Source organism: Orrella marina (genome assembly GCF_003058465.1).
In the GTDB taxonomy this organism is placed as follows: domain Bacteria; phylum Pseudomonadota; class Gammaproteobacteria; order Burkholderiales; family Burkholderiaceae_B; genus Algicoccus; species Algicoccus marinus.
This window is the reverse complement of record NZ_CP028901.1, coordinates 1,844,023-1,959,365: the sequence shown is the minus strand read 5'-3', so window position 1 is coordinate 1,959,365 and position 115,343 is coordinate 1,844,023. Positions and strand designations below refer to the sequence as shown.

The window sequence follows — 115,343 nt, the reverse complement described above, 5'->3', positions numbered from 1 at the left end:
TTGAAAAGTCTGAACAGGGTGTCGTTAATATCAGGACAACCTCAACTATTTCAGCGGCTCATGGTGGTGCGGGCGGACGCGATCCGTTTGAGATGTTCCGCTGGTTCTTCGGTCCTGATTTTCAGGGGCCTGGAATCCCGGCACCATCTCCGGAGCGTCGCGGAGGACCTGAGTCCCCGGATCGTACAGTTCCGCGTGGCGTGGGTTCGGGATTCTTTATTTCCGACGACGGTTCCATCCTGACCAATCACCATGTGATCGAAGGTGCCTCTGAAATCTTCGTAACCATGACGGATGGCCGCGAGTTTAAAGCCACCGTTGTGGGAAGCGATGAACGTACAGATGTCGCTTTGATCAAGATCGACCTTGAGAATACGCCAGCTTTGCCGATTGGCACTGCAAGGGACCTCAAGAAAGGTGAGTGGGTGCTCGCTATTGGTTCGCCATTTGGTCTTGAGTCAACGGTGACAGCCGGGATCATCAGCGCGATTGGACGTGAAACCGGGGACTACCTTCCTTTCATTCAGACAGATGTTGCCGTAAACCCGGGTAACTCTGGTGGTCCGTTGCTGGATCTTGAAGGCGAGGTGATCGGAATCAATGCTCAGATCGTGTCTCGCAGCGGCGGATTCATGGGGATTTCTCTGGCGATCCCAATTGATGAGGCAATGGAAGTTGTCGAGCAATTGCGGTCTGAGGGCCGTGTGACGCGTGGCAGAATTGGTGTTCAGATTGGCGATGTCAGCAAAGATGTTGCGCTGGCTAGCGGTCTTGATGATGCAACCGGTGCCATGGTGAGTCGAGTCATGCCGGACGGTCCTGCGTTTGAAGCAGGCGTCTTGCCAGGCGATATCATCCTGACATTTAATGGTAGAAAAATCGAGAAATGGTCCGATCTGCCGCGCATTGTCGGCCAGAGCAAGCCTGGTACAGTGGCCACGATGGATGTCTGGCGCAAGGGTAAGCGCGTTACGCTTGATATCACCGTTGGTGAAATGCCCAGTACGTCAGAGCGTGCGGCCGGCCCGGATACGCCTGCTCCCGAGTCTGCAGGTGCAACAGCGATGGGCGTCACTGTTGTGAATCTGACCGATCAGGAGCGAGAAGCACTTGGCGTGACAGGTGGTGTCAGAGTCACAGACAGCAAGGACGCCGGGGCGTCGGCCGGAATCATTCCCGGTGATGTTATTCTGACCGTTGGAAATGCTGACGTGTCATCCGCACAGCAGTTCGTCAAACTGGCCGAGGAGGCTGGAAAAGACAAACCTGTCGGCATGATGATTCAGCGAGATGGCCAGACCCAGTGGGTTCTGGTGCGACCAGGCAAGTAGTGACGTCCAATCGGGCTAAAATGCCGGATTGACGCATCGAAAGGGGCGCGTGTCGCCCCTTTCGTTTTTTGAGAGCATCCGCGAGATCGGGTGTCTGACATGTCTATGACTGGATCTATGCAGCGAATCCGCAATTTTTCAATTATTGCCCACATCGATCATGGCAAGTCTACGCTTGCTGATCGGTTGATACACCGTTGTGGCGGCCTGGCTGAGCGAGAGATGTCAGCTCAGGTTCTGGATTCCATGGATATCGAGCGAGAGCGAGGTATCACGATTAAGGCGCAGACTGCCTCACTGGCCTACAAGGCCAAGGACGGCCAGATTTATAACCTGAACCTGATTGATACACCGGGACACGTGGATTTTTCCTACGAAGTTAGTCGCTCCTTGTCGGCGTGTGAAGGAGCACTGCTGGTCGTGGACGCATCGCAGGGGGTGGAAGCACAGACCGTAGCAAACTGCTACACCGCGATCGATCTCGGTGTGGAGGTTGTTCCGGTGCTGAACAAGATGGATCTTCCTCAGGCGGATCCGGAAGGAGCCCGAGGAGAGATCGAGGACGTCATTGGAATCGACGCGTCCCATGCCATTGCGGCCAGCGCCAAGACCGGCATGGGCATTGATGAGATCCTGGAGTCGATCATTGTCAAAGTGCCGGCGCCCAAGGGAGACCCTGACGCGCCGCTGCAGGCATTGATCATTGATTCCTGGTTTGACAATTATGTTGGTGTGGTGATGTTGCTGCGCATCGTGAATGGCACCATGCGGGTCAAGGACAAATTGCAGTTCATGGCGACAGGGGCCAACCATCCCGCGGATCAGCTTGGTGTGTTTACTCCAAAAGCGATCGCCCGTGACAATCTTTCGGCGGGGCAGGTTGGATTTCTGATCGCGGGTATTAAAGAGCTCAAGGATGCCAAGGTTGGCGATACGATCACCCATGCAGGCAAGCCCGCGCCGTCACCGTTGCCTGGTTTTAAAGAAGTCAAACCACAGGTTTTTGCAGGTCTCTATCCTGTGGAAAGCAGTGAGTACGATCAGCTTCGCGACTCACTGGAGAAGCTCAAATTAAACGATTCTGCCTTGATGTTTGAGCCGGAGGTTTCCCAGGCACTAGGCTTTGGGTTCCGGTGCGGCTTTCTCGGTCTGCTTCACATGGAGATCGTGCAGGAGAGACTCGAGCGCGAATTTGACATGGATATCATTACCACCGCACCTTCGGTGGTCTATGAGATTGTCTTGAATGATGGCGAAGTGCTCAGTATCGAGAGTCCGTCGAGAATGCCTGAGATAGGCAAGATTCGGGAAATTCATGAACCAGTGGTCCATGTCACGCTGTTCATGCCGCAGCAGTATGTCGGACCTGTAATGACTCTGTGTAACCAGAAACGCGGTGTTCAGCTCGACATGAGCTATCACGGTCGCCAGGTCCATCTCCAGTATGAAATACCGCTGGCAGAGATTGTCCTGGATTTCTTTGACAAGCTTAAATCAGTCTCGCGCGGCTATGCTTCGATGGACTACGAGTTCAGAGAGTATCGGGCCTCGGATGTCGTGAGGGTCGACGTTCTGATCAATGGTGACCGTGTTGATGCACTTTCGACGATATGCCATCGCGCCAACGCGCGTTATAGAGGCCGGGAAATGGTTTCCAAAATGCGGGAGATGATTCCAAGGCAGATGTACGATGTGGCCATTCAGGCGGCCATTGGTGCGGAGATCATTGCACGTGAGAACGTCAAGGCTCTGCGAAAGAATGTGCTTGCAAAGTGCTACGGCGGTGATATTTCTCGCAAGAAAAAGTTGCTTGAAAAGCAGAAAGCCGGCAAGAAACGTATGAAGCAGGTGGGTAGCGTCGAGATTCCTCAAGAGGCGTTCCTCGCGATTCTGCAGGTCGACGACAAGTGAAAGGGAACGTACAGGCATGAGCTGGAATTTTTCTCTGATCTTATTTATTGCCATGCTGATCACCGGGTCAGTGTGGGTGCTTGACAGGTTTTTCCTGCGTCACAAACGCTCACCAGAAGACAAGACGCCCTGGTGGGTCGAGTACGGGGCGAGTTTCTTCCCGGTGATTTTGTTTGTCTTTGTATTGCGTTCGTTTGTGGTCGAACCATTTCGCATTCCTTCGGGTTCAATGCTTCCCACCCTTAAAGCGGGAGACCTGATTCTGGTCAACAAGTATGATTATGGAATCCGACTGCCTATCATTCACACTAAAGTTATTTCACTCGGTGACCCTGAGCGTGGGGATGTCGTCGTGTTTCGTTACCCAGTGGATCCATCCATTGATTACATCAAGCGGATTGTCGGTATGCCGGGAGACGAGATTGCCTACCTCAACAAGAGACTGTATATCAACGGTCAGGAAGTGCCTGTCAAGCGTGATGGCGAGTATTTCGAACCAGATCGTCTTGCGTACGAGTCGCAGTTCATTGAACAGTTGGGCAAGGAAGAGAATCGGATCCTTGTCGATCCTGCAAGTCGTCAAGAATTGCGTCCGGTGTGGCGTTTCCCGGATCGGGACCAGTGTCAATATCGCTCTGACGGCATGATCTGCAAGGTTCCTGAGGGTAGTTACTTCGCAATGGGTGACAACCGCGACAACAGTCTGGATAGTCGTTTCTGGGGATTTGTACCGTCGGAAAATATCGTGGGTCGGGCTTTCTTTATCTGGATGAATTTTTCCGAGCCAAGCCGGATCGGGCGTTTTAATTGAGATCTATGATCGTTCAGGACTCATCCATCGTGGTGGAGGTGCAGGCATGACGCTTTCAGCCTTGCAGACTGATCTAGGTTACGTTTTTGAGCAACCGCTGCTTCTCGAGCTTGCGCTGACTCATCGTAGCTTCAGTGCAAAAAACAACGAGCGACTGGAGTTTCTAGGTGATTCTGTGCTGGGCTGCAGCATGTCGTCACTTTTGTTTCATCGATTCCAGATGCTGGATGAAGGTGATCTCTCCCGAGTCAGAGCGAGCCTGGTCAAACAGGCCTCGCTGGCCGATATCGCACAGCGTCTCAAGCTCTCGGACCTTTTGCGACTTGGAGAGGGCGAACTTAAAAGTGGTGGCTTCAGGCGACCATCAATTCTTGCTGACGCACTTGAGGCCATATTTGGTGCAGTCTATCTGGATGGCGGTTTTGCGGCGGCAAAAAATGTCATAGAACGGCTGTACGGCCCCATGCTCGAAGGTATCGATCCGCGGACAGTCGGAAAGGATCCCAAGACGTTGTTGCAGGAGTATCTGCAGGGGCATCGGCTGGATCTGCCTGCTTATCGGGTCATAGACACCCGTGGGGCTGCCCATGATCAGGAGTTTGAGGTGGCCTGCGAAGTGCCAGCGCTGAGTCTGAAAGTTGTCGCAGTTGGAACAAGCCGGCGAGCGGCAGAACAGGCGGCTGCTCATAGCATCTTGCAGAGTTTGCGTAAGGATAGGCCTTTGCAGGGCACTCGACATGCGCGCAGTCGTTCTGCCAAATCCGCCAGCACAGCGTTGCAAGCATTACCCGAAGAAGGGAATTAAGAGAATCATGACTCAGCCAGAGGTGACCCGTTGCGGGTTTATAGCGGTCGTTGGTAGACCAAATGTGGGCAAGTCGACGCTGACCAATGCACTAATCGGTGCAAAGATTTCAATTGTTTCTCGAAAGGCGCAAACGACGCGGCATCGCATCCATGGGGTTCTGACCCGCGGAGCAGAGCAGTTTGTCTTTGTCGATACGCCGGGATTCCAGACGCGTCACGGCGGGGCGATGAACAAGATGATGAACAGAGTCGTCACCCAGGCTCTGGCTGATGTAGACGTCATCTTGTTTGTTGTTGAGGCAGGCAAATGGACACCAGGTGATCAGCAATTGCTGGATATGCTCAGAGATCGCACGAATGTTATTCTGGTGCTCAGCAAGATTGACTCAATCAAAAGTCGAGAGTCCCTGTTCCCGTTCGTGGCAGATCTCGCGGGACGGTTTCCGTTTGCTGCAGTTGTTCCGGTCAGTGCTGTCAAACGTGAGCAACTCGATGTTCTGCTTGATGAGGTGGCCAGTCGCCTGCCAGAGGGTGAGGCCATGTTCGAGGAAGATGCGCTGACGGATCGTCCTGTCAGGTTTCTGGCGGCTGAACTCATTCGTGAAAAGATATTTCGCCTTGTTGGAGATGAGTTGCCATATGGCTGTACGGTTGTTATCGAGCAGTGGGAAGAGGCTCCAGCCCGAGTACTGGTTTCGGCCTGTGTGATTGTCGAGCGAGAATCTCACCGGCCCATACTGCTTGGCGCGAAAGGCATGCACATGAAGCGTATCGCAACAGAGGCACGACAAGAAATCGCTCAGTTGCTTGACATGCCGGTTCATCTGGAAATTTACATCAAAGTTCGCAAAGGATGGGCTGACCGGGAAGCAAGCTTGCGCGACCTGGGATATGAGTAGCCGGCAGCAGACTCGCGTCTTCGATGCGGATGGTTTCATCCTGCACACTACTGCCTGGCGTGAGACGTCAGTCATCGCCAAGGTTTTTTCAAGAGACCACGGGGTTTTGCTGGTTGCCGCGAAAGGCGCCAAGCGACCATTTTCGGGTTTGCGAACAGTTCTTCAGTCCTTTCAACCATTGTTGCTGTCATGGAGCGGGCGAGGGGAGGTCAGGACGCTTACGCATGCAGAGACCCGAGGTATCTTGCTAATGCCTTCAAACGCACTCATGGCTGGCTGGTATATGAACGAGCTGATACTCAAGCTGTTCGCACGCGAAGATGCTCATCCGGCTCTTTACGCTGCATACGCACAGGCACTGGCCAGGTTGGCTTCTGGCTATCCGCAGGCGATGACCTTGAGGCGTTTTGAATGGGTTCTGCTAAGGGAGAGCGGTTACGGCCTGGAGGGACCTTTGCCGGACTTTGACGATCCTGGGCAGGCAGAGTCATTGCGTCTGAGGATACGCAGGCACCTGGAGGAGTATTTACCAGATGTCGAGTTGATGAGCCGCAAGGTTATGATGAGTTTGCGTCAACAAGGATAATCGCGGCAGTATCTCTTTCTGTCTGTTCTTGACTCTTGCGAGGCCAATTCGCCTTCTCGATTGTCATTGCCAGCAAGTCATTTTCCTCCTCGACAAGCGTAGAGAACACTTTTTAAACGGCCTGACTTCTAAAGACAATGGACAATCAGTACTGATTGTCCATTGTCTTTCTGCACGCATTAAAAGCTTTGGTCAAGCCAGAACGCAGGTTTAAATTTTCAAAGCAATCAGGCTTGGACCAGGTGTTGCATTGGCTTTCTTGAGGGCCTGATCGAAACCAGCCAACGTATCTGTTTTGACCGCAGGAACGCCCTGCGCCTTGGCCATGGAAACCCAGTCGAGATCAGGTGCGTCCAGATCCAGCATGCGGCGTGCATTCTCTCCAGGCTGCGGTCCACCCATGTTGGCGAGTTCTCCCCGCAGAATTCTGTATGAGCGATTGTCAAAAATTACAACAGTGATGTTCAGCTGTTCACGAGCCATGGTCCAGAGAGCCTGAACTGTATACATGGCGGCACCGTCACCCACGAGTGCGACAACTCTGCGATCAGGTGCCGCGACTGCAGCACCGACGGCAGCTGGTAGCGCGAACCCGATCGCTCCTCCGGTAATGTCAATGCAATCGTGAGGGGGAGCGTACGGAATCGAGTCTGCAAGTTGTCGACCCGATGTGACCGCCTCATCCACCAGAATGGCGTGTTCGGGCAATGCTCCAGCAATCACCATGCCGATGTTACTGGCATCAGGTTTGCCATCAACGAAGCTTGGCAATGCCAGGTCAGTGGCGAGTTGAGCGGGTGTCTGGGAAGCAGCACCAACCGCATCGCACAGTGCTTCAAGTGTCGCAAAAACATCATGCACCGGAGTGGCAAGATGCGTGATCTTGCAATCAGTCGGTGCAACCCGGCGAGGCTTGTCTGGGTATGCAAAGAATGCCACAGGATCCGTGGCACCAATCAGCACCAGATTGCGGGTGCCTTGAAGAGCCTTGACTGCACCATCGACAGGAAATGGCAAGGGTCGAATGTTTACGCGTCCCCGGCCACGCTCAAGTCGCATGCTACGTGGCTCTGCGAATAGCTTGCAGCCAGTCTTGGCGGCAATTTGTCCGGCAAGCCAGGTGGATTTCTCCATCATTCCTGCCCCACCAATCAGCAAGACGGTTTGCTTGGCCTGCTCGGGGTCGGAGAGTAGCTGTGCAATCTTGTCAACTGTTTCGGCAAGCGGGGCTGCTGCTACACAAGCTGGTTCAAATGTGTATTTCCCTGGATCGGCATCTTCCCAAGCGCAGTTGGCAGGCAAGACAAGTGAGGCAATGCGTCCGGGCTGACTGTTTGCCTGGGATATCGCCTCGGCTGTATCGGCTGCAGCCTGGGTGGCAGACACCGTTGTCTTGACCCAGTGCGACATCGGGCGTGCGACTGCCTCGACGTCGGAGTTCAGGGGCGCATCATTATGCAGATGGTCCAGCGCATGTTGGCCAATGATATTAACGATACCGGAGCGTGCACGCTTCGCGTTGTGAAGGTTTGCCAATCCGTTGCCCAGTCCGGGTCCAAGGTGCAGCAAGGTCGCAGCTGGCTTGGATGCCATCCGGTAGTAGCCATCAGCAGCGCCAGTCACGACACCTTCGAACAGACCCAGCACACAGCGCATTCGGGTAGCTTGATCGAGCGCTGCTACAAAATGCATTTCTGATGTGCCGGGATTGGCAAAACAGACATCGACGCCGCCATCAAGCAGCGTCTTGACCATCGCTTGTGATCCATTCATGAAACTTTATCTCCTCAAATACTTTCTGTTGCAGTCTGTCTCGCAATGACAATCTTCTGCACTTCGGTTGCACCCTCATAAATTCTCAAGGCGCGTATCTCACGATACAACATCTCCGCTGGATGTCCCACCTTGACACCGAGTCCGCCGTGTAACTGCACATTGCGATCAATGACTCGCTGGGCAGCTTCTGTCGCGTAAAGCTTGGCGATAGCCGCTGACCGGGTTGTACGTTGCTTCAGTACGTCTCGCTCCCACGCCGCTCGATACACCAGCAGTGCAGAGGCATCAATGTCTGCGCACATCTCCCCGATAGCTGCCTGTGTCAGTTGCATCTCGGACAGCGTGGTTCCAAACATGGGGCGATTCTGAGCATGCTGCATCCCCATGTCGAGTGCAGCCTGTGCGAACCCTAATGCCGCAGCACCGACTGATGCCCTGAACACGTCCAGAGTCTGCAGGGCAACCCTGAATCCTTTGCCTGGGTCTCCGATGCGTTGTTCAGCAGGAATCACGCAATCTTCAAACCTCAGTGTGCCGATCGGGTGGGGAGCGCAGACATCGAATCGTTCCGATACCTGCAATCCTGGCGTATCGGCATCGATCACAAATGCAGTCACCCCTTGGGCGTCATCACCTTCGGATCGCGCAAACACAGTGTAGAAATCAGCAATCCCTGCATTGGATATCCAGGTTTTGGTGCCATTGAGCCGATATTCGTTGCCTTCCCGAGTCGCGGTGGTGGTCATTGCTGCGGCATCTGATCCAGCCATCGGTTCAGAGAGGGCAAAAGCACTGATTGATTTGCCCTGCGCAACACCCGGCAGGTAGCGATCGCGTTGTGTCGGCGTGCCAAAAAGCGAGATGGGTCCGCTACCCAGGCCTTGCATGGCGAAAGCAAAGTCAGCAAGTCCGTCAAAATATCCTAGCCCTTGTCGCATCAGACAGATGCTGCGCGAATCGATCGTCTCTTTCACGCCACCGACTGATGCAGGTACGCAGTGACGTAGCCATCCGTCTGTTCCAAGCATCTTGACATACGAGCGACATAGCTCATCCACGTCGCCGGAGTGGACCCGACTGGCGTAACGTGAGCCTGCCCAGTGTCTGAGGTCGCTGGAGAGGTCGCGATGTCCGGCATCAAAAAATGGCAAGTACGTCAGATCATTCATGTGTGTGGTGCCCCCGAAAAGGTCATGTTCCATCTGGACAAGGCGCGAAGGGATCTCCAGTCGCGCCACGTATACGATCTGGGCGCCGATCCGTGCATACCGCTGTAATTGGGCAACAGGGGAAGAAACCGGTATTTGCAGCGCCTGGGCCGAATCAGAACCTGCCTCGATGATTCGTAGCGACTGCCTTGCACAGGTCAGCTCGTGGCGGTGTAGTTGGTCAAGAACCGGAGCGACTGTCGATGTCCGGTATCTTTCAGGATTGCGTAGATAAAGATTGCGATCCAGGTAGACCTCTGTATAACAGTAAGGACGGTCCTGGTTGGTATGTATCCTGCGCCACGACTGGTATCGGCCTGAACAGTCTCCTGCGTTACAGGGCCTGAGATGATCGGGTAACGTGACATCGTCTGTCGATTCACGCAAGGTGGTGGTGCCAAGAGAGAGGCTCAGTGCGATTGTTTCCTGCCAGGTTGTCGGCAGGAGTAGCCGTATTTCTTCATCAAGGTTCTGAACGAAGGTTCCGGATCCCCGGCTTCTGTGAATCAGCCCTTCAGATTCGAGAATGCCGAATGCTTGTCGCAATGTTGTCCTGGAAACATTGAGGCTTTTGGTGAGTTCGTCGAGTGAGGGAATCTTGCTACCTGCTGGCCAGACGCCGCGCTCAATGTTGCGACGAAGGATTACAGCAACTTGCAGATAAAGAGGTTGCTGACTGCGTTCATAGATCAATCCTTTCATCAGGTGCTCCTGTGCACCATGGTCGACATGGTATCCGGATCGTCGCAGAGCAATGCAGCACAGCCAGCAGCTTCTTGCATCACGGATGGATGCCGGAACAACGTCTTGCTGCTGCGAAGCCGTCGGGAATGAAATGTCCGGTTACCGACATTCACGCGAAGGTTGCGAACACCGGAGTCGATTGTCAGCACAAGACTGGTGTGAGGGCCGGGTGTTACGCCAATTCCACCGGGCACGGCAATGCGTCGGCTTCGATGCTGGCCTCGTGGCAGGATACAGCCAGCATGTGCAGATACATCCCGGATGCGGGCTAGATTTGTTCCAAATAAATGTTCGCCCACAAGTCGGTTACGACTGGCCCTTCGTCTGCAGGGGCGTGTGGGTCGTGTTCCTTCAAAACTTGTTCGAGCTATGACGATCTGCCCGACTCGATGCAGAAAACTCATGCAGGGTTTGAAGCAAGAGAAGGGCAAAGTCCTGACCGCAGTGCTATTCATGATAGTGACGTCCATACTGCGTAAAAAATCCGTCGCTCGGGGGCATTGAACACCATGCACAAGAATCCTTGTTCGATTAGATGCAAAGGACGTCAGGAGTCTGCAAACTGCCCATCCAGAATCGCCTGGGCCATCTCTCGCAGTCGATGCTTCTGGATTTTGGTGGAGTTGGCGCTTTGCACAGTCGGGAAATCCTCAAGCACCTCGAAGTGCACGGGCACCTTGAATCCGGCCAGTCTGCGCTTGCACAATGAAACCCACTCGTCCGGGATGGCCACAAACCCGGGAGTCGTGAGCACAAATGCGACGGGAACCAGCTTGTCTCCTTTCTGGGCGCCAACTATCTGTGCAGCCAGAACCCCGGGGAGTTCTTCGACCGCCTGTTCGATCTCTGCCGGATTCACAAGAAATCCGCCAAGTCTGAGCGAGTCCCCCATTCTTGCCTGAAACACGAACTGTCGGTCACTGACGCACCAGCCCAGATCGCCTGTCTTGAAGTATCCATCCTCTGTGAATGCCTTGTGCGTCTCCTCTGGCTGATCAAGGTAGGCTGACATGTGAGAAGGGCTCAGGATTTCGAGCTCTCCAGATTGCCCTAGCGGCAGCAAATGCCCAGTTTCAGGATCCCGGGTTCTGACGCGCGCGTTGGGATGCACCAGCAGACCACCCGGCTGGTGAAGTACGCTGAGATCGCCTTGTGTGGGGTCAGTCGGCTGCGCAGCCAGGAGCGCCTGAAGCTCACTTGATCCATACAAGCCTGTGAGGGGCAGGGCGTTCTTGAGCGCCATGTCAAACAACTCGCCCAATGCTGGCGCGAACGCGGCGAATCCGAAGAGACGGCAAGTCCGGAAGTCTTCCCGATTGTCTGATTCTTCCATGATTTGCTGGATCAGCGAGTTGTTTGCGAAGGTGTGGGTGATTTTGTGCTGACGGATCAGATTAAGCAGGCTCACAGGGTTAGATACCGGCTCGCAGATGACGGGGCGTCCGGTCAGCAACGCACCCGACAGCGTGGAGAAACCGAATGTCCCGCAAAAAGGCGCACTCGCCAGGATGCGGGTTGAGTCATCATATTGAAACGCGCCTGCAATTGCATCTGCGTGGCAGATCAGCCCACTCTGCGTGTGGAGAACGAACTTCGGCAGGGATGTTGTACCTGAAGTGGTAAACGTGATGGCACCGTGGTCACCATGCTCGAGCGGTGGTTCACAGTCCGTTTCAGCCAGCACCTGAATCTTGTCCAGTGTCAGGCTCGCTCTCAGGGATTCCGTCACTAGCGGGTCAATGTCATCAAGAATGCCCTTGAATCCGATTCCTTTGAATTCTGGCCAGTAAATCAGCCATCGGGTCTTGCCTCGCTCGATGACATCCTGTACCTCGTGACTTCGAAAGCGTGTGTTCACCGAAATGACTGTGACACCGAGACGAGCACACGCCAGCAGGCATTCCACCCACTCGATGCAGTTGGGCAGCCATAGCGCTACCCGATCGCCTGCCTTGAACCCGAGCTGAGCAAAGTGACCTGCAAGGTTGCGGCTATGCCTGTTCAGTGTTGCAAAAGAGATCTGACGATCCGGTTCTATGATGGCAGGCAAGTTGCCAAACTGGGTCGAGAGATAGGTCAGGCGTTCAGATAGCGTGCTATGCATAGGTGCTCGTCGTAAAGGAGTGTGTCAGACGGTTGCGATGGGGGTGACAGGCGAGCCAACGGCTCCTGGCATACGCAGGGGAGGTGCTGTGAGCAGGAAGTGATGCCGCTGATTGTCATGCAGCCATTGTGCAAGGTCTTTCAGATACCAGAGTTCCGCGAGCGGAACGCCTAGCTTGAACAGACAGTGATGATGCAGAGGCAGAATAGAATGGCCTGGACCCGATGTGCGTGCCGGGTAGTTCTCGACAGCGTAGTTGTCAGCGCAGATCGCGGCAATTCCAGACTCTGTGATCCAGTTCAATAGCGCTGGATCTGATCCGTCAAGCACGGCTCCGGTCTGCTCCAGTGTGGCGTGATCCGGTTGGCCGTTCATGTCGATGATGGCTTCGGAGAAGCCTGTTCTCAGGACCAGCATGTCGCCCTTGTCGATCTGGATTCTTTGATCGTTCAGAATGTTCAGCAACATATCGGCGTTCACGACTGTGCGGCCTGTTCCCAGGTGCTCCGCAAGGTCGACCAGAACACCACGCCCCTGCATGCCTTTGCGTGCATAGGACTCCACGCTCAGGCGTAAGGCATTTGAGCCGCCACCTTCGCAGCATCCTGCGTGTTCATGCGCACCGCCATCTCCGGAAGACTCATCGCCACCCAGAATGTCCACACCGCCTTCAAATCCGTTGTAAAAAACCTTGCGCATTTTTCCGTCACCCTGTGTGTCGAACATTGCACCGACATGGCTCAGGCCGTCCCACTGAGTGGAATACTGCATGCTCAGGGTGACCTGATCATCACACAGGACGTCAATGGCGTCTTTCTGTATTCGCCCCATCTCCATGTTCATGTAGGGCGTGCCGTCTTTGAAGGTCGGCGACAGAACGGGTGGGTGGCGACGCTGGTTAAGAACATTGCCGCCGGGCATGTTCAGTGGCAGGGACAAGCAGAAAACCTGCCCGGTGCGCACTTCTTTGATCGCTTGCAGAACTTTTTGCGGTGTGAGCAGATTGAGCCTGCCAAGTTCATCGTCTTCCCCAAAGTCTCCCCAGGTGGAACCTTCTGGTCTTTGCTTCCAGCGTGCCATTGAACTGTCTCCGTTTTTTTGTATTCGGGTTAACCATCACAGAATCTTACTATAGTCATTCTTTTAATACTTTTGATCTGTGCTCGCATGCGGGTAAGATCATGGCACAACTTGATAGGGGACGAATCAGATGGAAAAACCTTTGGCGCTTGTAACGGGTGGCAGTCGTGGTATTGGTCGGGCAATGGTCGAGCGGCTGATCAGAGATGGCTACGATGTGTTGAACTTTAGTCGCACACCAGGTGCAGAGCCCCTGGCTGGAGAAACGTTTGAGTCTGTTGATCTGATGAACGCACAGGCCACCCAGCAGGCAGTTGATCACTGGGCGAACAAGCGTGACATAGTTCATCTTGTCAATAACGCAGGCATGATCCATGTGGCTGCGCTTGAGAGTGTGACGCCAGAGCAGGTGCAGGATATGGTCAATCTGAACCTGCTCGCACCGATGATACTGACCAAATCACTTATTCCGAATTTCAAACGCCAGAATTATGGAAGGGTTGTCAATATTGGTAGCCGTGCTGGCCTGGGTAAAGTGGGCAGGACGGTGTATAGCGCGACCAAGGCGGGGCTGGTCGGGATGACGCGCACCTGGGCGCTGGAACTTTCGGCCTACAACGTGACTGTGAACCTGATAGCCCCGGGGGCGATCGGCACAGAGCTGTTCCACGCATCGAATCCTGATGATTCGGCGCAGACAATTGCCCTGAAGGCGTCAGTGCCACTGGGGCGAGTTGGTAGGCCCGAAGAAATTGCGCACATTGCTGCGATGCTGATTGACCCGCTTGCCGGCTATACGACAGGCCAGGTCATCTACGTATGCGGTGGGTTGTCGGTAGGTCAGGCCGGCTGATTTGCTGTGCATGCCAGTCGTATGGTGTAGCGCCCTGGTCGTGTAGTTGAGCAGGGCGCAATGGCTTAATCCGATTCGAAACGAATCATCGACTCATGGAGTCGTTGATTCGTAGAGTGATTTGTCGGGGCGTTGCAGCCTGAGACTGACGATTCGCCTGTGAAGAGTCGAGCGTGAGATGTTTAGCCAGCGCGCCGCACGTGAAACATTCCAGTCAAATTGCTGCAGTGCATCAATGATGGTCTGTTGGGCATCATCCTGCGACTGAGCTTGTGAGTGATCAGGATTGCGAGACGTTTTAAGCAGACTCTTCGGCAGGCAGTCGGCATCAATCACAGGTCCGTCTGAGAGTGCGAGTGCATATCGGATGACATGTTGTAATTCGCGGATGTTGCCGGGCCAGTCGTGTTTGAGAAGAGCCTGTCGCGCACTGCTGGATAGATGAGTCCGACCCATCCCCTCGGAGTCTGCCGTTTCCTGAAGAATGGCTTGTATGAGTTGATCGAGATCGCTTCTCTCCCTCAGAGGCAACAGATTGATCGTTGCACCTCGAATCCGATAATGAAGATCCTCCCGGAAAGCTTGTTGCCGGACCATGTCGTCGATGTTCCTCAGGCTGGCTGCCACAAGGCAGAAATCAACTTTCACTGAATCGTTTGCACCAATCGGAACAAACTCCTTTTCTGAAAGCGCCTGCAGGAACCGGCTTTGCAAAGGGAGCGGCATGTCGCCTATTTCATCCAGGAACAGGGTTCCACCATCTGCTTCTAGCAGTCGTCCACGAGAACCATTGCGTGATGCGCCGGTGAACGCACCAGCCCGGTAGCCAAACAGTTCGCTTTCAATCAGCTCCGCCGGGATCGCGGCACAATTGATCGATACGAACTTGCCAGTCCGGTTAGGACCTGATTCGTGCAGCGCTCTAGCCAGCAGCGTTTTTCCGGTACCGCTTTCACCTTGCAAAAGAATTGGCAAGCCGCGTTCGTACAGACGCCTGGCGATATGTATTTCCTTGATCGTTGCTTCGTCGGTGCCGGCGATGTCTTCAAGGCAGATTGCAGGACGGGTAGACTGAGCACCTCTTGCACGAGGAGGGGTGTTTGGAGAGTCGTGATCGCTCTCAAAGCGATAGCGGGGGCCGGATCGGGTTTTACGAGAGGAGCTACGCAGGTCCTTGCGTACCTCACGGCTCGAGGTTGAGGCAAGCTGAATGTTGTATGCACCGGATGGCAGGTGAATGACAGGGCGGCTGTTGTCGAGAGCCTGGATGAGGGAGTCGAGGTCTCTGAATCCGTCGATTCGCTGTCCGTAGATCTCATCAGTTGCGCCAAGCATCTTTAGCGCTGAGGGCGTGGCATCGATCAGTCTGGCATTCTCATCGAGCGCTATTCTGGCCTCGCCTGCCGGATCACAGAAGTCTCCACTGGTTGACAGCTTGAGCACGATTTTTCCAGCACAGCGCAAGTCGAAACTGCGATTCTCGATTCGCTTGGCAGAGCTTTCGACGATGGTTCGCGCGATCTGGTGCAAGGATTTACTGGAGGGCCGAAGTGATGTCACATTCAGGACTGCAGCAAGCTCGCCCCTCTGCCCGAAGATAGGCGCGACTGTACAGGACAGACCGCTGAGCCGGTGGGCAAAGTGCTCGCCCATGACGACAGATACCGATGATCTGGTTTTCAGGCACAGACCGATGCCATTGGTTCCCTGAGATTGTTCCGTGAACTGCGCACCAGGCGTGATCAGGGCCGCTCTGCAGTCTGTCTCAAACTGCGGGTCTACCCGCAAGTCCATCAGCGTGCCTTGTGGATCAGCCAGCATCAGCAAATGAACGTGATCCCCGAGTTGGCGCATCATTCTGTCTAGCTCTCCTTGAGCAAGTGCGGCAAGCTCGTCAGTTGGAGCACGAACAACACCGAACTCCGCCTGTGTCAGCACGTCAGGCTCGGGGATTCTGTCCGGCTCAAGCCGGTAGTGTTCGTAACAGCGATGCCAGGAGTCACGAATAAGTGTTTCGGTATCCGGAAAACTGGCAAGCCCCTGTGACCGGAGGTGAATGCTCATAGACCCAATCTCCACAGTCTTGATGTGTTTCACTTCAGTATATTCACAAAAGCTGGTTGAACTCGAGTTTTGAGGTGGCTTCGGTAAATCGGTCCATGACGGTGACGTCTGCGACGAAGTGGTTCTGGTGCAGTTCAGTGTACCCGGTCCAGGGGGGCGTCCTGATGTGGTGTGCTGCCGGGGGAGTGAATCCCCGGCAGCACACTCACCAGTGGTTTAGCCAGTTCGCCGTAAACCCTCGCTCCAATCGGGCCTGGACGCGCAGGGTCCTTTAGCCGGAGGTGACCCGATTGGGCGGGGATACAAGGCGCGCACGCCAAGGGCGTCCTTGGGTTTAATCCGGTGTTTTCTGTTGCTCGACATACTGCCGGATGAATTCCAGAGGCGAAACGACCCTTTGAAGCCGCGAAAGCAGCCGACCACGGCAAGGCGTATCGGCTGCGGGACTTCTTTGGCGCGAACATCGCCAAAGATCGGAAACGGGTGGCTGTCGCCGCCGAGACGCTGAACGTCAAAGGCATGATGAAGAACCGGCGCCTTTCGCGCGCCATTGCCGATGTTGGCTTGGGCGGTTTATTACTCAAGATCGACTACAAACTGAAACGGCACGGGGGTAATCTAGTGAAGATCGACCGCTGGTTCGCGTCGACCAGAACATGCAGTGATTGCGGTGCAATACAGCAAGGGTTGACACTCTCTGATCGCACCTGGCTCTGCGCCGCTTGCGGGTCGCTACATGATCGTGACGAAAATGCCGCCGAGAACATCCGGCGGCAAGGGATTCTGAAACTCAAGGCCTAAGGACTGTCGGTCTCAGCCCATGGAGGCGGTGTCAGTCGAGCACCTGGCGTGCCCGCAACCGCCGTTGAAGTGGGAAGCCTCCGCCCTCAGGCGTGAGGAGCCGTCACCCGAGTGACTTGCGTACAAGCGGCATGACTTCCGAAATCAGTCTGGACATGGTCTCCCATTCCCAGGCCCGGTTCGGACCCGAGCCATCCATGGATGCCATGAGCAGGCCATGGAAAGGGCCGGCATACTCCCGGAGTGCAACGAGCTTTTCGGCGACGGTCTTGGGTGAGCCGTAGATCACCATGCTTTCCATCAGACCTTCCACTGTCACTGAGTCATCTGACTGTTTAGGGTCACTCTTCATGACTGCAGTGTAGTTGGCTGCCTTGAGTACTTGCCACAGGTAATCAAAGTAGTAGTAGTTACTTCCTTGTGGGTTCATGACGCGGTCTCGTGCCTCGGTATCTGTGGGTGCGATGACGATATTGCGAGACACCCGCCAGTCTTCTCCAGTAGGCTTGCGGCCCACTTCTTCGCAACCTTCCTGATACTTCTGCCAGTGACTCTTGATGATCCACTCCGGACAGAAGTTTGCACTCATCGGACCGAAACCTCTCATGGCAGCTGTCTTGACGCTACCTGAATAGGGCGACATGGCTGTCATAGTGATTTCGGGGTGTGGCTTTTGGTATGGTTTGGCAACATAGCCAACGCCCAACTCTGGAATAACCATGTCCTTGAGGGTCAGGTTCCAGTGTTTGCCGGGAATGTTGTAAGGAGGATCCTGACTCCAGAGTTGCAAAATGGTGTCGATTGATTCCATCATGCGTTCGTTGCGATACTCACCGTCCAGTACGTCAAACAGCTCCATATCGCTTGCCAGGCCGCCGGGCCCGATACCGAACATCAGTCGCCCATGGCTCAGGTGGTCGAAGAGTGCCACCTCTGCCGCGACAACTGCCGGGTGGTGGTTTGGAAGCGCAATCACGCCAGTGCCAAATTTAATTTGCCTGGTTCTGTGGATCAGTGATGCCAAAAACATGAGCGGGGCTGAAATCGGCTCAGTTGTGCACGACATGTGCTCTCCGACCCAGAACTCTTCGAAACCTAACTGATCAGCGTAAATCACCTTGTCTGCGTCTTCGGCCAGTGTCTCGGCTATCGAGCGTGACGGTGGATGCAAAGGCATGGCAAACATTCCAAGCTTCATGTTGATTGTCTCCTTGTGTGGCTTGGTAAAGACTGGCAGACTGGCGTGTACGAGTCTGCCAGGTTGAAACGGGTTTCGGGTCAGGCATAGCTAAGCGAAGCGCTTTTGCCGCCTATCCACACGAGAGGAGACCTTTCAGTGGTTTCCGTAGAGGGTAGGCACACCCGACTGACTTTGGCAATGAAAAGCGAATGCGACCCGTACGGAACCTCGTGATCGATCTCGCCAAAAACGACAGCGCGCGCCCCGGGCAGCCAAGGCAGACGATCAGTGCTGGCGTGGTGGGCATCGGACCAGTCTTCAAACGCAAAGCGGTGCTCGCGCATGTCTGAGCGGGAGAAGGGCTCAATGAGATGTTCCTGATGCTTGCCCAGAAAGTTGATACAGATCCGGCCTGTGCTTCTGACGACCGGAAATATTCCGGCGGTCTGATTGACGGCTACAAGAACCGAAGGTGGGTCAACCGATACCGAAATCACAGCGGATGCGGCCATGCCATGGGGCTTGCCATCCTGATCACGACTGGTGATCAAAGCAACGGTTGAGGGAACGTTGCGCATAGCCTCCTTGAGGCCAGGCGAAGTGATCGTCATGCTGTTTGTCTCCTGTTATCTGGCGCGCATCTGGTGCACACCTCTGGACGGCCTGAAGTTCGTCGGAACTCGGTTGTCTCTTGAGTTTTTGTTGTTTCAGGAGGGTATAAGCAATTGTTGTGCCAGCCTGGCATTCAGGGGGAAAGGCGTATTCCAGGTTGTTTCTGACACACTTGATGCGACACTTTCTGTGTCAGTTGCGACACTCGCATCATCGATCAGAAGGTCTTTCAGGGCGACTATTGTGGTCGAGAGATTTGTGTTCTTTTGTGTTCGACCAGGCGCTTGGTGACAGGTCAGACAGCTTGTGTCGAAGTTCAGTCCAACGCGATAAGTTGTCACCAAATGCACAACAGCCAGGTGAAACCTGGCTGTTGTGGTTGAATCATGAAACTCTTAGAGAGGGCCTTATTCTCGGCTGCCCCCAAAAATTCCCAGCAGGGCCAGCAGGTTCACGAAAATGTTGTACAAGTCCAGATAGATCGCCAATGTTGCGCTGATGTAGTTGGTCTCTCCGCCATTGATCACACGCTGCAGGTCAACCAGCAGGAAGGCCGAGAAGATCACGATGGCCAGAACCGAAACGGTCAACATAAGCGCCGGCAATTGAAGGAAGATATTGGCCAGTGCAGCCACGATCAACACCACGACACCCATGAACAGCCATTTTTGCATGCCGCTCAGATCACGCTTGATGCTTGACGCCAGTGTTGCCATTGTGCCGAAGACAGCCGCCGTGCCACCGAAGGCGACCATCACCAGTTGCGCGCCGTTGCCCATCCCGAGCACGAACCCTAGCATGCGTGAGAGCATGACGCCCATGAAGAATGTGAACAGAAGCAACAGGCCCACACCGGCCGAGTTGTTTTTGTTCTTTTCGATCGCAAACATCAGGCCGAATGCGCCGGCCAGAAACACGATCGCAGTCAGGCCGGGACTTGCAGCCATGACTTGATTGATGCCGGTGTAAAGTCCAACCGCTGCACCGATCACTGTCGGAATCAGTGACAGGGCCAGAAGCCAGTAGGTGTTGCGCAGCACTTGATTGCGCTGGGTGACCGATGCTGTCTGCGTGAAGCGGCCAGGAACTGTGTTTCGATAGTCGCTCATTTACGCTGTTCTCCCGTAATAACGCTGGTTAAATTCCAGATACGTGTATGACGTATTCAAGTTTCAGATTGGACTGCTAGAGTACCTGATAGTTCTCTTCAGTTAAAGGAAAGCATGTTAAACACAGGCATTTGCAACATTCTGTTGCAAATGCCTGTGTTTAGTCCGATGGTAGCTGATGTGCGTGAAGGCGGTATCCAGCCTGTTGATATGACCGCCAGCGATTCCGCGCCAGGGCTCTATCATCATCATCACTGCTCACGATTTCCAGAATCCTTGTGACCGGTTGCTCCAGGGGTGGGCACTCGTCATGCAGATTGAGAAGCCAGAACCCGTTTGCCAGAAGGGGGCGCGCCAGGTTGCACCCGGTTTGATCCTGAATCAGATAGACCGGCAAGTCGGGTGGTGCATCCTCACTAAGGATGTCATGCGCAAGAAATGTCGCCCCTGGCAGACTCCATAGCGCTCTGTCATAGCGCTTGAGTCGGGCCAGATCGGTTGTGTACACAAGCACCCGGTTTCCCCGGGTGACTTGCTTTTCAGTGGTGCGCACAGCCTGTGCAATCCGGTCATGCGCATCAAACGCGAAATCCACCCGCATACAACTCAGTCCTGGGTCGTGGCGCTGGTCATGAGGTACTGGACCAGCAAAGGAACGGGGCGTCCCGTTGCACCCTTGGACGGACCGGAAGCCCAGGCGGTTCCGGCTATGTCAAGGTGTGCCCATCGGTAGTTCTTGGTGAACCGGGACAGGAAGCACGCTGCAGTGACAGCACCGGCCTTGGGACCTCCGATGTTTGCGATGTCGGCAAAATTTGATTTGAGCTGTTCCTGATAACCCTCTTCAACTGGCATTCTCCATGCAGGATCCATTGCCTTGCTGCCTGCGCTGCGAAGCGCTTCGGCCAGTTCGTCATCGGTAGAAAACAGTCCCGTGTTGACGCTGCCCAGTGCAACAACACACGCACCCGTGAGTGTGGCAATGTCAATCACTGCGCTCGGCTTATAGCGCTCGGCATAGGTCAGTGCATCGCACAGGATGAGACGTCCTTCCGCATCAGTGTTGAGAATCTCGATGGTCTGGCCTGACATGCTGGTGACGACATCACCAGGTTTGTTGGCATTTCCGCTTGGCATGTTCTCGCAGGTTGGAATCAGTCCGACGAGTTCTCCTTCCCATCCCATCTGGGCGATTGCCCGGAACGTGCCCAGCACCGAGGCCGCGCCGCACATGTCATACTTCATTTCGTCCATGGTGGCTGCGGGCTTTATCGAGATCCCACCCGTATCAAAGGTGATGCCCTTGCCAACAAGCACGACAGGTCCGCGGGATGAGCGCGGCAGGCCTTTACTCTTGTAATGCAGGATTATGAATTTCGGAGGCTGGGATGAGCCTTGAGCAACCGACAGGAACGACCCCATGCCCAGAGATTCAAGCTGTTTCTGATCGAGCACCGTGGTTTTGATGGTCTTGAATGTTTTGCCCATCTCGCGCGCCTGATCCGCCAGATATGTCGGTGTGCAAATATTGCCGGGCAGATTACCCAGTTCCCGCGCAAGCGAGACGCCATCGCCGAGTGCCTGTCCTTGCTCGAGCGATTTCTGGATCCGGGACTGCAAGGCTTTGGTGGTGGTGACTGAGAATTTCTTGAGTTTTGGCTGTCTGGCCGAGTCCGGCTTGCTCAGCGTGTGAGTGTAGGTGTAGGTGGCCTCGCAGACCGCCTGGGCACTGAGTCGTGCTCTCAGCTCGACGTCATCGTTCTCGCAAGCAACGGACAGAAGGCTCGAGCAGGCTTCGGTGACTTGTAGCTGAACGCACAGGCGCGCAAACGCCAGTTCGGCTTTCTTGTGTGCGACAACCGAGAACTCTGATTGCTTGCCGAGTCCGATCAGAATGATCCGGGAAGCGCGTACGCCTGATAGATCACGCAATATGAGCGACTGACCCGTGGCACCGGTAAACTCTTGCCCCAGTGCACGTTTGATCGCGCCCTCAGATGCCCGGTCCAGCGTTTCCGCACCTGCGGTCATTTCTGAGTCCGCAAAGACGCCAACGGCCAGTGCAGAACTACGAACCTGGTGCAGTGACGTACTCACCTGTGTGCTAAATTCCATGTGAATCTCTCTCTATCGCTACTTGGTCAATCAAACGGGATACTGCATTATCCCGCAATAAAGTCTCCATGTCCTTATTCAAGCGCTCCGTCGTTTCAGAAGCTGCCAGTAACGCGAGCGTGGTGTTTTCTACGCTGATTGTGATCTGGCTGAGCATTGTGCTGGTCCGTCTGCTCGGTGAAGCCGCCGCCGGCAGCATCGGTGCAAACGTCGTCATGGGCCTGGCCGCGCTCACGACCATTGCCGCATTGCCCACTGTGATTGCGGTTTCGGTTTTTATCGGTGTTCTGACAACGGTATCACGCAGCTATCGCGAAAGCGAAATGGTGGTTTGGTTTTCAAGCGGACTGTCGCTAGCGGACTGGGTTCGACCTGTCCTGCGACTGGCTTTGCCGGTTTCTGTACTGGTGGGTGCGCTGACACTGTTTGCGTCCCCTTGGTCGCACCGCCAGATTGAGGATTACCGGGCCAGGTTTGAACTGCGCTCGGATATTTCTCGTATCACCTCCGGTCAGTTTCATGAGCTCGACGCAGGCGCCCGTGTTGTGTTTGTGGAACCCTCAGAGGAAGACCCGGAACAGCTTGGCCATGTGTTTGCGAGACTGATCGAGCAGCCTTGGCATTCCGTCGTGACAGCGAGCTCCGCCAGGACTGAGGTTGCGCCGAACGGCGACCGGTTTCTGGTACTGGGGGAGGGAATGCGGCATGATTTGCAACCAGGTGGCCTGGAGTCCAGGCTTTCTGATTTCGAGGCATTCGGATTCCGCCTGGAATCGCGCGACTCAGAACAGACGCTGGCACAGGCACGTGAACGGGCGTTGCAGAACCATAAGGGGCGACCCACCTTTTTACTTGTACAGGATGATGTCAGCCGTTCCGATGGGCAGCTGATGTGGAGACTTGCCATTCCGATTGCCACGATCAACCTAGCGTTGCTGGCCATCCCGCTTGGTGCGGTCAATCCACGTGTTGGACGGTCTTTTGATCTGCTGATCGCCGGACTGGTCGCATTGCTTTACATGAATTTAATCAACGCATCACACGGCTGGATCAATAATGAAGTCTTGCCGTTCGAGTTTGGTGTGTGGCTTGTGCACGGTTTGTTCCTGATGCTCACAGCCGTTCTTTTCTGGCAGCGGTTACGGGTCAAGGCGCCGAAGCAGGATCCCGGTCATGGAACAGGTTCGCCAGCGGTCCCGCAATAAAGCGTGCTGGTGAAAATTACATCAGGCAGCAGGCAGTTGTATTGCCGAGAGTCGGGTGTCGTACTTCCATCCAGGTTACTGATATTTGGTTCTAATGTTTTGTTCTAATTTTATTATTATAAGTTATAAGGAATTGTTTCCTTATAACTTATAATGCTTGCTCGCATCCTGATCTGTGAGCACTTGAATGAACCTGCAGCAATTCCGTTTTGTGCGTGAGACGATCCGACGAAACTTCAATCTGACCGAGGCTGCCAAAAGTCTCTATACCTCTCAGCCGGGGGTGTCCAAGGCGATCATGGAGTTCGAACAAGAACTCGGTGTTCAGATATTCGAGCGGCACGGAAAGCGGATAAAAGGGTTGACGCGTCCCGGCCAGGCTGTAGCTGAAGTGGTCGAGCGTATCAATCGGGAAATCGAGAATCTGCGCAAGGTAAGTGACGAGTACGCGCGACGTGATCAAGGTAGTCTTATCATCGCATGTACCCATACGCAGGCCCGATATGCGCTTCCCAAGGTCATTCCTGCATTCAGGGCACAGTTCCCCAAGGTTCATCTTTCGCTCGCGGAGGGGAGTCCCACGCAGTCGGCGGAATTGGTGCTCAGCGGAGACGCCGATGTGGCGATTGCGACCGAGTCGCTGGCTCAGACGCCCGGACTGGCTAGCGTCGCCTGTTACCACTGGGAGCACTCGGTCGTCTGTAAACCAGAGCACCCGCTAATTGAAACTTACTCCCGAAAGGGGGTGATCAGCCTGAGCGATCTGGCTGAGTATCCAATCGTGACTTATGATCCTGCGTTTTCGGGCAGGCGCAACATTGATGATGCCTTTGCGCAGGCAGGTCTGTCGCCGGATATCGTGCTGGCTGCAGTTGATGCGGATGTCATCAAGACTTACGTGGACGTGGATCTCGGAATCGGTATCATCGCGTCGATGGCGTACGATCCACTGCAGGATGATCATTTGTGCAGCATTCCCGCAGGACACCTGTTTGGCCGGCAGACCACGCGTGTCGCGGTCAAGGCAGGGGAGTTCCTGCGTGACTATGTTTACACCTTCATCGGCATGATGGCTCCAGATCTGGACGAATCAGAAATCAAACAACAGATCGGTAGTGCCGGTATGACAAATGTACGGTAGATTTGATTTGCAATTTAAATAAGAATCATTATCATTACGGATGTTTCATTAAAGGAGCATCCTCATGTCCACTCTGAATGCAGTTGTCGTCGGTGCTGACCGTCTGGGAAACATCCCCGATCTGCTCAGTACGCACAACATTCGTATCACTCATCACGTTAGCGGCCGTGATCCTTCCCACCAGAGACGTACGATGCAGCTGCCTAGCGACACGGAGCTGGTCATTTTGCTGACGGATTTCCTGGGGCACAATGTCATGAAGTCTTTCAGGCAGGCTGCACAACGTTCAGGCGCAAAAGTGATGGCCTGCAGGCGCTCAGTCTGCGATATGCAGAAAGCATTGCAACAATGTGGTTTATGCCCACATGCAAAGGCAAGCGCATGAGCGTGGGCCAGTCAGACACAGACCAGTCGCGTTAAAGGCGGGGCTGTTCAAACTCAGGGATCAGGGATCTGCGTCCCTGGGGGATTAGCGATTGGCGATCATGACGGGATCAATACGTCGACCCCCTGTAAAGCGCTTGTTCCAGTACGGTGCAGTCATGTTTTCAAGTCGAACCACGCCGCCAGAGGATGGGGCATGTACGAACATGTTGCTTCCGACGTAGATGCCGACGTGCGAGTAACGTGCGCCGAGCGTGTTGAAAAATACCAGATCACCAACCGAAAGTTCCTGACGCTTGACCGGTTTACCGGATCTTGCAATCTCGGTTGACCGTCTAGGTAAACGCAAACCCAGTGATTCCATGGCCGAGTAGTGGACCAGACCGCTGCAGTCAAAACCATTGTCCGGGGATGTTCCGCCATAGCGATAGCGGATGCCGATTTGCTGGAGGGCTTGTTTGCTCAATGGGTGCTGAGCGGCTGCAATGGCGGTAATCGGATCAAGAATACCGGTGGTTGTGCTGTCCACAGTGGTTCGTGGTCGGTCCGAGCCTGGCCAGCCTTGTGCAAGTTCGCCAGAGTTTGTGGCGCAGCCGCTCATGAAAACGGCGGCAACCATGATGACCGGTAGTACCCATCGTCGGGAAATTGTTTTGCATCTAATCATGTCAGTCGGGCGCAATGTTTCTAGTTCCGTCAGTTATCGTACGGCGCAAATCGCGCTCGTCGTGTCGGCCAGAAACCGCAAATTCATGCAGGTTTCAGGAGAGAAAAATCCAGTCTGATCAATCAAACCACTACGGAATTTTTCAACGCTGACCAGATCGGTTGGGCAGCATCCAGATGAATCGAGAGGGCGATATCCAGGTTCGGGAAGAAGCTCTCAGCGATAAATCCGAACTGACCCGAAGCTTGTTGGTTCAATTAGAAGCCAAGCCCATCACTACGGGATTGCGACACTCTCTTGCGTGCAAAAGGAGGCACTGATCAGAGAACCCGCAACTCGCATCATACCGCGCATATCTTGCTACGAATCACTCCGAAATCGCGAAGTTTCATCCGGGAGAACCCTATAAAGCGGGTAGACGAAAGCCTCACGAAAGCTAGTTACGTCAGAATATTAGTATAAAGCACTACCAAATGGGAGACTTTGTATGACCACGCTCGAGAAAACGCACGCGCTTTCAATCCAGAATCGCGAAGAATTCTGGGGGCAGCAAGCCCACCGGATCCACTGGGAGAGCCCGCATGACAAGGTTCTGGAGTTTGATCATCCCCCATTTGCGAAGTGGTTTGTTGGTGGGCGAACCAATCTTTGTTACAACGCGGTTGATCGCTGGCTTAAAACTCAGGCGGATCAGGCAGCCCTGATCTGGGTGTCAACCGAAGTTAACAAAGAGATCGTGTTCACGCGGTCAGATCTTTTTCGCGAGGTTAATGCGTTTGCGGCAATGCTTAAGGCGCAAGGTGTATCTGAAGGGGATCGTGTCCTGATCTACATGCCCATGATCCCAAGTGCAGTTTTTGCGATGCTGGCCTGTGCCCGCATAGGGGCTATTCACTCAGTGGTGTTCGGAGGGTTTGCCTCCGTGAATCTCGCTCAGAGAATCGATGATGCACAGCCGACAGTCATCGTCAGTGCGGATGCTGGTTCTCGGGCAGGCAAGGTCACACCCTACAAACCTTTGCTGGATAAGGCGATCAGTCTGTGCAACAGCCCACCAAAGGCAGTGATCATCGAGGACAGGGGCTTGCATGAGATGAACTGGGTAGATGGTCGGGATCAGGATTATGCCTCTCTACGAGAACAGTACCTTGGGCAAACGGTCGACGTAACCTGGCTAGAGTCTTCACAGCCAAGTTACATTCTTTATACCTCTGGCACGACAGGCCGACCCAAGGGTGTCCAGCGTGACACCGGAGGATATGCGGTCGCGCTCGCGACTTCCATGGAATACATATATGACGGACATCCGGGCGAAACCTTTCTTTGCACCAGTGATATTGGCTGGGTGGTCGGGCATTCCTACATTGTGTATGGGCCACTGATCGCGGGCATGGCAACAATCCTTTACGAAGGCACCCCGGTCAGGCCAGACGGTGGCATTCTCTGGAGGCTGGTGCAAGACTACAAGGTCAGTGTGATGTTTTCCGCGCCGACGGCGATTCGCGTGCTCAAGAAGCAGGATCCCGAGCTGCTTGGTAAATACGATCTGTCGAGTCTGCGTGCGCTATACATGGCTGGGGAGCCGCTCGATGAGCCGACGGCGACGTGGATTTCGCAAGGGTTGGGAAAGCCCGTCATTGACAATTACTGGCAGACAGAAACAGGATGGCCCATCCTGGCTGCTCAACCCGGGATCGAGAAGCGCCCCACCAGATTTGGCAGCCCCTCCTTTCCCGTTTACGGGTATGACGTGAAGATTCTGGATGAGCAGACTGGGCAAGAGCTTGGTGCCGGGCAAAAGGGCGTTGTGGCCATTTTTCCGCCTTTGCCACCAGGTGCGATGTCGACGGTTTGGGGGGATGATGAGCGTTTTGTTCAGACATATTTCACCAGCATTCCAGGACGTCAGGTTTATTCGACTTTCGACTGGGGGTTGGTGGACCAGGACGGCTACTGGTTCATCCTTGGGCGCACTGACGATGTGATCAACGTTGCGGGACACAGACTGGGTACGCGAGAGATTGAAGAGTCGGTGAACAGTCATCCGGCGATCGCTGAAAGTGCTGTGGTTGGCGTTAGCGACGCTCTGAAAGGGCAGGTTGCAGTTGCCTTCGTTGTGCTAAAACAGCCTGAGCGATTTGATGTCGTAACCGGGCAACCTGCACTGGCTAAGGAGATCATGAGGGTGGTTGACGATCAGCTTGGTGCAGTGGCACGACCTGCAGCCATTCAGTTCGTGACTGCCTTGCCGAAGACCCGTTCGGGCAAAGTGCTCAGACGAGCGATTGTGGCAGTTTGCGAGGGACGTGATCCTGGTGATCTCACCACAATCGAAGATCCAGCTACGCTGGAGCAGATTCAGAAACATACATGAGTGACCGGCTCGTGATGTTTTCCGTGCAGGGGGAATCGCGAACAGGACGGAGCTGGACCGCTGCACCCTACTACAGGGCAGTGAATATGCAAACCGTCATGGCGCGCAGCAAATGAATAAACCAGAGTCATACCATCAGATCAGACAAGGAGACCCATCATCATGTCGAATTCCATCCAATCCGTCTTGGTCGAGACGAGAGTGTTTCCTCCGCCTGAGGAGTTTGTGAAACAGGCGAACGTGTCGGGCAAGGAACAATATCAGGCACTTCTTGATGAATCGGACCGTGATCCGGAAGCATTCTGGGCACGGATGGCCAACGAGCATCTACACTGGAAAAAGCCTTTCACCCAGGTGCTGGATGAGTCCAATCCTCCGTTTTATCGCTGGTTTGCCGACGGTGAGCTTAACGTGTCCGCAAACTGCCTCGAATCCAACATTGAGCGAGGCCTGGGCGACAAAGTTGCAATCATCTTCGAGTCTGATGACGGCAAGGTGACTTCGATCACCTATCACGAACTTTTTGTCAAAGTTTGCGAGATTGCCAATGGTTTGAGGTCTCTCGGCTACAAGTCCGGAGATCGGGCCATTGTTTATCTCCCGATGTCGATCGAGGCGGTCGCGTGCATGCAGGCATGCGCACGTCTGGGGATTATCCATTCAGTTGTGTTTGGTGGCTTCTCTGCCAAGAGTCTGCACGAACGGATTGTGGATGTTGGGGCAACGCTGGTCATTACTGCCGATGAGCAGATGCGTGGGGGCAAGGCCATTGCGCTCAAGTCGGCCGTCGATGACGCGATCGGGATGGGTCAGTGTGAAGGTGTCAGGCACTGCGTCGTCTATCAGCGTACGAGTGGCAAGATTGCCTGGACCGAGAGGCGTGACGTCTGGCTACACGACCTGGTCAAGGATCAGCCTGGACTGTGCGAGCCGGTCGCGGTGAACGCAGAGCACCCGCTTTTCATCCTCTACACATCAGGTTCGACTGGCAAACCCAAGGGTGTGCAACACAGTAGTGCAGGGTACCTGCTTTGGGCCAAGATGACCATGGAGTGGACGTTCGATGCCAAGGACGATGATGTCTTCTGGTGCACCGCTGACGTTGGCTGGGTGACCGGGCACACCTACATCACGTATGGTCCGCTTGCCGCAGGTATGACTCAGGTTGTCTTTGAAGGTGTTCCCACCTACCCGAATGCCGGTCGATTCTGGGAAATGATCCAGCGTCACAAGGTGACTACTTTCTATACCGCACCAACGGCAATCCGGTCATTGATCAAGGCGTCAGAGGCTGATGAGCGCTATCACCCGAAGTCGTTCGACCTGTCGAGCTTGCGTTTGCTCGGTTCGGTCGGGGAACCTATCAACCCTCAAGCGTGGGTCTGGTATTACACCCAGGTTGGTCAGGAGCGCTGCCCTGTTGTGGACACCTGGTGGCAGACGGAGACAGGTGGACATATGATCACGCCTTTGCCTGGTGTTACGCCGATGAAGCCCGGTTCGTGCACGACGCGTTTGCCCGGAATTTCCGCTGCCATCGTTGACGAAGTAGGTGGGGATGTGGCATCTGGCCAGGGCGGCTTTCTGGTGATCAAGCGTCCCTGGCCTTCGATGATCCGGACTATCTGGGGTGATCCGGAACGGTTCAAGAAAAGCTACTTTCCGGAAGAATTGAAAGGCTATTATCTGGCAGGTGATGGCGCGCAGTGCGACGAGGATGATTGCTTCTGGATCATGGGCCGCATCGATGATGTCCTCAACGTTTCAGGGCACCGCCTGGGTACGATGGAAGTGGAGTCTTCGCTGGTGTCTCACGAGCTGGTCGCAGAGGCAGCTGTGGTCGGCAGGCCGGATGCCACGACCGGCGAGGCGGTCGTGGCCTTTGTGGTCTTGAAGCGTTCGGCACCACAGGGGGATGAGGCTGTAGAAATCGCCAAGGAACTCCGTAACTGGGTTGCCAAGGAAATTGGACCGATTGCCAAACCTAAGGAGATCCGGTTCGGAGATAACCTCCCGAAGACCCGCTCAGGCAAGATCATGCGGCGTTTGCTGCGCATAGTCGCCAAAAACGAGGAAGTGACTCAAGACGTCTCGACACTGGAAAATCCTGCCATTCTGGAACAACTGACCAAAGCGGTCTGATATCCAGGCTCATGGCGGTTAATTGAATATGGCCTGTCAGGTGCTGGTGCCTGGCAGGCCATTTCAATGGAGCAATGTGGCGGATAGTGGCGTGGTCAGCCATCAGGTCGTACGTGATGGAAATGTCCTGTCAGCGCAATTCGACTTCCACAAACACCAGCGGCTCTGAACCGGCGTTGATCACATTATGACGAACGCCTGCCTTGCGGGTGTATGACTGACCCAGTTTGAGCTGGGCATTGACCGGACCGTTCTCAGTCTCGAGCAGTAGTTCACCATCCGTGGTCGGAACCACGACGTAGTCGTGCCCGTGCGTGTGCCAGCCCGTTTCTGCGCCGGGTTTGAAGTGCCATTCGGTGACGATAACCCGTTCATCATCAATCTGTACAGTCGGGGTCGCTTGAGGACGTTGATTGCTCAAAGTTTTCTCCTGAGGAGCCACGCCGGATGGTGTGGCTGGGTGGATTGTCAGTTCAGCGCATTCTTGAGGGCAAGAGCACAAACACCGACCGCGAGGTTGGCCTCGTCAATCACACGTCCCATTGGCAAAAATCCGTGAATTTGCCTTTCGAAGCACAGATACTGAGTCGGGACGCCGCTTCTTGACAACCTGTCCGCATAAGCCAGCCCTTCATCGTGCAGCGGATCAAATCCGGCGGTTAGTACAAATGCTGCGGGTAGCCCGGAAAGATCCTTCGCAAGCAGGGGGGACGCGCGCCAGTCCTGCCTGGACGAAGGGTCGGGCCAATAGTGGCTGTAGTACGCTTGCAACGTTGCCTCGGTGAGCATGTAACCGGTGCCGTTGTGTCTGATCGACGGGTGACTCATCATCGCGTCAGTGATTGGATAAATGAGCAGCTGGAATGCGAGCCGGACTGTTGTGTCGTCACGTAAAGCCATTGCCACAACAGCCGCCAGCTGACCGCCGGCGCTGTCGCCCGCTACAGCGATGCGTGCCGGATCAATGCCCAGCATCTGCGCATTTGAGTGTGCCCAGCGAGTGGCTTCGAGTGAATCATCGAATGCTGCCGGGAAAGGGTGTTCAGGTGCCAGTCGATAGTCAACCGACAACACGGCATGTCCGGAGTACTCGCACAGTTGACGGCACAATGTGTCGTGCGTTTCGATGGATCCAATCACAAACCCGCCACCATGAAAATATACCGTCAGACCACAGGGAGACTCGATACATGTACTTGGTTTGTATAGACGAACACGGATGTCAGCATCCTTGACGGGCACCGCGAAGTCCTGAACATGTCCGACTTCGACCGGATCAGGTTGTGAAATGCTTTTTCGTACCAGGTAAGCCTGGCGAGCCAGTTCGGGACCGACCTGACTGACAGAGGCAACCCCCTGCTGAGCCAGGGTGTCCATCAGGGCTTGTGCCTGAGGGTCGATCATATTGCCTCCATCAGAGTCAGATTATTGAATGTTACATATTGGTGTAGACCGGGCCTTCCCCGCCTTGAGGAGTAACCCAGACGATGTTCTGAGTGGGGTCCTTGATGTCACAGGTCTTGCAGTGAACACAGTTCTGGGCGTTGATCTGGAGCTTGTCCTGACCGTCGTCGTCCTTGATGAACTCGTATACGCCAGCAGGACAGTAGCGCTGCTCGGGACCCGCATATTTGGTCAGGTTGACCTGGACAGGGACACTTGTATCTTTGAGCGTGAGGTGAATCGGTTGATTCTCCTCATGATTCGTGTTGGATATGAACACAGAACTGAGTCGATCAAAGGTCAGCTTGCCGTCAGGCTTGGGGTAATCTATCTTGACGCACTGGTCCGCCGGTTTCAGGTTGGCATGATCTGGCTTGTCACGATGGATGGTCCAGGGGATGTTGCCACGTAGTAGCCATTGTTCGATGCCGGTCATGAGCGTGCCCATGGTCCGTCCCTTCTTGAACCACTGCTTGAAGTTACGTGCCTTGTTCAGCTCGGCATGTAACCAGGATTGTTCGAAGGCCGCTGGGTAGGCGCTCAATTCGTCATGATTGCGCTGCGCAGTAAGCGCGTCAAATGCTGCTTCCGCAGCCATCATGCCGGACTTGATTGCCGCGTGACTGCCTTTGATGCGCGAGGCATTCAGGAACCCGGCTTCACATCCCACTAGTGCACCGCCCGGGAAGACCAGCTTAGGCAGAGACAGCAGTCCACCTGCGGTGATGGCACGTGCGCCATAGGCAATCCGCTTGCCACCCTCAAAAGTGCCCCTGATGGCAGGGTGGGTCTTGTAGCGCTGAAATTCTTCAAACGGCGAGAGCCATGGGTTGGCATAGTCCAGACCGACTACCATGCCGACAGCAACCAGATTGTCTTTGAGGTGATAGAGGAAGGAGCCGCCGTAGGTGTCGGAGTCAAGTGGCCAGCCTGCAGTGTGCACGACTAGTCCGGGCTTGGACTTGGCCGGATCAATTTCCCAGAGTTCCTTGATCCCGATTCCATAGCTTTGTGGATCACGGCCTTTGTCGAGCTGATACTTGGCAATCAGCTCGCGACCAAGCTGTCCGCGTGCACCTTCCGCAAAAATAGTGTATCTGCCAAGCAGCGCCATCCCGGGCTGGTAGTGCGGTGTCTGTTCGCCATCTCGTCCCACACCCATATCGCCCGTTGCGACCCCGATGACTTCTCCCTTCTCACCGTACAGGACTTCTGCGGCGGCAAATCCAGGAAACACTTCTACTTCCAGTGCTTCTGCCTGTTCTCCGAGCCAGCGGGTAACCTGACCGAGGCTGATCACATAGTTACCCACGTTATGGAAACAGGGCGGTAGCAACCACTGAGGTGTTTCGCGCTGTCCCGTTTCAGTCAGAAACAGAAACTTGTCTTCGGTGACGGGTGTATCAAGAGGCGCGCCTTTCTCTTTCCAGTCGGGGATCAGTTCGGTCAATGCGCCAGGGTCCATGACCGCACCAGACAGGATGTGTGCTCCAACTTCAGCGCCCTTCTCCAGAACACAGACGGAGATTTCCTGATCCTTTTGCGCGGCCAGCTGCTTCAGACGAATGGCAGTTGCCAGACCGGCTGGGCCGGCACCGACGATTACCACGTCATATTCCATTGATTCTCTTTCGGTCATCGCGATGTCTCCGTTCTTAGCAATACAATCGCCCGATTGTATTGCACGGACCCGCTCTGTGTCGGTGTTCCGGGCTTGCTTTCTTTTTAAGCACATCTTTCGCAAAGTGATTGACGGGTCAGAAGAGGGGATGTGACGGGAGTCGATCCGGGAATGTGGATACATATGAAACGGAGTGCCGCGAACACATACACCCCGGTTTCCCGAAACAGCCAGGCCAGCAGTCATGCAAACAACCAAAGGAGGGACAATGAGTCAGCGCCGATTGCAACCAGGTGACACATTCGAGATTGATATCGAGATGCGGTGGGCCGATTCGGACATGATGCAGCACCTGAATAATGCCAAGTACTTTCAGTACATGGAGCAGGCACGTGTCATGTTGATGGATCAGTCCGGCGTGCGAGATTTTCCGGATCTGGGCTTTGTCGTGGCGCATTGTTCCTGCGACTTCAAGAAGGCCATCACCTACCCTGCAACAGTGAAAATGCGCCTGATTACTGACAGGGTGGGGCGCACGAGCTTTGATCACCGGGTCGAGATGAGCGTTCAAGGGGATCCTCCAGGACAGTTTCGTGCAACAGGACGCGCGGTCATGGTGCTGGTCAACCGTCATACCGGGCAGTCAACGCCCTGGCCAGACGGCGTTCTTGAGCGACTTGGGTCCGTCACGCAGCCCGCCGTCGCTGACAGTTGAGTGCACATGTGGCAGTCTGGCCGCGAGCCATGCGCGATCGCAAATCCATATGATGGCGAGATCCGGCAGGGATGTGCGGGTTTGCATGGATCAGTTTTATTAGGTGGCCGTCTGGCGGTCACGCTACACTAAGGAATAATCTGTCCAGATCCTTTGGTTCCTCTATCAACTGGTGTCACGCGTCTGGTAAAAGCTGGCGTGTGGCTGACCATTCAGGTACATATAGAGATCTGGCTCGAGTTTTTTTGGGAGGTCACTGAATGAACAAGGTGTTTGGCAGTGCAGCAGAGGCACTCAACGGTATTGTGAGTGACGGACAGCTGATAGCGGTAGGAGGATTTGGTTTGTGCGGAATTCCTGAGGCACTCATTGAAGCGCTACGGGATTCTGGTGTGAAAGACCTTACTTGTATCAGCAATAACGCTGGTGTGGACGGTTTTGGGCTGGGTATGTTGCTTGAGACGCGGCAAATCAAGAAGATGATCGCGTCTTACGTGGGAGAGAACAAGGAGTTTGAGCGTCAGTACCTCGCAGGAGAGCTTGAGCTTGAGTTCAATCCCCAGGGAACACTTGCCGAGCGCTTGCGCGCAGGAGGTTGCGGTATCCCTGCTTTTTTCACAAAAACCGGAGTCGGTACACTGATTGCAGAGGGCAAGCCTACCCAGGAGTTTGACGGGGAAACCTACGTCATGGAAAGATCTCTGGTTCCTGATGTGTCGCTGTCCAAGGCCTACATTGCAGATCGCAGTGGCAATCTGGTCTACAACAAGACTGCCAGGAACTTCAACCCCAACGTGGCAATGGCGGGCAAGATTTCGGTGGTCGAAGTCGAGAAGATTGTAGAGAACGGTGAACTGGATCCGGATCATATCCATCTTCCGGGCATTTACGTCCAGAGGATCGTGGTCAATCCGAACCCGGAGAAGCGGATCGAAAAGCGAACGGTTCGCCCGAGCAAGTAAGACAGAGGAGCAAATACACATGGCTTGGACACGTGAAGAAATGGCCGCACGCGCTGCGCGCGAGCTGCAGGACGGCTTTTACGTCAACCTGGGTATCGGTATGCCGACTCTGGTGGCGAACTACGTACCGGAAGGAGTTGAGGTCTGGCTGCAGTCAGAAAACGGGCTTTTGGGCATCGGTCCGTTTCCGGAGGAAGATGAGGTCGATCCGGACATGATCAATGCAGGCAAGCAGACAGTGACTACATTGCCTGGGTCATCGATTTTTTCTTCGGCAGACTCGTTTGGCATGATCCGGGGGGCAAGATCAATCTGGCCATTCTGGGTGCGATGCAGGTCTCCGAGAAAGGTGATCTGGCTAACTGGATGATTCCTGGCAAGATGGTCAAGGGCATGGGCGGTGCAATGGATCTGGTGGCTGGTGTGAGCCGCGTCGTCATTCTGATGGAGCATGTTGCCACCAAGAAAGATGGCACCATTGACCTGAAGCTGTTGCCCGAGTGCAACTTGCCTCTGACAGGTCTTGGCGTTGTGGATCTGATCATCACTGACCTGGGTGTGTTTGAGGTGACAGACGATGGGCTGAAGCTGACTGAAGTGGCACCAGGTGTGACCGTTCAGGAGATTCAGGAAAAAACGTCGGCGAAACTGGATGTTTCAGCAGTCGCCTGAATGTCAGCAGGCTCCTGTTTGTGGCGCGGTTTGCATGCGTCCACTTGCCGATATGAACAGTGCGCCTTCTGGCGCACTGTTCATATCGATGGCCAGTTCGTGTCATGACATGTCGCCTTGATGCATTGTTGAACCCGTACATTGGCTCCGTTCATTCTCATTTCAGTCAACTCTAATGCTTAACTTTTCCGGCACACCATGAATCGTCAAGACAGCATCAGCGAGAACGCTTTCGAGGCGCGGTTGCAGGCGTTGCGCCATTCCATGGCCAGTCATGATGTGGACGCTTGCCTGATTGCCTCTGCAGATCCTCATCTTTCCGAGTACCTGCCCGACCACTGGAAAATCCGGCAGTGGCTGACCGGGTTTACAGGATCAGTTGGAACGGTGATTGTGACGGCCGAGCAGGCAGGATTGTGGGTGGACAGTCGATACTGGGTTCAAGCCGAACGCGAGCTTGAAGGCTCAGGCTTCACAATCGAACGTATCCAGAGCGCACTTGATACGTCCTATCTTCAGTGGCTTGATCGCTACCTCAGTCGGCCAGGTGTGATTGCGGTGGACGGGCGGACCTTGTCAGTTTCTGCCTTCGAATCCCTGCGCGTGGCAATTGATGACTCCGTCACTATCCGTCTTGACCTTGATCTGCCTGGACAGGTCTGGCAGGAGCGTCCCGGGCTTCCAGTCGAGCCCGTCACATCTCTCACGCCGGAGGTTGCAGGTCGTGAAAGAGGAGAGAAGCTTCAAGCCGTGCGTGCGCGCATGAGGGCGCTTTCAGCCTCGCATCACCTCGTCAGCACACTGGATGATATCGCCTGGATTCTCAATCTGCGGGGGAGCGACGTCCAGTTCAATCCGGTGTTTCTTGCGCACCTGCTCATTACGTCCGACCATGTTGAGTTGTATGTAGATGAGCGAAAAATCAGTGAGGTTCTTCGGGCCGAACTGTTGCATGAAGGCATTCGAGTCAAGGCCTATGAGTTGATTCAGCAGGATGTCGACAGGTTGAATCGTGCCGATCGACTGTTGTTTGATCCACGTAAGACGGTTTGTGCCTTGCTTGGCACGACTTCAGCGCAACATGTTCGGGCCACGAATCCATCCACGCTCCTGAAAGCTCAGAAAACGCCTGCTGAACTCCACAACTGGCGCGAGATCATGCGACGCGATGGTGCCGCGTTGTGCGAGTTTTTTGCCTGGCTCGAGGCCGCCATTTCGAGGCGTGGTGAGCAAAGACTGGATGAGTTGATGATTGATGAGGTACTGACTGACTTTCGGGCGGCGCAGTCGGGGTTTGTATCTCGCAGTTTTTCGACGATTGCAGCGTTTCAGGCCAATGGTGCCATGCCGCATTACCGGGCGACGACTGCGCGGCACGCAGTGATAGAGGGCGATGGCCTGCTTTTGATCGATTCGGGTGGGCAGTACCAGGGGGGTACGACAGACATTACCCGGATGGTGCCGATCGGGGAGCTGCCGAAGCTGGCCGCAGAGGATTGTACTGCCGTCCTGCGTGCCATGATCGCCATGTCGCGTGCCAGATTCCCGCAAGGGCTGGCTGCGCCATTGCTAGATGCGGTTGCACGTGCCCCACTCTGGGAAAGACTGACCGACTATGGGCACGGGACAGGCCATGGAGTCGGTTACTTCCTGAATGTGCATGAAGGACCGCAGGTTTTGTCATACAAAGCCCCGATCCATGCTGACATGGCGCTCCTACCCGGGATGGTGACTTCCAACGAGCCTGGTCTTTACCGGCCGGGCCAATGGGGGGTGCGAATCGAGAATCTGGTGTGTTGCCAGATTGCGGGTGAAAGCGACTTCGGGCAGTTTCTCGAGTTCGAAACGTTGACGTTGTGCCCCATTGACACCCGGTGCATTTTGCCAGCCATGCTGCGAGATGACGAAATCCAGTGGCTTAACGACTATCATAGATGTGTACGGGAGGCCCTTGAGCCTCGTGTGAAGGGTGCGGCTTTGCAATGGTTGCTGGATCGGACCGAGCCGCTGTCGCTATAATCCAAATTTCCCACGAGCGCCTTTGATCAGGGCGTCAATCTATGACCAAATATGTTTTTGTAACCGGTGGGGTTGTCTCTTCACTGGGTAAGGGTATCGCGGCGGCCTCTCTGGGTGCCATTCTGGAGTCGCGGGGGCTGCAAGTCACGCTGCTGAAGCTGGATCCGTATATCAACGTCGATCCCGGAACCATGAGTCCGTTTCAGCATGGGGAAGTCTTTGTGACAGAAGATGGTGCCGAGACCGATCTGGATCTGGGTCACTATGAACGATTCATTTCGGCCAAGATGCGCAAAGCCAACAATTTTACAACTGGCCAGATTTACGAGTCTGTCTTGCGCAAGGAGCGTCGCGGCGACTATCTGGGCAAGACGGTTCAGGTGATCCCCCATATCACCAACGAAATCCAGGATTTCATTGTCCGGGGAGCCACTCAGGCCTGGAACGGTGCAACCGATGTGGCCATTGTCGAGATCGGTGGTACGGTTGGCGATATTGAGTCTTTGCCATTTCTTGAAGCGGCTCGTCAGATGAGTTTGCGACTTGGGCGCAACCAGACTGCATTCGTGCACCTCACTCTGGTGCCATTTATCGCGACGGCAGGGGAGCTTAAAACCAAGCCGACCCAGCACTCGGTTCAGAAATTGCGCGAGATTGGTATCACCCCGAACGCCTTGCTTTGCCGTGCTGATCGTCCCATTCCGGATGACGAGCGTGCCAAGATTTCCATGTTCTCGAACGTGCCGCTTGATGCTGTGATTTCGGTATGGGATGCCAGCTCGATCTACGAGATTCCCGGTATGCTGCACAACCAGGGTCTGGATAATCTGATTTGCGAGACGCTTGGTATCAGTGCGCCGGCGGCAGATCTATCTGTGTGGGAAGGTCTGATTGAAGCCATCGACCATCCCGAGCACGAAATCAATATCGCCATGGTTGGCAAGTACGTTGATTTGACCGAGTCCTACAAATCGCTCGCCGAGGCACTGGCTCACGCTGGTATACACACCCGCAGCAAAGTGAATGTGAGCTACATCGATTCGGAAGAAATCGAAGCGCAGGGTACGGACATGCTCGAGTCTTTCGATGCCATTCTGGTGCCGGGGGGGTTTGGCAAGCGAGGTACGGAAGGCAAGATCGCAGCCATCCGCTATGCCCGGGAGAATGGCGTGCCCTATCTTGGAATCTGTCTTGGTATGCAGCTCGCTGTGATCGAGTTTGCGCGGCATGTTGCCGGTCTTGGCGGGGCAAACAGCACAGAGTTTGATCCTGGAGCGCCTCATCCGGTGGTTGCACTCATTACCGAGTGGATGGACCGAGAGGGTCGGACCGAAACCCGGCATGAGGGGTCGGATCTTGGTGGAACCATGCGCAAAGGGTCACAGAAATGTCCAGTAGCACAAGGCACACTTGCTCATCAGATCTATGGCGATCAGGTCAATGAGCGTCACCGCCACCGCTATGAGGTAAACAACGTGTACGTTCCGAGACTTGAGGGCGCGGGCATGGTGATCAGTGCACGCACGCCCACCGAGAATCTCCCTGAGATCATGGAGCTTCCAAAACATCCGTGGTTTGTGGGTGTGCAGTTTCACCCTGAATTCACATCCACTCCTCGTGACGGACACCCCTTGTTCCTGAGTTTCGTCCGCGCGGCCCTTGCTCGTCGACAGGCAGCTCAGGAGTCAGTATGAATCTTGCCGGATTTGAAGTCGGTCTGCACCAGCCCTTTTTTCTGATTGCCGGGCCCTGCGTGATCGAGTCTCGCGAAATGGCCTTCGAGACCGCACGTCGGCTCAAGGCGATCACCGATCGTCTGGGGATTCCTTTCATCTACAAAAGTTCGTTCGACAAGGCCAACCGCAGTTCTGGCAAGTCCTACCGTGGCCCAGGCATGACCGAGGGGCTCAAGATTCTGGCCGACGTTCGTAGCGAACTGAATGTGCCTGTTTTGACGGATGTGCACGATATCACCCAGGTTGAGCCGGTTGCCGAGGTCGTGGATGTCTTGCAGACACCCGCATTCCTATGTAGACAGACGGACTTTATCGAGGCGTGTGCTGTCAGTGGCAAGCCTGTAAACATTAAGAAAGGACAGTTTCTCGCGCCAGAAGACATGCTTCAGGTTGTTGCAAAGGCGAGAGATGCGGCCGATCGGGCTGGAGTCCTGCCACAGATCATGGTCTGTGAGCGTGGGGCGTCGTTTGGATACCACAACCTTGTCTCCGACATGCGTTCGCTTGCGATCATGAGGGCAACAGATTGTCCAGTTGTGTTCGATGCGACGCATTCGGTGCAACTGCCTGGAGGCCAAGGAACATCATCAGGGGGACAGCGAGAGTTTGTGCCCGTACTCGCCAGAGCCGCAGTTGCAGCCGGAGTGTCGGGCCTGTTCATGGAAACCCATCCCGAGCCCGGGAAGGCGTTATCGGATGGGCCTAATGCTGTGCCGCTTGATGATATGCCTGGTCTGCTTGCCTGCCTTCAGGCCATTGATCGTGCTGTCAAGCAGTCTGGCGTGCTGGCGACTGGCTTGTAAGGTCCAGAGGCATTGTTTCCAGTGAGCGATTTCTGGTCAGATATTCATTATTTCAATCTCCATTTCAGGAATTCTTTGATATGAGCGCAATTGTTGACATTATTGGTCGCGAAATTCTCGACTCTCGCGGCAACCCGACGGTTGAGTGTGATGTATTGCTTGAATCGGGTGCTATGGGTCGCGCTGCTGTTCCTTCCGGTGCCTCAACTGGAGCGCGCGAGGCGATCGAGTTACGTGATGGTGACAAGTCACGCTACCTTGGAAAAGGTGTGTTAAAGGCTGTCGAGAATGTGAATACCGATATTTCCGAGGCGTTGATGGGACTCGACGCACAGGAGCAGAGTTTCATCGACCGGGCACTCATTGAGCTCGACGGTACAGAAAGTAAAGAGCGTCTGGGGGCCAACGCCATTCTCGCAGCCAGCATGGCGGTCGCTCGCGCAGCCGCTGAAGAGTCAGGGCTGTCACTGTATCGCTACTTTGGTGGCAGTGGCCCCATGAGCATGCCGGTTCCGATGATGAACGTTATCAACGGCGGTGCACATGCCAATAACTCTCTGGATATGCAGGAGTTCATGATTCTGCCCATCGGTGCGACCTCGTTCCGCCATGCCCTGCAGATGGGTGCCGAGACCTTTCATGCGCTCAAGAAGCTGATCGATGCGCAAGGCATGTCAACTGCAGTGGGTGACGAGGGTGGTTTTGCGCCAAATGTGGCAAATCATGAGGCCGCGATCGAGCTCATCCTGAAGGCGATTGAGCAGGCTGGATATGAGCCAGGTACACAGATTGCGCTTGGACTGGATTGCGCGGCATCCGAGTTCTATCGTGACGGCAAGTACCAGCTCGCGGGTGAGGGTAACCTTTCACTGACATCCTCGGACTTCGCCAACTTGCTGGCCACCTGGTGCGACAAGTATCCGATCATCTCCATTGAAGACGGCATGTCGGAGAATGACTGGGAGGGCTGGAAGACGTTGACGGATCTTCTGGGCAAGAAGGTGCAACTGGTGGGCGATGACTTGTTTGTGACAAACACCAAGATTCTGAAACAGGGGATTGATCAAGGTGTCGCTAACTCAATACTGATCAAGATCAACCAGATCGGTACGCTGACAGAAACTTTTGCTGCAATCGAAATGGCCAAGCGCGCATCCTATACGGCCGTGGTTTCACACAGATCGGGAGAGACAGAAGACTCCACCATTGCTGATATTGCGGTTGCCACCAACGCGATGCAGATCAAGACGGGATCTATGTCACGTTCTGATCGTATGGCCAAGTACAACCAGTTGTTGCGCATTGAGGAAGAACTGGCTGAGGTGGCGTCTTATCCGGGACGCGACGCGTTCTATAACCTGCGCTAAGGTTCGATCCGATGCGACTCCTCTTTACGGGCTTGCTGGTTCTGTTTCTACTGATCCAGTATCCACTGTGGATGGGTCGCGGTGGATGGTTTGAGGTCATGGACATGCGTGATGAAATTGCCCAGCAGCGTCTGACCAATGATGGCCTCAGAGCACGGAATGAAGCGATGCAGGCAGAAGTGGAGGATCTTCGTACGGGAACCGAGGCTGCAGAGGAACGAGCCCGTGCGGATCTCGGCTTGATGCATCGTAGTGAGGTATTTGTGCAGATTTTGCCGAATGATAATGGTGCACAGACTCCTGCTAGACCGTAACCTTGTCCGGCTTTCTGTTCCTGCGCAGGGCGGATCCTTCAGTAGCCAGCGCAAGGCCAGTCGATTTTCTCTCGGCTGCTTTGCATGACAGTTTGTACCACGACCTTCAAGCGGATCTCACGTCCAATAATAGGCCGTAGCCAGAGCAGGGTGACAGGCTGGTATGCCGTGACGCTCAGGTTGAGCAAGTTTGCCTGAGCGATTGTTTTATCTGATCTTGGTCCTACGCCGTTTTGCCAGCCTTTTGCCTGGTTTCTTTGATGCTGGGCCGCAATGTGACTGTGGCGAATGACATCCTGACCTGCCTGACGACTCAGATTTGGGTCTTTGAAGTCCGCCAGTAGATCCTCCACATGGTCCAGAACACACACCTGGCCCAGGCGCAGTGAGTCTGGCTTCAGATTTCGGAAGAGATACTGATGGGCAACGAGCGGTCGTCCACCCTGTGTCGCGGCGTGCTCAGCGGCCCTCTGGGCGTTTAGCAACAGAAAATGGTGTAGCGTGAACCATTGCGTCGCTTCAATCACGAGCCAGAGCAGGGTGACCACTGCCGAGGCAGCAATGAGCCACTCGACAGATGCCTGACCTGAAGCTCGATTAAAAGCGAGGTGTCTTTGAGAAAGCCAAATCATGCAGAGATTCTGCGCGATTCGTACGGTTGCTGGCAATTGGCAGTGTCAACAATTGACCACCTTGTTTTGCCAGATCCATAATCCTGAGACTGTCAGAATGATGGATCTATACGTGGATTAGTGCTCTTCTCTGGTTTAGCAGCGAGTGCGGTCCGTCAGTGGAGCGTGGTCGTGCTGTCCAAAGGGTTGTCGGGGTCCAGGAAAATGTTTGTGGCGTCTTGTTGATTAAACGCATATTTCTCGCCACAGAATTCGCATGTCACCTCGACCTGTCCTTCGTTCTGAACGATATCTTGCACTTCACTCTGGCCAAGTGATTGCAACATTGACGCTACTCGATCGCGCGTACATCCGCAATGCCAGTGAACGGTTCTGGACTCAAGGTTAAACACCGGTCGCTCCCAGAACAGGCGTTCCAGAAGTGTGTCGGTTGGAACAGACGCCATTTCGGACGAAGTGACCGTCTCACAGACCATTCGAGCGTGTTCCCAGGACGAGTCGGCCTGGTCCTGACTGGTTCCGGATGTGCCGCCGGTAACTGGTAGTTTCTGAAGCATCAGTCCACTAATACGCTCAGGTGTGACAGATAGCCACAACCTGGTGGAGAGCTGTTCTGATTGCTGCATGTACTGCTCGATGGCTTTTCCAACACTCTCAGACTCAAGCGACACAATCCCCTGATAAGGGTGCAGATTGGGTGCGTCCTTGGGGGGATTGAGAATCACGGAAAATCGGCCATCACCGTCCGGGTTGATCAAAGCACCTAATCCGGTCTGTACTCCGATCTCCCCACTACCGAGCTTGACCGTTGCCCGCATAGACATGTCGGAACGGCATTCGACAACGATCAGCCTGATGGGGCCATTCCCTTGCAATTGCAGCAGTAAGGCACCCTCAAATTTCAGATTCGACGCCAGTAAGGCCGCCGCACACATCAACTCCCCGAGTAGTTCCTGAACGGCGAGCGGGTATTGGTGCCGATGGGTCGCTTCATGCCAGACGTGCTCCATTTCGACCGCACTGACACGCGCACTGCGATCGTCGAGCAGAAACTTTTTCAGTTGATCGGATGATGACTGTTCACTCATCAGTCAACCCGCTTGAGTATCTTGGCGTATCGCTTCGCACGCTCTTCGTAGGTGGTGTTGTTACGGTGCATCTGCTCGATTTCTTCTTCAGATAGCGTTCTGAGAATCTTCCCAACACCGACGACAAGGCTGCCCTCAGGTATCTCACGTCCTTCCGGAACGATCGCTCCTGCGCCAATCAGACAGTTTTTGCCGATGACAGCATGATTCAAAATGATGGCCTGCATGCCGATCAGTGACCCACTGCGAATTGTGCAACCATGCAGCATGGCCTGGTGACCGACGGTGACGTGATCTTCGATGGTTAGCGGCACCCCGGTGTCAACGTGCAAAACACTACCTTCCTGGATGTTGCTACCCTTTCCTACGGTGATGGGGGCGTTATCACCCCGGATGGTCACACCTGGCCAGACGCTTGCACCTGCAGCAAGGCGGACATCGCCGATCAGCACCGCATTATCAAAAACCCAGGCGGTAGGATCGATCTGGGGAGCAAGATCATCAATCTGATATGAAGCCATACTGAAATTCCTGAATAAATATGTTCGATAGTGGCGCAGACCGCACTCATGCTGACAACGGCTGGACTCCACTGAGCCCATGTCGGACACGTAGCAGGTCACGCCTTGGGTGTCCGCTGGTGTCGATCGAAATGCGTTGCGAGATGCCGAGTCTGACACGACTGTTGCCGACCATGCCTCGAATGACCTCCAGTATACGATTACGCAGTCCGGTGCGCTGAGCAGACGAAATGCTGGTCGCGCTATCAAGCTCGAGAACAATCCAGATCTCTGCAACATCGGAGGCAGGTTTGCGACTTGGCGGATGAATGGCGGCAGCCATCATGACCTCATCAATCGACATCACCGCCTGTTCGATAGCAAGAGGGTGGAGTGCTGCGGATCCTGTGAGCAGCAGATCATCGGACCAGCCTGCTAGATGAACCGATCCATCCTCTTTGAGCTCACCAACCAGACCGCATGGATGCTCTGGAACCATGTCGATGGGTTCATGAACATCGGCCGGGTCCTTTAATGGCCAGACTCCCACATAGATGGCTGGATCCGGATCTCCCGTATGATCTGAGCGACACGCATAAATCTCCTTGCAGACGCTGGTCCCTGGCCCTGACAGACCAGCCGAACGTTCAACGAGTTTATGTCCGGGAAAGACCCTGCCAGCTTTGTCGGGATCAGTCGGCCACATGGGATGGCTATCTCCCCACAATAATCCGCATCCGGGGACAAACGTTACGAGATTCGGTTGAATGCCAAAACGGTTGCTTGCAAGATCTCGCCAGTAACCGTTGAGCAATTCTCCAAAGACGGAGAGTCCCTTGAGATTGAATTCAGCCGAGACAGGTGAGCGGCGCAACCATTGGCACAGCATGCCCGAGGTTGTATTGATGTGCGAGATCTTCAGCGCTCCCTGGGACAGTGCCTCGAAACTGTGAGGAAGTGTTGGTTGCAGTCTGACACCCACTCCAAAATACAGGGATGGGAGAATGACACCGAACAAACCAGCCTCAGACATCATCGAGACCGATGACTGCATTCCAGTCGCGTCTTTGGGGAACCAGTTATTGGCGGACACGAATCCTGTCAGATTGCCGATCAATGCCTGATGGGCCACCAGAAACGCGGTTTGCGGCGGATATGCGCTTGAAGAACGCGTGGGCCAGGCCAGCAGGGCTGGTTGTTGAGATCGCGTCGGCTCGACTCGGTAAGCGTCTGGCTGTCTCGAAAGCAGTCCAGACCAGGACATGGCGTTTTCAGCTTCAACCGACAGACCGACGATCTGCTGGACGCGAGTGCACCGTTGCAACGCCGAGAATACCTTGTCAGGTTCACTGTCATCCGTAAAGACGATGCGGCATCGTGACTGACGCACACGTTGCGTCATGACGTCACCATGCTCCGTGGTCGGCAAGGCGACCACAATACATTGTTTGAGCCAACAGGCCATCATGACTGCAAGTGCTTCGACCCTGTCACGCATGATGACTGCAACGCGATCTCCAGGCTTGGCTCCCATTCTTTCAAGGCCATTGGCGAGTCGACAGCTGGTTTCAGCAAGCTCCTGAAAGGTCGATCGCTGTGCGTAGCCATCAGGTCCGATAATCTCGATAGCTACTGATTTGGAGTGAGAGTGTTCCTCCGCCCATTGCTGGCAGCAACGATCGGCAATGTTGATGAACCTTGGCACGTGCCAGGCGAATTCGTCTCTCAGGGGGCGGTACAGATCAGTCATGCGTGACGGGCGGATCCCAATTATTCTTATCCAACGCGTAGCATGGACCAGCTTGGAAGAGTTGGCAACAGTTACAGGCGTCTCAGTGCATAATTTTGCGATTAAGCACCTATCGCCTGGCGGATATCTACGATGCGAGTGCCACAAATGACGTCATGAAGGAACTGGCCGTCCCGACGAAACCAGGTTGGAATGAAAATCAGAAATGGTGCACCGACTGCAAACAGGTAAATGGCCCGTAATCCCGTGCTTAAAACGACTGCGTGAATCATGGCCATTCCGACTAGCGGCACAATCCAGCTTGCCATGTAGCGTCCAACAAGCTGAACAGCTGATGGTCTGCTCGTATCCTGGCTGACCAGTTTGATATGCCAGGCTTTCATCGGTAATGTCTGTCCACCCGCACGCCAGCAGATGAAGAAATAGACTCCAATTGCCAGAAAGAGGATGACCTGTCTTTCAAGCCTGAGTGTCAGGCCGTGCCGACTTTGCGTCAGTGCATCAAACAGGTAATCGGCAATGAAAACGACTGCAAATAGCAGAACGCCTTCGTACATCATGCTGGCGAAACGCTTGCCGCGCGATGCTTCCGGAAGGGTATGACTAGGGGAGGGAACTGAAAGAGACATTGACGCTGACCGATTGCGATGGCATGTAAATACCGGCATTATCCGCTATTGCGCGCAAGACTGCACGACTGGTCAGATCAAACTGCCGGATAGCGATCAGTAACTGCTATCCGGCTTGCAACGGGTCATACGGCACCGTTGTTGGTTGCGCCATACTTGCTGCGAAGCTCTGATGCATCTTTGATGACGCTGGAGATGTTGTTCAGTCCGACCTTGATCGAGCGAATGATTGCTCTGGCAAGTTCCTGCTGCGCAGCGGCGCGGATTTCACGCTCGGCGAGCAGGGGGTCGAAACTCTTCGAAATGTTCAGGAGAGAATGGATTTCGTTTGATTCGTTAATGTTTTTCGTATTCATGATTTACCTTTTTGATTTGTGAACCATCAGGATCAGGGTTTACCTGATAGGGAATACCCTAATTATAGGGAATACCCTAATTATAGGGAAAACCCCAGTACATTGCAATACCTAGTTACAGGCCAGTGTCTGATTAGCCCTTTTCGTGCCATGCTCTGTTGCACATCGGCATGTGAATACAGGAGGAAGGGGGGGGCTTTGATGGATTTGTGGGGCCATTACCCGGCACACGTGGTCGTCGACGTATTCAAGTGAAGTCAAACAAGATGCGAGAGTGCTTCGAAGAACCAGCCAGGATTGAAGTGACCGGATTGGTAATAGATGAACGAGTTCGTGCAGGCCGCTAAATGGCTACCGGCAAAACGCACACTGATGAGTCATCAATAGATCACATGGCTGTGATCAGCCTGGCAAGGAGCATAGACACAGGATGAGATCAGCCGGATACGTGGAGGACGACTGATCAAGCCCTGTGTCTGGAGGATGTTATTTCTGGTAACCACCGCTCACAAGATCGAACAGGAACAGCCGACAGTCGAGCGCACCGTTAAAGACGGGAACTCGCCGCCTTGGTTTTAAGCGCATTGCCGACGGCAGTTCGAGATCGGCACTGATGACGCCGACTTGCCAGCCAGCATAAGCTTGTTTCAGATGACTGGCCCAGAGAGTCATCAAGTCCTTTTCTGCTTCAAGCCGGATGCCGTACGGGGGGTTGGTCAGGATCAGTCCGGGCGCAACTGGGCACTCTTCCTGACACGCATCAGCATGTAGCAGGTTGACAACGTTGGCCGGTACTCGCGCTCGAGTCAGGTTACGCCGGGCCATCTCAAGTGTTTCAGAACTGATCTCAAAGCCAATGATCGGTGCCGTTGTTTCTGTCAGGATCCGGTCTGAGGCCTCTCGTCGCAGCGACTGCCATTGCAAGGCATCGTGGTGTCGTAGACGCTCGAAGGCGAACGGGCGATTGATGCCAGGTGCGATGTCCAGTGCCATCCACGCGGCTTCGATCAGGATAGTTGCGCTACCGCAAAATGGATCCAGCAGTGGTGTGCCAGGTTTCCATCCCGTGAGCGCCAGAAGACCTGCTGCGAGGTTCTCACGAATGGGCGCCTGTCCTTTGTCGAATCGCCATCCCCGCTTGAAAAGCGACTCGCCGGATGTGTCAAGATACAGTGTTGCTGTGGTGTCTGATAGAAAAAGGTGCACGCGCGCATCAGGCCTGACTGTATCGATACTGGGGCGGGCGCCTTCGATATCTCTGAGTCTGTCACAAATACCGTCTTTCACCAGCAGATTGCAGAACTGCAGGCTTTTCATGGGACTATTGATGGCTGATGTGTCGACGCGCAGAGTGTGATCCGGACCGAACCAGGACTCCCAGCGAGTTGCCCTTGCAAGGTCCGCAATATCGGACTCTTGATTGACAGGACGTTGGGCGACCTCAACCAGGATACGGGTCGCCAGGCGGCTGTAAAGATTGGCCTTCTGGATGCTGATCCACTCTCCCTCGAAATGGACACCTGCACGGCCTGCACGAACTGCTTTGAGTCCAATGCTGTTTAGTTCGGCTGCCAGGACCTCCTCAAGACCGCGAGGACAGGATGCAAACGCTCTGTGCAAGCCTTCATATGGATTGCGGTCCGGCTGCGCACGGGCTTGTCTGCGGGAGACCGCTTGTGGCTCGTTAGTATGGGTATTGCCGGTGTGCACCGATCTATCCGGCCTGCGTTCGTCGGACGGGCGTCCGTGGCGAAGGTGTTCGGGTCGAGTCCTGGGGGCATTGTTGTTGTCGGGTCGATTGCGAGGAGCACTGCTTTTCTGGCGTGCCGGACCCGCATCTCGGCCAGCAGGACGGACTGCGCCAGGCGAGCGGGGTGGGCGTCTTTGTTCAGAAGGTTCTGCGGGTTGTTCATGTCGTTCTGTCTTCTGCTTTTCGACCTTCAGGCGCGCAAGCCGGTGCGCCCGGGCGCCAGTTGCATTTCGTTTGGCCGAGAGGCCTGGGTCGCGTGTTGATTCGTTGCCACCAGATCGTTTGATGGTCAGTGTCTTAGTGCTGGATGGTGGCTTCTGGTCTGAGTCTGACATGAAAGATCGATTTAAAAGGGTTTGATCACGACCAGAGCCGTGACGGCCAGCATCAGTAATACCGGTACCTCATTGAACCACCGAAAAAACACATGCGAATGGCGAACAGTGCCGGCTTCAAACTGATTCAGGTAATGTTTGCATATCCCATGGTAGATCAGCAGGACAGCTACCAGTGCCAGTTTGGCATGCATCCAGCCGTTGCCGGCCCCAAGCCCAATCCCATATCCAAGGTAAAGCCATAGTCCGAGTACAACTGCCGGAATGGCCAGGATGGTCATGAAACGGTACAGACGCCGTGCCATGCCGAGCAAGGTGTCGCGAGACGCGGCATCTTTGGCTTGAGCAAGGTTGACGTAGATCCTGGGCAGGTAAAAAAGTCCTGCAAACCAGGATGCAATGAACACGATGTGGAGCGTCTTGACCCAAAGCATGATGGCTCAGCCTCTCAGTTGCGCGTTGCCGCGTAACACCCATTTCTGGGTTGTGAGCCCTTCTAGTCCGACAGGACCGCGGGCATGCAGACGATTGGTGCTGATCCCGATCTCGGCGCCAAGACCGTATTCAAAGCCATCCGCAAAGCAGGTAGGCAGATTCACATAGACAGAGCTGGAATCGACCTCTCGCTCGAACCGGCTCGCGGCATCCACATCCTGAGTCACAATTGAGTCTGTGTGGCCAGAGCCCCACCGGGCGATATGTTCGATTGCCTGGTCAATGGAGTCGACGATGCGGATCGCCAGTATCGGGGCCAGGTACTCCTCAGCCCAGTCACTATCCGAGGCTGGCGTGGCGTCAGGCAGTATGACAAGCGTTTCAGGACAGCCCCTGAGTTCGACGCCCTTCATAGTAAAGGAATCGGCAAGCTTCGGTAGGATCGTACTGGCGACTGTCCGGTGAACCAGCAAGGTTTCCATGGCGCCGCAGATCCCGTAACGGTAGGTTTTTGCGTTCAAGGCGATGTCGTGAGCCTTGTCGAGGTCGGCAGCAGAGTCAATGTAAACATGGCAATTGCCGTCAAGATGCTTGATCATGGGAACACGCGCCTGTTCCGAAAGCCGGGTGATCAGACTTTTGCCGCCACGCGGAACAATCACGTCAACATATTCGGTCATGGTGACGAGGTAACCGACTGCGTCCCGATCGGTCGTCGGAATCAGCTGAACGGCCTGCCCGGGCAGGCCGGCATTCCTGAGCCCGGCCGAGATGATCTCCGCCAGCGCCATGTTGCTGTTGATCGCTTCGCTGCCGCCTCTGAGAATGGTCGCATTGCCAGACTTTACGCACAGCGCTGCAGCGTCGATCGTGACGTTTGGCCTTGACTCGTAAATGATGCCAACGACACCGAGTGGAACCCGCATCTGTGCAATCCGCATGCCATTGGGACGAACCTGAGTCGGACCCAGACTTCCGACTGGATCAGGCATCGCCGCAATCTGTCGCAGGCTTTGCGCCATACCGATAAGTGTCTTTTCAGAGAGGGTCAACCTGTCGAGCAATGGGGCGTCCAGGTTGCGCTCCCGGGCTCGATGCAAGTCCTTCGCATTGGCCTGTATCAGTTCAGGGCGTGATGTGTCTAGTGCGTCCGCCATGGCCAGCAAAGCGTCTGCTTTTTGCTGGTCAGACGCTTTCATCATGAGTCGGCCGGCTGCACGAGCCTGCTGTCCGATTGCAAGAATAGATTGTTCGAGTGAGTTCATTATTACCAAATTCCTGATTCGGTGTTTGCCGTTAGTTTTACCAGAGCCCGCGTGGATGATCACCGAGGATCCTTTCTCATGAAGGATGAGAAATCTTTAGTGAAATTTCGGGACGCAGTTCAATCCAGGCCCGTCGGGCAATGCGGCTCAGGCTGTTAGTTTAGCGTGATCGGCTGGTGGCAAGTCGAAGCGTCAGTCTGGACATCTCTTGCCATACATCATCAAGACGTCCTTGAACGGGTATGCCCTTGCCAAGACGGTCAACGTCATGAGCATGCGACAGAAGGCTGTCAACCAGTGGAGAACCGAGTCTATCCATCAGTCGAGACAGTCGCTGCTCTCTGACACCAAAAATCCGCAGGGATTTCATGGCCTCCTGCGCTCGCAAGCCTTGACGTGTTTTCTCGTATACGCGAGCGAGATTTCGGATCTCATCGCTCAGAGCCCACAAAACGAGTGGAGTAGGCGTTCCTTCTGCCTTTAGTCCTTCAAGAATACGCAAAGCCCTGGCTGCCTGTCCGTCTATGGCTGCGTCGCGTAGTGCCATCACGTCATAGCGCGCGACGTTCATGACTGCCGTCTGAACTTGTTCTTGACTGAGATTGCCCTCGGGATAAAGCAGACCGAGCTTAAGTACCTCCTGGTGTGCTGCCAGCAGATTGCCTTCAACGTGGTCAGCCATCCAGGAAAGAGTGTCGCGATCTGTCGTTTGGTGCTGACGATCCAGACGTGTTTCGATCCACTGGGGCAGGGCGGCTCTGGGGATGGCTGCACACTCGAGCACAAGCGCGTTCGATAGAAGGTCCTTGCACCAGACTGTTTCTCGACTTTGTCGGTCAAGCTCTGGCAGCTTGAATACAAGCAAGGCGTCCTGTACGACAGACGAACTGTGCGTCTTGGCGAGATTGCTGATGGCCTGGCCGCCTGTTTTGCCGGGCTTGGCACTTGGCATGGTGATTTCGATCAACTGTCGGTCACCAAACAGCGAGCCAGCACCCGCTGCGAGTGAAATCTGCTGCCAGTCACTGCGGGCGTCCATCACGAAGCTGTGACGGTCGGTAAAGCCCTCCTCGCGGGCACGTTCACGCAGGCTATCAGCTGCCTCCATGACCAGCAGCGGCTCGTCTCCAGTGATCACGATCAGGCCGGGTAGCTGCTTGATTCTGGCCAAGGTTGCCTCGGGCGTGGCTGCAGGCTGAGTTCTTCGCATAGAGCCGCAGCCTCATTTTTCCTGCGCAGCTTTGCGCTCTAGACGCTCGTAAGTCTGGATGACATCCGGAGAAGTGATCCGGCGCATGAGTCGATCCACCATGCTGCGCTGCATCTGTTCGAACAGGGTGGCGATTTCACCTTCCTTGGCCTGAACTACGTTGTCGTCATATGGCAGATCTCGAACGGTGACAAGAGTGGTGTCGGGCAGGATGATTTCGCTTCGTGCATTGACAAGCCGGAATGTAAAGATCAGGGTCAGCTCGTACTCTTCCACTCGACCTTGCGGGTTGAGAGAAACTTCCCGTATGTTGCGACTGACAGACACTTGCTGCAGTTGAGCCTGAAAGTTTGGTTTCTCACCTTTGAGAAGGGGTTCGTTTGAAACAATGACTGTGTCGGGAGACGCCGCACGAATTGCACGCCGCACATCTGCTCCAAACTGCGTGTTGTCGGGAATGGTGATGGACAGCCGTTCGAAGGGTAACGGAGTCGTGCCTTGCAGCCTGAATCCGCAGGCGGTCAGCAGGATCGTCAGAGCAAGCATGAGCGCCCATCCAGGCCATATGGCAGACCTTGCGCGCTGCTGCTTACCTGTTGCAAACGCAGTCCGTGCCTCCTGCATGTGCTGTGCCAGCTGCTTCATGAGCCCACTCCTTGTCTGATGACTGATCACCTGAATTTCCTTTCTGTCCCCAGGCTCCAGGCGCGCGTGTCGCGTTAGAACCTTGAGGATCTGCACTTAGCCGACGACGTTCACCAGCTTGCCAGGAACCACGATGATACGCTTGGGAGCCGACCCCTGAAGATGCTTTGCGACAGCTTCGTGCGCGGCGGCCAGCGACTCAATTTCTGGCTTGGTTGCGTTCGATGCGACACGCAGACTGCCACGCAGCTTGCCATTGACTTGCAACACCAGTTCTATCTCGTCCGATTCAAGCGCTCTGGCGTCTACCTGCGGCCATGCGGCATCCAGCAGGTCCCCATGCACCTTCTCAAGTCCAAGCTCTCTCCAGAGTTGCCAGGTGATGTGCGGGACTACGGGGTAAAGAACTCGCAGAAGGATGCTGAACGACTCTGCCAATGCTTGCGAACACAGGGTTTCAGAATCAAGCTTGGCGCTCTCAATGGCGTTGAGCATTTTCATGGTGCCGGAAACCACTGTGTTGTACTGTATCCGCTCGTAGTCATAATCAGTCTGCTTGAGCAGGCTGTGAATGGTTCGACGCAGATCAGCGACTTCAGGAGAGGCTTTTGACCAGTCTGTCGTTGCAAGTCCCGGGACGGCCTCAGTGATTACCCTCTGATGGTTGTAGGCGCTTGCCCAGAGGCGCCTGAGAAAGCGCAGAGATCCGTCCACACCCGAGTCTGACCATTCCAGCGTTTGCTCTGGGGGGCTCGTGAACATGACGAAAAGTCGCGCGGTGTCGGCACCCTGCTGATCGATCAGTGATTGCGGGTCCACACCGTTGTTCTTGGACTTCGACATGGTGCCCACGCCACCGTAGATAATTTCACGACCATCTGACTTCAGAGTGGCGCCTGTTATAGAACCCTTCGCGTCGTAAGTGTTCTCAACTTCCTCTGGCCAGAAATATTCGATCCCGCCGCGTTCGTTGCGTGCGTAGTAGATGTGGTTGAGCACCATCCCCTGGCAGAGCAGGCGTGTAAATGGCTCATCGAACTTGACTAGGCCCATGTCACGCATGACCTTGGTCCAGAACCGTGCGTACAGCAAGTGCATGACTGCGTGTTCGATACCACCGATGTACTGGTCCATGGGCATCCAGTAGTCATTACGCTCATCGACCATGGCCTCATTACTATCGGGTGAGGTGTAGCGCATGAAGTACCAGGAGGAGTCGACAAAGGTGTCCATGGTGTCGGTTTCTCGCCTGGCTGGCTTGCCGCAGCTCGGGCAGAAGCACGACAGGAAGGCCTCGTCTTTTGTCAGCGGGTTTCCGCTCCCATCGGGGATCAGGTTCTCTGGCAGCACGACGGGGAGGTCTTTTTCCGGGACGGGAACGGGACCACAACTTTCGCAGTGAATAATCGGGATTGGTGTGCCCCAGTAGCGCTGGCGTGAGATGCCCCAGTCGCGCAGTCGCCAGGTTGTCTTGCGAGCCCCGAGTCCTTTCTCTTCAAGTGTGCTGGCGATTTGTTCGATCGCCTGAGTTGACGTCAATCCGTCGAACTGTCCTGACTGGATGAGGGTGCCGGCTTGCTTGTCTGCGTACCAGTCATTCCAGACCTTGTTATCAAACGTATGTGAGCCGACCTGAACAACCTGACGGATCTCAATCTGATACTTGTTTGCGAAAGCAAAGTCGCGTTCATCGTGTGCGGGCACGCCCATGACAGCACCATCGCCGTAACTCATGAGTACGTAGTTACCGACCCAGAGCGCAATCGAGTCTCCCGTAATGGGGTGGGTGACCTTGAGGCCTGTGTCCATCCCTTCTTTCTCGCGAGTGGCGATCTCGGCTTCTGTCTGGCCGCCTTTCATGCACTGTTCGATAAACGCAGCAATGTCCGGATTACGCGCGGAAGCGATCTGAGCAAGAGGATGCTCAGGTGCCACTGCGCAGAATGTCACACCCATGATTGTGTCAGCGCGAGTCGTGAACACGTACATCTTCCCATCATTGACAAGATCGCCGTCACTGTTGCGAATGTCGTGGGTAAAGGCAAAGCGCACACCCTCGCTCTTGCCAATCCAGTTTTCCTGCATGGCACGTACACGGTCTGGCCAGCCATCAAGCTTGTCACGTACGGTTGTGAGGAGCTCCTCGGCGTAGTCTGTGATCTTGAGGTAGTACCCGGGAATCTCGCGCTTCTCGACTGTCGCGCCAGAACGCCATCCTTTGCCGTCAATAACCTGCTCATTGGCCAGCACGGTATTGTCGACAGGATCCCAGTTCACAACCTGGGTCTTGCGATAGGCAATGCCTTTCTCCAGCATCTTGAGAAAGAGCCACTGGTTCCACTTGTAGTAGTTGGGGTCACACGCGGTCATCTCACGTGACCAGTCGATGGCCAGCCCCATCGCCTGCATTTGCTTGCGCATGTAGGCGATGTTGTCGTATGTCCATTTTGCTGGAGGTACATTGGACTTGATCGCTGCGTTCTCGGCGGGCATGCCAAAAGCATCCCATCCCATCGGCATCAGGACGTTGTAGCCTTTCATACGCAACTGGCGAGTCATCATGTCGTTGATGGTGTAGTTGCGCACGTGCCCCATGTGCAGTTTGCCACTGGGGTAGGGCAGCATCGAGCAAGCGTAGAATTTCGGCTTGGGGTTGCCTTTGCCGTCTACGGCGTTCTCGGTAACGCGATAGGCGTCCTTGCTCTTCCAGAATTCTTGGGCGGTGGCCTCTACGAGGCTGGGCTGGTAACGGTCCTGCATGCGTTTGTCGATTCAGCTAAAAAGTTGGGATTGTCCAGGATGGGCCCCGGTCAGAGATTGGGGCAGTAAGAGGGTCCTGGTGTGATCATGGAAACCACTCATTATAGGAAGCTTGCGCGCAGGTATGGCGTGATTGTCCTGAAATGAACAAAGCCCTGCGTTTGCAGGGCTTTGAATGATGGCTCATTTACACCTTGATACGCATGACAGTAACGACACGGTTGCCACTCCTGACGCAAGTGGATCATTTGAGATCACACAGGGTTGTGGAGGATGCTGAACCTGCAAGATCCCCTAGCAAGGCGTGCTTCAAGCAAATCTGGACTACGCCTGTCGCTCAAGTCATGAAGGTGTTGCGTGACTGACGAGACAGAGCGGATCTATGACCCTGTTCTGATTCGCCAACCCCGAATCACTTGAGCTTGGTTTCCTTGTACTCGACGTGCTTGCGCACGACCGGGTCGTACTTCTTGATGAGCATCTTGTCAGGCGTGTTGCGCTTGTTCTTGCTCGTTGTGTAAAAGTGACCGGTACCTGCGGTCGACTCCAGCTTGATTTTTTCTCGAATGCCTTTGGCCATGATGAATCTCTCTTAAAGTCGTCAGTAAAGCTCAGGCGCTCAGGCGATTTCGCCACGAGCACGCAGATCTGCCAGAACGGAATCGATGCCGTTCTTGTCGATCGTGCGCATCGCGTTCGCGCTGACGCGCAGGCGAACCCAGCGGTTCTCGCTCTCAACCCAGAATCGGTGTGACTGCAGGTTAGGCAGGAAGCGACGCTTGGTCTTGTTGTTTGCGTGAGATACGTTGTTGCCCGTGATGGGGCCCTTACCAGTTACTTGGCATACTCGTGCCATGGTTGCACCTTTCAAAAATTTGCTAGGGGTATGTGTCTGGCTGTCCAGATCATGTTCTGCCAGCGTTTATCGCAGGAAAACAGACTCTGACACGCCCTCCCGACCACTGAGGAGCCCAAAGCCAAACCCGCCAAACCGAGAAGTATATCCCGAATCGTAACCGTGGCGCAAACTTAGCGTCGTTGCTTGATCCGTCCCCTGTGCGAAAAGGTCTTCGAATGTGTCATCAGTCGAGGTTGAGGAATTCGTCTGGAAGGTTTCGCAAATGACGAAAATTGGATACATTTCTTTGTGTGCTCGTTTATACATCCTTGTCCGGGGATGTCGAAATTGATGGAATTGGACATAAGGGGGATAGTCTTGAATCCGCTGGTTAGTCTGGTTGAAAAAAAAATAGCCAGTTTGCCTGTTGAAGTGCAGTTGCATCTTCCAGATGGAACCCGGATCGGGTCCGGCAACGCTGTGGTCGAACTGATTGTCAGTGATCTCAAAGCACTCAAGAATCTGGCATCGGGTGATATTGGAAAAGTTGGCGAAGATTACGTGGAGGGGCGTATCGATATCCGCAGTCCGATGCGCGATCTTATGGCCGCCGCCACGGCGATGCTTCCGAGTTCGCCGGTTGAGGCGGCGCGCCAGGGGGTGTTCGGAACGCTTGTCAAGCAGTTGATTTCGGTGTGGCGTCACTCGGTTGAAAGAGATGCCAGGCACATCGAGTTTCATTACGATTTGTCAGATGACTTTTATGCGCTGTGGCTAGATCCCAGAAGAGTGTACTCATGCGCTTACTATCGAACGCCGGAGATGGATCTCGAGCAGGCGCAGCAAGCCAAGCTTGATCATATCTGCCGCAAACTCCGTCTGGCAGAGGGAGAGCGATTTGCAGATGTTGGCGCAGGCTGGGGAGGCCTGCTCTTGTGGGCAGCAGAGCACTATGGTGTCGATGCAACCGGGATCACACTGTCCAGAAACCAGCATGCCTATGTCAATCGACTGATTGAAGAGAAAGGGCTCTCGGGACGGGTGCGAATGGAGTTGCTTGACTATCGTAAACTCGATTCAGGCAACCCTTTTGACAAGATAGCGTCAGTTGGTATGTTCGAGCATGTCGGACGGGCGCAGCTGACCGTGTATTTCGATCAACTGCGTCGCCTGCTCAAGCCGGGTGGTCTCATCATGAATCACGGGATCACAGCGGGCGGGGTTGAGAATGACCAGCTTGGTCATGGTATGGGTGACTTCATTGAAAAGTACATTTTTCCGGGAGGGGAGTTGACCCATATTGGTCATGTGCTGACTCAGATGGGCAATGCCGGGCTGGAGCCGGTCGATGTCGAGAATTTGCGCCCACACTACGCGCGTACGCTGTGGGCGTGGAGCGATGCGCTTGAAGCCCGTCTGGACCAGGCGCGAACGATTCTCAGCTCGGAACAGGGGCAGCGGGCCTTGCGGGCATACAGACTTTACCTCGCAGGATGTGCTGCCGGATTCGAAAATGGGTGGATTGCGCTGTACCAGATAGTTGGTCACCATTTGCCGACACGCGGCAGACCAGATGAGCTTGATCTGCCTGAAGATCTGGGCTACCCGTGGCGCAGAGATTACATGTACGACTCACATGGTTGATTGACTTGTTTCATGGCTTGCGCTGCGAGTTCGAACGAGTGCAGGCGCGCCTGATGATCGTAAATCTGCCCGGTAAACATCAGTTCCTGTGGCTGCGTCCTGTCAACCAGTGCCTGCAGACCCTGGGTGACTGTCTCAAGTGACCCCATCACTGCACAGGACAACATCTGGCTCGCAAACTGCTTTTCTACCGGTGTCCAGAAACTTTCAATGTCTTCGATGGGAGGCGGCAGTTTTCCGCGTGTATTGCGTCGCATGCGAACAAACTGTTGCTGGACCGATGTGAATAGATGTCTGGCCTGATCGTCCGTATCGGCTGCGACGATGTTTGCAAGCACCATGGCATAAGGCTTGGACAGATGCCGGGATGGTTTGAACGTCTGGCGATAAATGGCCAGTGCATCCATGAGATCAGCCGGTGCGAAGTGCGAAGCAAATGCATACGGAAGTCCGAAATGTGCAGCAAGCTGAGCCCCGAAAAGACTCGAACCCAGAATCCAGACAGGTACCTCCGTACCAGCTCCGGGTACCGCCCTGACTGGGAGCGAATCTGCTTGTGGGCCCAGATATTCCATCAGTTCAAGAACGTCCTGCGGGAAGCGGTCGCTGCTTGACTGGAGATCGCGTCTGAGCGCTCGGGCGGTCTGCTGGTCCGTTCCAGGCGCACGGCCAAGACCCAGATCAATTCTTCCTGGATAGAGAGTTGCAAGCGTGCCGAACTGCTCGGCAATGATCAGCGGAGCGTGATTTGGAAGCATGATGCCGCCAGAACCAACACGGATTGTCTGGGTTGCACCAGCAATGTTTCCGATCAGAACAGCTGTCGCAGAACTCGCTATACCGCTCATGTTGTGATGTTCTGCCACCCAGTACCGCCGATATCCCAGCGCCTCACCGTGCTGGGCGAGGTCCCGGGTGTTGGAGAGGGCGGTTGCAGCGTCGGCACCTTCCGGGATGGGTGAAAGATCCAGAATAGAATAAGGGATAGTCATAATTAGCCAAAAATTTATACGGTCGTTGCGTTATGCTGAGAGTCGACTCAGGTAATCTGAATGTGATCAGCCAGCCTGGCTTGGCCAGGTTTTGTCATGTTGTCCTAGAGTAAGTCAGTCGGGGCCTGAAAATCAAAGAGACTGTTCGGGCCCTGGTGATATTTCTTCCTATTAAACGTAAGGAGCAGACTATGCGCGAAGTGTGGGTTACATCAGCTGTCCGGACAGCGATTGGTGACTTCGGCGGGGGCCTCAAGGATGTCCCGCCGATTGATCTGGGGGCGACTGTTGTGAAGGCTGCGCTTGAGCGCAGCGCGGTTCCCGGTGACGAGGTCAGGCATCTCGCATTCGGTCATGTGGTCCCGACCGAAGCTCGTGACGTCTATCTGTCGCGGGTAGTGGCACTGAATGCCGGTCTGCCAGAGACCACTGCGGCGTTCAACGTGAATCGCCTTTGCGGGTCCGGACTGCAGGCGATCGTCTCGGCTTCTCAGTCCATCTTGCTGGGAGACACTGAGATTGCGGTCGGTGGCGGTGCAGAAAATATGAGTCGCGGTGGCTATCTGTCCGAAGCCATGCGTTCGGGTGCACGGATGGGTGATACCAAAGTGACTGACATGATGGTTGCTGCGCTGACCGATCCGTTTGGTCGGATGCACATGGGTGTCACAGCTGAGAACGTAGCGAAGAAGTTCGAGATCACTCGCGAGCAGCAGGATGCGCTGGCAGTGGAGTCGCACAGGCGGGCCGTGCAGGCTGTGGCCGAAGGACGGTTTGCGGACCAGATTGTTCCTGTTGTGATCAAGACGCGCAAGGGTGAAGTCGTGTTTGACAAGGACGAGCACCCACGCAGCGATGTGTCAGCAGAGGGGCTGGCCAAATTGAGAGCCGTTTTCGTCAAGGAAAATGGCACGGTCACAGCCGGTAACGCATCGGGTATCAACGATGGTGCAGCAGCCGTTGTCCTCATGAGCGGCGAAGCATTGAAATCTCATGGCACAAAGCCACTGGCACGTCTTGTTGCGTATGCGCATGCTGGCGTCGATCCCGATATCATGGGCATTGGTCCAGTGCCGGCTTCCAAGGCTGTGCTTGCGCGTGCAGGTTTGACACTTGACCAGATCGATGTCATTGAGGCCAACGAAGCTTTTGCGGCTCAGGCGTGCGCAGTGAGCAAGGAACTCGGTTTTGATCCTGAGAAAGTGAATCCGAACGGTAGTGGCATCTCACTGGGTCACCCGATTGGTGCGACCGGTGCCATTGTGACGGTCAAAGCCATTCATGAGTTGCATCGCACAGGTGGTCGCTATGCGCTTGTGACGATGTGCATTGGCGGTGGCCAGGGTATTGCCGCCATTTTCGAGCGTGCGTAACTAAACTCGTTACAAATCCCGGCAAGCTCAGGTCAAGCAGCTTGAGCTTGCCGCGGATCATTGTGTCGCAGAATTAAACGCTCCGTTTTCTTTGCTCAATGAGCCACCACGATTTCTGTTTATCTATCCGGACGACAGCAGGTCAAGGTGGCCGCTTTCCGCGAGTGAAATGACGTTGGGGCCTGCTACGATCAAATGGTCAAGTAACATGACGTCTATCAGTTCAAGAGCCTTGGTCAGTTCGGCTGTCATGTGAAGATCCGCATCGCTTGGTTCTGCCAGGCCGGAAGGGTGGTTGTGAACAATGATCACCGCCGCAGCGTGGTGACCCAGTGCGAGACGGGCGATCTCCCTGGGGTAGATGGGCGTTTCACCAAGTGTGCCGCGAGAGACCTCGTGATCGCTTATCACGCGGTTCAGTGAGTCCAGAAGAATCACTCTGCAATGCTCGATTCGCAAATGTCCCATATTTGCGCGGCAGTAGTCTTTGACTTGCGACGGGTTGGTCAGAGGCTCCCCATTCTTGAGGGAGGCGAGAATGGCTCGTCTGCCAAGTTCGAATGCCGCTGCGAGCAGGCAAGCCTTGGCGGTTCCGATGCCCGGTGTCTGTTTCAGTCCATCGACATCGAGCCTGGGCAGCCCAGCGACGCCGTGGCAGCGTACCAGCAATTCGGATGCGAGCGTGATGGCATGCTTGCCTCTGGTTCCACTCCCGAAAAGCAAGGCAAGTAGTTCTGCATCTGTCAGAGCGGTGGCTCCCTGGCTCAGTAATCTCTCTCGTGGACGTTCTTCGGGTGGCAGCGCGTCAAGCAAAGTCATCAGTCTGGCTCTAGAATAGGGGGTTGAGGTTTCATATCTTTGCACTTTGCCCGGAAGTCATCCATGTCAAATACGCCCGTTGTCCAGTCGGATTCCTACCTGACACTCCACTACCGCATTGTGGTCGAGAGTGGCCCAGGTGCGGGGTCCGTGTTTATCGATACGTTTGGTGGTCGTCCCGCCACTTTGCAGATGGGGATGGGGCAGTGGGCTCCCGGCATGGAGCAGGTGCTTTTGGGTCGACCAGAGGGTGACTGCTTTTCCGAGTCGCTCAGTCCCGAACAGGCATACGGTGAGCGCAATCCTGATCTTCTTCAGTGGGTGAGTCACGAGATGCTCAAGCAGCACGCTGGAGACGATGCAGCGTTCGAGTCGGGTGACATGGTCAGTTTTGCGGCACCAAACGGCGGACAGTACTCGGGAATTTTCAAAGAAATTTCTGATCGCGGTGCACTGTTTGACTTTAACCATCCGCTTGCGGGTAGGCAGTTGCGAATCGACGTTGATCTGATAGGGGTGATCTGATGGCTGGAGAGGAAAACATTCGGGCAACCGGTGTCGTTGACGGAGCCGTTGAGGTCGTTCTTGCACAGCCGCGAGGATTTTGTGCGGGAGTCGATCGCGCAATCGATATTGTTGAACGGGCGTTACAGATACATGGGTCACCGGTCTATGTGCGCCATGAGATCGTCCACAACAAGTTTGTGGTGGACGATTTGCGGTCCAAAGGTGCAATATTCGTGAAGGAGCTTGATGAAGTTCCGGCGGGTGCTCTAGTCGTGTTCTCCGCTCACGGTGTCCCTCAGAAAGTTCAGGATGAAGCCAGGTGCAGAGGTTTGCAGGTGTTTGATGCGACCTGTCCACTTGTTACCAAGGTGCATGTTGAAGTTGCAAAAATGCGCCGCCAGGGGCTTGAAGTAATCATGATCGGGCATGCCGGGCATCCAGAGGTCGAGGGTACGCTCGGACAGTCTCCAGATGGCATGTATCTTGTGGAAGATGAGGAGGACGTCGCGAGGCTTCAGGTTAATGCTCCGGACAAGCTTGCGTTTGTCACGCAAACCACCTTGTCTGTTGACGATGCATCCAAAGTTGCACAGGCGCTCAGAGAAAGGTTCCCTGGTATTCAGGAGCCGAAGAAGAGCGATATTTGCTACGCCACCCAGAACCGACAGGACGCGGTCAAGTTGTTAGCCAGTCGATGCGACCTGGTACTGGTGGTAGGCAGCCGTAATAGCTCGAACTCGAATCGCCTGAGGGAAGTCGCAGAGCGTCTGAATGTGGAAGCCTATCTGATTGATGGGGCAGAATCGATTGATCCGGCCTGGCTTGAGGGAAAACAGACTGTCGGAATCACTGCAGGGGCTTCAGCGCCTGAATTGCTGGTGCAGCAGGTAGTGACGCGCATTAAGGAAATGGGTGCTGTATCAGTGCGAACAATGGACGGGTTGGTCGAAAACGTTTCTTTCCCGTTACCCAAGGGCCTGGGGCGCAAGAATGCGGATGGCGTACACTCGTCGTGAATCGCAAGACTAGCAGGGTTCTCTGCCTTGGATTTTTGCGCATTGCAATATTCAGAAGCATGACTCTCAATATTTGAAAGCGCTGCTGGTTTTCAGCTTTTTTGTTTTTATTCAGTTGGTTACCGTTTGTTTTTAGCATATTTCAGCCTGAGTGGAATATCGCACATCGGGATAAACCCGGTGTCGCTTGCGCACGTCTTGCTGAACAATACGGATCATGACAGCTGAAAGCTGTTCGCTTATGCTTTCATGCTGAATTCGTTTTAGTCAAGAGATTCTGCGTTCCCGGAGTTACCGATTTTTGTTGCAGACCTTGATTGGGTCATTGCTTTCTTAGCAGGAGGAGTATTTTTTATGAAAACAACTTATAAGCCCGTCGGACGTTACCTGACCGGCGTCGCCGCAGGGTTGGTGATGGCGTTTGGCTCTGCGGCAGTCGCCCAGACCCTGCCCAACACCATGACATGGTCTTCCTATGACGTGGGTTCGGCAGGCTATGCTGAGGCATCTGCAATGGCAGACGCATTTGGCAAGAAGTTTGGTACGAAAGTTCGTATCCAGCCTTCAGGTTCTTCCATCGGACGACTGCAGCCCGTGCTTCAAGGGCGTGCCGATGTTGGTTTCCTCGCAACCGAGACCTTCTTTGCCAGCGAAGGCACTGAAGACTTCGCAGCCAAGCGCTGGGGCCCGCAGGATTTGCGTGTTCTCGCTGGGCGTCCAGCATCGTTTGGTCTGCCTACAGCAGCAGATGCGAATATCAATTCTTTTGAAGACCTGAAAGGTAAGCGCCTTGCGCTGGTCGCCGGCAACCCGTCAGTAAACGTGAAGTGCGAAGCCTACCTCGGATTCGGTGGTCTGACGCTTGATGACGTTGAAGTTGTCATGTTCCCGACCTATGGTGCAGCCATGAGTTCCATCGCAGCCGGTCAGTCTGATGCGACATGCACGACCACGACCCCAAGTCAGATGTACGAACTGGCCGAGTCTCCACGTGGTATCCGCTGGCTTGGTGCATCAGTTGATGACAAGGAAGGCTGGGCCCGTATGCAGAGCCTGGCTCCGTTCTTTGGCCCAACCGTTGAGACCGTAGGTGCGGGTATCTCGAAAGACAAGCCAATGGACATCATGGCGTATCGCTATCCGCTGCTGGTGGTGCGTGCGGACATGAGCGAGGACGAGGTCTATAACCTGATGAAGGGTTTCGATGAAACCTACGATCTGTACAAGGATGCAACCTCGGTGATGCCCCGTTGGGCGCTGGATCAGGCTGGCACGCCACCTGCAGACGCACCATTCCACAACGGCGCAATCAAGTACCTGAAAGAGAAAGGTATCTGGACTGACGCGCATCAGCAGTGGAATGACGCTCGCCTCAAGCGTCTGGAGGCCTTGCGCGCAGCGTGGGCTGAAACGATGAAGGAAGGCAAGGATTTGTCAGACGAGCAGTTCGCAGATCTGTGGAAGAAGAACCGCGAAGCGGCATTGTCTGGACTGAGTTCCTGATAGGTAGTTCATCAGCCTGACAGTTAAGAAGGGCCGGGGCCGCAGCGATGCAAATCACTGCGGCCCTATCTTGCAGAGCAACAGCATACTGCGGTTTTCTTAGAGAATTTTCCATGTCAACAAAAGATAATTCAGACTTGCCTCACGACTCTGGTGACGCGCCAGAAGGGCGAATGAGCGGGGCGACGTACTGGACAGTATTGGCGTTGGGGACGCTAGGCCTGCTTTTGGCCATTAATCAGGTATTTGTGCTTAGATTCATGGGTTTCCAGCCTCTGGGAAACTCGTTTCTGTACTATCTGATTGGAATTTTTCTGGCGGCATCGTTTCTTATTTACCCGATGACGTCAAAGTCTCGCGACACGACTCCCTGGTATGACTGGCTTCTCGCGATAGCGGTGCTGGTATGCACGATTTACCTGGGACATCACGGCCTCACCATCATCGAGCAAGGATGGGATTACTCGGCACCAACCGAAGCAACTGTGATTTCAGGGCTCTTGCTGATCCTCATCATTGAGGGGATTCGACGTTGCGGAGGAACACCATTGTTGGTAGTGGTGCTGCTCTTTGGTAGCTACCCGTTGTACGCTGATCATCTTCCGGGATTCCTCTGGGGAACGCAGTACACCCTGGGCGAGACGATTCGTGCTCACGTCATGGGAGTGGAGAGCGTCATCGGCATTCCGATGCAAGTGGTCGCAAATCTTGTAATCGGGTTTGTTGTGTTCGGCGCAGCTCTCACGGTGACTGGTGGTGGCGACTTCTTCATGAAGCTTGCTACGTCTCTCATGGGCAAGAGTCGTGGTGGGCCTGCCAAAGTGGCAGTGGTCTCGAGTGGCCTGATGGGCAGTTTGTCCGGAAGCGTGATCTCGAACATTCTGACCACTGGTGTGTTCACGATACCCACTATGAAGAAAACCGGCTATCCGCCTCACTACGCGGCAGCGGTGGAGGCATGTGCATCGACGGGCGGAACACTGATGCCACCCGTGATGGGTGCAGTTGCCTTCATCATGGCGTCCTTTCTCGGTGTCGCGTACGCTGAAGTGATGATTGCAGCATTCCTGCCAGCATTACTGTTCTACATCGCTCTGATATTTCAGGTAGACAATTATGCAGCGCGGCATGGTCTCAAAGGCATGGAAGAGAAGGAAATTCCGAAGCTTGGCCCAGTGCTGGCTGACGGATGGCCCTATCTCCTGAGCTTGGGCGTCCTGATCTATATGCTGCTCGGATTGCGTCTGGAGACCTATTCTCCGTACTTTGCAACCCTGGTTTTGCTGGTGATCTCTGCGTTCAAGAAGAGCCATCGCCTGAACCTTCCTCGTTTGCTGCTACTGCTTAAAGATCTGAGCGTCAGTGTTGCCAATCTGGTTGCCATTCTGGCTGGTATTGGCCTGGTGGTGGGTGGCCTTTCCTACACCGGCGTGGCAGGCGCGTTTTCGCGGGAGCTTCTGCTGTACGCTGGGGGCAGTATTCCGTTGATGCTGATCGCAGGCGCGGTGACGAGTTTCATTCTTGGCATGGGTATGACGGTTAGCGCCTGCTACATCTTCCTGTCGATTTTGCTCGCGCCTGCACTGGTCCAGGCTGGCCTGAACCCGTTAGCAAGCCATCTGTTCATCTTGTACTGGGGCATGATGTCGTACATTACGCCGCCTGTTGCACTGGCCTCCATCACAGCGGCGAACGTTGCCAACTCGAATGCCTGGGCAACCAGTTTGAGTGCGATGCGACTGGGTAGCGTGCTGTTCGTTTTGCCATTCATGTTTGTCGTGAATCCAGCGCTGATCATGCAGGGCGAATGGACTGTGATTGCACAAGCTTCGACGACGGCGATTATTGCCATGTGGATGGTCGCGGCAGCGTTTGAAGGCTATCTGTATAAAGCTGGTGCGGTTGAGTGGCCGATCCGGGCCATGTTGCTGGCCGCAGGTGGATGTCTGGTTTTCCCTGGCCCGATTACGGACGTGATCGGTATCGCCTTGATCGCTACATCCTATCTGGCTGCCTCGTTCGTTCCAGGAATGGCCAGGAAACTGTATTAACTGTTTGAGTAGTGGTGTTCGAAAGGGGGCGGGTGTCCCCCCTGATTGAGAACCCAGCCTTCAGGTGTCAGATCTGAAGGCTGGGTTCTCTTTTTTGCGGATGTGTTCTTCGGCTCCCTGTGTGTCAACGCTTAGCCACGCACCGCCTCAAAAGCAACCGTGCCTGGCAACGCGCCAGGTCAAAGTCTGTGACCTGCAACACCATTGCTACAAGACCGCAAGGGATTATGGAGGACAGGAATTCATTGCTATGTGCGGGCTGGTACTTGCCGGTCACCCCCGCGACTGGCCGATCTCCATCGGTGTATCGCTTTGAGTAGACCATTCGAGTAAAGAGTTGTCATATAGCGCCCAGTCGTTCCAACCGAGCATGGCGAGAACGAATGCTGTGGTACTGGCCGCGATTCCTCCACCGCAGTAGTGAATGACAGGCATGTGCGGCTCAAGTCCGGCCTCCTGGATCATCCGCAGAAGCTTCGTCTGGCTGCGAAACAGGCCATTTTCCGGGTCAACAAGATCGCGTGCTGCCAGGTGTCGGCTACCTGGAATACGTCCAGGACGACCGTAGTGCGCACCGCCAGTGCCCTCGTACTGCTCGCGGCTCAAGGCATTGACCAGGCATGCGGGATTTTTGCGAGTCATCTCCTTGACGCGACTCAGATCAGCAATGTGGTTCAATCTGGGGGCGTCCACCGTGTATTGGCTGGGAACGATTGAGGGAATGCTGCTCGTGATTTCACCATGCACCGACTGCCAGGCTTTCAGACCACCGTCGAGTATCGAGACTTGCGTGTGACCCATGACGTAAAACACTAGCCAGGCGCGGGTGATTGTGGTGATCGCACTCGTACCGTAGAGAACAACGTGATCCTCCTTCTGGAGGCCGATGCGTCTGGCAAGCTGTTCAAACTCCTGAGGCTGAAGCATTGTGTAGGGATAGGTCCCCGAAGGATCTGACAGATCTTGAACCATGTCCAGATGAATCGCACCCGGAATATGACCTTGCTCATATGCAGGGCGCCCGCTGATGATTTTTGATGCACCTACGGGCTGCGCGACCATGTGGGTGGTGCAGTCGAAGACCCTGATTCCGGAATCGTGCAAGTGGGTTTTTAACCAGTCGGCGCTAACCAGGTGAGTCGTGGTGACATGGGACATGGTGATCTCTCCTGCAGTTTCTTGAAAGGGTTGCTTGTTCACAACTGAACCCTATTAATGATGCGATGCGTCATAATTACGGGTTATTACTAATTAGCTGTATGAAAAATAGCACGGGGAACAAGATGGGAGAACGCAGTGCCTGAAACATCTAGTAGCCGAAGGTATCACGGCTGGAATATTGTTGCAGCAGCGACCGTTGTGACCTTGCTGACGGTCGGTATGCGCATGGGGGTAGGCCCGTTCTTTCTGCCCATTACAGAGGATCTGGGCTACTCTCGCAGTGTGCTGGCGGGCATCGTCGCCATTGGCATGCTGTTCTATGGGCTCGCAATGCCTGTTGCAGGTTACCTTGTCGGTCGGATTGGAACTCGTGCAGTCCTTTTGATTGGCACATTGATCGTTGTGCTTTCTTCCGTGTGGAGTATTTACGCTCGTGAAGTCTGGTCGTTTTTACTCGCTTACGGGATACTGCTGTCGATTGGCCTGGGGTTTACCAGTCCGGTCGCGCTGACGCCTGTCATAGCCAAGTGGTTTACCCGCAAACGCGGTATGGCGCTGTTCTTTCTGTCAACAGGGTCCATGGCGGGCATTGCCGTGATGACTCCCTTATTCACGATCCTTATCGGCGCAATGGGATGGAAATGGACGATGATCGCATTCGCTGCGCTGTTCACCATCATCATCGCTCCTCTGGCCTTGTGGGTGATTAACGAGAACGCGCCTGCTGACACGGACACCAGGCTAGAGGACAAGGCAGCGGCAGCAAAGGTCGACCAGACAAAAGCCAGGGCGCCTAAACCTTCAATGGTCAATCTGTCGTCGCCCTTGTTGAACTGTTCGTTTAACAAAGCGGTGCAGTCGAGGCCGTTCTGGCAGGTTTTTATAGGACTCTTTGCCTGTGGGTTTAGCATGAACCTGCTTGGAACCCACGGCGTGCCCATGCTAATGGACCATGGGTTCGATGCCATGACGGCATCGGGAGGTATTGGCATGATCGGACTGGTTGCGATCTTCAGTACTGTGATGCTGGGTCGCCTGGCTGACCGTATGCCGAGAAGAGTCTTGCTGGCAATCATCTACTTTGTGCGCGGACTGGGATTTTTTGCCTTGCTGGTTGTGCTAACACCCTTGCAACTCTATATTGTTGCTGCGATTGGCGGCATCGTCTGGGCTGGCAGCATCGCGTTGTCCTCGGCCATACTGGCAGATGTTTATGGCGTGCGACTTGTTGGCATTCTGTATGGGTGGGCGTATCTCGGTCACCAGGTCGGGGCCATGATCAGTTCGTGGTTCGGTGGGTGGGGTTACGAGGCATTTGGCAGCCACTGGCCGGCATTTGGTGCTTCCGGCATTCTTCTGTTTGTCGCAGCAGCGATTTCGATGCAATTGCCAGGCAGGGCTTTACGCCCTGCTATGGCGGCATAGACATCCGTGTTCAGGACTGATTGTCAACCTTGACGTTGAGGAAACGACCATTGCGGTAATCGGTCATCGCCTCCATGATCTGTTGCTGTGAGTTCATCACGAATGGCCCGTATTGCACGATTGGTTCGTTCAGTGGCCGACCGGCAATCAGCAGGAGTCTGCAATCTTTCTGTGACGCAAGGCGCACTTCAGCATGGTCACCCTGAGCCAGAACTGCCATTTGCTGGTTGGAAACAATTTGTTCGCCGACTCTGATCTGACCTCGGTAAACGTACACGAAAGCGTTCATTGCCGGATCGATCATTTCGACGTGTGTTGCCCCAGTCGGCATGTGAATATCCAGAAACAGCGGTTCTGTCACAGGCCTCTGGACTGCACCTGTTACACCGTGACTCTCACCCGCAATGACGCGAACCCGAACCTTGGTGTCAGTCGTGTACTCGGGAATGTCGCTGGCTGCGATGTCCCGATAGCCTGGCTGAACCATTTTGTTGTTTGCTGGCAGGTTCAGCCATAACTGAAAGCCCTCCATCAGGCCATCGGTCTGCTCTGGCAGTTCTGAGTGAATCAAGCCACTTCCCGCTGTCATCCATTGAACCCCACCGGGACCTAGAAGTCCTTCGTGTCCGGCACTGTCGCGATGTCGCATCTGACCGGCCAGCATGTAAGTGACTGTTTCGAAGCCCCGGTGAGGATGATCTGGAAAACCGCCGATGTAATCATCAGGGTTGTCGTTTCGAAACGCATCGAGCATCAGGAAAGGATCCAGGCGGCGTTGCAGGTCTTGTGTCAGGACACGGGTCAGCTTGACACCTGCTCCGTCCGATGTTTGTACGCCATGAACCAGCTTTTCTACACGGCGTGATGCGATGGTTTGATGTTTCATTGATTTTGCTTCCGGGAATAGTATCGTTCGCGTTTGGACAATCTGTTCTGGACGAGGTTCACCGAAGGTCTGCTCAACGTTGAGTCGGAACAGGTTGAGCGACTGGCAGTATGTTGGGGCGGCTTATGCCTGCAACCGAGTGTAACCAGCGTGCCAGGTGATCCGGACAAGACGATTCAATTCGCGAGTGAGCTATCATCGCCTGATTCGGTCATGGTGCGCTCCAGCTTATGGTGGATTCTCTCGCAAGTCACGCAGGCGATCTCGTCCTTTTTGCAACTCTGATTGAGGCAGGCAGTTTCTCTGCGGCAGCAACGAGGCTTGGCGTGCCCAAGTCGACTCTGTCGCGAAGACTTGTAGCGCTTGAAGAAAAGCTTGGCCACAGGTTGGTGACACGTACAACTCGCCGACTGGTCATCACCGAGTTTGGTGAAAGAATCTTGGAGCACGGACGTCGCTTGCAGGAAGAGGTCCAGGCAGTCTCCGACCTGGTGCAAAATGAGCAGGTGCAGCCCAAAGGTCTCTTGCGCGTTTCTTTGCCACCAGATCTCGAGCAACTGGACCTCACCTCCATGCTGACCCGGTATGCCCGACTTTACCCCGAAGTATGTGTTGAACTTGACGTATCAACCCGACGGGTCGACTTGCTGGCCGACCGCTACGATCTGGCCGTACGGATCGCGCGCTCATTGCCCGACGACAGCACCCTGGTCGCCCGCAAGCTCTGCGACATCAATATTCATCTGTATGCCAGTCCCCGATATCTCAAGTTAAAAGGAACACCACGCGAGCCGGCCGAGCTCGAGTGGCATGTGTGCCTGAGATATGTCAACAGTTCAGGCGAGGTCGTGCCCTGGCCTCTTTCGAAAGGTTCGCAGACGATCATACACATGCCAAAAGGACCTGTCGCGTCCAACTCACCCCAGTTACAACGTGATCTGGGTCTTGCCGGAATGGGTGTTGTGGCACTGTCAGATTCGTTTCTGGGGGATGCAATACGGGACGGAAAGCTGGTACGAATCCTGCCGCAATGGTCCTTGCCTTCCATTACGATCTGGTGTGTCACACCAGGCCGCAAACTTCTGCCAGCCAGTACACGTGCTTTCATGAAAATGCTTTCTAAAGAAATGTCGTCGTGAGAGTCACTCTCGATTCTTTGTCGCCTGAAGTACATCTTTTGCGGTTAGGTAGCCATCTTCGATCAGCTTGACGACTGTTGGTCTGGAGAAGTCGTAGGCTCTTGATGGAGGGTTCTCAGGGTTAGATTCACGCATGATACGGGTGATCTGTGTGGCGGCGGTCTCACCCATCAATTGCTGGTAGAGGGGCTCGCTACGTACCCGGTCTGCTTTGTCAGCGGAAAGCTGTGCCATGAGCTGTTCGATCAGCCGGCGATGGCTCATCAGAAGGTCCTGTTTGTTGTGATCCCTTCGTAGTCGCTCAGAAAAAATGATTTCCTCCCGACGAGAATAGACGTCCATCATGTTTTCAGGCATGTGCGCGCGTTTGCCCGTGAACAGATCGATCAGATAGATCTGTTTTCCGGCGGACCCGACGCGTTGCAGCACCGCTTCAAGTGGGGAGTTGCTGATAATTCCGGCATCCCAGTAATGTCGACCGTCGATGGTTGTCCAGTCAAAAGCAGGAGGCAAGCTGCCGCTTGCAAGAATATGATCTGCGCTCAGTTGGTCCACGTGGCTGTCAAACAATACGACATCACTTGTCTGAATGTCCACTGCGGTGACGAGAAGTCGTACCGGACTGTTACAAAGCCCAGGAAAGTCAACGTACTTCTCCAGCAACTCCTTCGCTTCAGAAAAGTCGTACAGGCTGGTCCATTTATGTGGTGCAGGACCTCGCAAAGTCAGCGACTGCATCCATCTCGGGGAGAAAAAACCTGGTACACCAAATGTTGAAATCTGATTGCCGGCGATCAGCCTGCGTGTTGCCTCGTCTCCAAACTCTGGACTGATGGTCGAAACGTCACGCCAGAAATTCTCGAGTGCTTCGGCGGCATGCTCACGGTTGGATGCGATGATGGCGCCGTTGAATGCGCCAATCGAAACTCCTGCAACCAGATCGGGCAAGATGCCGTGCTCTTGTAGTGCTTGAATTGCACCGCATTCAAAAGCACCATAAGCCCCACCGCCCTGCAGGATGAACAAAACCTGTCCAGGTACTTCCCGCAGCGCAAATGAAGCTCGCTTGAGCTTTGCGAAATGTCGCGTCAGATTTACCCGGTCCCGGATCAGGGTCTCAGCTGCCCGGGTATTCTCGCTTGCTCGGCCAAGCGTGAAGAAACCCTCACAGACGCCTTGGTCAAGATACAGTACTTCGAACGGAGGCTTTTTCAATGCCCCTCTGTTGATCCGTTTGCATTGCTCTTGTGTCAGGCCAAGTACGTTATAGCTTTGATCAAAGACATGACTGAAGAAGTAGCTGATGTGCGTGTAAGGCTCAGCTTCTCCCGCCATGTTTCGGGCGGCAATCTTTGCCTGCCGGCCCGCATTGTCCCAGTGTTCTACGCGCATTTGACGCCTGAATACCGGATGCCAGGCATTGGCCACATCGCCAGCAGCGTAAATGTCCGGATCACTGCTTTGTAGGTATTCATTGACCCGCACGCCGTCCTGCAGTTCTATTCCAGACGACAGCAACCAGTTGACGTTTGGTGTCACGCCAGCACCGATGACGATCATGTCACAGGCTAGATGTTCGTCAGTGTCGAGTACCACTGAGGAAACATGATGCTTCCCTTCGAACCTGACAGGGCGCTGCCCGAGACGACACTCGACACCATGCTTTCTGAGCATTGCCTCGAAGTGAGTCGACACATCAGAGTGATGAAGCTTGTAGAGTAGTGTGTCGCGCTCGACAATGACGACTTCGAGTCCTTGCTGTCGTAACGTTCCCGCGACCTCCATGCCAATGAAGCTGCCGCCAATGACAATGGCTCGCTTGCAACGGCTGGCCGATTGTCTGATCGCTTGTGCATCGTCATATGTTCGCAGGTAATGAACCCCCGGCAGATCAGCTCCCGTGATCGCTAGTGGTGTTGCCCTCGCACCTGTTGTGACAAGCAGCTTACGGTACTCGATCACCTCTATGTCTGTCTCGTTGCGAATCGTGAGCGTGTGTTGATGACGGTTGATGCCTGTTGCAGTTGTACCGAGACGCAAGTCAATATTCAGCTCTGAATACCGGGATTGCGGAATCACCGCGGGGAGAGCAAGCTCTGCAGTTGCTTCTGTCCGGTGTTTTGATAGAGGGGGCGATGATAAGGGAGCCATCTTTCCTGCCCGACGAGGAGTATGGAACTCTTCGGGTCGACAGCACGTAGCGTCTGCACCGCTGTTGCCCCTGCCGTGCTACCGCCGACGATGACGTAATCCCAGTTTTGTGTTCTCTTGGCCTTCGGCATTGATTTTTCCAGTGCAGCGTGCAGAGCCTGTCACACACTTGTGTAAGGGGCTCACGCCGCGGTTGATCAGTAAATGGACATGGCCATAGCTGTCGTGAATAGCGCGCCGAATTCGCGGCAGGGAGTGATCTGTTCTTCGGTCAGATTCTTGGGCGCCAGGATCTCCTGTGCTGACTGTGCTTTTGTGTTGATAATCAGCGCAGGTTGAACCAGCTTCAGGCGCCAGCCTGTGGCAATCCGCTCAATCTGCCGAACAGCATTCTGGCCATCGCTACCCGCGCAGACCATGATGCCGTAAGGACGTGCATTCACCTTTTCAAGTATGTCATAGTAAGTTCTGTCAAAAAAGTCTTTTAGCTGCCCACTCATGGCAGCCAGATTTTCAGGGGTCGCAAACACAAAGCCGTGGGCTGACAGGACGTCATTCGCATCAGTCCGGCTAGCATGTCTGATCTCGGTTGTGACGGTTGGTTCTGCGGATGCACCAGCCTCGAAAGCCTCAACCATCTGTCTGGTTCCCCCGGTCAGGGAGTGATAGACGACCAGCAGCTTCTTTTTTTGCGGGTTTTCATGAACCATCCAGCACTCTCCTGGTCAAGGTTGTTGTGACGATCTGAAACAACTGTCGGAGCCAGGCAAAATGCAAGCGAAGCAGATTGCCATTACGCAAGGGAATCCTCTTTTCATACTGTTCTCTTGTCAGAACGGGGTTTCAGAGTATCAAGCTGCTGGAACAAAGTGATCCTGGCGCTGCTAGCGTGGGAGGTTTCTTATCTGGGTTGACGCACAGCTCGATAATGTCTTTCATGCCCTGATTGAAACACCGAAAATTTAAAGGATGTGTACATGACCCCTGAACGAGCAATTTTGTCGATTGTGATGTTCGCCGCGTTTGCTGATGGTGCGAAGGACGATCGAGAGCGGGAGCATATCCGTGAGTTTGCACAACAACTTGGTCAGGACGTTCCTGATCTTTCTGCCGCGTACCAAGACGTATTGATGTCCAGGGTGACATTGCACGACGTCGCGCATGCGCTGACGGATCACCGACAAAAGCAGTATGCGTACGAACTGGCAGTGTGTGTATGCGAAAGTGATTCGACTATTTGTGAGGCGGAACGCACCTTCCTGAGAGATCTCTCGGAGCAGCTCGGATTGTCGGCTCATGCACGGCAGACTCCTCAGATTGAGGCGGCTGACTCGATTGCGCTCGCAGCACAGCAAGCCCTGGCTGAGCCGGCTGTGGAGCAAGTGCCACAGCACGCCGAGTCTGTCAGGCCGGCCTCGCTCAAGATTAATCATGCACAAATTGACTCGATGGTGCTCAAATATGCCATTCTGAACGGCGCGCTGGAGCTTTTGCCGCAATCCTGGGCTTCGGTCGCGATCATTCCGCTTCAGATCAAGATGGTGTACCGGATTGGCAAGCAAGCGGGTTATGACCTGGACCAGGGGCATATCCGGGAGTTGCTCGCTACTGTCGGTGTTGGTTTGACGTCTCAATACGTTGAGCAGTTTGGACGTAAGTTGTTAGGCGGTCTGCTTGGCAGTTTCATGGGCAAGACAGGGCGTAAGGTCGGCCGTTCAGCAGCGTCTGTCGCAATGTCGTTTGCGACAACTTATGCGCTTGGGCAACTGGCTAAACGGTACTACGGCGAAGGCAGACAAATGAGTACGGATCTGCTTAAACGGACATTTTCGGATCTGATGGGTCCCGCTAAATCCATGCAGCAGCAGTATTTGCCGCAGATACAGGAAAAGGCGGCGACGCTTGACGCGCAGCAAGTGCTGTCGATGGTTCGTTCTAACAGCATCTAGGGCGGTGCTGCAGACAATGCGGTAGATAGGTGCCGGGCTGCGACAAACAAAAAACCCTGCTCAGGAATCTCTGAGCAGGGGTGAGTTACCAGGTAATTGGAAAATGATGACTTGTGGGGCATCTCACCCGATTACTCGTATGATTACATCAGATGAGTTGGTAGCATCATGGGTGTGACCCGGTAAGCAATCCATGCCGCCAGATAGGCCAGGATGAGCATGTAAGTGATCGCAATGACCGGGACTTTCCAGCCATTTGTTTCCCGTTTCATGGCCGCGAATGTGGGTAGACACTGAGGTGCAAAGATGTACCACGCGAGCATAGCCATACCAGTGGCCGTCGACCATTGTTGTGTGATGAGCGGGATAAGGGCTTCGGCCGCGGCATCCTCACTACCGGAAAGTGCGTAGACTGTGCCTAGCGAACTGACGGCGACTTCCCGGGCAGCCAGACCGGGGATCAGGGCGATGGATATCTGCCAGTTGAAGCCAATCGGCTCAAGCAGTACCGACAACCACCGCCCAAGAATGCCCGCCAGACTGTATTCGATATCCGCTCCCGTTGCACCAACAGGGGGAGACGGGAAGCTAAGCAATGCCCACAGTCCGATTGTCATGGTCATGATGACACCACCCACTCGGCGCAGGAAGATCTTTGCACGTTGCCAGAGACCAATGCATACGCTCAAAGGGCTTGGAATCCTGTAGGTTGGTAATTCCATTAAAAGTGGTCGAACCTGACGTCCAGTACGGGTTGTCACCTTCAGAACCCATGCGACGGTCATGGCAGACAGAATCCCTGCCATGTAAAGACCGAACATCACCAGCCCTTGGAGTGACAGGCCATAGTCCAGCGTATGGCTGGGGATGAAAGCACTGATCAGGAGTGTGTAGACCGGGAGCCTGGCCGAGCACGTCATGAGCGGTGCAAGCAGTATTGTGACTATGCGATCTCTGGGGTTGCTGATCGTGCGCGCTGCCGTGATCCCGGGGATTGCGCATGCAAAACTGGATAGCAGCGGGATGAACGAGCGACCTGACAATCCTACGCTCCCCATGATTCGGTCAAGTAGATAGGCCGCCCGTGGGAGATAGCCTGATTCCTCGAGGACGAGGATGAAGAAAAACAGGATCAGAATTTGTGGCAGAAACACGAGTACTCCACCTGCTCCCGCGATGATGCCGTCAATAATGAGACTCTTGATCCACCCGTCTGGCAGCCATGCTTCAACGGTTTCGCCGACCCATCCGGCGGCTTCCTCGATCATGTCCATTGGAATCGATGCCCATTCGAACATGGCCTGGAAAATCAGAAACAGGATCGTTACCAGCAACAGCGGCCCGATCACAGGATGCATGACGATGGCGTCGATCCGGGCACTGCGCACGTCCGGGACCAGGTGGTCAATGCCAAGCTGGGTCAGGATCCGCTGCACACGTTTGTGATCCTGTTCCGCCGGGATAGCGTCGTTGCTAATGTCTTTGGGAAGTTCGAGAGCCTGCTTGTTATGAAGTAGCGCTTCGATCAGTTCACGCAACTCGCGGTCACCTCCGGACTTCACCGCAACTGTGCAGACAACGGGAACGCCCAGTAATTCGGATAACTTTCTTGCATCGATACCGATTCCGCGCGCCTTTGCTTCGTCCATCATGTTCAATGCAATCACGCAGGGAAGTCCCTTGCGCTGAACAGAAAAGAACAGCCTAAGGCTACGGCGAAGGTTGGTTGCATCGATAACGCAGATCACCACATCGGGTCTCTTCTCGCCCCTGGCAAAACCAGAGAGCACATCGCACGTGATCCGTTCGTCCTGAGAGCGAGGATAGAGGCTGTAGGTACCGGGAAGATCCAGCACTCTCGCAAATCGCCCGTTTGCCGCACCAAACCTGCCTTCCTTGCGCTCGACTGTCACCCCGGAATAATTGGCAACTTTCTGACGGCTACCTGTCAGGCGATTGAACAGCGCTGTCTTGCCGCAGTTTGGGTTGCCAACCAGGGCGAACAGCATGCCGGGTGGGAACATCTGAACCGGAGATTCAATCATCTTGTGTCTCCACTTTGATGCAGGCTGCTTCAAACTTGCGAATCGCAAACGTACTGGTCCCAACTCGCACTACGATGGGGTCGTTTCCTGGTTTTGCGCGCCGCTGAACGATGACCTGCTCCCCGGGAAGGAATCCAAGTTGTTGCAAGTGCAGGGCGATTTCTGAAAGGCTGGTGGGGGCGTGGACGTGATGAATCCGTCTGAGCTGCCCTACAGCAATCGTGTTGAGATTGTTCATGAAGAATGTAAATAGTAATCATTGTTTTTAAGAACATAAAGTATAACTTAGAAGAATTTGTGTGCAGAGACAACCAGGACGAACGATCGCCTGTGCGTCATGTCGGGACAGTGTTCAGTGGTAATGGAAGTAAGGATGGGCGCCCGGTGTGCGTTGCAACATTCCGGATCGCTTCCCGAGTGCGGTGTGTCTGGACTACACTCGATCGCTCAGCCTGAGTGCCATGCATGGATGCGCCTAGAAAGAAGCTCAGGATAAGCAATACGGTGCACAATGTGCATAACGCATACGAAGGATACGGAGACACGAGGAATGGGACTTCAGTTAAGCAAGGACGGGATCGAGATACTGGGATTGGGTCTGCACTTTGACGAGATGGTTGTTGGCAGAAAGATTCGGACGGTAGGACGAACCATTACAGAGGCTGATCTGGTTTCGTTTGTCAACGCGACGGGTTTTACCGAGGTCTTGTTCACGAATACCGAGTTCTTGAAGAAAGATTCAGACATCAAGGGGCGACTGGTTCCCGGTGCACTGGTCTTTTCAATGGCAGAAGGGCTGATCATGCAGGCTGCGATGCAGCATACTGGATATGCGTTTCTCGAAATGGACATGAAAATTCATGGACCAACTTTTGTGGGCAATACCATCGAGGTGATCAGTGAGATCACCGAGGCTCGTCCGAGCAAGAGCAGACCTGACCGCGGCATCGTACGCACGGTAAATACGGTGGTCAACGAGGAAGGAAAGGCGTTGATGACTTATACCCCTTTGCGTTTTGTCAAGCGAGTAACAGACCAGGCCTAGGCAGTCTGCTAACACGCAAGGGTAGATGGTGGGACGAGCATTGCAGACTTGTGACGGGAGCCCCGGGCGCTCATCGTACGAGCCCGCTAGAAGCAGTCAGTAGCTGCCGGGACGTCTATGATCCCGGGGGCTGGTCAGAGGCAATGCTTGCTCCTTGGAACTTGCTGGTTTCGGGGTGGAAGTCAAGGGAGATCCTGCATGCCTCGATGTGAAGCATTTCTGAGGTGAAGGTGATCCTCCGTATGTCTAATATGGTGCATATATTTCGGAGTACACAGGTCAAGAATCGCCTCGTGTGCTGTTGAGGTCAGAATCGGAATGTACAGACAGACCCGAAATTAACGCCGTGAAGTTGGCATGATTCCTGCTAGAGAAGTTTGCCATGTCGTTCTCAGACATGATCTGTTCCGAGCGAACGTTCAACCTACTTCTCCAGGAAATAAAAATGAAAGCCTACTCTCGCTGTGCAGCCCTGGCCTGTGTGCCTGTCTTGCTGATGGCTGCAGCTGGCGCCAAAGCCGAAGGCACCGACCTTGGCAATGGATTCAATCTGTCAGGGAACATCACGATCGCCAACGACTACCGGTTTCGTGGCTATACACAGACCAATTTCAAGCCTACCGCTCAACTGGGAATCGATCTGACCCACAGCTCTGGCTTTTACCTCGGCAATTGGAACTCAAACGTCGGATGGACGTCAGGGACTTCACTTGAGATGGACTTTTATGGGGGCTGGAAAGGAGACATCGGAAACGGAATTGAGCTAGACATGGGCGTGCTCCAGTACGCCTATCCAGGCTCAACCATGGCTGTTTCTCCAAATACCACTGAGTTGTATGTCGGGATTGGTGCCGGACCTGTCGGGTTTAAAGTTTCCTGGGCACCGACTAACTGGTTTGGTTATGCCGACTCCAAGAACGCTGTATACCTGGATGCAACGGCCGACTTCGATCTCGGAGATGGCTGGGGGATTGGATTGCACGCCGGCTATCAGTTCCTGAACAATGTTCAGGACATCAATGGCAATAACAAGAATGGTTACTTTGACTACAAAGCAGGTGTTTACAAGGATATCAAAGGGTGGGTGTTCGATCTGAGCGTGGTGGGGGCGTCTACTGACAGCCTGTATACAAGTTCCCAGGGGTATAACGCAGGTCGGGTCGGCGTGCTGTTCTCGATCGCAAAGTCATTCTGATCATTTGTTTCCCTGACTTTGTGGAGGCGATGTACGAGGTCTTGCCCGCGACAGGGCAAAATAGACAATTGCCTGAGATCATCAGGCGATTGTCTTCGTGTCAGCGATTGCGTAAAACGCGCACAGGTTCAACCCGGCATTCTGGGCGGGAAGAACTTGTACCAGGCACCATAGACCCAGCAGGCTGCACAGAAAGAGAATGCCCACTCGAGCGTCGAGAAGATGACAAGTGCAGTGGTGGGAATCACCCAAAGATCGTTGCCCGAGAAGTAGAGAATGCTCGCGACGGTGGCGGCAATGAAAAGAATCTTGTTGGCAAACACCTTGGCGCCAGCATTCTCTTTCTTGCCCGCAATCTTGTTTCTTTCCATCAGGGTTGCAAAGACCCGGTGTGATGGGCACTTGTAGTGTCCAATGAATCCGCGTACGAGGCCCATGACCGCAAGCACGGGTAGCAGGTAAGGAAAGCCCAGCAGTGCAACTGAACAGAACGCGAAGGTGATGAAAGCCTCAAGACGAACAACATTCGAATTGACGGGCGGAACATCGAAGCGAAGCATGGTTGTACCCCTTTAAATTAGTTGAATACAATATACATAAAAACATAACGTAAGTAAATAGATTGTTTCCAATACTGTCGTCTGTTGGGCATTTGCATCAAAAGAACAATAAAAGTGACAGGAGGCGAGCGCTGTTTCAAACTCCGGGGGGGTGAGCCGGGTGCTCAAGGTAGTCGTTCCAGTACGTTGCGGCAGCCTGAACGGTTTGCAGGTGCATGGCGACGGTGGTGTTTATATCAAGACCGTATCCTCCCGCCATGGTGATGGCGATGGGCAGCTGGTGCTTCTTGGCAAACTCGAAGACCTGTGCATCGCGAAGTTTCATTCCCCGGTCTGTCAGGTTCATTCTGCCGAGTCTGTCCTGCTTGTGTGGATCTGCACCGGCCAGGAAGAAGATAAACTCTGGTTCCCACTGGTTTTCCAGGGTCTGGAGGCCGTGACGGAGTGCTTCCAGATATGTGGTGTCTTGCGTGCCGTCCGGCAAGGCTATATCGAGGCGACTGGTCTGCTTGCGAAACGGGAAGTTTCTTTCCCCATGCACGGAGAGGGTGTATACAGTCGGATCATTGGCGAAGATGCTGGCGGTTCCATCGCCCTGATGCACATCGAGGTCGATGATGGCGATACGCATGGATCGACGACCCAGTTCGCGCTGAAGTGATCGTGCTGCAACCGCAACATCATTGAATACGCAAAATCCGCTACCATGGTCACGGTAGGCATGGTGTGTACCACCTGCAAGGTTGACAGCGACGCCTTCCTGGAGCGCCACGCGGCTCGCCGCGATTGTTGCGCCGACGGATCGGCGCGATCTCTCGACCATGGCTTCACTCCAAGGAAAGCCAATCTCCCGCTGGGCGCGAGGATCCAGAGTGCCGCGGATCAGACTTTGCAGGTAGGCGGGGTCATGAGCAAGTAACAACTGACTGTCCGTAGCGCCAGTTGCTTCCGACAAGACGATACCGGGGATTGTGCTGACCTTCTGTCGCAGCAGCCTGTACTTCTGCATCGGAAACCTGTGTTCTGGTGGCAGCGGAAGAACAAAGTGATCGCTGTAGAAAACCTGCATCTGTCTCTCGAAGTAAACGGGGTGGGGGAGGTTAATCTGCTGCTGTATTGGCAACCATGCCATGATTCTCGGTATGATCTGGTCAGGAACCAAAAGGATGTTTCGTTATCAGTTTTCAGGGTCAAGTCTCAGTTTGTGGTTTGCAGCAGAAAAGCAGAATCGAAAAATTGAACGGTAGCCGAAAATCCAAAGACATAATGTAACTATCCGGTATGATATTGAACTGACCAGTTGCAAATCTCGAGTCTGGTCTGAAGATCAAGTTCTGTGGTCACATTCATGATCAACCGGGACGATTTAACGGCGCGCTCCGTGCTCTTCGAGGCAAATCAACAGGATCTTTTTATTTATGAGACTTCGCACTTTGTTCACCGCAGTCGCCTGTGCAGCCTTGACCGTTGCGGTGTCGACTGCCTATGCACAGCGCTTGTCTCCTGGTCAAACGGCCGGACAGGTCAATCTGCGAGGCATGAACCAGTTCAAAACCGGACTGGACGGAGGTGGGGATTTTGACTGGTACGAGGTCGGCGCAAGGATTGGAGCCCTGCATCAGTTCAATCAGACGTTCGCAGTGGGCGCCAGCGTGGATTATTCCTATCAGAAGTGGAACTGGAACAATCCGGGCGCACTGGGTTCAGTCGCTCCCTGGAGTGGTATTAACACAACCAGGCTTGGTCTTAATCTGACCTATGCGCCAAGTCAGGACTTGCGTTTCTCGGTGATTCCGACGATTGAATGGTCTGGAGAAAGTGGCGTCGGAGCCTCCGACTCGTCGCTGTACGGTGGACTGGCCAGCGTTACCAAAACGTTCTCTCCGGATTTCACGCTCGGAATCGGTGCAGGTGTCTTTCGCGAGTTTGACAGAACTAGCGCATTCCCGTTTCTGGTGATTAACTGGAAGATCACGGACAGGCTCACGCTGAAGAACCCGCTGCCGGCTGGTCCGGCCGGTGGTGCAGGTCTGGAACTTGAGTACGTCGCAAATGATCGGTGGACCTTGGGGTTAGGTGGCGCCTGGCGCAAGTATCGTTTCCGTCTGAACGATTCGGGCCCCTTCGCTGGCGGTGTTGGTCAGAACAGGATGATCCCTGTCTTTGCGAGGGCAAGTTACGCGTTTACCCGCACGACCGCAGTGGATCTCTACGCGTTTGCAACCTTCGCGGGCAATGTGCAGGTGCAGTCTGCCGATCAGCAGACAACCCTCAACACGGGGTACAACACAGGCTTCGGTCTGGCTGTGAACTTCACCCATCGATTCTGATGATGGTCGGACGACCCGAACAGTACCGTGGCACGGTCTGATCGAGTTGTCCGGGTAGAGCTCAGGCGCCCGACCTGGCGCAACGCTCTTTGCGACCAATTGTCTCTGATTGCATCTCAATCTGCCTTACTCTGCCTTTGCCATTCGGTATATCGTCTGTCCTCTGGCATCGATTCCAACCGTGACAGGCATGTCCTTGACTTTAAACTCGTAAATCGCTTCCATCCCCAGGTCTTCGAATGCAATCACTCTGGCTTGTTTAATTGCTTTTGCGACCAGGAATGCTGCGCCGCCAACCGTCACCAGGTAAGGTGTGCCGTGCTTGCGGATGGCATCGATCGCAACAGGTCCTCGTTCCGCCTTGCCTACCGTGAGTAGCAGTCCTGTCTCCTCGAGCAGTCGGGGCATGAACTTGTCCATGCGTGCAGAGGTGGTGGGACCTGCCGGGCCTACGGCTTCACCTTCAATCGGGTCGACTGGTCCGACATAGAAGAGTGCCTTGCCTCTGAGGTCGACTGGCAGCGGTTCGCCGCGCTCGAGCATCTGATGCATCCGGTGGTGGGCCGCGTCACGCCCTGTCAACAGTGTTCCGCTTAGCAGCAGTCGGTCTCCGACTTTCCATTGCGCCACTTGCTCCTTGCTTAAGTGGTCCAAGTCCACACGACTGCCGTCTCCCGTTGGCAATGTGTCGGGAATGTCCGACCAGATGTCGAGCGCAGGAGGGTCGAACTCCGCAGGTGCCGAACCGTCAAGCTCGAAGGTGATGAAGCGGGTCGCAGCACAGTTTGGAATCAGCGCCACCGGTTGAAGGGCAGCATGGCAGGGCGCCGTGAGCACTTTGACGTCAAGCACGGTTTGCAGACCACCCAGACCCTGCGCCCCGATGCCCAGCGCGTTGACTCTTTCAAATACTTCGAGCCGCAATTTTTCGACTGGATCAGGGTTTTCCTTGTTCTGCAGGTCCTGAATGTTGATGGGGGCAAATAACGACCGCTTTGCCATGACCATGGCTTGCTCGGGACTGCCACCCACGCCGATTCCGAGCACGCCAGGCGGGCACCATCCAGCACCCATGCCAGGCAGTTGATCAACAACCCAGTCCGCAACGTTGTCTCGGGCGTTGAGCATGCCATACCTGGCCTTGACGTCGCCACCTCCTCCTTTTGCAACCACAGTGAGTTCGAAGACATCACCCTCTACCAGTTCGATGTGAACGATCGCCGGAGAGTTGTCATGTGTGTTCAGACGCTGGCCTAAAGGATCCGTCACCATGGACGCGCGAAGCGGGTTGGTGGGGAGCGTGTAAGCCTGACGCGTTCCTTCATTCGCCATTGCCTGCAGTGTCGGGGTGGGCTGGCCGTCAGGAGCGATGATTCGGACGTCCATCCCCATCCTGAAAAACACGTGCGCTACACCAGTGTCCTGACATACAGGACGGTGCCCGGTCGCGCTCATCTTGCTGTTGACCAGCAATTGCAGCAGTGCATTCTTTGCTGCGGGGCCGGTCTCGCGTGTCCACGCTGACGTGAGTGCCTGCACGAAGTCGGTGGGATGGTAGTAGCTGATGAACTGCAGCGCATCAGTGATGCTTTGGGTGACGTGGGTTGATGGAATCTGTTTCATGCATTTCTCCAGGGATGTACGCAATCTAACCTTCGGCGTTGCTTGATCCAAGTGATTCTCGTCGCGTGCATGACAACTTATGCCTTGCCAACATCAACTGTTGAATATGCTCCTGGATACAAGGCAACGCGCGAACAGTCGTATCACTGTTGTAGCGAAGGGAATTTCTGATTCGGTCAGAAACTCGTCATCTTTCAAGGATAGGATTTCTATCCGGACAATCTTTGACCTGTAGATGTGATGCGGGCCTGATGTTCCACAATATGTGATTCGTTCAGTCAGGCCTGTGCTGCCCTCGCTGGATGATCGTGTTTTTAAACAACAGCGTGGCTGGAGAGTTGAATGACAGGGTATATGCCGGACGTACTGACGGTGTCTACCGTGGTTCTGGTTCTGGTTCTGGTTTTTGTGTTGATTCTGTTTCAGGAAGCCGTCAACGGCTTTCACGATGTCGCCAATGCCATTGCGACAGTTATCTACTCCAATTCTCTGAGCCCCATGAAGGCGGTCTGTCTGGCGGCTGTCTGCAATTTCCTCGGAGTCCTGGGAGCTGGAACAGCCGTGGCATTCAGTCTTGTTTACCTTCTTCCTCTGGATATGGTCGCAGGCATCAACACGCCGGGTGAAGCCTCTTTGTTTTTTGCCATGATTGTCAGTGCCGTGATCTGGAACTTCGGTACCTGGTGGCTGGCGATTCCGAGCTCCACAACACATGCTTATGTTGGCTCGATACTGGGCGTGTCTGTGGCGCATGCGTTCTTACTAGGTCAACCTGTTGGTGCTCAGGTTCACTGGCACCAGGGCGAAATCATTCTGGCTGCCCTGTTTCTGTCGCCCGTCATCGGATTGCTGCTGGGCATCATGTTGCTATCTTTGCTGCGTCGTTTCGTCCGGAATCCGGCACTCTACCAGCCAGCAATTGCCGGGCAACGTCCGCATGGGCTGATCCGGGCATCGCTGATCGCGGGATCAGCAGGCGTGTCGCTTTTGCATGGTTCTAATGACGGTCAGAAGAGCATCGGACTCATGATGGTGGTTCTGTTTGGGCTGGCACCTGCCTTGTACGGTCTGGACCTGGCACGGCTGAACCAGAGTGATCAGGCCAACCTTACGAATTCGGTGCGTCAGGTGGCAGTGGTGGCTCAGGGACACGGTGATCACTCCATGCAAACCAACGCGCAGCAGCTTGTGACAAGCCTTGAGGCAGAGCAGCAACTTCCGCTGTCAGCGCATGATGCCCTGGCTACACGAGAGAAATTGCTTGAGCTTTATAGCGAGATCGCCAGGAAGATGGATGACCAGTCCCCCCGTGATCAACTGTCTGCCAGTGATGAGCGAATGCTGCGTCAAGCGTATGGGCTGCTCAAGGATTTCGTGGAACATGTGCCATTATGGGTAGTCTTGTTATCTGCGCTGGCACTCGGCGCAGGGACCGCGATTGGATACAAGAAAATAGTCAAGACACTGGGGGAGGGAATGGGTAGTTCGCCAATGAGTCCTGCACAGGGCGCTGCAGCGCAAGTATCTGCCATTCTGAGTATCGGTATGGCAGATGGAGGAGGTATGCCTGTCAGTACGACGCACGTGCTGTCCTCGGCGATTGTTGGTACTGTTGCAGGCACGCCTGGTCAGCAAATCAACTGGATCACTCTGCGCAGGATTGTCATGACCTGGCTGACCACGCTGCCAGGTACCATGCTCCTGTCATTCTCGCTTGGCGTTGTGTTCCATCTTGCACTGGCTTGACGGAAAAGACTTGATTGCGTAAGTCCGCTGTTTCTGTTGCGTCTGGTGCTTCTGCAGCAAACCATGTTCCGCACAGGAGACTGGTTCGTTTCTGGCAACCGTTGATCGAGTGGCTCAAATCGGCACTGTATTCTGGCCAGCGATCCATTGACTGGATTCACTGGCCAGACAGATCCTGTTAGGGGTAGTAAACGGTGATAGTTTCTGCGACACAGGCTGGTTTGGGCGCGCCTTCGAGTTCAACTGTTGCGGTGAACGTGCACTCGTAACCACCATCCTTGCGTTCATTGATGTTGGTCAGCTCGTATTTGGCCCGGACCCGGCTGCCCGCAGGGACGGGGGTCAGGAACCGTACCTTGTTCATGCCGTAGTTCACACCCATGCTTGTCTCAGAGACTTCAAACGTCTGAAAGCGCATGCCAGCAAGCAGAGACAGCGTCAGGTAACCATGGGCGATGGTGCCGCCAAATTTTGAAGCCTTGGCTTTCTCCGTGTCGACGTGGATCCACTGGAAGTCTCCGGTGGCTTCAGCAAACTTGTTGATTCGTTCCTGATCAACAAGCCACCAGTCGCTGGTTCCGATCTCGGTGCCAACCAATGATTTGAGCTCGCTGAATTTGACTTGACGCATGTGGAATTCCCCCTGGATGCAAAAGATATGAGTGAAACAACTCGTATGAGACGATTCAAGTCGTTAGCATACCTAAAAACCTCACATTATCGTGGAGACATCAGCATGGTCAGAATCTGGGGCAGGGCAAACTCGATCAACGTACAGAAAGTTCTCTGGGCTTGCGAGGAAGTCGGTGTGCGCTTTGATCGCATCGACGCAGGTATGCAGTTCGGCGTGACAACTACACCCGAGTTTCGAGTCATGAATCCGAACGGGCTGGTTCCGGTTCTTGATGATGGTGGATTCACTCTCTGGGAGTCTCACGCCATTTTGCGTTACCTTGCACGACGTTACGGTACGGGAGGACTTTGGCCAGCAGATGAGCAGATCGCTGCGCGCACTGATCAGTGGATGGACTGGTGTGCCGGTACAGTCTGGCCTGACATGAAGGTCGTATTCTTGAATCTAGTTCGCAGGCAACCGCCCGAGCGTGACATGCAGGCGGTCGAACAGTCTATCCGGAACCTTGGGGTTACGCTGGGAATTCTGGATGCTCATCTGGCCGTGCAGCCGTACGTCGCGGGCACTCACCTGTCAGTTGGCGATATCCCGATTGCGGTCAACGCCTATCGCTGGTTTGAGCTCGATATAGAGCGGCCGGCGTTGCCTCATCTGCAAGCATGGTACGGACGTGTCAGCTCGCAACCTGGGTTTGTAAAACATTGCGCAGTGCCGCTGACCTGACCTAACCTGCCAGGCCCCTTCAGTGGGGCCTGGCAGAATCCTGGTCTCAAGTGTTCAGGCAGGTCTGCTGAATGCGCTGACCAATGTCGAGCAGTCTGTGGTCCTCACCGGGTCTTGCGATCAGTTGAATGCCGAGTGGTAGCCCTGCTTGTCCTTTGCCTGCAGGCAATGTCAGGCAAGGTGCGCCAAGCGTGGTCCATGCCTGATTGAAGGATGAAGATCCAGTTCCCTCTTCAAATCTCGGGGCCTCTCCAGGTGAGCTGAGCGTGAGTACGGCGTCCAATCCCATGGTGGCTGCCATGAAGGCTGCGTGCGCTCGTTCGACCTGCTGCATCGCCTGCTCATACTGTGCATCCGTGGTCCGAAGTCCAGTCTCGATCAGTCCGACCGTCGCAGCGCCTAGCAAGTCGCGGCGGGTGCTGAAGACATCTCTGTGCGCACGCGCGGCTTCATAGCGCATGATGATGCGGTTGGATTCTGACAGCCCCAGCGCATGATCACTACCAAACTCAAGATCAGTAACAGTGCCTAGCCCGGATGTCTCGATTTTCTCGCGAACGGACTGTAACAACTGGATGGCCTGCGGCTGGGCCTGGCTTGCGAGTGGACCAGGGAACCAGGCTAGTCGCAGTGGTTCACGGGCGAAACTTGAATCTCGATGCTGTCTTGGGCAGAGCACGCTGAATACCTGACGCGCCAGTTCGGTCGTTGCTGCGTGAATGCCGAGTGTGTCCATCGACGGGGAGAGCGGACATACACCTTGCAGGCTGATTGCACCATGCGTGGGCTTGAACCCGATGACGCCACAGTACGCTGATGGCCGGATGACTGAACCGCCGGTCTGAGTTCCAAGGGCAACAGGCACCATTCCCGCCGCAACGGCAGCCGCCGAGCCGCTCGATGATCCGCCAGGTGTGTGAGCGAGGTTGTGTGGGTTGCGCGTCGGACCTGCATGGGTGTATGCGAACTCGGTGGTGACGGTCTTGCCCATGATGATGGCGCCAGCGGCACGCAAACGTTGTACCGCCCAGCTATCACGATCAGGTTGATGACCTTCGTATGCGCTCGAGCCATAGCCTGTTGGCATGTCTGCAGTGTCAAAGATGTCTTTCACACCGACTGCCAATCCCGCCAGGCTGCCTCCGGGATTGGCAGTTCTGATTTGTTGCCGGACTTGTTGCGGGTCGTGGTGTTTCCATGCCTTGACCTGGGCTTCCTTTTGCTGAATGCATTCCAGATATGAATCGATGTTCATCGGTGCAGGTCCTTTCCAGATGGGTTTCAGATAATTCCCGCGCAATGTTGTGATGCGCAGCTTGCCAGAAGTTCAGGTTACCTTGACGGCGAACTGGGCCTGCAACCTGCTTCGGTATCAGAAGGCGACGTTGAATGCGGTGATACTTCAGGGTAGGGTGATGAGTGGGTCAAAACTTGGCTGATTCTCACTGTCTAAATGCCGCTAGGATCGATCATTCAAGTCCCTTCACAGCTGGCGTCAGATTTGTGTCTATTTGAATATTTTCCATGTACTGATGATATATTTATAATTCAACTTTAAATATACAAGAGGCGTTTGGCAATGGAATCCTATTCAGGACGCTCCGCAGAGCTCGAGTTTGCTTGTCGCGATGGAGATCCGATCACGTACTGGCAGATGGTGGTTGAACCACGTCTGGCGGGATTTCAGCGACCGCCAGACGATAAAGAGAAAGTTCGCATTCTGAAATCACTGGTTCGCCTGCGAGCGGGTTTTGTGAACGCAGTTGATCCACAAAGGCGTGACCTGCATGGCACGCAGGATCCTCAGTATTGCGCCGAGCTGCTGGAACATTGCGATCAGCAATTTATGAAGGCGCTTGGGGTACTCCATGTTGCTTGATGATCTGCCAAACACCATCGATGGATTACTGCGTGCGCTGAGACAGGGAGACTTGACTTGTGCTCAGGCGCGCGCAAGTCAGCGCGAGCGTTTCATGCTCGGTGCGCAGACATTTGCTGGCGTCGTTCGTCATGTGGTCGAACCCTGGCAGCCGGGATTGCCATTTTCCGGTGTGGCAGTTGCGCACAAGGACATCTTTGAGCAGGATGGCTACTGTCCAGGACTTGGACGTGATGGTGGTCAGGTGTGTACAGGAAAAGTTCTCGCAAACGCACCGGCCAGACTAAGAGCCCAGGGGTTTCATCAACTAGGCACCTTGAGCATGGCCGAAGATGCCTGTTCCGCGACGGCCTTCACCCGCCGACTACCCGTACCAGTCAATCCGCTGGATCCACGCCTTGCTGTCGGCGGATCTTCCAGTGGCAGCGCAGTGGCAGTGGCAAGCGGGATGGTGTACGCATCGCTTGGGACCGATACGGCAGGCTCGGTGCGTATTCCTTCCATGACTTGTGGTGTCATGGGTCTTAAAACAACTCACGGGTTGATCGATCGAGAAGGGATGCCCCTTCTTTGCCCGAGTCTGGACAGCATTGGTGTTCTGGCGCGAGCCGTTGAAGATCTGGGTCATGTGCTGGAGGTGCTTGTGCCGTCGCTCGAACGTCATGATCCGAATGTGAGCGTGTCGTACTGGGATGCATTCGAAACGCTTGGGACAGGTCACGAACCGGTGGCGCAGGTAGTTAGGGACTGCTGGAGCGAGTTTGCCCAGCCGTTGAGTGCCGAACGTCAGAGGCGCGTGACACAGTGTTTCGAGCAGGCGAGTCACCACGTGCAAATCATGATGAGTACTGAAGTAGGGCAGGGTCAGATGGAACGAATTCGACGTGACCTGGCTTGTGACGAGGTTCGTCAACTTGGCATGCTGGGCCAGGCTTTGCCTGTCTTGTTCTATGAGCAGAGCAGGGCTCAGCGAGGGGAGTTGCTTCAACAGTTTGTCGAGAGTGCTTTTGCCGATGCTGACGTCCTGATGCTGCCCTTACAGTTGCAAAGCATTCCGGATGTAGACGAAGTCTATCCCGGAGGAGCGCGTTTTAGTGCCAATGCCAGTCTGGCGATGCACCGCATGTGCGGATGGATCAACTATCTGGGGTTGCCCGCGCTGGCCATGCCCGTTGGTACCGATAACAAGGGACTTCCTGTGAGTCTGCAGATGATTGCCAGACCGTGTCATGAATGGCAGTTACTTGAAGTTGGCCAGCGGATCCAGAATGAACTATACGGGCGAGACGGCATCGTGCCGCGTACGCCCCAACAGAAGGAAATTTCGTTATGAGTAAAATTCACGCATCTGAAGCTCTCAAGCCTTTTCGTGTCCTTGATCTCTCACGAGTTCGTGCGGGTCCGAACTGTGTGCGCGTCCTGAGTGATTTTGGTGCGGATGTCATTCGCATCGAGCCTCCCAAGGGAGTTGATCCCAATGAGGCGATGTTTGCTGCCAACCGTACCGGTGGCGACTTCCAGAATCTGAATCGCAACAAACGTTCTCTGACTCTCAATCTAAAAAAGCCAGGGGCACTCGAGATTTTTATGAAGCTGGTCGAGACGGCGGATGTCGTGGTCGAGAACTGGCGTCCGGACGTCAAACGCAAGCTTGGCCTGGATTACGAGACGCTGGCAAAGGTTAACCCTCGCATCATTCTGGCCAGCATCTCAGGTTACGGGCAAACTGGCCCCTATGCCAACCGCCCCGGGTTTGACCAGATCATGCAGGGGATGGGCGGACTGATGTCAGTCACGGGTTTCCCTGAGTCTGGTCCGGTGCGTGCAGGACTGGCTGTCGCGGACATGAGTGCAGGGCTGTATTCTGCAATCGGTATTCTGGTGGCTCTGGTCGAGCGCGAACGTTCTGGCAAGGGGCAGTGGGTGCAGACATCCTTGTTGCATTCGCAAATATCCATGATGGACTTCCAGGTGGCGCGTTACCTGAACGAGGGTGATGTGCCAGGACAGGCTGGAAACGACCATCCCACCAGCAGTCCGATGGGGCTCTTCACGGCGAATGACGGTGTGTTCAACATCGGTGCATCGGGCCGCGGAAACTGGATTCGTCTTTGCAATATGCTGGGTCATCCAGAGTGGATTGAGCATCCGGATTTCGATTCCGAGAAAAAGCGTGTGACAAATCGCAAGAAGATCAGTGAGTTGCTTGAGGTCGAATTTGCGAAGAACACGGTAGATTACTGGGTGACCGAGCTCAACGATGCGGGTGTGCCTGCTGGCCCCGTGTACACCGTTCCGCAGGTGGTTGAGGACGCACAGGTCAAACACCTTGGCGTTGTCGCCGATGTGCCAGCACCAGATCAGCCCACACGGCGCTACATCACTCAGCCGATGACGTTGTCTCGTACGCCAGCCGAGGTTGCCACTCAGGCGCCGGGATGGGGGGAGCACACAGATGAAGTGCTAGGCGAGCTGGGCTTGTCCGATGCTGAAATTGCAGGACTGCATGAACGCGGAGTGGTTTGAGTCTTTTGATCAGGATCTGCTGATCGAGGTGTATATGTTTGTAAAGACGGTCTCAGGTCGGGTGGTTCTCTGACCTGGGTGGATCTGCGCTGACTAGCTCCTTGATTAGCTCATGACATTTCCCCTGAAAGTCTGTTTGTTGTCTGAGGTGTTTTCTGATGTCCAATCCACGTGTTCCTTACCGTTTCTCTGACTCGGGCCCTGCGTTGCAGGCTCCGGGTGACCGCTCGATCCTGGTGCACCTGGTTGTGAACGTGGAGAACTGGTCGTTTGAAGCGGCCATGCCCCGGACTATCATCACGCCACCGCACGGCAAGGAAACCGTTCCGGATGTACCGAATTTTTCCTGGGCGGATTACGGTATGAGGGCTGGCTTGCCTCGCATGATTGATGCGATAGTGCGTCGTGGTCTGCCAGCTTCGACGAGTATCAATGCGAGTGCCATTGCAGCCTATCCCCAGGCCTCGCAGGCCATGCGTGATGCGGGATGGGAGTTCATTGGCCATGGCATGCACCAGAAGTCTATTCAGCAGGCGGGTGCCGAGGAAGATGTTGTCAGGCAGAGCGTCAAGATGCTGGAGGAGTTCACCGGATCCTCTGTTCACGGCTGGCTAAGCCCGGGGTTGCGGGAAAGTACTCGATCGCCCGAGGTTTTGAAGCAGGCAGGTATCGAGTATGTGCTTGACTGGGTGATCGATGATGTTCCGAACTGGATGTCGACCGGGAATGGGCCGCTGATGGCCATGCCGTATAACGTCGAGCTCAACGATTCGATTATTTATGCCATCGAGAAGCATGCGACCGGACAGTTTCTGGACCGGACCCGGCGTACGCTGGCCCGGTTCGAGAAAGAAGTCAGGACGTGCGGACGTCCCCGTGTGCTGGCAATCGGCCTGCATCCGCACTTGATGGGGGTTCCGCACCGCATCGACGAATTTGAGGCGATGCTCGATGCCCTGATGGAAAGTCCGCTGACAACATTCATGTATCCGCGTGATATCGCCCGCTGGTTTGCCGCTCAGGTGCCGCCGCCGGCGCTTTGATGCGGGCGTCTGATGACAACCTGATATCGCAATTTCATTTTTCGTTAACCCGAGCGGAGTGTTTGTCATGATGAATCTTGGATATCAGGGTAAGCGGGTGCTTGTGACCGGCAGCTCCCGAGGAATCGGGTATGCCATTGCCAGATCGTTCCATGAGCAGGGAGCGACAGTCATCCTCAATAGCAAGGACGCGCAGCGACTTGAGCAGGCTCGCGAGCAATTGCAGTCGCTTGGTCAGACACCCGTGCACGCGATTGTCAGTGACCTGTCCACATCCGAAGGTGTGAGCACGCTTGTTCAGGCCGCGGGTGAGATCGATGTGCTGGTCAATAATGCAGGCGCCATACCCTCAGGTAGTATCGACAAGGTCGATGACGAAACGTGGCGCACAGCATGGAATCTAAAAGTGTTTGGATACGTCGGCATGATCCGTGAGGTCTTGCCTGGCATGCAGGAACGAGGGCGCGGCGTGATAGTCAACATTATCGGCATTGCTGGCAGGGCGCCCAGACCGGACTACATCTGCGGCTCGATGGGCAATGCCGCACTGATTGCCATGACACAGGCGTTGGGAGGATCGGCGCCGGCTTCTGGTGTACGCATCTACGGCGTCAATCCTTCGCCGACCCAGAGTGACCGCATCGAGACGCTTTTCAGGGCGCAGGCCAAGGCCAGTCTGGGTGACGAAAACCGTTGGCACGAACTGACACACAAACTGGCGTTTGGCCGTCTGGCCAGACCATCCGAGATCGCAGATCTTGTTGTGTTCACCGCGTCGGATCGGTGTGGATATCTGTCAGGTGCCGTGATCGACGTGGACGGCGGTATGGTGCACCGGGATACCAAAGCCAGTCACTGACCCGAGTACTCCGGGTTTGTTGATGTGCGTCATAGTGCTCCAAAGCCGGGTATTCCCGCGTCACTGCTGGTTGTCCAGCATGAACGGCTTGCCCCATTCTCCATAGCTGATCAGGACCGCACCTGTCCCAAGCAAAAGCGCGGCAATCGTGAGCGGAGTGAAATAACTCTCTGTCAGGTCATACAGCAGACCGAAGAGGGCTGGCCCAAAGGCGCTGAATAACTGCATGCATGTGCCCGTCACCCCGAAAACACGGCCAAATGATGCCGAACCGAACTCTCTGCGCACGATCAATGCCGGCAGGGTTGTCAGGTTTCCCACGTTGAATCCGAATACCAGCACGCCCAGAATAATAACGGTTATGGAATCCGTGATCCCGATGATCAGCATCCCAATGCCAGCCATCAGCAACACCATGGCGCTGGTCTGACGAATGTTGATCCGGTCTGCATGGCGAGCCAGAATCACTCGGCCCAGAAACGCCAGTGAACCGGCGGCCAGCACCGTCAGGGAAACGCCTGTTGCACTGATATGGCTCTGCAGCAGCTTGACTTGCTGGCTCAGAAACCCGACCTGGACCATGAGACCGATTCCAAACGCGATAATGACCGACAACAGACCGTAGGTCCGCAAGGCTTCTGTGCGTTGCCAGTTCCGGGTGGAGTAAATGTCGGCAGGACGGGATTCGTCCGGGGGCAAACCGTCTGGCATGAGTCCCAGATCCTGAGGTCGACGTCGCAGGATGCCTGTTGCGATCGGAACGATGATGACGACTGACAACGCGCCGATCAGCCACATGGCTTGCGTCAGGCCGAGTTGAGTGACCAGAAACAGGGTGATAGGCACGCCGAACATGCCGCCCAGGCTGGCCCCGAGCAGAGCAGTGGAGATGGCCTTGCCCTGATGCCGTTCGAACCAGGGTGCAATCGTTGAAGTGATCGCAATGGTCGACAGGCAGGACCAGCCCAGTCCCATCAGGGGAAATACCAGAAAAGCCTGCCAGATCTCCGTGATCTGCCCGATCAGGACGAGTCCCGTCCCGAGAATGACCGCGCCAATCGACATGATCAACCTTGGGCCATGCTTGCCGAGAAACGAACCGACCAGTCCGATGGTCAGCGCGTTGAGCAAGAAAGAAAGAGTCAGCGCGGTGGATACTTGACCGATCGGCCAGCCGCGCTCGTGGCTCAATGCACTCAGGTACACGCTCGAGCCGTACAGGGCGAACGCCCAGGCGACAAATGCGATGACAATGCTACCTTTGACGATACGCCACCCATAAAAAGGTGGCGTTCGTGCACGGATCGGACTTGTCTGTGAGTCAGTTGTCACGGGTGATACTTCATTTCTTTATTGCGCAGGCCTTGAATGCGTCAGTCTGTTCGAACTCTGCAGCCATTCGCGCCAGATGAGGATGGTTTTTCTCATTGACCATGTCAGGCAGGACGAAGTTGATGAAGGAGTAACCGATAGCAGCTGTGATGTCTGCGATCGTCGGTGCTGCCACGCCCTTGTAAAGTCCGGCAGCCACCATGCGCTCGACCTGGTCGACGCCAGCGCGCGACTGAGCCAGTATGTCATCAAGGTATTCGTTATGGATTTTCTCCGGGGGGCGTCTGGTTTTCTCGTACATGGCTGCAACAGCCTTGTCCAGCGCGCTAGTCATGACGCCGGTGCGCTGCAAAACCTGGCGACGAGCCGGGCCACTGGCTGGCAGCAAAGTCTGGCCTGGGATGGTTTCGAGCAGAGAGTCCAGAATGGCATTGCTTTCGATCAGAACCTCACCGTCGTCCAGCATCAGGACGGGAACACGTCCAGTCGGGTTGATCTCCCGAATGGCCTGAGCGTCCTTGGCGGGTGAGAGTGACTTGTGCTCATAAGGAATTTCCAGCCACTGCATGGTTGTGGCTACGCGTCGCACAAATGGCGACAGATATCGACCGATCAGGATCATGGGCTCTCCAGTTCTAGTTGTGTTGATGTTGAAGCAGGTATGGCCTTGGCGGCTATCCAGCGCGTTGTGCATAAAGTATGGCGTAAAGGATGATCGCGCACAATTTATCCTTTTCTGACTGGCCCGGGTAACCTTCGTAATTGTTCACTGGCATGATTGTGCGTTCTGGCACAGGCAAGGTCCGGCCAGATGCACACGGATCCCGGTGGCAAATGATTGCAGAGCTGCGCTAAAGTGTTCTCACTACTAAATCTGGTGATCCACATGTCTGAAACACTGCAAAGAACCCTCGAACTGACGCGTCTCGAATTGCTTGACATGGGATTGCGAGGCAACACGCTGCTGAATCTTCGTCACACAGCAGCCACTGTTCCCGTTGTCAGAGAGTCCTCAGCCGAGGTGTTCAGATTGCTGGTTCTTGAGCAACGTGCACTGCGGCTGATACCTGAAGGCGAGCAGCCGAAAGACAAGCGCACATCCTCCCCATCATCTGCGACGGTCGATCGTTCAGGTGAAGGGCCTGGTGAGCGCACAAAAGACTGGATCGCGCAGACGACTGAGTCCAATGAGCCTGCCCTTGCCGATCTGGCGAGCGACCACGGTCAGCAGACAACCATCGGCCAGGATGCCGTGGCCGTGCATCTCTCTGACTTGTTTTTGCAGACCCAGCTAGGTGAGCAAGCTCTGGACCAGAGGCTGGTCAAGATCAGCAACGCTGCGCGGGGATATTATGAAGAGCAGGGGGTCGAGATTCTGTTTCTGGCGCTCGGATGTCTGCACTGGTCAGAAGACACATCGGGACGAAGCATACGACGGGCGCCGCTTGTGCTCATACCCGTCGAGCTGCAGCGCACTGCCGCGGGACATGGTTTCAAGCTCGTCTACACAGGCGCTGATCTTGGAGCAAACCTGACTCTGGCATCCAAACTCAAGTCTGAGTTTCATATTGATCTGCCACCGTTTGAGGAAGACGGGTTCGCGCTCATGCCATATCTGACGAATATCGCACGCGCTGTGTCCGCACGTGAGAACTGGCGAGTTGATGTGGATGAAATCTGTCTGGGATTTTTTTCATTTGGCAAATTCCAGATGTATCAGGATCTGGATCCCGATTCGTTTCCGGAAGGCTCCAAACCATGGGAACACACGCTTGTACGGGCTTTGCTGGCTGACGGGTTTGATGCGCCTGAGTTCGATACCCAGAGCTCAGAAGGTGCGCCCGGCTTGACTGGGCTGAATTTTGTCAAGGACTCCGATACCAGCCAGACCGAGGCTGCGTTGTCGGTTGCACGAGGATCCAGCCTGGTGATACAGGGGCCGCCCGGGACAGGCAAATCCCAGACGATCACCAATATCATTGCGGAGTTGCTTGCGCGCGGCAAGACCGTGCTTTTTGTGGCCGAGAAAATGGCGGCGCTTGAAGTGGTCAAGCGACGTCTGGATGAGTGCCACCTGGGCGAGGCCGTGCTTGAGTTGCATAGTCATAAAAGCCGGCGCAAGGCAGTCATTGAGGAGCTTGCCCGGACACTTGAAGCCGGAGTGCCTCAGACGCCAGACAGATCGTCTGCTAGAGCCAGGCACCAGCATCTGCAGGGCGTTCTTGACACGTACTGGGAGGCAGTACGGGCACCTGTGCTGCAGAGTGGCCTGGATTACGTGGAGGTGCTTGGAGCTCATCTTAAGCTCTCGGATGAGGTGGATGTCGCACCGTTGGGAGGCTATGTTGATTTCTCAGGAATGCGACACTGGACTGAGGAGGAGTTCGAGCAGGCGGGACATCAGGTTGCGGCGCTGGTTGCCCATTTGCGTGAACACGGGAGTCCTGCCGAGAGTCCTTGGTGTGGCACCACGTTGCGGCAGTTCTCGCCAGGCCTGCAGCGGACTGTGCTTGATCGGTTGGCTGTTTTGCGTAGTGTGCTGGATGACTGCCAGGCCCAGGCCGGCCAGCTCGAATCTGTTATCAAGACTGCCGTTTCGGATGATCTTCACAGAATCCTGAAGTTTGTTGCTTGTTTTGGCTGGATGAGTCAGGCACCCACGCGTTCGGACTTGCTTGGCGTTACCCTTGATCTGGATCTCTGGCATGACATTGAAAGTTTTCAGAAACTGATCGCAACAGGGAAGGCCATGCAGGAGCCGAGAGTGCGCCAGCATTCAGTCCTGCTGGACCAGGCCTGGAATCAGGATGTGCTGGCTTTGCGAGGAGTCTGGGCAACAACAGGTGACCGATGGTGGCGTTTTATGTCGGGCGAGTTTCGTCAAGCCAGAAGCTCTCTACGTGGCTTGCTCAAAGGTGAGTTGCCAGATAACACTCAGGCATGCGTACAGATACTGGATGACATCCTTGCTTATCAGTCTCTCAGAAATGAGTTTGAACGCCAACGGCAGGCGCTTGAGTCATCCTGGGAATCTGCGGGGTTTGCGCTGTCTGCATCACTGGGTAGTCAGTGGCAGGGTGTCGAAACGAACTGGGACAGGCTCCAGGATACCGTTTCCTGGTTACACAAGGCTGCGATTCACGTCAGACTTGAGGAAGTGCCGCGCGCTCTGGTGCAACGTGTTGCAGACCTTGATGACACCGGACGGGCTGCATTGTGGCAAACGCTCGAGCAGTTCGCGCAAGCGATCCGTGCTCTCGAGCAGGCGATCGATGGTGTGCTTGAGTCCGTCCGGTTGCAACGCGCCGAGTGGCGTGTGTGCGACGATAAGGCACTGCATCTGAGCCGATTGCAGTCATGGCTGCCGTCTGCGCAAGGGAAAGTTCAGGATCTTTACGCATTGAGCCGGTTTAACCTGATTCAAGAAAGTATGGAGAATCCGGCATTGCAAGAGATCGCACGTCGCGCTCGCAGTTGGGGCGAGAGATCCGCATCGGGCTTGCTCAAAGTGCTGGAAGCGAGCTGGTACGACGGCTTGGTACGCGAGGCCTACGCAACGCGTCCAGTCATTGCGCAGTTTGACCGGGCAGCGCATGAGCACGCCGTAGCAGAGTTTGCCAGTCTGGATAAACAGCTTTTTGTGCATGCACAGGAACGGCTGGTCTGCCAGTTGCACGAGCGACTGCCTTCGCCTATGGCGGTTGGTGAGATGGCAATCCTGCGTCGTGAGATGAACAAGAAACGTCGTCATATGGCCCTGCGCCAGTTGATCAAAGTTGCAGGGCGGGCGGTCCAGCAGATCAAGCCAGTATTCATGATGAGTCCGATGTCGATTGCAACCTATCTAGAACATGGAGCGGTTGATTTCGATGTAGTGATATTTGATGAGGCGAGCCAGGTGCGTGTTGCCGATGCGCTGGGGGCGTTGATGCGCGGGCGACAGGCGGTGGTGGTTGGAGACTCTCGACAGATGCCACCAACCGATTTTTTCAGTCGTACGCTTGAGCTTGATGACGAACAGGCCGAACAGAGTCAGACCGCAGACATCGAAAGTATTCTTGGCATGTTTGTCGCTCAGGGCGCTCCCCAGAAAATGCTCCGCTGGCATTATCGCAGTCGTCACGATTCGTTGATTGCGGTGTCCAACGAATCCTTCTACGAAGGTAAGTTGCTGATCTTTCCGACGCCTGGTATCCATCCGCGTGCGACGGGTCTTCGGATGCGATATCTGCCTGATACTCATTACGATCGCGGAGGCACTCGCACGAATCTTGGCGAGGCCCAGGCGCTGGCTCAGGCAGTGATGGAGCACGCCCGTCAGACACCCGGTCTTTCGCTTGGAGTGGTGGCGTTCAGTACAGCCCAGCGCGACTGCCTGCTACTTGAGATCGAGCATCTCAGGCGGATGAGTCCGGAGCTTGAACCATTCTTCAACGCCAGCAGACCTGATGGCGAGAATTTCTTTGTCAAGAATCTTGAGAATGTACAGGGTGATGAACGCGACGTCATTCTGATCAGCATCGGCTATGGTAGAACCGACGATGGTCGGCTTGTGCCAAGCTTCGGGCCGGTCAACAACGAAGGTGGGGAGCGTCGCCTTAATGTGTTGATCACCCGTGCAAAGCTGGCGATGGAGGTGTTTTGCAACTTCACTGCAAGCGAATTGCAGATCAACGCAGGCACACCTTTTGGAGTGCGCGTGCTTGAGCGCTTTCTGCGTTACGCACAGACGAGTGAGTTGCCGGATCGGTCCCACGCGAATGATAGCGAGGTCGGCGCGTTCGAGCAGTACCTGTGCGAAGAGATCCGTGATCTTGGGTTTGATCCTCAGCCAAGGCTTGGTCAATCCGGTTTTTATATCGACATTGCCGTTCAGGATCCGCAGACGAACCAACAGGATGAGTCTGTTCAGCGCTATGCGTTGGCTCTTCAGACTGATGGTGCCAGTTATCAGCGTAGTGCCGACACCCGTGAGCGAGAGCGGGTACGAGCGGGTGTGCTGAGTGCATTCGGGTGGCAACTGTATCCGGTCTGGAGTACTGACTGGTTCCGCTCTCCTGCAGTGGAGCGTGATCGATTGCGCCAGGCGATCGAGTCGGCAGTCATGCATCTGCACAGAGCGACCAGTTTGGCGAACGAACCCGCGCCATCCCCATCATCGTCAAACGGAATTGACACTATCGACGCTGAACCGCCAGTCACCGAGGCGGCCCAGTCTGCAGAGCATCAGGCCCTGACCGAGGGTGGTTATGAAGGCTCTGATTCGCAACCGCCTGTGCTTGCCGACCCGTCGCAGATGAACCGCGAAGAAGGTGCACAGGGTACGGACAACTTGCCAGAAACAGTCAGCATCGAGCGTCTCGACCCCGCGAAAAACCTCACGCAGTCTGTTGCTCCGTATCAACCATTCGAGGGCGATCTGGGATTGCCCAGACATCAAGCGCTGCACGAGGCCTTGCCCGAGTCGCTTAGCAAGAGCATTCGTAAACTGGTGGCATTTGAGGGGTCAGTGCACGTGGACCTGATTGCGCGCAGACTCGCTGATGACGCTGGCGTGAGTCGACTCACGTCACGGACCACCGAGCAGATCAGGGAAGGGATTGCATATGGTGTCAGCCACGGGGAACTGTTTGAGCAAGGCCCGTTCGTTCATGCTGAGCCTGCTCCTGATGTGCCACTCAGGAGTCGCGCCGCCCTTCCTGCCCGGTATCGGAACATTGATTATGTCAGTCCGTTCGATCTCCAGACCGCCTTGCGCCAGGTCATCGGGCACTCATTTGGCATCACAGCCGATGAAGCCATTTCAGCAAGTCTCTCTCTGATCGGTTTTCAGCGAGTGAGCGCCAAGTCCAGGGCGATCACCAGAGAAGTACTGGACGAGATGGTCAAAGGCGGCGTGATCCGCTCTTCACGCGGCAAGCTGACGCTCGGGGGATGACAAGCTCAGGGTGACCAGGCCGTGCAATCGGTCTGGAGAGTCTCGCCTTGCTGAGCAACGCCGGCAATCGCCACCAGATGTGAGTCCTTTAGTTTAAATTGCTGGAACTGCCATGCATGCCTGGGTGTTGCCTGCGGTTTGCAAATGTGCAGCCGAGGAGGCTTGGTGTCCGACAGTATGAACTCGAAACTGTCCAGTCCAGCACTCAATCCCCAGCCTTCTGCCTTGATATAGGCTTCTTTGAGGGTCCAGTACCTTAGCAGTCGCTGGTGTTGCAAGTGAGCAGGTTGCTTTAGAATGTCCTTATATTCCCTTTGCGTGAAATAGCGACCGGCAAGCGAGACATCCGGGCCCTTGCGTCCCAGCCACTCAAGATCAAGGCCGAGCGGACTGCTGTCGCTTATTGCAATGGCAGCCATGTCGTGAGAGTGTGTTAAGTTAAAAAAATACTTTTGGAGTGCGGTCGGGCTCGAGATGTACGGCTTGCCTTGTGCCAGTGCGCGGAATTCGATGCAACTCGGTGTTGCACCGCATTGGCGGGCGATGACCTCGCGTGTCATGGCATGACTGACAAGAAATCTGACTCGATGCGCTTGGCGATGAAATCTGTTCATTCGAGCGGTTTCCTGTGGGTCGAGCCAGCTCGCCCACAGCGCCAGCCTTGCTTGGTCGAAAGGCTGAGCGAGGTGGCAGTACCAAATAGTGATGCTGGCTTTATGGTTTTTGGGAGAATCTGGCATGGCGTTTCATTTAATTCAGCGTGGCTGATAATCAGGAGATATAACCATGGCATTACCCGTTCAAGCTCTGAGTGACGATGTATCAGTTGCGCCTCAGTTGAGCCCACAGGATATGGCAGCTGTCGCAGCTGCAGGTTACAAGAGTGTCATTATCAACCGTCCTGACATGGAAGGGGGGCCAGAGCAGCCAACATCTCAGTCAATCATGGACGCAGGGCTTGAGGCCGGTCTTGAAGTTGTTTACCAACCGGTTGTTAGCGGTGCGATGACACAAGACGATGTCACCCGATTCACGCAGCTTATGGATAGTATGCCCAAGCCGATTCTGGCGTTTTGCAGGACAGGGACTCGCTGTACAGTGATGTACCGAGCAGCAACGGGCCAGGGCTGAGTCCCTGCGGGCCTATCCTCGACGGCAGCATGAATAACTGGATCGAGATGCTGGGCCAGGTTTGAGGCTAATCAATAATCTTCATGCTACTGATGACGGCAAGGCGGGAATTCGGCTAGCATGGACATCCCGGGTAGCTTGATGATTCAAGGGCGGGCAAACATTAAAACAACAGGAGTGCGTGGCATGTTCAAGAAAATTCTGATCCCAACCGATGGCTCCAAGCTGTCTGCACAGGCAGCCAATGCGGGTGTGATCTTCGCAAAATCCACTGGTGCCGAAGTGGTGGCGCTGTTTGTTGGCCAGCCTTTCGCTGCCACGATAGGGTTTGACGGTATGGCTGCTGCGTATGCAATTACCGATGAGGATTACGAGAAGGCATCTGCTGAACAGGCGAAAAAGTACCTTCAAGCTGTGATGGACCGTGCCGAAACTGCGGGTGTAAAGGCAACTACCGAAGCTGTGACCAACTTTAACGTGGCTGATGGCATCATTGACGCTTATAGCAAGCACAAGTGCGATATGATTTTTATGGGAAGTCACGGTCGTAGCGGTCTTTCCCGGCTATTGCTGGGAAGCGTGACGGCCAAGGTCCTCTCGCTGGCACCAGGACCAGTACTGGTCTATCGGGTCAAGGACGACGACTGATCCACGCGTGTTGACGGATTGGGCTTGGGTTTATCCAAGGTATCCAGGTCCCGGATCAACGCGCCCAGAACGAAAAAAAACACAGACAAGAATGTCTGTGTTTTTTTTCGTTTCACGGCTGGTGAGGTTGAGTTTTGCGCTGTGCATCGAATTTATCGAGACTAGCTTTTCTGCGATGGCTCGAACGGGATTTGTGCGCATTCCCTGAACGCCCTGACGTTGCAGCCACGGCAGATATCGTGGTCAAGTGAGGAAAAAATGGTGGCAATGGCTTGTTCTTTGGTCAGGAAGATGTGGTTTGACCCCATACGCTCGACGAATCCAGTTTTGCGCCACATTTTAATGACGTCATTTCTAGGTCGATGAAAGTAGAGATCCCCACCCATCTTCTTGCGCGATTGTCGCTCTTGCTCCCAGAGTTCTGCGCCCGCGAGATCGATAAAGTTCATGCTCCGCGACATGATGAGCAGATGTTTCGGCGCATCCGGACGGTTTCGCAGGTCGTTGAGTTTCGCCGATACATGGGCGGTGGCTCCGAAGTAGATATCACCTTCCATTCTGATCATGGCGAGCTGGGGGCACTGGAGTGCCTCGCTTGGACTGGTCATCTGGCCGATCTCTTCCAGTTGCCGGTTCCTGGACCGGTCGGTGAATCCCAGAGGACGCACGGCTGGCTTGGACGTGCGGTTCAGGTAAAGTAGCAGCGACAGCAGTGTGCCAAGCAGAATCGCGACTTCCATGCGTATGGCAACAGTTGCAATGGCAGTCGATGCCGCAATGAGGAACTCCACGCGCTCAAGCTGCCAAAGTGATTTCCAGCGCCGGATATCGAAGAGAGACCATGCGACCAGAATGAGTAGCGCTGATATGCCGGGAACCGGGATGTAAGCCAGCAGATTATGAAATAAAGCAATCAGCACCATCAGCAGCAACGCCGAGGCAACACTGGACAGCGGAGTTTTTGCGCCAGCTTCCAGATTGGGTAACGATCGGTTCAGGGATCCACACGACACGTAACTAGAAAAAAAGCCACCCACCATGTTGGACAGACCCTGGCCGGTGAATTCCCGGTTTGGATCAATCACTTGTCCAGAACGTGTGGCGAGCGCTTTGGCAATTGAAATCGTTTGTCCGAGCGCCACAATACTCAGCGCAAAAGCAATGCCGACGAGATCAGGGAGTTGTTGCCACGAAATCGCTGGAATGTGAAATGCAGGCCAAGGAGAGGGGATGTCCCCTACTTGTTCTACCCCCGTCAGGCCAAGTTCTGCGGACGTCAGATTCAGTAGAACGCCGGCAACGGCTCCAGCAATCAGTCCAACCAGCATGAAGGGCCATCTCATTCCCAGAAATCGCTTCACAAGCAAGGCTCCGATGCCAGTCAGCAGTGCGACGATCAACGTTCCCCAGTGGACTTGATCGATGTGTCTGACATAGTGCTGCAAGGTTGGCCAGGTTCCGTGAACACTCGCATCAGAGATGCCAAGGCCGCTGCCAATCGCATGCACTGCAATCAGCATGGCGGCACCACTAGTGAAACCACCCAGAACGGCAGGCGAGATGAAGTTGGCCAGTGATCCGAGTTTGAGCAGGCCGATGGCGGCTTGGATCAAACCAACCAGTACAGTCACGATCAGCGCGAGCTGAATGTATTGTGACGAGCCCGCAACGGCCAGGGGCGTGAGCATGGCAAACAGTGCCAGCGAATTGGCGTTGGTCGGGCCGGACATGACATGTCGACTCGAGCCAAACAGCGCTGCGATGATGCAGGGAATAATCGCGGTATAAAGCCCATACTCGGCTGGCAACCCTGCCAGCATTGCGAACGCAATAGCCTGGGGTAGTACGAGCACAGCCCCAAGCAGGCCCGCGGTCATGTCGACGCGCAGGCTTCGGGCGTTGACATCAAGCACCCATTCCCCAAATATCTTCGTCAGTCTTTGCTTTATCATGGTCCGATCACTAACAGGAAAGTCTGTCCTGAGGATATGTTTTTAATTGAAGGGGTTGTCCCTTATCATAAGCGACAGTTCCAGATGCAGCGGTTCAGTGAGTCAGGAGTCCGGTACGGGCCATGGTTTCACTGTCCACAGGCAAGGATCACTTACAACCAGACAAGGAGAGATCTATATGACTATCAAAGTGGGCGACAAGCTGCCCGACGGAACCTTGACCGAGTACATCGAAACCGCTTCAGAGGGCTGCTCAATCGGCCCTCAGGCGTTCAAGGTGTCCGACCTCGTGAAAGGCAAGAAGATTGTCATCTTCGCAGTGCCGGGAGCATTCACACCGACATGTTCGGCCAAGCACCTCCCGGGATTCGTGCAACACCACGATGCGTTCAAGGCAAAGGGTGTGGACGAGATCTGGTGTGTGGCAGTCAATGATGCTTTCGTCATGGGTGCATGGGGACGCGATCAGAAGGCTGGGGACAAAGTGCGCATGATGGCTGATGGCGGTGCCACATGGACCAAGGCACTCGGACTTGACATGGATCTGACTGAGCGCGGTATGGGTGTGCGTTCCAAGCGCTACGCTGCAATCGTGGAGGACGGCTTTGTCAAGGCGCTCGAAGTAGAAGCGCCGGGAGCTTTCGAAGTCAGTGCTGCAGAGGCTGTTCTCAAGCAGGTCTGAACATAGATCTGTGGTTTTACGTCCAAAGAGCCGGTTTTTTGACCGGCTCTTTGCACATGTGCTTCATGGTGCGTTGTATTCTTTAGCTTAGCCTAGGTCAATTACTTCCATGTTCGCTACCATCGCATCCTTCTCATCGCTATTTCTTTCCACCCTCGTCATGCTGATGGGCATTGGTCTGTTCAATGTCTACGTTGGCTTGCGCCTGTCGGAACTGAATATCAGCGAGGTCTGGATCGGTGCAGTGATCTCGGCCTATTATCTGGGACTTGTGTTTGGCGGACGACTGGGTCATAAAATGATCGTCAGGGTCGGACACGTCCGTGCATTCGCCGCAGGGGCTGCAGCCGCGACGGTCATGGTGCTGCTGCAGACTCTTATTCAGGATATTTACGCATTGCTGCTGTTCCGTGCGGTTGCCGGGGCGGCGATGGCTGTGCAACTCATGGTGATTGAAAGCTGGTTGAACGAGCAGATCGAGAATGAAAGCCGGGGCAGTATTTTTGCGGTGTATCTGGTCATGTCAGGCCTTGGTACAGCGATCGGTCAGATGCTGATCACATTCTATCCGTCACTGGATTTACGGCCATTGACACTTGTCGCCATTTGCCATGTGGTGGGACTGATTCCAATTGTCTGGACGGTTCGACTGCACCCGGCTCCCCAGCTACCGGCTCCACTGGATATGCGTTTCTTTTTTTACAGGGTGCCGGCAGCACTTGCGACCATGGTTCTGTCGGGTGGGATTTCATCGGCCTTCTATTCGCTGGCGCCGGTTTACATTGTGGGACAGTCTCTCTCGACCAACGATGTGGCAGCCTTTATGTCGATTGCCGTGATTGCGGGTCTGGTCGCGCAGTGGCCGATCGGGTGGCTTTCCGACCGGGTTTCGAGGACTCGTCTGATCCAGATCAATGGTGGAATTCTATGTGCGGTCACGTTGGTGTTGTGGGGGTGGTTCCAGCTTCCCTTCTGGGTCTATATGGTCGTCGCAGCCGTCAGCGGTGTGACACAATTTACTCTCTACGCATTGGCGATGTCCTATGCGAATGATATGGTGACTCCTGATCGTCGAGTCAGTCTCGCTGCAGTCCTGTTAATCGCATATGGCTTTGGAGCCTGTGTGGGGCCATTGCTGGCAGGTGGTGTGATGAGACTTGCCGGTACACACATGTTTTATGTTTACATGACAGTTTGCAGCGTCCTGCTGATTCTGTCGGTTAGGTTCCTAGGGAGATCGAGAGCCAATGTCTCAACAGCAGTCATCCAATAAGACCATTACCCATGTCATCTATGCGCTTTACGCCCTGGGGCTGATTCTCGGGTTGTCTCCGCTTGTTGCAATCATCATGAACTACGTTAAGCGAGGGGATGTTTCTGGTACTTGGCTCGAGAGCCACTTTGTATGGCAAATTAGGACTTTCTGGTATGCATTCGCAGGTGGTGTGATCGGAGCGCTCACAATTGTCATTCTCATCGGTTACATCATTATCCCGATTGTGGGTATCTGGTATGTGTACCGGATTGTCAAAGGGTGGTTGTACCTCGTGGACGACAAACCCATGAGCATGTCGGGAAGTCTCCTGTAAGGGAAGTGACTTTCACTGGTGTCTGATCAAGCAGAGCAAGAAACCCTCGCAATCACATGCGAGGGTTTCTTGCTTGTGCGCCCAGTCTGGGCACACTCCTGTGGGTGCAAGTCCCGCTGCTAACCAGGCATCCCGGCGGTGACAGATCGTCTGATCCAGCAGGCACTGTTGCAGGTATTGCAGCAGCCGATACTGGATCCGGCCTTCAGCAAACACAGCTACGGATTCCGACCTGGCGCAGTGCTGTACAAAGCATGCAACAGGTCGTCGATTGGCTACGAGCCATCAAGCTCACGCAGTGCAAACGTGGCACAACCATGTACCAGGACCTGATCGCCATGGGGGCAAGTCCTGTGCATGGGCGTGGAATTGCAGCAAACTTCCGGCTATGGTGGCGCAACAGCGCGAAGTCCCTCAATGGTATCCTGACGATTGCCTAATTTGACCGGCTGGGTCTATTTCGTCTCTCATGATCTCAATTTCTCGAACCGCCCGGCGCGGACCCGCATGCCGGGTGGCGTGGCAAGGGTGTAGCCTACGGGCTACCCTTCCTCCAGGCGGACTCTGGTGTGTATCGTCAGAAATGCCATGCACAGGATGGCGCGACCAAGGTGCAACCTCAGGTCCCCAGGCCGACAAGCATCCTTGAAGTCAGAAGGTCATTGGAACCAGCAACACAACGAATCCGGTAATGAACAGTGCAAGACGTCTGAGCCATGAGCCAGGGGCGATCACACCATAGCCTGCCAGTGTGGTAGCCAGACCAGTCTTGCCCATTGCCAGTAGCGCGGCAAGCGGGTTGTTTCTCAGTTCGATGAGGTCCGGTGTGGAAATCATTGCCAGGGGAATCATGTACAGGCCAATACCGAGTGCCATGGCTTTCCAGGCCACTTTGAGCCAGTTTTCCTGAACCATGCCAGCTGCAATGAAGACTGCGCCACAAACGGGAGGTGTGATTGTTGAAAGCAGGGCGAACCAGAACACAAACAGGTGCGTTTGCAGTGTCCCAAGCCCCAGCTCGGTCAACGCGGGTCCTGCTACCGAAACGCAGATGACATAGGCGGCGGTGGTCGGGACTTCCATTCCCAGCAAAAGGCATGTCAGTGCAGTCAGTAAAACTGCAGGCCATAGCATGCCACCCGATCCGGACAGGATGATCGATGTGATCTTGACGCCAAGCCCTGTCATGCCTAGTACGCCAATAATGAGCGAGGCACAGAGAATGATCGAGGCGATCATGGAAATCTGCTGTCCAGAGCTGATCGTGGCATGTTCGAGTCGCTTCAGGATGGCGTGCGGTTCGATCTGGAATCGGTCATCTGTCAGCAGCAGAAGCGTCGCAACAAGGATTGCCAGGCAGGCCGCGTATTGAGGCGTGACTTCAAGTCCGAACATGCCATAGAGCAGGACGGTAAACGGCACCATGAAGAAAGCCGTGGTGATCAGAACCAGCTTCAATTCCGGACGGTCTTCTTTCGGGATGTTGGGTAGATCGTAGCGTTTGGCAAAGGCGTTCACGCCCATCCACACCGCGAAGAAATACAACAATGCGGCCGGTAGCGCGGCCAGCATGATGTGATCATAAGGAACACCGGTCAGCTCGACCATGACAAATGCACCGGCACCCATCAATGGCGGCATGATCTGCCCGCCAGAGGATGCGACGGCTTCCACAGCGCCAGCCAGAGATGGGGGATAGCCTAACCTGCGCATAGCGGGCAAGGTGATGGCGCCGGTCGATGCAACGTTTGCGGATGCCGATCCTGAAATGGATCCAAACATGGCAGACGAAATGACTGAAACTTTTGCCGCGCCACCAGTCAGTCGTCCGGCGACCGCCGATGCGATGTTCATGAAGCCAGCGCCGGCCTGGCCAGCGTTGAGAACTGCGCCGAAGATGACAAATATTGCGACAATTGAGACAGATACACCCGTCAGGCTGCCCCAGAGACCGCCTTCAGTGATGACCAGTGTCCCCAGAAAACTCTGCAAAGGCATGCCACCATGGCCAAACTCCCCAGGAATTCTGTCCCCGAAGACTCCATACAGCAGTGTGACAGCTGCAATCAGTGGCATTGGCCAGCCGACCGCCCGACGCGCCATTTCGAGTGCGACGAGAATCAGGATTACAGCCATGATGGTCTGTTCAGCACCGCACAGACTGCCATACTGGTCAGCGAGATTGTTTTGTTCAATCGCTACCCAGAGGCAGGCACCAACGCCCACTATGCAGAGTAACCAGCTCCATGGATCGGCTCGCTGGCTGTGTGGTCTCCAGAGCATGATCCAGGGTATGGCAAGCGCCATGTGCAGAGGACGACTGACCAGGTTTGGGATCAGTCCCGCAAAAACCAGCCAAAGATGGAAGGCAATGCTGACGACGCCTAATGCTGGCCAGATGAATGGTGGCATCTTGTGACTTGCCTCTCGGCTAAAAAATCAGACTGTTAAAAAATCCAGAACACCGTAGATACCTGGTTGGTATATCGCAGAGTGTTCTGGACGACTTGAGGAAAGACTTATTTCGCCGAGTCAGGAACGGCGATGCCTTTTTCTGCGTAGTACTTCAATGCACCCGGGTGAATCTTGCCCTGGACGTTCATCAACTGGTCAGGTGTCACGCCTTTCCACCATGGGGCGCTGTTAGCCATCTTGTCACGCTGTTCCCAGAAGGTCTTGGTGAGCGTGTAGGCTGTGTCGTCATCCATTCCGGTTGTCGTGTAGGCAATCACAGGCAAAGATGTGGTGGTGATCTCCTCGGTCTGACCACTGTATGTGTTGGCAGGGATGACCGCTTTGGCCGCACCCGTCTGTTTGACTTGTTCCTCGGTCATCGACAGGATGTTCAGAGGCATGCTCGCGGCGGCCTCGATGACGTTGGGTGAGGGGAACGATCCAGCGGTCACGAATGCATCGATCTGCTTGTTTTTCATTGCGGGTACTGCGTTGTTCAACTCAACATTCGACAAGTTGACTTTGCCTTCAAGCCCGAACAGCTTCAGATATTTCTCTCCTTCGCGGGCGGAGAAAGTGCCTTTGCCGATCAGGATGTTCTTGCCTTGCATGTCGCTAAAGTTCTTGATTCCCGAGTCTTCACGCGTCACAAAGTGCATGGTCAGTGCCGGGATTGGGAACAGGGCGCGAATATCCTGGAACTTGGGGTTAGGGTTCTTCTGGAAAGGACCTTTGCCTTCAGATGCGGAGCTGACCAGCGAAGGCGGTGTCGTGAACACATAGTTGCCCTTGCGATTTGGCGCCTCCATGACGTTCTGCACCGAACCCTGGCTTTCCTCGAGAGTGACGATGATGTCACCGTTAGTGCCGTCCTTCATGGCTTGAGCGAGCTCAACGCCCATCTGGTAGTAGGAGGTGCCGGCTTTGGCCGACTTGTACGTGACACGATTGTCTGCCGAGGCGAGTGGACTGATCAGCATCGCTGCCGCCGCTAGCCCAGTAATCAGAGTGGTGTGCAGGGTGCGCTGACGCAACCCCGTTGAAGAATGAGATTTCATTGTATTGTCTCCGGTTGTGAATGAGTTCGGACGGTATTATAGGAGTACATCGTGGTGACGCTACTCCGAGCTATCGTTTGCATTGAGTTCGTATTCGGGCAAGCTTGCTTGGTAGGCCCGGGCTGGTGCAAGCCAGAGGCGATGTATCGATCGTGGCTGACAAGGTGGGTGTGCGGCTTTGTCCTGGCATTCTGGTGTCGATAGAAGCCATGAACAGAGTGTACGGAAAAGCTCGATGATCGGAGCTGTCCTGGAGGATTAGTCCGATTCAGGAGTGGGGGATAGGACAATTGCGAATCTATGAGATTAGACGATTTATTCGCAAAAAATATTCACGTTCTCAAGATGATTGTGGTCAAACAGCCACAAAACAAAAAAGCGCCCTGAAAGGCGCTTTTTTTACTATTTTGGCGGAGCGGACGGGACTCGAACCCGCGACCCCCGGCGTGACAGGCCGGTATTCTAACCAACTGAACTACCGCTCCGCAGCGGCACTACTAAACTTTGGCGTCCCCTAGGGGATTCGAACCCCTGTACCCACCGTGAAAGGGTGGTGTCCTAGGCCTCTAGACGAAGGGGACCCGGACTAACTAACTTCGCTGTACTGGTGGAGGTAAGCGGGATCGAACCGCTGACCTCTTGCATGCCATGCAAGCGCTCTCCCAGCTGAGCTATACCCCCAGAACCCAAGGGCTTGCCCTTGAACGAAATATTAACTCAAATTTTAAATCGGCGCTTGCCGCTTCAGAACTCGTTGTTAACTTCGTGTTTCCTGCGAAGAACGAAATTATGCATGAATTCGAGAACGTTTGCAAACTGGTTGGCGACTTATTTGTCATTGTTGCAAAAATACATCGAACGTGCGCATGCGACTCTTGAGCCGTTGGTCAGCACTTGCGTTTCCTGTTGCATTCTTCTGGCTTGATTTGTCGCTGGCGTGGCACGTAACCCTGACTTGCCTTTAAAAGTCCGGGCGCCGCTGGTGCATGAGCCCACGAGCATAATGAGTTGCACAAAAGAGCAGTTCCGTTCAAGATTCTGGCCAGTCTCAACTTGGAGTAGACAGGCATGACAGTGATTGATCCTTTTGAACAAGTCAGGGCGCAGGGATGGTCCGAGCAGCCCGGCGTCGGACCGTTTGTCGATCTGATTGGACCCATTTGGTTTCGCAATACCGAAGGAGTCAAGGAGTATGGGATGCAAATCGAGTCCAAGCATCTCAACTCGAACGGTATCGTCCATGGTGGCATGCTGATGTCGTTGATCGATCAAGTGGTCAGTCACGTCATCTTCGACCAGGGAGACAAGACACCCATGGCGACGATTGACATGAGCACGAACTTTATCGATGCCGTGCGCGAAGGTGACTGGCTCAGTGCCAGAGCGCAGGTGCAGAGACGCACGCGCTCACTGGTATTTGTTACAGGGCAGTTGTGCGTCGGCGATAGAGTCTGCCTTTCAGCACAGGCGATCATGAAGCTTCGCGCGGGCTGACAGGGCAGGCCTGATGCGCAATGACCTAATGCGCCAAATGGCGTGTTGCCACCACAGCGTCGCGCCAGACACCTGATTCGGACAGTGTCTGCGCAAGTGTCACGCAAGTGTTCCAGACCGAGGAGGCAGCGGCTGACATCGGGATGTGCGCGGATCTGCAGAGGGTTACCGTGCGCGTCAGTTCGGGACTGTGAACAGGCGTAGCCTGTAACTGTTGCTGCTGTATTTCGTTGATCAACGGCATGACTGGCAGCAGGGTGCATCCCATGCCAGCGAGCAATGATGTCCTCAGAATGCTGATCGAACTAATGTCTGCAATTACATTTGGTTCCGCAAATCCCGCCATGACAGCAGCCTGTTCGATCAATGGCCGTACGCCGTGTGGTTGGGCAGGAAGAATGAGTGGCATGCCCAGAGCCTCGTGCAAAGAGATCGCGTCGCCTGCTGGTGTCATGGCTACCGGTGTGATCAGCGACAGGCGCTCGACCAGAAGTGGTTCGCAGACAAAATCGTCGAGCGTCCCGTCGTCAAACAGTACTGCCATATGGATCTGGCCGGCGTGGAGTTGCCGGCTCAGGTTGCCCGTCAGCTCTTCGGTTAGTTCGAGGTTAACTCTGGGAAGATCCTTGCGTGTGGTTTGCAGCAAGGGCAGTGCAAGGGCGTTGGATACGCTATGCGGTATGCCGAAGGTGACTTTGCCAGCAGGAGAGTCTGTCAGACTCGCCAGGCTTTCCCTGGCATCGTCGACCTGACGAAGAATGGAGCGGGCGTGTGCCATCAGAACTTCACCAGCCTCGGTCAGCGTCACGCCTCTTCTGGAACGATGGAACAATGAGGTGCCGAGTTCGTCTTCGAGTAAGGCGATCTGGTGGCTCAATGCAGACTGCGCGATAAATACTTTCTCGGATGCTTTCAGAAATGTGCCATGTTCAGCAATGGCAAGAAAGTACTTGAGTTGCTTCAGATTCACGATGAGGTCCGTTTGCTGTTGACTGGTCGCGCTGGCAGGGCAGTGTGTTAGCCCGCGGTGATGTTCACGGTACAGAGCACAATCTGATACAGAGATGACGCGTCAGGGCAATGAACTCGACTCGTCAATTATCTAATATCTTTAAAACAGATGATAACCGTCATAAAAAGTATTTTACAGATGATTGGTAAAAGCGTCTAATTCATTCATCGGCAGCAGACAGAACCACCTGATTACCGTCGGGTCCCCCCAAAAAGTGAACTGGCTGCGAAAGACTCTTCTTACCGGGAGAGAGACAAATAACTTGCCGGACAACCCAACCTCCGGCAAGTTATTGAGTCACCCCATTCTAATCATCCTCATCCTCATCCTCATCCTCATCATTCTCATCAACGTTCGCGGGTTCCATCCGAGTGCGCCACATTTGACATTGTCCACTCACCGAGCAGAACGCTCGACATCTTGTCGGCATCGCATCGTATCCGGCATAACGAGTCTGTATCAGACGTGATGGAAAGGGACGTGCCAAGTCAGTCTTCTTACTCGCTTGATTCACCATGTTCGTTTCGGAAAGGTGATCTCAGGTTTGCCGTATACTCATCAAGCTGCTGGCTTTCCTGTTCCACATAATTCTGTACCGCTTCAAAGAACCCTGGGTGCGCAAGCCAGTGGGCTGACTGGGTCTGAACTGGCATGAACCCACGTGCCATCTTGTGTTGGCCCTGGGCACCTCCTTCAAACACTGCGATCTGGTTATCGATAGCCCATTCGATTGTGCTGTAGTAAGCAACCTCGAAATGCAGGCAGTCGACATGTTCGGTGCATCCCCAGTATCGACCGTAGAGCGTGGGTTGTGGGGCCATGCGGTCCAGCCACGACAGCGCACTGGCGATTGCCCGCTCACCGTCGTATGCGATGACCATCAGGCAACACTCGGGCAGGAAATGCGCGACGCGTTCAAAGAAGTCACGGGTGAGGTAAGGTGGATTGCCGCGCATGGCGTAGGTGCTTGCGTAACAGCCGTAAAAAAAGTCCCATTGTTCACTTGTTATCTCCGCGCCTTCCAGAACACGGGTCGTGATGCCAGCCTCGCGCACCTTTCGACGCTCGGCGCGGATTTTCTTGCGTTTGCTCTGTGAGAGACTGGCCAGAAACTCCTCAAAATTCTGCCAGTTTTGATTGAACCAGTGAAATTGCGTGTGCTTGCGTGCGAGAAAGCCTGCTCGAATCAGACTGACCTGCTCGGTTTGGCTGGTGTGCAGAATATGCAAGGACGAAAGGGGCCCTGCTTTGGCCCAGGCAATCAATGCCTGAGCCGCGAGATCTCGCACTGATGCATGACAAAGCAGGCGCGGGCCTGTCACTGGTGTGAAGGGCACTCCACTGAGCCACTTTGGGTAGTACCGCTGACCGTGACGTTCGTAGGCGTCTGCCCAGGCCCAGTCAAACACGAATTCTCCGTATGAGTGTCCCTTGGCGTACATCGGGATCGCGGCAAACGGCTTGCCATCGAATTCAAGCAGCAGGTGATGCGGCTGCCAACCTGTTGTCGGGCAGACGCTTGCGGACTCTTCGAATGCCTGCAGCATAGCGTGGGAGGTGAGGCTCCCCCCATGGGCCTGAGCGTTGAGTGCATCCCAGGTTGCAGGGTCGATTTGCTCGATGCGACCGATGGTTTGCACCGCCACTTCACGCGCTGACTCGGATGGTCCGGAGTTATCTGTTGGTTTTTCTTTCATGCCTTGCCGGGAGGTTCGACTTGTGGGTAGTTCCCAATGGATGATGCGCTGGCTGACAAAGAGTTCTGGCGCGTATGGGAAAGGTCTAGTGAAACAAAGAGTGAGACAAATTGATTCGCGTAGTGTAATGACATGGGGGATGGATCAATGGGATGCCTGGTCTGGTCTCCCGGGTTTAGGCGTAATCCGTGTTGCCGATTGATGTTGCATTGTGTGGCCGGATGGAAATATCTGACAGCAACTGGTTCTCACTATCCCTGATTGAGGGAGGTGTACTCTCGGTCCTAGGATCGACACCTATCATTCTTACCAATCGAGTCAGAGGCCTGTATGCAGACATCAACGCGGGCCAGACACCGGGATTCCCCCGCTTAAAGTCGCTGGGACGGTTCCCGGGATTCAGCTTCAATAGCCATGGCGACGGTTGGCGTTTCACGCCCTGGGATTGCGGGAAACACGGCAGCTTGCGTCGATCGGGCATGGGGGAAATCCGCGTCAGTGACATTCTGCACCGCGATGGCCAATGGTATTTGTCGCTGACCGTGAGTATCGCCAGTCCGCAAGTGGCTGGACTGGGCACACCAGCAAACCGCAGCGCTGGCAGGCCAATTTGGCCTGGTTGCAACGGAAGAACTCACGCCGAGAAACATGACCCGCAGTGTCGCTGGCACTGCGAAGGAACCGGGCAGGCAGGTCGCGCAAAAGCCGGGCCTGAACCGGAGCGTTCATGTAAGAAATTCTGGGCGCCGCCCCTGGGCTGTTCACATCGTTGTTTCGCGACAAAGTGCTGGAACCTGGTGGAGAATGGGTGGCGAATGGGTCGCGAATGGGTGGACGCACCAACCCGCAAGCCCAAACCCGGCCAGCGCTGTCCAAATGCTGGCATGTGGCAAGGAAGTAGCTCTCGCGGCGAATGCGCTGCTGCTAGCAATGCGGGCACCAGGAGAGCAGTGACACGGCTTGAGCGCGCGTTGTGTTGCGCTGGGCCCTGGAATGCATATCCGGCCAGTTCCTGGCCGGGACGGGGACTCATCCTCCCGTGAAACCCCATCGTTTGCTGCGCATAGGGTGGGGTAGTTCATGACCCCCTTCTGGATCGCATGTTTTGATGGGAGTGTTTTACGTATCTGTTTTTTCGATAATCATTGGTAAAAATACGGCTATACCACTTTTACAAATATCGGTTTAATCAGATAACAGTCTCGTTCCTGACCAAGGGGCGAGACGCAGGCGGCGCCATGATCTCACCACCCCGGGCACTGGCGCTCTGCGGTTCACCTTTCGATCAAAGGAATGCCGATGCTTATCTCAGAAAACTCCCGCGAAATGAATGCGCTACGCAGTGTTGCGCTCGACGACCGCTTCACCCGCACAGATGGCCAGCTCTACATGAGTGGCATCCAGGCCCTGGTCCGGCTACCGATCATTCAACGACTCAGAGACTTGCAGTCAGGTCACAATACGGCCGGCTTCATCAGTGGTTATCGAGGCAGTCCGCTTGGCGGGTATGACCAGGCGCTCTGGCAGGCCAGGACTTTCCTGGATGCGCACCATGTCGTGTTTCAACCCGGCGTGAATGAAGAGCTCGCTGCAACTGCGGTTTGGGGCACGCAGCAGGTTGGACTGTTCGACAAGCCAGCCCGTTATGACGGTGTTTTCGGTATCTGGTACGCCAAAGGTCCGGGTGTCGATCGCAGTGTTGACGTTATCAAGCACGCCAACATGGCCGGCACATCACCGCTTGGCGGTGTACTGGCCGTTGCCGGTGATGATCACGTCGCCA

97 protein-coding genes, 3 tRNA genes and 2 pseudogenes (2 of these 102 only partly in view) are annotated in these 115,343 nt (G+C 54.8%); 49 read left to right on the top strand and 53 right to left on the bottom strand.

Translation table 11 applies throughout. The features are described 5' to 3' along the window. From DBV39_RS08765 to recO, 6 genes are all read left to right on the top strand, one after another. Window positions 1-1,331, top strand: the 3' portion of a protein-coding gene (locus DBV39_RS08765; RefSeq protein WP_227870872.1) for a Do family serine endopeptidase. 166 nt of this gene lie to the left of the window's left edge; only the last 1,331 of its 1,497 coding nucleotides appear in the window; the start codon falls outside the window, past its left edge; the stop codon is at window positions 1,329-1,331. Window positions 1,332-1,448: 117 nt separating this feature from the next. Then, the gene (gene lepA / locus DBV39_RS08760) at window positions 1,449-3,242 is read left to right on the top strand and encodes a translation elongation factor 4 (RefSeq protein WP_108621214.1); all 1,794 of its coding nucleotides are present in this window, start codon (window positions 1,449-1,451) and stop codon (window positions 3,240-3,242) included. 16 nt (window positions 3,243-3,258) lie between these two features. Further along, complete coding sequence (lepB, locus tag DBV39_RS08755; protein WP_108621213.1) at window positions 3,259-4,053, top strand: signal peptidase I; 795 nt, start codon at window positions 3,259-3,261, stop codon at window positions 4,051-4,053. 46 nt (window positions 4,054-4,099) lie between these two features. Beyond that, the gene (gene rnc, locus DBV39_RS08750; RefSeq protein WP_108621212.1) at window positions 4,100-4,858 is read left to right on the top strand and encodes a ribonuclease III; all 759 of its coding nucleotides are present in this window, start codon (window positions 4,100-4,102) and stop codon (window positions 4,856-4,858) included. A gap of 7 nt (window positions 4,859-4,865) precedes the next feature. After that, a complete protein-coding gene (gene era, locus DBV39_RS08745; RefSeq protein ID WP_108621211.1) occupies window positions 4,866-5,759 on the top strand; it encodes a GTPase Era in 894 nt (297 codons plus the stop codon). Further along, window positions 5,752-6,345, top strand: a complete 594-nt coding sequence (gene recO / locus DBV39_RS08740) for a DNA repair protein RecO (protein ID WP_108621210.1) — start codon at window positions 5,752-5,754, stop codon at window positions 6,343-6,345. Before era ends, recO begins: the two co-directional genes overlap by 8 nt. A gap of 210 nt (window positions 6,346-6,555) precedes the next feature. Here recO and DBV39_RS08735 read toward each other — a convergent pair whose 3' ends face one another. The 5 genes and pseudogenes from DBV39_RS08735 to DBV39_RS08715 all read right to left on the bottom strand — a co-directional run bounded on the left by DBV39_RS08735 (window position 6,556) and on the right by DBV39_RS08715 (window position 13,257). Then, entirely contained in the window at window positions 6,556-8,118 is a 1,563-nt protein-coding gene (locus DBV39_RS08735) for an acetolactate synthase large subunit (protein WP_108621209.1), read from the bottom strand. Between the two features lie 14 nt (window positions 8,119-8,132). Continuing rightward, entirely contained in the window at window positions 8,133-9,290 is a 1,158-nt protein-coding gene (locus DBV39_RS19915) for an acyl-CoA dehydrogenase family protein (RefSeq protein ID WP_227870916.1), read from the bottom strand. Window positions 9,291-9,440: 150 nt separating this feature from the next. After that, a pseudogene (locus DBV39_RS19910) lies at window positions 9,441-10,031 on the bottom strand (GntR family transcriptional regulator); the annotation flags it as partial. 589 nt (window positions 10,032-10,620) lie between these two features. Beyond that, window positions 10,621-12,177: an AMP-binding protein gene (locus tag DBV39_RS08720; RefSeq protein WP_108621206.1), complete on the bottom strand. Its 1,557-nt coding sequence runs from the start codon at window positions 12,175-12,177 to the stop codon at window positions 10,621-10,623. A gap of 24 nt (window positions 12,178-12,201) precedes the next feature. After that, complete coding sequence (locus DBV39_RS08715; protein ID WP_108621205.1) at window positions 12,202-13,257, bottom strand: cyclase family protein; 1,056 nt, start codon at window positions 13,255-13,257, stop codon at window positions 12,202-12,204. A 130-nt stretch (window positions 13,258-13,387) separates the two neighbouring features. Here DBV39_RS08715 and DBV39_RS08710 point away from each other — a divergent pair, with 130 nt between their 5' ends. After that, window positions 13,388-14,110, top strand: coding sequence for an SDR family NAD(P)-dependent oxidoreductase (locus DBV39_RS08710; protein WP_108621204.1), 723 nt, complete (start codon window positions 13,388-13,390; stop codon window positions 14,108-14,110). A gap of 93 nt (window positions 14,111-14,203) precedes the next feature. On the opposite strand, the gene DBV39_RS08705 is transcribed toward DBV39_RS08710, so the two are convergent. After that, window positions 14,204-16,174 carry a sigma-54-dependent Fis family transcriptional regulator gene (locus DBV39_RS08705; protein ID WP_108621203.1) on the bottom strand — a complete coding sequence of 657 codons (1,971 nt, stop codon included), beginning with the start codon at window positions 16,172-16,174 and terminating at the stop codon, window positions 14,204-14,206. Between the two features lie 483 nt (window positions 16,175-16,657). Here DBV39_RS08705 and DBV39_RS08700 point away from each other — a divergent pair, with 483 nt between their 5' ends. After that, window positions 16,658-16,975 carry an RNA-guided endonuclease InsQ/TnpB family protein gene (locus DBV39_RS08700; protein ID WP_108621202.1) on the top strand — a complete coding sequence of 106 codons (318 nt, stop codon included), beginning with the start codon at window positions 16,658-16,660 and terminating at the stop codon, window positions 16,973-16,975. A gap of 103 nt (window positions 16,976-17,078) precedes the next feature. Here DBV39_RS08700 and DBV39_RS08695 read toward each other — a convergent pair whose 3' ends face one another. The 5 genes from DBV39_RS08695 to DBV39_RS08670 form a co-directional block, all read right to left on the bottom strand. Then, a complete protein-coding gene (locus DBV39_RS08695) occupies window positions 17,079-18,173 on the bottom strand; it encodes an LLM class flavin-dependent oxidoreductase (protein ID WP_108621201.1) in 1,095 nt (364 codons plus the stop codon). An 80-nt stretch (window positions 18,174-18,253) separates the two neighbouring features. Next, on the bottom strand, window positions 18,254-18,766 hold the full coding sequence (locus DBV39_RS08690) for a flavin reductase family protein (RefSeq protein WP_108621200.1): 513 nt from the start codon (window positions 18,764-18,766) through the stop codon (window positions 18,254-18,256). A 408-nt stretch (window positions 18,767-19,174) separates the two neighbouring features. Continuing rightward, on the bottom strand, window positions 19,175-19,876 hold the full coding sequence (locus DBV39_RS08680; protein ID WP_108621198.1) for a Bax inhibitor-1/YccA family protein: 702 nt from the start codon (window positions 19,874-19,876) through the stop codon (window positions 19,175-19,177). A gap of 160 nt (window positions 19,877-20,036) precedes the next feature. Then, entirely contained in the window at window positions 20,037-20,477 is a 441-nt protein-coding gene (locus DBV39_RS08675) for a DNA polymerase III subunit chi (RefSeq protein WP_108621197.1), read from the bottom strand. Window positions 20,478-20,482: 5 nt separating this feature from the next. After that, window positions 20,483-21,991, bottom strand: a complete 1,509-nt coding sequence (locus DBV39_RS08670; protein ID WP_108621196.1) for a leucyl aminopeptidase — start codon at window positions 21,989-21,991, stop codon at window positions 20,483-20,485. A gap of 68 nt (window positions 21,992-22,059) precedes the next feature. On the opposite strand from DBV39_RS08670, the gene lptF reads away from it, so the two are divergent. The 3 genes from lptF (at window position 22,060) to DBV39_RS08655 (ending at window position 24,722) form a co-directional block, all read left to right on the top strand. After that, a complete protein-coding gene (gene lptF, locus DBV39_RS08665) occupies window positions 22,060-23,196 on the top strand; it encodes an LPS export ABC transporter permease LptF (protein WP_108621195.1) in 1,137 nt (378 codons plus the stop codon). A 187-nt stretch (window positions 23,197-23,383) separates the two neighbouring features. Beyond that, window positions 23,384-24,337 carry a CysB family HTH-type transcriptional regulator gene (locus DBV39_RS08660; protein ID WP_108621194.1) on the top strand — a complete coding sequence of 318 codons (954 nt, stop codon included), beginning with the start codon at window positions 23,384-23,386 and terminating at the stop codon, window positions 24,335-24,337. A 64-nt stretch (window positions 24,338-24,401) separates the two neighbouring features. Continuing rightward, entirely contained in the window at window positions 24,402-24,722 is a 321-nt protein-coding gene (locus DBV39_RS08655; protein ID WP_108621193.1) for a DUF2325 domain-containing protein, read from the top strand. A gap of 84 nt (window positions 24,723-24,806) precedes the next feature. Here the strand turns inward: DBV39_RS08655 and DBV39_RS08650 are convergent, their stop codons facing one another. After that, complete coding sequence (locus tag DBV39_RS08650) at window positions 24,807-25,388, bottom strand: C40 family peptidase (protein WP_108621192.1); 582 nt, start codon at window positions 25,386-25,388, stop codon at window positions 24,807-24,809. 487 nt (window positions 25,389-25,875) lie between these two features. Here DBV39_RS08650 and DBV39_RS08645 point away from each other — a divergent pair, with 487 nt between their 5' ends. Together DBV39_RS08645 and acs are read left to right on the top strand one after the other, a co-directional pair. Beyond that, window positions 25,876-27,762 (top strand): propionate--CoA ligase, encoded by a 1,887-nt coding sequence (locus DBV39_RS08645; protein ID WP_108621191.1) that lies wholly within the window; start codon window positions 25,876-25,878, stop codon window positions 27,760-27,762. Window positions 27,763-27,924: 162 nt separating this feature from the next. Continuing rightward, the gene (gene acs / locus DBV39_RS08640) at window positions 27,925-29,904 is read left to right on the top strand and encodes an acetate--CoA ligase (RefSeq protein WP_108621190.1); all 1,980 of its coding nucleotides are present in this window, start codon (window positions 27,925-27,927) and stop codon (window positions 29,902-29,904) included. 130 nt (window positions 29,905-30,034) lie between these two features. Here acs and DBV39_RS08635 read toward each other — a convergent pair whose 3' ends face one another. From DBV39_RS08635 to DBV39_RS08625, 3 genes are read right to left on the bottom strand one after another with little or no spacing between them, the layout of a single operon-like run. Continuing rightward, entirely contained in the window at window positions 30,035-30,325 is a 291-nt protein-coding gene (locus tag DBV39_RS08635; protein ID WP_108621189.1) for a cupin domain-containing protein, read from the bottom strand. A gap of 47 nt (window positions 30,326-30,372) precedes the next feature. Beyond that, the gene (locus DBV39_RS08630) at window positions 30,373-31,308 is read right to left on the bottom strand and encodes an alpha/beta hydrolase (RefSeq protein WP_108621188.1); all 936 of its coding nucleotides are present in this window, start codon (window positions 31,306-31,308) and stop codon (window positions 30,373-30,375) included. Window positions 31,309-31,339: 31 nt separating this feature from the next. Then, a complete protein-coding gene (locus DBV39_RS08625; RefSeq protein ID WP_193853056.1) occupies window positions 31,340-32,986 on the bottom strand; it encodes an electron transfer flavoprotein-ubiquinone oxidoreductase in 1,647 nt (548 codons plus the stop codon). A 250-nt stretch (window positions 32,987-33,236) separates the two neighbouring features. Between DBV39_RS08625 and DBV39_RS08620 the strand changes: the two genes are divergently transcribed. The 8 genes and pseudogenes from DBV39_RS08620 (at window position 33,237) to ftsB (ending at window position 41,556) form a co-directional block, all read left to right on the top strand. After that, window positions 33,237-33,683, top strand: coding sequence for an acyl-CoA thioesterase (locus tag DBV39_RS08620; RefSeq protein WP_159078880.1), 447 nt, complete (start codon window positions 33,237-33,239; stop codon window positions 33,681-33,683). Window positions 33,684-33,943: 260 nt separating this feature from the next. Further along, entirely contained in the window at window positions 33,944-34,645 is a 702-nt protein-coding gene (locus DBV39_RS08615) for a CoA transferase subunit A (protein ID WP_108621186.1), read from the top strand. Window positions 34,646-34,664: 19 nt separating this feature from the next. After that, a pseudogene (locus DBV39_RS08610) lies at window positions 34,665-35,317 on the top strand (CoA transferase subunit B). 198 nt (window positions 35,318-35,515) lie between these two features. Then, window positions 35,516-37,336 (top strand): aminopeptidase P family protein, encoded by a 1,821-nt coding sequence (locus DBV39_RS08605; RefSeq protein WP_108621185.1) that lies wholly within the window; start codon window positions 35,516-35,518, stop codon window positions 37,334-37,336. A 41-nt stretch (window positions 37,337-37,377) separates the two neighbouring features. Then, the gene (locus DBV39_RS08600; protein WP_108621184.1) at window positions 37,378-39,030 is read left to right on the top strand and encodes a CTP synthase; all 1,653 of its coding nucleotides are present in this window, start codon (window positions 37,378-37,380) and stop codon (window positions 39,028-39,030) included. Further along, window positions 39,027-39,875: a 3-deoxy-8-phosphooctulonate synthase gene (kdsA, locus tag DBV39_RS08595; protein ID WP_108621183.1), complete on the top strand. Its 849-nt coding sequence runs from the start codon at window positions 39,027-39,029 to the stop codon at window positions 39,873-39,875. The genes DBV39_RS08600 and kdsA overlap by 4 nt, the downstream gene beginning before the upstream one ends. Window positions 39,876-39,955: 80 nt before the next feature. After that, a complete protein-coding gene (gene eno, locus DBV39_RS08590) occupies window positions 39,956-41,242 on the top strand; it encodes a phosphopyruvate hydratase (RefSeq protein ID WP_108621182.1) in 1,287 nt (428 codons plus the stop codon). A gap of 11 nt (window positions 41,243-41,253) precedes the next feature. Next, window positions 41,254-41,556, top strand: coding sequence for a cell division protein FtsB (gene ftsB / locus DBV39_RS08585; protein WP_108621181.1), 303 nt, complete (start codon window positions 41,254-41,256; stop codon window positions 41,554-41,556). 38 nt (window positions 41,557-41,594) lie between these two features. On the opposite strand, the gene DBV39_RS08580 is transcribed toward ftsB, so the two are convergent. From DBV39_RS08580 to rpmB, 14 genes are all read right to left on the bottom strand, one after another. Beyond that, a complete protein-coding gene (locus DBV39_RS08580; protein WP_108621180.1) occupies window positions 41,595-42,188 on the bottom strand; it encodes a pilus assembly protein in 594 nt (197 codons plus the stop codon). A gap of 155 nt (window positions 42,189-42,343) precedes the next feature. Continuing rightward, window positions 42,344-43,276, bottom strand: a complete 933-nt coding sequence (gene hslO / locus DBV39_RS08575) for an Hsp33 family molecular chaperone HslO (RefSeq protein ID WP_108621179.1) — start codon at window positions 43,274-43,276, stop codon at window positions 42,344-42,346. Next, entirely contained in the window at window positions 43,276-43,797 is a 522-nt protein-coding gene (locus tag DBV39_RS08570) for a gamma carbonic anhydrase family protein (RefSeq protein WP_108621178.1), read from the bottom strand. Before DBV39_RS08570 ends, hslO begins: the two co-directional genes overlap by 1 nt. Window positions 43,798-43,843: 46 nt before the next feature. Then, window positions 43,844-45,526, bottom strand: a complete 1,683-nt coding sequence (locus DBV39_RS08565) for a class I adenylate-forming enzyme family protein (protein ID WP_108621177.1) — start codon at window positions 45,524-45,526, stop codon at window positions 43,844-43,846. A 101-nt stretch (window positions 45,527-45,627) separates the two neighbouring features. Continuing rightward, window positions 45,628-46,155, bottom strand: a complete 528-nt coding sequence (locus tag DBV39_RS08560) for an RDD family protein (RefSeq protein WP_108621176.1) — start codon at window positions 46,153-46,155, stop codon at window positions 45,628-45,630. A gap of 125 nt (window positions 46,156-46,280) precedes the next feature. Continuing rightward, window positions 46,281-46,511 carry a hypothetical protein gene (locus DBV39_RS08555; RefSeq protein WP_108621175.1) on the bottom strand — a complete coding sequence of 77 codons (231 nt, stop codon included), beginning with the start codon at window positions 46,509-46,511 and terminating at the stop codon, window positions 46,281-46,283. Between the two features lie 486 nt (window positions 46,512-46,997). Continuing rightward, on the bottom strand, window positions 46,998-48,596 hold the full coding sequence (locus DBV39_RS08550; RefSeq protein ID WP_108621174.1) for a THUMP domain-containing class I SAM-dependent RNA methyltransferase: 1,599 nt from the start codon (window positions 48,594-48,596) through the stop codon (window positions 46,998-47,000). Window positions 48,597-48,607: 11 nt separating this feature from the next. Beyond that, complete coding sequence (locus DBV39_RS08545; RefSeq protein WP_108621173.1) at window positions 48,608-49,030, bottom strand: CopD family protein; 423 nt, start codon at window positions 49,028-49,030, stop codon at window positions 48,608-48,610. Between the two features lie 6 nt (window positions 49,031-49,036). Continuing rightward, window positions 49,037-50,296: a glutamate-5-semialdehyde dehydrogenase gene (locus tag DBV39_RS08540; protein ID WP_108621172.1), complete on the bottom strand. Its 1,260-nt coding sequence runs from the start codon at window positions 50,294-50,296 to the stop codon at window positions 49,037-49,039. 160 nt (window positions 50,297-50,456) lie between these two features. Next, window positions 50,457-51,506 (bottom strand): DNA polymerase III subunit delta, encoded by a 1,050-nt coding sequence (gene holA, locus DBV39_RS08535; RefSeq protein WP_108621171.1) that lies wholly within the window; start codon window positions 51,504-51,506, stop codon window positions 50,457-50,459. Window positions 51,507-51,518: 12 nt separating this feature from the next. Further along, window positions 51,519-52,151: an LPS-assembly lipoprotein LptE gene (locus tag DBV39_RS08530; RefSeq protein WP_227870871.1), complete on the bottom strand. Its 633-nt coding sequence runs from the start codon at window positions 52,149-52,151 to the stop codon at window positions 51,519-51,521. Window positions 52,152-52,247: 96 nt separating this feature from the next. After that, entirely contained in the window at window positions 52,248-54,911 is a 2,664-nt protein-coding gene (gene leuS / locus DBV39_RS08525) for a leucine--tRNA ligase (protein ID WP_108621170.1), read from the bottom strand. Between the two features lie 412 nt (window positions 54,912-55,323). Beyond that, window positions 55,324-55,491, bottom strand: coding sequence for a 50S ribosomal protein L33 (gene rpmG, locus DBV39_RS08520; protein WP_108621169.1), 168 nt, complete (start codon window positions 55,489-55,491; stop codon window positions 55,324-55,326). 39 nt (window positions 55,492-55,530) lie between these two features. Next, the gene (gene rpmB, locus DBV39_RS08515) at window positions 55,531-55,767 is read right to left on the bottom strand and encodes a 50S ribosomal protein L28 (protein ID WP_108623182.1); all 237 of its coding nucleotides are present in this window, start codon (window positions 55,765-55,767) and stop codon (window positions 55,531-55,533) included. A 360-nt stretch (window positions 55,768-56,127) separates the two neighbouring features. Here rpmB and DBV39_RS08510 point away from each other — a divergent pair, with 360 nt between their 5' ends. Next, a complete protein-coding gene (locus DBV39_RS08510) occupies window positions 56,128-57,393 on the top strand; it encodes a class I SAM-dependent methyltransferase (RefSeq protein WP_108621168.1) in 1,266 nt (421 codons plus the stop codon). Here DBV39_RS08510 and DBV39_RS08505 read toward each other — a convergent pair. Continuing rightward, on the bottom strand, window positions 57,369-58,385 hold the full coding sequence (locus DBV39_RS08505; RefSeq protein WP_108621167.1) for an LLM class flavin-dependent oxidoreductase: 1,017 nt from the start codon (window positions 58,383-58,385) through the stop codon (window positions 57,369-57,371). The two genes, DBV39_RS08510 and DBV39_RS08505, sit on opposite strands and share 25 nt — an antisense overlap. A gap of 191 nt (window positions 58,386-58,576) precedes the next feature. Between DBV39_RS08505 and DBV39_RS08500 the strand changes: the two genes are divergently transcribed. Then, window positions 58,577-59,758 carry an acetyl-CoA C-acyltransferase family protein gene (locus tag DBV39_RS08500; protein WP_108621166.1) on the top strand — a complete coding sequence of 394 codons (1,182 nt, stop codon included), beginning with the start codon at window positions 58,577-58,579 and terminating at the stop codon, window positions 59,756-59,758. A 123-nt stretch (window positions 59,759-59,881) separates the two neighbouring features. Here DBV39_RS08500 and radC read toward each other — a convergent pair whose 3' ends face one another. Further along, window positions 59,882-60,577: a RadC family protein gene (gene radC, locus DBV39_RS08495; RefSeq protein WP_108621165.1), complete on the bottom strand. Its 696-nt coding sequence runs from the start codon at window positions 60,575-60,577 to the stop codon at window positions 59,882-59,884. A 63-nt stretch (window positions 60,578-60,640) separates the two neighbouring features. On the opposite strand from radC, the gene DBV39_RS08490 reads away from it, so the two are divergent. The 4 genes from DBV39_RS08490 (at window position 60,641) to DBV39_RS08475 (ending at window position 65,654) form a co-directional block, all read left to right on the top strand. Next, window positions 60,641-61,102, top strand: coding sequence for an FKBP-type peptidyl-prolyl cis-trans isomerase (locus tag DBV39_RS08490; protein WP_108621164.1), 462 nt, complete (start codon window positions 60,641-60,643; stop codon window positions 61,100-61,102). Then, window positions 61,102-62,100 (top strand): 4-hydroxy-3-methylbut-2-enyl diphosphate reductase, encoded by a 999-nt coding sequence (ispH, locus tag DBV39_RS08485; RefSeq protein WP_108621163.1) that lies wholly within the window; start codon window positions 61,102-61,104, stop codon window positions 62,098-62,100. The genes DBV39_RS08490 and ispH overlap by 1 nt, the downstream gene beginning before the upstream one ends. 354 nt (window positions 62,101-62,454) lie before the next feature. After that, complete coding sequence (locus DBV39_RS08480) at window positions 62,455-63,603, top strand: TAXI family TRAP transporter solute-binding subunit (RefSeq protein ID WP_108621162.1); 1,149 nt, start codon at window positions 62,455-62,457, stop codon at window positions 63,601-63,603. 113 nt (window positions 63,604-63,716) lie between these two features. Further along, entirely contained in the window at window positions 63,717-65,654 is a 1,938-nt protein-coding gene (locus DBV39_RS08475) for a TRAP transporter permease (protein WP_108621161.1), read from the top strand. 273 nt (window positions 65,655-65,927) lie between these two features. Here DBV39_RS08475 and DBV39_RS08470 read toward each other — a convergent pair whose 3' ends face one another. Beyond that, window positions 65,928-66,812, bottom strand: coding sequence for a sulfurtransferase (locus DBV39_RS08470; RefSeq protein ID WP_108621160.1), 885 nt, complete (start codon window positions 66,810-66,812; stop codon window positions 65,928-65,930). A gap of 138 nt (window positions 66,813-66,950) precedes the next feature. Here DBV39_RS08470 and DBV39_RS08465 point away from each other — a divergent pair, with 138 nt between their 5' ends. Further along, on the top strand, window positions 66,951-68,240 hold the full coding sequence (locus DBV39_RS08465; protein ID WP_227870870.1) for an MFS transporter: 1,290 nt from the start codon (window positions 66,951-66,953) through the stop codon (window positions 68,238-68,240). 10 nt (window positions 68,241-68,250) lie between these two features. Here the strand turns inward: DBV39_RS08465 and DBV39_RS08460 are convergent, their stop codons facing one another. After that, window positions 68,251-69,126: a pirin family protein gene (locus DBV39_RS08460; protein WP_108621159.1), complete on the bottom strand. Its 876-nt coding sequence runs from the start codon at window positions 69,124-69,126 to the stop codon at window positions 68,251-68,253. Window positions 69,127-69,356: 230 nt separating this feature from the next. On the opposite strand from DBV39_RS08460, the gene DBV39_RS08455 reads away from it, so the two are divergent. Then, window positions 69,357-70,265, top strand: a complete 909-nt coding sequence (locus tag DBV39_RS08455; protein WP_108621158.1) for a LysR family transcriptional regulator — start codon at window positions 69,357-69,359, stop codon at window positions 70,263-70,265. Window positions 70,266-70,268: 3 nt separating this feature from the next. Here DBV39_RS08455 and DBV39_RS08450 read toward each other — a convergent pair whose 3' ends face one another. After that, window positions 70,269-72,416 (bottom strand): FAD-dependent oxidoreductase, encoded by a 2,148-nt coding sequence (locus tag DBV39_RS08450; RefSeq protein ID WP_108621157.1) that lies wholly within the window; start codon window positions 72,414-72,416, stop codon window positions 70,269-70,271. 197 nt (window positions 72,417-72,613) lie between these two features. Further along, the gene (locus DBV39_RS08445) at window positions 72,614-73,126 is read right to left on the bottom strand and encodes a flavodoxin family protein (protein WP_108621156.1); all 513 of its coding nucleotides are present in this window, start codon (window positions 73,124-73,126) and stop codon (window positions 72,614-72,616) included. Between the two features lie 267 nt (window positions 73,127-73,393). Between DBV39_RS08445 and DBV39_RS08440 the strand changes: the two genes are divergently transcribed. Beyond that, window positions 73,394-74,365: a YcjF family protein gene (locus tag DBV39_RS08440; protein WP_108621155.1), complete on the top strand. Its 972-nt coding sequence runs from the start codon at window positions 73,394-73,396 to the stop codon at window positions 74,363-74,365. A 143-nt stretch (window positions 74,366-74,508) separates the two neighbouring features. On the opposite strand, the gene feoB is transcribed toward DBV39_RS08440, so the two are convergent. Both feoB and DBV39_RS08430 read right to left on the bottom strand, forming a co-directional pair. After that, the gene (gene feoB / locus DBV39_RS08435; protein ID WP_108621154.1) at window positions 74,509-76,410 is read right to left on the bottom strand and encodes a ferrous iron transporter B; all 1,902 of its coding nucleotides are present in this window, start codon (window positions 76,408-76,410) and stop codon (window positions 74,509-74,511) included. After that, window positions 76,403-76,648, bottom strand: a complete 246-nt coding sequence (locus DBV39_RS08430; protein WP_108621153.1) for a FeoA family protein — start codon at window positions 76,646-76,648, stop codon at window positions 76,403-76,405. Before DBV39_RS08430 ends, feoB begins: the two co-directional genes overlap by 8 nt. 312 nt (window positions 76,649-76,960) lie before the next feature. Here DBV39_RS08430 and DBV39_RS08425 point away from each other — a divergent pair, with 312 nt between their 5' ends. Both DBV39_RS08425 and DBV39_RS08420 read left to right on the top strand, forming a co-directional pair. Next, entirely contained in the window at window positions 76,961-77,455 is a 495-nt protein-coding gene (locus DBV39_RS08425) for a MaoC family dehydratase (RefSeq protein WP_108621152.1), read from the top strand. Window positions 77,456-77,900: 445 nt separating this feature from the next. Further along, window positions 77,901-78,650, top strand: coding sequence for a TorF family putative porin (locus DBV39_RS08420; protein WP_108621151.1), 750 nt, complete (start codon window positions 77,901-77,903; stop codon window positions 78,648-78,650). Window positions 78,651-78,778: 128 nt separating this feature from the next. Here DBV39_RS08420 and DBV39_RS08415 read toward each other — a convergent pair whose 3' ends face one another. Both DBV39_RS08415 and DBV39_RS08410 read right to left on the bottom strand, forming a co-directional pair. Further along, on the bottom strand, window positions 78,779-79,210 hold the full coding sequence (locus DBV39_RS08415; RefSeq protein WP_108621150.1) for a DUF4395 family protein: 432 nt from the start codon (window positions 79,208-79,210) through the stop codon (window positions 78,779-78,781). A 136-nt stretch (window positions 79,211-79,346) separates the two neighbouring features. Then, on the bottom strand, window positions 79,347-80,279 hold the full coding sequence (locus DBV39_RS08410; protein WP_108621149.1) for a histone deacetylase family protein: 933 nt from the start codon (window positions 80,277-80,279) through the stop codon (window positions 79,347-79,349). A gap of 349 nt (window positions 80,280-80,628) precedes the next feature. Between DBV39_RS08410 and DBV39_RS08405 the strand changes: the two genes are divergently transcribed. Then, complete coding sequence (locus DBV39_RS08405) at window positions 80,629-81,540, top strand: DUF6268 family outer membrane beta-barrel protein (RefSeq protein ID WP_108621148.1); 912 nt, start codon at window positions 80,629-80,631, stop codon at window positions 81,538-81,540. 126 nt (window positions 81,541-81,666) lie between these two features. On the opposite strand, the gene DBV39_RS08400 is transcribed toward DBV39_RS08405, so the two are convergent. Further along, window positions 81,667-83,163 (bottom strand): fumarate hydratase, encoded by a 1,497-nt coding sequence (locus DBV39_RS08400; RefSeq protein ID WP_108621147.1) that lies wholly within the window; start codon window positions 83,161-83,163, stop codon window positions 81,667-81,669. A 342-nt stretch (window positions 83,164-83,505) separates the two neighbouring features. Between DBV39_RS08400 and DBV39_RS08395 the strand changes: the two genes are divergently transcribed. Further along, a complete protein-coding gene (locus tag DBV39_RS08395; protein ID WP_108621146.1) occupies window positions 83,506-84,909 on the top strand; it encodes an inorganic phosphate transporter in 1,404 nt (467 codons plus the stop codon). Between the two features lie 178 nt (window positions 84,910-85,087). Here DBV39_RS08395 and DBV39_RS08390 read toward each other — a convergent pair whose 3' ends face one another. Continuing rightward, complete coding sequence (locus DBV39_RS08390) at window positions 85,088-85,540, bottom strand: MaoC family dehydratase (protein WP_108621145.1); 453 nt, start codon at window positions 85,538-85,540, stop codon at window positions 85,088-85,090. A gap of 105 nt (window positions 85,541-85,645) precedes the next feature. On the opposite strand from DBV39_RS08390, the gene DBV39_RS08385 reads away from it, so the two are divergent. Further along, window positions 85,646-86,266 (top strand): glutathione S-transferase family protein, encoded by a 621-nt coding sequence (locus DBV39_RS08385; RefSeq protein WP_108621144.1) that lies wholly within the window; start codon window positions 85,646-85,648, stop codon window positions 86,264-86,266. Window positions 86,267-86,312: 46 nt separating this feature from the next. Here the strand turns inward: DBV39_RS08385 and DBV39_RS08380 are convergent, their stop codons facing one another. After that, window positions 86,313-87,521 carry an amidase gene (locus DBV39_RS08380; RefSeq protein ID WP_108621143.1) on the bottom strand — a complete coding sequence of 403 codons (1,209 nt, stop codon included), beginning with the start codon at window positions 87,519-87,521 and terminating at the stop codon, window positions 86,313-86,315. A 324-nt stretch (window positions 87,522-87,845) separates the two neighbouring features. Between DBV39_RS08380 and DBV39_RS08375 the strand changes: the two genes are divergently transcribed. The 5 genes from DBV39_RS08375 (at window position 87,846) to DBV39_RS08355 (ending at window position 92,573) form a co-directional block, all read left to right on the top strand. Beyond that, window positions 87,846-88,145: a hypothetical protein gene (locus DBV39_RS08375; protein ID WP_108621142.1), complete on the top strand. Its 300-nt coding sequence runs from the start codon at window positions 87,846-87,848 to the stop codon at window positions 88,143-88,145. After that, a complete protein-coding gene (locus tag DBV39_RS08370) occupies window positions 88,135-89,478 on the top strand; it encodes an amidase (RefSeq protein WP_108621141.1) in 1,344 nt (447 codons plus the stop codon). Before DBV39_RS08375 ends, DBV39_RS08370 begins: the two co-directional genes overlap by 11 nt. Beyond that, on the top strand, window positions 89,475-90,671 hold the full coding sequence (locus tag DBV39_RS08365) for a CaiB/BaiF CoA transferase family protein (RefSeq protein WP_108621140.1): 1,197 nt from the start codon (window positions 89,475-89,477) through the stop codon (window positions 90,669-90,671). The genes DBV39_RS08370 and DBV39_RS08365 overlap by 4 nt, the downstream gene beginning before the upstream one ends. Window positions 90,672-90,829: 158 nt before the next feature. Further along, window positions 90,830-91,714: a polysaccharide deacetylase family protein gene (locus tag DBV39_RS08360; protein WP_108621139.1), complete on the top strand. Its 885-nt coding sequence runs from the start codon at window positions 90,830-90,832 to the stop codon at window positions 91,712-91,714. Window positions 91,715-91,781: 67 nt separating this feature from the next. Next, window positions 91,782-92,573: a short-chain dehydrogenase/reductase gene (locus DBV39_RS08355; protein ID WP_322348754.1), complete on the top strand. Its 792-nt coding sequence runs from the start codon at window positions 91,782-91,784 to the stop codon at window positions 92,571-92,573. Between the two features lie 60 nt (window positions 92,574-92,633). Here the strand turns inward: DBV39_RS08355 and DBV39_RS08350 are convergent, their stop codons facing one another. Next, window positions 92,634-93,905 (bottom strand): MFS transporter, encoded by a 1,272-nt coding sequence (locus tag DBV39_RS08350; RefSeq protein ID WP_108621138.1) that lies wholly within the window; start codon window positions 93,903-93,905, stop codon window positions 92,634-92,636. Between the two features lie 10 nt (window positions 93,906-93,915). After that, window positions 93,916-94,527: a glutathione S-transferase family protein gene (locus DBV39_RS08345; RefSeq protein WP_159078879.1), complete on the bottom strand. Its 612-nt coding sequence runs from the start codon at window positions 94,525-94,527 to the stop codon at window positions 93,916-93,918. A 264-nt stretch (window positions 94,528-94,791) separates the two neighbouring features. Between DBV39_RS08345 and DBV39_RS08340 the strand changes: the two genes are divergently transcribed. Beyond that, window positions 94,792-99,843 (top strand): DUF3320 domain-containing protein, encoded by a 5,052-nt coding sequence (locus DBV39_RS08340; RefSeq protein WP_159078878.1) that lies wholly within the window; start codon window positions 94,792-94,794, stop codon window positions 99,841-99,843. 5 nt (window positions 99,844-99,848) lie between these two features. On the opposite strand, the gene DBV39_RS08335 is transcribed toward DBV39_RS08340, so the two are convergent. Further along, the gene (locus DBV39_RS08335; protein ID WP_159078877.1) at window positions 99,849-100,457 is read right to left on the bottom strand and encodes a 4'-phosphopantetheinyl transferase family protein; all 609 of its coding nucleotides are present in this window, start codon (window positions 100,455-100,457) and stop codon (window positions 99,849-99,851) included. Between the two features lie 172 nt (window positions 100,458-100,629). Here DBV39_RS08335 and DBV39_RS08330 point away from each other — a divergent pair, with 172 nt between their 5' ends. Both DBV39_RS08330 and DBV39_RS08325 read left to right on the top strand, forming a co-directional pair. Then, complete coding sequence (locus tag DBV39_RS08330) at window positions 100,630-100,974, top strand: TIGR01244 family sulfur transferase (protein ID WP_108621134.1); 345 nt, start codon at window positions 100,630-100,632, stop codon at window positions 100,972-100,974. A 186-nt stretch (window positions 100,975-101,160) separates the two neighbouring features. Next, window positions 101,161-101,622, top strand: a complete 462-nt coding sequence (locus DBV39_RS08325) for a universal stress protein (protein WP_108621133.1) — start codon at window positions 101,161-101,163, stop codon at window positions 101,620-101,622. 161 nt (window positions 101,623-101,783) lie between these two features. Here the strand turns inward: DBV39_RS08325 and DBV39_RS08320 are convergent, their stop codons facing one another. After that, window positions 101,784-103,574, bottom strand: a complete 1,791-nt coding sequence (locus tag DBV39_RS08320; RefSeq protein ID WP_108621132.1) for a SulP family inorganic anion transporter — start codon at window positions 103,572-103,574, stop codon at window positions 101,784-101,786. A 178-nt stretch (window positions 103,575-103,752) separates the two neighbouring features. Here DBV39_RS08320 and DBV39_RS08315 point away from each other — a divergent pair, with 178 nt between their 5' ends. The 4 genes from DBV39_RS08315 to DBV39_RS19905 all read left to right on the top strand — a co-directional run bounded on the left by DBV39_RS08315 (window position 103,753) and on the right by DBV39_RS19905 (window position 106,285). Further along, window positions 103,753-104,256 (top strand): peroxiredoxin, encoded by a 504-nt coding sequence (locus DBV39_RS08315; RefSeq protein ID WP_108621131.1) that lies wholly within the window; start codon window positions 103,753-103,755, stop codon window positions 104,254-104,256. 109 nt (window positions 104,257-104,365) lie between these two features. Continuing rightward, window positions 104,366-105,529 carry an MFS transporter gene (locus tag DBV39_RS08310; RefSeq protein ID WP_108621130.1) on the top strand — a complete coding sequence of 388 codons (1,164 nt, stop codon included), beginning with the start codon at window positions 104,366-104,368 and terminating at the stop codon, window positions 105,527-105,529. After that, window positions 105,504-105,845 carry a DUF4870 family protein gene (locus tag DBV39_RS08305; protein WP_108621129.1) on the top strand — a complete coding sequence of 114 codons (342 nt, stop codon included), beginning with the start codon at window positions 105,504-105,506 and terminating at the stop codon, window positions 105,843-105,845. The genes DBV39_RS08310 and DBV39_RS08305 overlap by 26 nt, the downstream gene beginning before the upstream one ends. 56 nt (window positions 105,846-105,901) lie before the next feature. Then, complete coding sequence (locus tag DBV39_RS19905; protein WP_159078876.1) at window positions 105,902-106,285, top strand: hypothetical protein; 384 nt, start codon at window positions 105,902-105,904, stop codon at window positions 106,283-106,285. 211 nt (window positions 106,286-106,496) lie between these two features. Here DBV39_RS19905 and DBV39_RS08295 read toward each other — a convergent pair whose 3' ends face one another. The 5 genes from DBV39_RS08295 to DBV39_RS08275 form a co-directional block, all read right to left on the bottom strand. Next, the gene (locus tag DBV39_RS08295) at window positions 106,497-108,257 is read right to left on the bottom strand and encodes a TRAP transporter permease (RefSeq protein WP_108621128.1); all 1,761 of its coding nucleotides are present in this window, start codon (window positions 108,255-108,257) and stop codon (window positions 106,497-106,499) included. Between the two features lie 107 nt (window positions 108,258-108,364). Then, window positions 108,365-109,357, bottom strand: a complete 993-nt coding sequence (locus DBV39_RS08290) for a TAXI family TRAP transporter solute-binding subunit (protein ID WP_108621127.1) — start codon at window positions 109,355-109,357, stop codon at window positions 108,365-108,367. Window positions 109,358-109,765: 408 nt separating this feature from the next. Beyond that, window positions 109,766-109,842, bottom strand: a tRNA-Asp gene (locus DBV39_RS08285). A 20-nt stretch (window positions 109,843-109,862) separates the two neighbouring features. Beyond that, a tRNA-Glu gene (locus tag DBV39_RS08280) sits at window positions 109,863-109,938 on the bottom strand. 24 nt (window positions 109,939-109,962) lie between these two features. Continuing rightward, window positions 109,963-110,038: transfer RNA gene (locus DBV39_RS08275), tRNA-Ala, on the bottom strand. Window positions 110,039-110,425: 387 nt separating this feature from the next. On the opposite strand from DBV39_RS08275, the gene DBV39_RS08270 reads away from it, so the two are divergent. Continuing rightward, entirely contained in the window at window positions 110,426-110,851 is a 426-nt protein-coding gene (locus DBV39_RS08270) for a PaaI family thioesterase (RefSeq protein WP_108621126.1), read from the top strand. A 25-nt stretch (window positions 110,852-110,876) separates the two neighbouring features. Here the strand turns inward: DBV39_RS08270 and DBV39_RS08265 are convergent, their stop codons facing one another. After that, the gene (locus DBV39_RS08265; protein WP_108621125.1) at window positions 110,877-111,821 is read right to left on the bottom strand and encodes a LysR substrate-binding domain-containing protein; all 945 of its coding nucleotides are present in this window, start codon (window positions 111,819-111,821) and stop codon (window positions 110,877-110,879) included. A 539-nt stretch (window positions 111,822-112,360) separates the two neighbouring features. Beyond that, complete coding sequence (locus DBV39_RS08260) at window positions 112,361-113,560, bottom strand: GNAT family N-acetyltransferase (RefSeq protein WP_108621124.1); 1,200 nt, start codon at window positions 113,558-113,560, stop codon at window positions 112,361-112,363. A 1,293-nt stretch (window positions 113,561-114,853) separates the two neighbouring features. Between DBV39_RS08260 and DBV39_RS08255 the strand changes: the two genes are divergently transcribed. Further along, on the top strand, window positions 114,854-115,343 hold the start of the coding sequence (locus tag DBV39_RS08255; protein WP_108621123.1) for an indolepyruvate ferredoxin oxidoreductase family protein. It continues 3,155 nt past the right edge of the window; the window shows 490 of its 3,645 coding nt (coding positions 1-490); it begins with the start codon at window positions 114,854-114,856; its stop codon lies off the right edge, out of view.

Bases quoted from the DNA above. Each gene is read 5' to 3' on its own strand.
- lepA (WP_108621214.1), top strand. From the start codon at position 1,449: ATGCAGCGAATCCGCAATTTTTCAATTATTGCCCACATCGATCATGGC.
- lepB (WP_108621213.1), top strand. From the start codon at position 3,259: ATGAGCTGGAATTTTTCTCTGATCTTATTTATTGCCATGCTGATCACC.
- rnc (WP_108621212.1), top strand. From the start codon at position 4,100: ATGACGCTTTCAGCCTTGCAGACTGATCTAGGTTACGTTTTTGAGCAA.
- era (WP_108621211.1), top strand. From the start codon at position 4,866: ATGACTCAGCCAGAGGTGACCCGTTGCGGGTTTATAGCGGTCGTTGGT.
- recO (WP_108621210.1), top strand. From the start codon at position 5,752: ATGAGTAGCCGGCAGCAGACTCGCGTCTTCGATGCGGATGGTTTCATC.
- DBV39_RS08735 (WP_108621209.1), bottom strand. From the start codon at position 8,118: ATGAATGGATCACAAGCGATGGTCAAGACGCTGCTTGATGGCGGCGTC.
- DBV39_RS19915 (WP_227870916.1), bottom strand. From the start codon at position 9,290: ATGAATGATCTGACGTACTTGCCATTTTTTGATGCCGGACATCGCGAC.
- DBV39_RS08720 (WP_108621206.1), bottom strand. From the start codon at position 12,177: ATGCATAGCACGCTATCTGAACGCCTGACCTATCTCTCGACCCAGTTT.
- DBV39_RS08715 (WP_108621205.1), bottom strand. From the start codon at position 13,257: ATGGCACGCTGGAAGCAAAGACCAGAAGGTTCCACCTGGGGAGACTTT.
- DBV39_RS08710 (WP_108621204.1), top strand. From the start codon at position 13,388: ATGGAAAAACCTTTGGCGCTTGTAACGGGTGGCAGTCGTGGTATTGGT.
- DBV39_RS08705 (WP_108621203.1), bottom strand. From the start codon at position 16,174: ATGAGCATTCACCTCCGGTCACAGGGGCTTGCCAGTTTTCCGGATACC.
- DBV39_RS08695 (WP_108621201.1), bottom strand. From the start codon at position 18,173: ATGAAGCTTGGAATGTTTGCCATGCCTTTGCATCCACCGTCACGCTCG.
- DBV39_RS08690 (WP_108621200.1), bottom strand. From the start codon at position 18,766: ATGACGATCACTTCGCCTGGCCTCAAGGAGGCTATGCGCAACGTTCCC.
- DBV39_RS08680 (WP_108621198.1), bottom strand. From the start codon at position 19,876: ATGAGCGACTATCGAAACACAGTTCCTGGCCGCTTCACGCAGACAGCA.
- DBV39_RS08675 (WP_108621197.1), bottom strand. From the start codon at position 20,477: ATGCGGGTGGATTTCGCGTTTGATGCGCATGACCGGATTGCACAGGCT.
- DBV39_RS08670 (WP_108621196.1), bottom strand. From the start codon at position 21,991: ATGGAATTTAGCACACAGGTGAGTACGTCACTGCACCAGGTTCGTAGT.
- lptF (WP_108621195.1), top strand. From the start codon at position 22,060: ATGTCCTTATTCAAGCGCTCCGTCGTTTCAGAAGCTGCCAGTAACGCG.
- DBV39_RS08660 (WP_108621194.1), top strand. From the start codon at position 23,384: ATGAACCTGCAGCAATTCCGTTTTGTGCGTGAGACGATCCGACGAAAC.
- DBV39_RS08655 (WP_108621193.1), top strand. From the start codon at position 24,402: ATGTCCACTCTGAATGCAGTTGTCGTCGGTGCTGACCGTCTGGGAAAC.
- DBV39_RS08650 (WP_108621192.1), bottom strand. From the start codon at position 25,388: ATGATTAGATGCAAAACAATTTCCCGACGATGGGTACTACCGGTCATC.
- DBV39_RS08645 (WP_108621191.1), top strand. From the start codon at position 25,876: ATGACCACGCTCGAGAAAACGCACGCGCTTTCAATCCAGAATCGCGAA.
- acs (WP_108621190.1), top strand. From the start codon at position 27,925: ATGTCGAATTCCATCCAATCCGTCTTGGTCGAGACGAGAGTGTTTCCT.
- DBV39_RS08630 (WP_108621188.1), bottom strand. From the start codon at position 31,308: ATGATCGACCCTCAGGCACAAGCCCTGATGGACACCCTGGCTCAGCAG.
- DBV39_RS08625 (WP_193853056.1), bottom strand. From the start codon at position 32,986: ATGACCGAAAGAGAATCAATGGAATATGACGTGGTAATCGTCGGTGCC.
- DBV39_RS08620 (WP_159078880.1), top strand. From the start codon at position 33,237: ATGAGTCAGCGCCGATTGCAACCAGGTGACACATTCGAGATTGATATC.
- DBV39_RS08615 (WP_108621186.1), top strand. From the start codon at position 33,944: ATGAACAAGGTGTTTGGCAGTGCAGCAGAGGCACTCAACGGTATTGTG.
- DBV39_RS08605 (WP_108621185.1), top strand. From the start codon at position 35,516: ATGAATCGTCAAGACAGCATCAGCGAGAACGCTTTCGAGGCGCGGTTG.
- DBV39_RS08600 (WP_108621184.1), top strand. From the start codon at position 37,378: ATGACCAAATATGTTTTTGTAACCGGTGGGGTTGTCTCTTCACTGGGT.
- kdsA (WP_108621183.1), top strand. From the start codon at position 39,027: ATGAATCTTGCCGGATTTGAAGTCGGTCTGCACCAGCCCTTTTTTCTG.
- eno (WP_108621182.1), top strand. From the start codon at position 39,956: ATGAGCGCAATTGTTGACATTATTGGTCGCGAAATTCTCGACTCTCGC.
- ftsB (WP_108621181.1), top strand. From the start codon at position 41,254: ATGCGACTCCTCTTTACGGGCTTGCTGGTTCTGTTTCTACTGATCCAG.
- DBV39_RS08580 (WP_108621180.1), bottom strand. From the start codon at position 42,188: ATGATTTGGCTTTCTCAAAGACACCTCGCTTTTAATCGAGCTTCAGGT.
- hslO (WP_108621179.1), bottom strand. From the start codon at position 43,276: ATGAGTGAACAGTCATCATCCGATCAACTGAAAAAGTTTCTGCTCGAC.
- DBV39_RS08570 (WP_108621178.1), bottom strand. From the start codon at position 43,797: ATGGCTTCATATCAGATTGATGATCTTGCTCCCCAGATCGATCCTACC.
- DBV39_RS08565 (WP_108621177.1), bottom strand. From the start codon at position 45,526: ATGACTGATCTGTACCGCCCCCTGAGAGACGAATTCGCCTGGCACGTG.
- DBV39_RS08560 (WP_108621176.1), bottom strand. From the start codon at position 46,155: ATGTCTCTTTCAGTTCCCTCCCCTAGTCATACCCTTCCGGAAGCATCG.
- DBV39_RS08555 (WP_108621175.1), bottom strand. From the start codon at position 46,511: ATGAATACGAAAAACATTAACGAATCAAACGAAATCCATTCTCTCCTG.
- DBV39_RS08550 (WP_108621174.1), bottom strand. From the start codon at position 48,596: ATGTCAGACTCAGACCAGAAGCCACCATCCAGCACTAAGACACTGACC.
- DBV39_RS08545 (WP_108621173.1), bottom strand. From the start codon at position 49,030: ATGCTTTGGGTCAAGACGCTCCACATCGTGTTCATTGCATCCTGGTTT.
- DBV39_RS08540 (WP_108621172.1), bottom strand. From the start codon at position 50,296: ATGAACTCACTCGAACAATCTATTCTTGCAATCGGACAGCAGGCTCGT.
- holA (WP_108621171.1), bottom strand. From the start codon at position 51,506: ATGCGAAGAACTCAGCCTGCAGCCACGCCCGAGGCAACCTTGGCCAGA.
- DBV39_RS08530 (WP_227870871.1), bottom strand. From the start codon at position 52,151: ATGAAGCAGCTGGCACAGCACATGCAGGAGGCACGGACTGCGTTTGCA.
- leuS (WP_108621170.1), bottom strand. From the start codon at position 54,911: ATGCAGGACCGTTACCAGCCCAGCCTCGTAGAGGCCACCGCCCAAGAA.
- rpmG (WP_108621169.1), bottom strand. From the start codon at position 55,491: ATGGCCAAAGGCATTCGAGAAAAAATCAAGCTGGAGTCGACCGCAGGT.
- rpmB (WP_108623182.1), bottom strand. From the start codon at position 55,767: ATGGCACGAGTATGCCAAGTAACTGGTAAGGGCCCCATCACGGGCAAC.
- DBV39_RS08505 (WP_108621167.1), bottom strand. From the start codon at position 58,385: ATGACTATCCCTTATTCTATTCTGGATCTTTCACCCATCCCGGAAGGT.
- DBV39_RS08500 (WP_108621166.1), top strand. From the start codon at position 58,577: ATGCGCGAAGTGTGGGTTACATCAGCTGTCCGGACAGCGATTGGTGAC.
- radC (WP_108621165.1), bottom strand. From the start codon at position 60,577: ATGACTTTGCTTGACGCGCTGCCACCCGAAGAACGTCCACGAGAGAGA.
- DBV39_RS08490 (WP_108621164.1), top strand. From the start codon at position 60,641: ATGTCAAATACGCCCGTTGTCCAGTCGGATTCCTACCTGACACTCCAC.
- ispH (WP_108621163.1), top strand. From the start codon at position 61,102: ATGGCTGGAGAGGAAAACATTCGGGCAACCGGTGTCGTTGACGGAGCC.
- DBV39_RS08480 (WP_108621162.1), top strand. From the start codon at position 62,455: ATGAAAACAACTTATAAGCCCGTCGGACGTTACCTGACCGGCGTCGCC.
- DBV39_RS08475 (WP_108621161.1), top strand. From the start codon at position 63,717: ATGTCAACAAAAGATAATTCAGACTTGCCTCACGACTCTGGTGACGCG.
- DBV39_RS08470 (WP_108621160.1), bottom strand. From the start codon at position 66,812: ATGTCCCATGTCACCACGACTCACCTGGTTAGCGCCGACTGGTTAAAA.
- DBV39_RS08460 (WP_108621159.1), bottom strand. From the start codon at position 69,126: ATGAAACATCAAACCATCGCATCACGCCGTGTAGAAAAGCTGGTTCAT.
- DBV39_RS08455 (WP_108621158.1), top strand. From the start codon at position 69,357: ATGGTGGATTCTCTCGCAAGTCACGCAGGCGATCTCGTCCTTTTTGCA.
- DBV39_RS08450 (WP_108621157.1), bottom strand. From the start codon at position 72,416: ATGGCTCCCTTATCATCGCCCCCTCTATCAAAACACCGGACAGAAGCA.
- DBV39_RS08445 (WP_108621156.1), bottom strand. From the start codon at position 73,126: ATGGTTCATGAAAACCCGCAAAAAAAGAAGCTGCTGGTCGTCTATCAC.
- DBV39_RS08440 (WP_108621155.1), top strand. From the start codon at position 73,394: ATGACCCCTGAACGAGCAATTTTGTCGATTGTGATGTTCGCCGCGTTT.
- feoB (WP_108621154.1), bottom strand. From the start codon at position 76,410: ATGATTGAATCTCCGGTTCAGATGTTCCCACCCGGCATGCTGTTCGCC.
- DBV39_RS08430 (WP_108621153.1), bottom strand. From the start codon at position 76,648: ATGAACAATCTCAACACGATTGCTGTAGGGCAGCTCAGACGGATTCAT.
- DBV39_RS08425 (WP_108621152.1), top strand. From the start codon at position 76,961: ATGGGACTTCAGTTAAGCAAGGACGGGATCGAGATACTGGGATTGGGT.
- DBV39_RS08420 (WP_108621151.1), top strand. From the start codon at position 77,901: ATGAAAGCCTACTCTCGCTGTGCAGCCCTGGCCTGTGTGCCTGTCTTG.
- DBV39_RS08415 (WP_108621150.1), bottom strand. From the start codon at position 79,210: ATGCTTCGCTTCGATGTTCCGCCCGTCAATTCGAATGTTGTTCGTCTT.
- DBV39_RS08410 (WP_108621149.1), bottom strand. From the start codon at position 80,279: ATGCAGGTTTTCTACAGCGATCACTTTGTTCTTCCGCTGCCACCAGAA.
- DBV39_RS08405 (WP_108621148.1), top strand. From the start codon at position 80,629: ATGAGACTTCGCACTTTGTTCACCGCAGTCGCCTGTGCAGCCTTGACC.
- DBV39_RS08400 (WP_108621147.1), bottom strand. From the start codon at position 83,163: ATGAAACAGATTCCATCAACCCACGTCACCCAAAGCATCACTGATGCG.
- DBV39_RS08395 (WP_108621146.1), top strand. From the start codon at position 83,506: ATGACAGGGTATATGCCGGACGTACTGACGGTGTCTACCGTGGTTCTG.
- DBV39_RS08390 (WP_108621145.1), bottom strand. From the start codon at position 85,540: ATGCGTCAAGTCAAATTCAGCGAGCTCAAATCATTGGTTGGCACCGAG.
- DBV39_RS08385 (WP_108621144.1), top strand. From the start codon at position 85,646: ATGGTCAGAATCTGGGGCAGGGCAAACTCGATCAACGTACAGAAAGTT.
- DBV39_RS08380 (WP_108621143.1), bottom strand. From the start codon at position 87,521: ATGAACATCGATTCATATCTGGAATGCATTCAGCAAAAGGAAGCCCAG.
- DBV39_RS08375 (WP_108621142.1), top strand. From the start codon at position 87,846: ATGGAATCCTATTCAGGACGCTCCGCAGAGCTCGAGTTTGCTTGTCGC.
- DBV39_RS08370 (WP_108621141.1), top strand. From the start codon at position 88,135: ATGTTGCTTGATGATCTGCCAAACACCATCGATGGATTACTGCGTGCG.
- DBV39_RS08365 (WP_108621140.1), top strand. From the start codon at position 89,475: ATGAGTAAAATTCACGCATCTGAAGCTCTCAAGCCTTTTCGTGTCCTT.
- DBV39_RS08360 (WP_108621139.1), top strand. From the start codon at position 90,830: ATGTCCAATCCACGTGTTCCTTACCGTTTCTCTGACTCGGGCCCTGCG.
- DBV39_RS08355 (WP_322348754.1), top strand. From the start codon at position 91,782: ATGATGAATCTTGGATATCAGGGTAAGCGGGTGCTTGTGACCGGCAGC.
- DBV39_RS08345 (WP_159078879.1), bottom strand. From the start codon at position 94,527: ATGATCCTGATCGGTCGATATCTGTCGCCATTTGTGCGACGCGTAGCC.
- DBV39_RS08340 (WP_159078878.1), top strand. From the start codon at position 94,792: ATGTCTGAAACACTGCAAAGAACCCTCGAACTGACGCGTCTCGAATTG.
- DBV39_RS08335 (WP_159078877.1), bottom strand. From the start codon at position 100,457: ATGAACAGATTTCATCGCCAAGCGCATCGAGTCAGATTTCTTGTCAGT.
- DBV39_RS08330 (WP_108621134.1), top strand. From the start codon at position 100,630: ATGGCATTACCCGTTCAAGCTCTGAGTGACGATGTATCAGTTGCGCCT.
- DBV39_RS08325 (WP_108621133.1), top strand. From the start codon at position 101,161: ATGTTCAAGAAAATTCTGATCCCAACCGATGGCTCCAAGCTGTCTGCA.
- DBV39_RS08320 (WP_108621132.1), bottom strand. From the start codon at position 103,574: ATGATAAAGCAAAGACTGACGAAGATATTTGGGGAATGGGTGCTTGAT.
- DBV39_RS08315 (WP_108621131.1), top strand. From the start codon at position 103,753: ATGACTATCAAAGTGGGCGACAAGCTGCCCGACGGAACCTTGACCGAG.
- DBV39_RS08310 (WP_108621130.1), top strand. From the start codon at position 104,366: ATGTTCGCTACCATCGCATCCTTCTCATCGCTATTTCTTTCCACCCTC.
- DBV39_RS08305 (WP_108621129.1), top strand. From the start codon at position 105,504: ATGTCTCAACAGCAGTCATCCAATAAGACCATTACCCATGTCATCTAT.
- DBV39_RS19905 (WP_159078876.1), top strand. From the start codon at position 105,902: ATGCGAGGGTTTCTTGCTTGTGCGCCCAGTCTGGGCACACTCCTGTGG.
- DBV39_RS08295 (WP_108621128.1), bottom strand. From the start codon at position 108,257: ATGCCACCATTCATCTGGCCAGCATTAGGCGTCGTCAGCATTGCCTTC.
- DBV39_RS08290 (WP_108621127.1), bottom strand. From the start codon at position 109,357: ATGAAATCTCATTCTTCAACGGGGTTGCGTCAGCGCACCCTGCACACC.
- DBV39_RS08270 (WP_108621126.1), top strand. From the start codon at position 110,426: ATGACAGTGATTGATCCTTTTGAACAAGTCAGGGCGCAGGGATGGTCC.
- DBV39_RS08260 (WP_108621124.1), bottom strand. From the start codon at position 113,560: ATGAAAGAAAAACCAACAGATAACTCCGGACCATCCGAGTCAGCGCGT.